At 49.6% G+C, this 115,343-nt stretch carries 114 protein-coding genes, 2 pseudogenes and 1 riboswitch; of the genes and pseudogenes, 44 read left to right on the top strand and 72 right to left on the bottom strand.

Going from position 1 to position 115,343, the window contains the following annotated elements:
* The first annotated feature begins 12 nt into the window (after nt 1-12).
* The 3 genes from OGX98_RS18495 to mntP all read left to right on the top strand — a co-directional run bounded on the left by OGX98_RS18495 (nt 13) and on the right by mntP (nt 2,365).
* Complete coding sequence (locus OGX98_RS18495) at nt 13-864, top strand: PTS mannose transporter subunit IID (protein WP_045443974.1); 852 nt, start codon at nt 13-15, stop codon at nt 862-864.
* A 60-nt stretch (nt 865-924) separates the two neighbouring features.
* Complete coding sequence (locus OGX98_RS18490; RefSeq protein WP_045443977.1) at nt 925-1,383, top strand: DUF986 family protein; 459 nt, start codon at nt 925-927, stop codon at nt 1,381-1,383.
* A gap of 198 nt (nt 1,384-1,581) precedes the next feature.
* A riboswitch (yybP-ykoY riboswitch) is annotated at nt 1,582-1,682 on the top strand.
* Between the two features lie 116 nt (nt 1,683-1,798).
* The gene (gene mntP, locus OGX98_RS18485; RefSeq protein ID WP_045449666.1) at nt 1,799-2,365 is read left to right on the top strand and encodes a manganese efflux pump MntP; all 567 of its coding nucleotides are present in this window, start codon (nt 1,799-1,801) and stop codon (nt 2,363-2,365) included.
* Here mntP and rlmA read toward each other — a convergent pair.
* The 6 genes from rlmA to mgrB all read right to left on the bottom strand — a co-directional run bounded on the left by rlmA (nt 2,362) and on the right by mgrB (nt 6,703).
* Nucleotides 2,362-3,171: a 23S rRNA (guanine(745)-N(1))-methyltransferase gene (gene rlmA, locus OGX98_RS18480; protein WP_286595723.1), complete on the bottom strand. Its 810-nt coding sequence runs from the start codon at nt 3,169-3,171 to the stop codon at nt 2,362-2,364. The genes mntP and rlmA overlap by 4 nt on opposite strands.
* A 63-nt stretch (nt 3,172-3,234) precedes the next feature.
* On the bottom strand, nt 3,235-4,980 hold the full coding sequence (ftsI2, locus tag OGX98_RS18475) for a peptidoglycan DD-transpeptidase FtsI2/PBP3(PARA) (RefSeq protein WP_286595722.1): 1,746 nt from the start codon (nt 4,978-4,980) through the stop codon (nt 3,235-3,237).
* 219 nt (nt 4,981-5,199) lie between these two features.
* Nucleotides 5,200-5,409 carry a transcription antiterminator/RNA stability regulator CspE gene (cspE, locus tag OGX98_RS18470; protein ID WP_001062678.1) on the bottom strand — a complete coding sequence of 70 codons (210 nt, stop codon included), beginning with the start codon at nt 5,407-5,409 and terminating at the stop codon, nt 5,200-5,202.
* A 12-nt stretch (nt 5,410-5,421) separates the two neighbouring features.
* Nucleotides 5,422-5,565, bottom strand: coding sequence for a DUF2627 domain-containing protein (locus tag OGX98_RS18465; protein WP_003034983.1), 144 nt, complete (start codon nt 5,563-5,565; stop codon nt 5,422-5,424).
* Nucleotides 5,566-6,203: 638 nt separating this feature from the next.
* On the bottom strand, nt 6,204-6,485 hold the full coding sequence (locus OGX98_RS18460) for a YebO family protein (protein ID WP_045443989.1): 282 nt from the start codon (nt 6,483-6,485) through the stop codon (nt 6,204-6,206).
* Nucleotides 6,486-6,559: 74 nt separating this feature from the next.
* Complete coding sequence (gene mgrB / locus OGX98_RS18455; RefSeq protein WP_045443992.1) at nt 6,560-6,703, bottom strand: PhoP/PhoQ regulatory lipoprotein MgrB; 144 nt, start codon at nt 6,701-6,703, stop codon at nt 6,560-6,562.
* A gap of 164 nt (nt 6,704-6,867) precedes the next feature.
* On the opposite strand from mgrB, the gene OGX98_RS18450 reads away from it, so the two are divergent.
* Entirely contained in the window at nt 6,868-7,107 is a 240-nt protein-coding gene (locus OGX98_RS18450) for a YobH family protein (protein WP_045444005.1), read from the top strand.
* A gap of 113 nt (nt 7,108-7,220) precedes the next feature.
* Here the strand turns inward: OGX98_RS18450 and kdgR are convergent, their stop codons facing one another.
* On the bottom strand, nt 7,221-8,012 hold the full coding sequence (kdgR, locus tag OGX98_RS18445; protein ID WP_045444008.1) for a DNA-binding transcriptional regulator KdgR: 792 nt from the start codon (nt 8,010-8,012) through the stop codon (nt 7,221-7,223).
* A 175-nt stretch (nt 8,013-8,187) separates the two neighbouring features.
* Here kdgR and OGX98_RS18440 point away from each other — a divergent pair, with 175 nt between their 5' ends.
* A complete protein-coding gene (locus OGX98_RS18440; RefSeq protein ID WP_286595721.1) occupies nt 8,188-9,561 on the top strand; it encodes an MFS transporter in 1,374 nt (457 codons plus the stop codon).
* 47 nt (nt 9,562-9,608) lie between these two features.
* On the opposite strand, the gene htpX is transcribed toward OGX98_RS18440, so the two are convergent.
* The 4 genes from htpX to msrC form a co-directional block, all read right to left on the bottom strand.
* On the bottom strand, nt 9,609-10,490 hold the full coding sequence (htpX, locus tag OGX98_RS18435; RefSeq protein ID WP_045444014.1) for a protease HtpX: 882 nt from the start codon (nt 10,488-10,490) through the stop codon (nt 9,609-9,611).
* Nucleotides 10,491-10,683: 193 nt separating this feature from the next.
* A complete protein-coding gene (gene prc / locus OGX98_RS18430; protein ID WP_200011078.1) occupies nt 10,684-12,732 on the bottom strand; it encodes a carboxy terminal-processing peptidase in 2,049 nt (682 codons plus the stop codon).
* Nucleotides 12,733-12,751: 19 nt separating this feature from the next.
* Nucleotides 12,752-13,438: an RNA chaperone ProQ gene (gene proQ, locus OGX98_RS18425; RefSeq protein WP_045444020.1), complete on the bottom strand. Its 687-nt coding sequence runs from the start codon at nt 13,436-13,438 to the stop codon at nt 12,752-12,754.
* 96 nt (nt 13,439-13,534) lie between these two features.
* Nucleotides 13,535-14,032 carry a free L-methionine (R)-S-oxide reductase MsrC gene (msrC, locus tag OGX98_RS18420; RefSeq protein ID WP_286595720.1) on the bottom strand — a complete coding sequence of 166 codons (498 nt, stop codon included), beginning with the start codon at nt 14,030-14,032 and terminating at the stop codon, nt 13,535-13,537.
* Nucleotides 14,033-14,160: 128 nt separating this feature from the next.
* Here msrC and yebS point away from each other — a divergent pair, with 128 nt between their 5' ends.
* From yebS to OGX98_RS18395, 5 genes are all read left to right on the top strand, one after another.
* Entirely contained in the window at nt 14,161-15,444 is a 1,284-nt protein-coding gene (gene yebS, locus OGX98_RS18415) for a membrane integrity lipid transport subunit YebS (RefSeq protein WP_045444026.1), read from the top strand.
* Nucleotides 15,413-18,046 (top strand): PqiB family protein, encoded by a 2,634-nt coding sequence (locus OGX98_RS18410; protein ID WP_045444028.1) that lies wholly within the window; start codon nt 15,413-15,415, stop codon nt 18,044-18,046. Before yebS ends, OGX98_RS18410 begins: the two co-directional genes overlap by 32 nt.
* A 203-nt stretch (nt 18,047-18,249) precedes the next feature.
* A complete protein-coding gene (gene rsmF, locus OGX98_RS18405; RefSeq protein ID WP_075261767.1) occupies nt 18,250-19,671 on the top strand; it encodes a 16S rRNA (cytosine(1407)-C(5))-methyltransferase RsmF in 1,422 nt (473 codons plus the stop codon).
* 100 nt (nt 19,672-19,771) lie between these two features.
* Nucleotides 19,772-20,008 carry a YebV family protein gene (locus tag OGX98_RS18400; RefSeq protein WP_167493956.1) on the top strand — a complete coding sequence of 79 codons (237 nt, stop codon included), beginning with the start codon at nt 19,772-19,774 and terminating at the stop codon, nt 20,006-20,008.
* Nucleotides 20,009-20,111: 103 nt separating this feature from the next.
* Complete coding sequence (locus tag OGX98_RS18395) at nt 20,112-20,303, top strand: YdfD/YebW family protein (RefSeq protein WP_045444034.1); 192 nt, start codon at nt 20,112-20,114, stop codon at nt 20,301-20,303.
* Here the strand turns inward: OGX98_RS18395 and pphA are convergent, their stop codons facing one another.
* Nucleotides 20,304-20,945, bottom strand: a complete 642-nt coding sequence (pphA, locus tag OGX98_RS18390; protein WP_286595718.1) for a protein-serine/threonine phosphatase — start codon at nt 20,943-20,945, stop codon at nt 20,304-20,306.
* Nucleotides 20,946-21,505: 560 nt separating this feature from the next.
* Between pphA and OGX98_RS18385 the strand changes: the two genes are divergently transcribed.
* A complete protein-coding gene (locus tag OGX98_RS18385) occupies nt 21,506-21,910 on the top strand; it encodes a DUF1398 domain-containing protein (RefSeq protein WP_286595716.1) in 405 nt (134 codons plus the stop codon).
* Between the two features lie 236 nt (nt 21,911-22,146).
* On the opposite strand, the gene OGX98_RS18380 is transcribed toward OGX98_RS18385, so the two are convergent.
* A complete protein-coding gene (locus tag OGX98_RS18380) occupies nt 22,147-22,479 on the bottom strand; it encodes an EmrE family multidrug efflux SMR transporter (RefSeq protein WP_045444043.1) in 333 nt (110 codons plus the stop codon).
* A gap of 433 nt (nt 22,480-22,912) precedes the next feature.
* Here OGX98_RS18380 and OGX98_RS18375 point away from each other — a divergent pair, with 433 nt between their 5' ends.
* The 4 genes and pseudogenes from OGX98_RS18375 to OGX98_RS18360 all read left to right on the top strand — a co-directional run bounded on the left by OGX98_RS18375 (nt 22,913) and on the right by OGX98_RS18360 (nt 24,889).
* Complete coding sequence (locus tag OGX98_RS18375) at nt 22,913-23,761, top strand: alpha/beta fold hydrolase (RefSeq protein ID WP_286595715.1); 849 nt, start codon at nt 22,913-22,915, stop codon at nt 23,759-23,761.
* A gap of 142 nt (nt 23,762-23,903) precedes the next feature.
* Nucleotides 23,904-24,310: pseudogene (locus OGX98_RS18370) on the top strand (hypothetical protein); the annotation flags it as partial.
* Entirely contained in the window at nt 24,297-24,515 is a 219-nt protein-coding gene (locus tag OGX98_RS24110; protein ID WP_286595714.1) for a DUF4060 family protein, read from the top strand. The pseudogene OGX98_RS18370 and the gene OGX98_RS24110, both read left to right, overlap by 14 nt.
* Complete coding sequence (locus OGX98_RS18360) at nt 24,494-24,889, top strand: tyrosine-type recombinase/integrase (protein WP_353622282.1); 396 nt, start codon at nt 24,494-24,496, stop codon at nt 24,887-24,889. Before OGX98_RS24110 ends, OGX98_RS18360 begins: the two co-directional genes overlap by 22 nt.
* Before the next feature lie 336 nt (nt 24,890-25,225).
* Here OGX98_RS18360 and OGX98_RS18355 read toward each other — a convergent pair whose 3' ends face one another.
* Genes OGX98_RS18355 through yobA form a run of 3 tightly spaced genes read right to left on the bottom strand, consistent with a single transcriptional unit; the run spans nt 25,226 to nt 26,830 of the window.
* Complete coding sequence (locus OGX98_RS18355) at nt 25,226-25,564, bottom strand: YebY family protein (RefSeq protein ID WP_045444052.1); 339 nt, start codon at nt 25,562-25,564, stop codon at nt 25,226-25,228.
* 15 nt (nt 25,565-25,579) lie between these two features.
* Nucleotides 25,580-26,452: a copper homeostasis membrane protein CopD gene (gene copD, locus OGX98_RS18350; protein ID WP_286492623.1), complete on the bottom strand. Its 873-nt coding sequence runs from the start codon at nt 26,450-26,452 to the stop codon at nt 25,580-25,582.
* 3 nt (nt 26,453-26,455) lie between these two features.
* On the bottom strand, nt 26,456-26,830 hold the full coding sequence (gene yobA / locus OGX98_RS18345; protein ID WP_286492622.1) for a CopC domain-containing protein YobA: 375 nt from the start codon (nt 26,828-26,830) through the stop codon (nt 26,456-26,458).
* A gap of 144 nt (nt 26,831-26,974) precedes the next feature.
* Here yobA and OGX98_RS18340 point away from each other — a divergent pair, with 144 nt between their 5' ends.
* The 3 genes from OGX98_RS18340 (at nt 26,975) to exoX (ending at nt 28,653) form a co-directional block, all read left to right on the top strand.
* Nucleotides 26,975-27,205 carry a DNA polymerase III subunit theta gene (locus tag OGX98_RS18340; protein ID WP_045444060.1) on the top strand — a complete coding sequence of 77 codons (231 nt, stop codon included), beginning with the start codon at nt 26,975-26,977 and terminating at the stop codon, nt 27,203-27,205.
* Between the two features lie 106 nt (nt 27,206-27,311).
* On the top strand, nt 27,312-27,968 hold the full coding sequence (locus OGX98_RS18335; RefSeq protein ID WP_225761076.1) for a carbon-nitrogen hydrolase family protein: 657 nt from the start codon (nt 27,312-27,314) through the stop codon (nt 27,966-27,968).
* A gap of 22 nt (nt 27,969-27,990) precedes the next feature.
* Nucleotides 27,991-28,653 (top strand): exodeoxyribonuclease X, encoded by a 663-nt coding sequence (gene exoX / locus OGX98_RS18330; RefSeq protein WP_045444066.1) that lies wholly within the window; start codon nt 27,991-27,993, stop codon nt 28,651-28,653.
* On the opposite strand, the gene ptrB is transcribed toward exoX, so the two are convergent.
* The 4 genes from ptrB to yebG all read right to left on the bottom strand — a co-directional run bounded on the left by ptrB (nt 28,635) and on the right by yebG (nt 32,314).
* The gene (gene ptrB / locus OGX98_RS18325) at nt 28,635-30,710 is read right to left on the bottom strand and encodes an oligopeptidase B (protein WP_286595713.1); all 2,076 of its coding nucleotides are present in this window, start codon (nt 30,708-30,710) and stop codon (nt 28,635-28,637) included. The two genes, exoX and ptrB, sit on opposite strands and share 19 nt — an antisense overlap.
* 86 nt (nt 30,711-30,796) lie before the next feature.
* Nucleotides 30,797-31,456: a tellurite resistance TerB family protein gene (locus tag OGX98_RS18320; RefSeq protein ID WP_045444076.1), complete on the bottom strand. Its 660-nt coding sequence runs from the start codon at nt 31,454-31,456 to the stop codon at nt 30,797-30,799.
* Nucleotides 31,457-31,547: 91 nt separating this feature from the next.
* A complete protein-coding gene (gene yebF / locus OGX98_RS18315) occupies nt 31,548-31,904 on the bottom strand; it encodes a protein YebF (RefSeq protein ID WP_045444079.1) in 357 nt (118 codons plus the stop codon).
* Nucleotides 31,905-32,023: 119 nt separating this feature from the next.
* On the bottom strand, nt 32,024-32,314 hold the full coding sequence (yebG, locus tag OGX98_RS18310; protein ID WP_045444082.1) for a DNA damage-inducible protein YebG: 291 nt from the start codon (nt 32,312-32,314) through the stop codon (nt 32,024-32,026).
* 132 nt (nt 32,315-32,446) lie between these two features.
* Here yebG and purT point away from each other — a divergent pair, with 132 nt between their 5' ends.
* Nucleotides 32,447-33,625, top strand: a complete 1,179-nt coding sequence (gene purT, locus OGX98_RS18305; RefSeq protein WP_045444093.1) for a formate-dependent phosphoribosylglycinamide formyltransferase — start codon at nt 32,447-32,449, stop codon at nt 33,623-33,625.
* A 75-nt stretch (nt 33,626-33,700) separates the two neighbouring features.
* Here purT and kdgA read toward each other — a convergent pair whose 3' ends face one another.
* The 3 genes from kdgA to zwf form a co-directional block, all read right to left on the bottom strand.
* The gene (gene kdgA, locus OGX98_RS18300) at nt 33,701-34,342 is read right to left on the bottom strand and encodes a bifunctional 4-hydroxy-2-oxoglutarate aldolase/2-dehydro-3-deoxy-phosphogluconate aldolase (RefSeq protein WP_003034901.1); all 642 of its coding nucleotides are present in this window, start codon (nt 34,340-34,342) and stop codon (nt 33,701-33,703) included.
* A gap of 36 nt (nt 34,343-34,378) precedes the next feature.
* Complete coding sequence (gene edd, locus OGX98_RS18295) at nt 34,379-36,190, bottom strand: phosphogluconate dehydratase (protein ID WP_045444097.1); 1,812 nt, start codon at nt 36,188-36,190, stop codon at nt 34,379-34,381.
* A gap of 234 nt (nt 36,191-36,424) precedes the next feature.
* Nucleotides 36,425-37,900, bottom strand: a complete 1,476-nt coding sequence (gene zwf, locus OGX98_RS18290; protein ID WP_045444100.1) for a glucose-6-phosphate dehydrogenase — start codon at nt 37,898-37,900, stop codon at nt 36,425-36,427.
* Between the two features lie 364 nt (nt 37,901-38,264).
* Between zwf and OGX98_RS18285 the strand changes: the two genes are divergently transcribed.
* Nucleotides 38,265-39,134, top strand: coding sequence for a MurR/RpiR family transcriptional regulator (locus OGX98_RS18285; RefSeq protein WP_045444103.1), 870 nt, complete (start codon nt 38,265-38,267; stop codon nt 39,132-39,134).
* A gap of 120 nt (nt 39,135-39,254) precedes the next feature.
* Nucleotides 39,255-40,697, top strand: coding sequence for a pyruvate kinase (gene pyk / locus OGX98_RS18280; protein WP_045444106.1), 1,443 nt, complete (start codon nt 39,255-39,257; stop codon nt 40,695-40,697).
* 46 nt (nt 40,698-40,743) lie between these two features.
* On the opposite strand, the gene lpxM is transcribed toward pyk, so the two are convergent.
* From lpxM to znuA, 3 genes are all read right to left on the bottom strand, one after another.
* Complete coding sequence (gene lpxM, locus OGX98_RS18275) at nt 40,744-41,715, bottom strand: lauroyl-Kdo(2)-lipid IV(A) myristoyltransferase (protein ID WP_048222649.1); 972 nt, start codon at nt 41,713-41,715, stop codon at nt 40,744-40,746.
* Nucleotides 41,716-41,835: 120 nt separating this feature from the next.
* A complete protein-coding gene (gene mepM, locus OGX98_RS18270) occupies nt 41,836-43,155 on the bottom strand; it encodes a murein DD-endopeptidase MepM (RefSeq protein WP_071828974.1) in 1,320 nt (439 codons plus the stop codon).
* A 15-nt stretch (nt 43,156-43,170) separates the two neighbouring features.
* A complete protein-coding gene (gene znuA / locus OGX98_RS18265; protein ID WP_045449673.1) occupies nt 43,171-44,115 on the bottom strand; it encodes a zinc ABC transporter substrate-binding protein ZnuA in 945 nt (314 codons plus the stop codon).
* A 78-nt stretch (nt 44,116-44,193) separates the two neighbouring features.
* Between znuA and znuC the strand changes: the two genes are divergently transcribed.
* Nucleotides 44,194-44,949, top strand: coding sequence for a zinc ABC transporter ATP-binding protein ZnuC (znuC, locus tag OGX98_RS18260; RefSeq protein ID WP_045444112.1), 756 nt, complete (start codon nt 44,194-44,196; stop codon nt 44,947-44,949).
* Entirely contained in the window at nt 44,946-45,731 is a 786-nt protein-coding gene (gene znuB, locus OGX98_RS18255; RefSeq protein ID WP_048221298.1) for a zinc ABC transporter permease subunit ZnuB, read from the top strand. The genes znuC and znuB overlap by 4 nt, the downstream gene beginning before the upstream one ends.
* 83 nt (nt 45,732-45,814) lie before the next feature.
* On the opposite strand, the gene ruvB is transcribed toward znuB, so the two are convergent.
* The 6 genes from ruvB to aspS all read right to left on the bottom strand — a co-directional run bounded on the left by ruvB (nt 45,815) and on the right by aspS (nt 51,071).
* Nucleotides 45,815-46,825, bottom strand: coding sequence for a Holliday junction branch migration DNA helicase RuvB (gene ruvB, locus OGX98_RS18250; protein ID WP_286595712.1), 1,011 nt, complete (start codon nt 46,823-46,825; stop codon nt 45,815-45,817).
* 8 nt (nt 46,826-46,833) lie between these two features.
* A complete protein-coding gene (gene ruvA, locus OGX98_RS18245; protein WP_045444121.1) occupies nt 46,834-47,445 on the bottom strand; it encodes a Holliday junction branch migration protein RuvA in 612 nt (203 codons plus the stop codon).
* Between the two features lie 80 nt (nt 47,446-47,525).
* Entirely contained in the window at nt 47,526-48,047 is a 522-nt protein-coding gene (gene ruvC, locus OGX98_RS18240) for a crossover junction endodeoxyribonuclease RuvC (protein WP_045444124.1), read from the bottom strand.
* A gap of 34 nt (nt 48,048-48,081) precedes the next feature.
* Nucleotides 48,082-48,825 carry a YebC/PmpR family DNA-binding transcriptional regulator gene (locus OGX98_RS18235; RefSeq protein ID WP_045444127.1) on the bottom strand — a complete coding sequence of 248 codons (744 nt, stop codon included), beginning with the start codon at nt 48,823-48,825 and terminating at the stop codon, nt 48,082-48,084.
* Between the two features lie 28 nt (nt 48,826-48,853).
* Nucleotides 48,854-49,297, bottom strand: a complete 444-nt coding sequence (nudB, locus tag OGX98_RS18230) for a dihydroneopterin triphosphate diphosphatase (protein WP_045444130.1) — start codon at nt 49,295-49,297, stop codon at nt 48,854-48,856.
* 1 nt (nt 49,298) lies between these two features.
* A complete protein-coding gene (gene aspS / locus OGX98_RS18225; protein ID WP_286595711.1) occupies nt 49,299-51,071 on the bottom strand; it encodes an aspartate--tRNA ligase in 1,773 nt (590 codons plus the stop codon).
* A 264-nt stretch (nt 51,072-51,335) separates the two neighbouring features.
* Between aspS and OGX98_RS18220 the strand changes: the two genes are divergently transcribed.
* From OGX98_RS18220 to cmoB, 5 genes are read left to right on the top strand one after another with little or no spacing between them, the layout of a single operon-like run.
* Nucleotides 51,336-51,902 (top strand): hydrolase, encoded by a 567-nt coding sequence (locus OGX98_RS18220; RefSeq protein WP_286595708.1) that lies wholly within the window; start codon nt 51,336-51,338, stop codon nt 51,900-51,902.
* On the top strand, nt 51,899-52,717 hold the full coding sequence (locus tag OGX98_RS18215; RefSeq protein ID WP_286595707.1) for a DUF72 domain-containing protein: 819 nt from the start codon (nt 51,899-51,901) through the stop codon (nt 52,715-52,717). Before OGX98_RS18220 ends, OGX98_RS18215 begins: the two co-directional genes overlap by 4 nt.
* Nucleotides 52,718-52,768: 51 nt before the next feature.
* Nucleotides 52,769-53,164, top strand: a complete 396-nt coding sequence (locus OGX98_RS18210; RefSeq protein WP_016153418.1) for an MAPEG family protein — start codon at nt 52,769-52,771, stop codon at nt 53,162-53,164.
* 40 nt (nt 53,165-53,204) lie between these two features.
* Nucleotides 53,205-53,948: a carboxy-S-adenosyl-L-methionine synthase CmoA gene (cmoA, locus tag OGX98_RS18205; protein WP_045444142.1), complete on the top strand. Its 744-nt coding sequence runs from the start codon at nt 53,205-53,207 to the stop codon at nt 53,946-53,948.
* Nucleotides 53,945-54,913 (top strand): tRNA 5-methoxyuridine(34)/uridine 5-oxyacetic acid(34) synthase CmoB, encoded by a 969-nt coding sequence (gene cmoB / locus OGX98_RS18200; protein WP_286595706.1) that lies wholly within the window; start codon nt 53,945-53,947, stop codon nt 54,911-54,913. The genes cmoA and cmoB overlap by 4 nt, the downstream gene beginning before the upstream one ends.
* 177 nt (nt 54,914-55,090) lie before the next feature.
* Here the strand turns inward: cmoB and cutC are convergent, their stop codons facing one another.
* The gene (cutC, locus tag OGX98_RS18195) at nt 55,091-55,837 is read right to left on the bottom strand and encodes a copper homeostasis protein CutC (protein ID WP_045444147.1); all 747 of its coding nucleotides are present in this window, start codon (nt 55,835-55,837) and stop codon (nt 55,091-55,093) included.
* Nucleotides 55,838-55,839: 2 nt separating this feature from the next.
* Nucleotides 55,840-56,406 carry a VOC family protein gene (locus OGX98_RS18190; RefSeq protein ID WP_045444150.1) on the bottom strand — a complete coding sequence of 189 codons (567 nt, stop codon included), beginning with the start codon at nt 56,404-56,406 and terminating at the stop codon, nt 55,840-55,842.
* Between the two features lie 238 nt (nt 56,407-56,644).
* On the opposite strand from OGX98_RS18190, the gene argS reads away from it, so the two are divergent.
* Both argS and mrdA2 read left to right on the top strand, forming a co-directional pair.
* Nucleotides 56,645-58,378, top strand: a complete 1,734-nt coding sequence (gene argS / locus OGX98_RS18185; RefSeq protein WP_286595704.1) for an arginine--tRNA ligase — start codon at nt 56,645-56,647, stop codon at nt 58,376-58,378.
* 185 nt (nt 58,379-58,563) lie between these two features.
* The gene (gene mrdA2 / locus OGX98_RS18180) at nt 58,564-60,501 is read left to right on the top strand and encodes a peptidoglycan DD-transpeptidase MrdA2 (protein WP_048221256.1); all 1,938 of its coding nucleotides are present in this window, start codon (nt 58,564-58,566) and stop codon (nt 60,499-60,501) included.
* Here mrdA2 and bglB read toward each other — a convergent pair.
* From bglB to tar, 11 genes are all read right to left on the bottom strand, one after another.
* A complete protein-coding gene (gene bglB / locus OGX98_RS18175) occupies nt 60,473-61,612 on the bottom strand; it encodes a beta-galactosidase BglB (protein WP_286595702.1) in 1,140 nt (379 codons plus the stop codon). The two genes, mrdA2 and bglB, sit on opposite strands and share 29 nt — an antisense overlap.
* Before the next feature lie 4 nt (nt 61,613-61,616).
* Nucleotides 61,617-63,200 (bottom strand): MFS transporter, encoded by a 1,584-nt coding sequence (locus tag OGX98_RS18170; protein ID WP_200012836.1) that lies wholly within the window; start codon nt 63,198-63,200, stop codon nt 61,617-61,619.
* A 262-nt stretch (nt 63,201-63,462) separates the two neighbouring features.
* Nucleotides 63,463-63,855: a flagellar protein FlhE gene (flhE, locus tag OGX98_RS18165; RefSeq protein ID WP_045444162.1), complete on the bottom strand. Its 393-nt coding sequence runs from the start codon at nt 63,853-63,855 to the stop codon at nt 63,463-63,465.
* Nucleotides 63,855-65,933, bottom strand: a complete 2,079-nt coding sequence (gene flhA / locus OGX98_RS18160) for a flagellar biosynthesis protein FlhA (RefSeq protein ID WP_045444164.1) — start codon at nt 65,931-65,933, stop codon at nt 63,855-63,857. Before flhA ends, flhE begins: the two co-directional genes overlap by 1 nt.
* A complete protein-coding gene (gene flhB / locus OGX98_RS18155) occupies nt 65,926-67,077 on the bottom strand; it encodes a flagellar biosynthesis protein FlhB (protein WP_045444166.1) in 1,152 nt (383 codons plus the stop codon). The genes flhA and flhB overlap by 8 nt, the downstream gene beginning before the upstream one ends.
* 179 nt (nt 67,078-67,256) lie before the next feature.
* Nucleotides 67,257-67,901, bottom strand: a complete 645-nt coding sequence (cheZ, locus tag OGX98_RS18150; protein WP_045444169.1) for a protein phosphatase CheZ — start codon at nt 67,899-67,901, stop codon at nt 67,257-67,259.
* A gap of 10 nt (nt 67,902-67,911) precedes the next feature.
* Nucleotides 67,912-68,301: a chemotaxis response regulator CheY gene (cheY, locus tag OGX98_RS18145; protein ID WP_045444172.1), complete on the bottom strand. Its 390-nt coding sequence runs from the start codon at nt 68,299-68,301 to the stop codon at nt 67,912-67,914.
* A 16-nt stretch (nt 68,302-68,317) separates the two neighbouring features.
* Nucleotides 68,318-69,367, bottom strand: coding sequence for a protein-glutamate methylesterase/protein glutamine deamidase (gene cheB / locus OGX98_RS18140; RefSeq protein WP_045444175.1), 1,050 nt, complete (start codon nt 69,365-69,367; stop codon nt 68,318-68,320).
* Nucleotides 69,364-70,230 carry a protein-glutamate O-methyltransferase CheR gene (gene cheR / locus OGX98_RS18135; RefSeq protein WP_045444179.1) on the bottom strand — a complete coding sequence of 289 codons (867 nt, stop codon included), beginning with the start codon at nt 70,228-70,230 and terminating at the stop codon, nt 69,364-69,366. Before cheR ends, cheB begins: the two co-directional genes overlap by 4 nt.
* A gap of 19 nt (nt 70,231-70,249) precedes the next feature.
* Nucleotides 70,250-71,851, bottom strand: coding sequence for a methyl-accepting chemotaxis protein IV (tap, locus tag OGX98_RS18130; RefSeq protein ID WP_200012833.1), 1,602 nt, complete (start codon nt 71,849-71,851; stop codon nt 70,250-70,252).
* A 43-nt stretch (nt 71,852-71,894) separates the two neighbouring features.
* Entirely contained in the window at nt 71,895-73,556 is a 1,662-nt protein-coding gene (tar, locus tag OGX98_RS18125) for a methyl-accepting chemotaxis protein II (protein WP_225761087.1), read from the bottom strand.
* A gap of 404 nt (nt 73,557-73,960) precedes the next feature.
* Between tar and OGX98_RS18120 the strand changes: the two genes are divergently transcribed.
* Nucleotides 73,961-75,220, top strand: a complete 1,260-nt coding sequence (locus OGX98_RS18120; RefSeq protein ID WP_045444186.1) for a dicarboxylate/amino acid:cation symporter — start codon at nt 73,961-73,963, stop codon at nt 75,218-75,220.
* 71 nt (nt 75,221-75,291) lie between these two features.
* Here the strand turns inward: OGX98_RS18120 and cheW are convergent, their stop codons facing one another.
* The 6 genes from cheW to flhD all read right to left on the bottom strand — a co-directional run bounded on the left by cheW (nt 75,292) and on the right by flhD (nt 80,722).
* Complete coding sequence (gene cheW, locus OGX98_RS18115) at nt 75,292-75,795, bottom strand: chemotaxis protein CheW (RefSeq protein ID WP_045444189.1); 504 nt, start codon at nt 75,793-75,795, stop codon at nt 75,292-75,294.
* Between the two features lie 21 nt (nt 75,796-75,816).
* Nucleotides 75,817-77,850 carry a chemotaxis protein CheA gene (gene cheA / locus OGX98_RS18110; RefSeq protein WP_286595880.1) on the bottom strand — a complete coding sequence of 678 codons (2,034 nt, stop codon included), beginning with the start codon at nt 77,848-77,850 and terminating at the stop codon, nt 75,817-75,819.
* 10 nt (nt 77,851-77,860) lie between these two features.
* Complete coding sequence (gene motB / locus OGX98_RS18105) at nt 77,861-78,790, bottom strand: flagellar motor protein MotB (RefSeq protein ID WP_200012829.1); 930 nt, start codon at nt 78,788-78,790, stop codon at nt 77,861-77,863.
* The gene (gene motA / locus OGX98_RS18100; RefSeq protein ID WP_045444201.1) at nt 78,787-79,674 is read right to left on the bottom strand and encodes a flagellar motor stator protein MotA; all 888 of its coding nucleotides are present in this window, start codon (nt 79,672-79,674) and stop codon (nt 78,787-78,789) included. The genes motB and motA overlap by 4 nt, the downstream gene beginning before the upstream one ends.
* Before the next feature lie 125 nt (nt 79,675-79,799).
* Entirely contained in the window at nt 79,800-80,378 is a 579-nt protein-coding gene (gene flhC / locus OGX98_RS18095) for a flagellar transcriptional regulator FlhC (RefSeq protein ID WP_045449675.1), read from the bottom strand.
* A 2-nt stretch (nt 80,379-80,380) separates the two neighbouring features.
* On the bottom strand, nt 80,381-80,722 hold the full coding sequence (flhD, locus tag OGX98_RS18090) for a flagellar transcriptional regulator FlhD (protein WP_003034622.1): 342 nt from the start codon (nt 80,720-80,722) through the stop codon (nt 80,381-80,383).
* 791 nt (nt 80,723-81,513) lie between these two features.
* Between flhD and uspC the strand changes: the two genes are divergently transcribed.
* Nucleotides 81,514-81,942, top strand: coding sequence for a universal stress protein UspC (gene uspC, locus OGX98_RS18085; RefSeq protein WP_045444205.1), 429 nt, complete (start codon nt 81,514-81,516; stop codon nt 81,940-81,942).
* A gap of 17 nt (nt 81,943-81,959) precedes the next feature.
* Here uspC and otsA read toward each other — a convergent pair whose 3' ends face one another.
* The 6 genes from otsA to OGX98_RS18055 form a co-directional block, all read right to left on the bottom strand.
* Nucleotides 81,960-83,378, bottom strand: a complete 1,419-nt coding sequence (otsA, locus tag OGX98_RS18080) for an alpha,alpha-trehalose-phosphate synthase (protein WP_286595698.1) — start codon at nt 83,376-83,378, stop codon at nt 81,960-81,962.
* Nucleotides 83,353-84,156: a trehalose-phosphatase gene (gene otsB / locus OGX98_RS18075; RefSeq protein ID WP_286595697.1), complete on the bottom strand. Its 804-nt coding sequence runs from the start codon at nt 84,154-84,156 to the stop codon at nt 83,353-83,355. Before otsB ends, otsA begins: the two co-directional genes overlap by 26 nt.
* 176 nt (nt 84,157-84,332) lie before the next feature.
* Nucleotides 84,333-85,319: an arabinose ABC transporter permease AraH gene (gene araH, locus OGX98_RS18070; RefSeq protein ID WP_045444215.1), complete on the bottom strand. Its 987-nt coding sequence runs from the start codon at nt 85,317-85,319 to the stop codon at nt 84,333-84,335.
* A 14-nt stretch (nt 85,320-85,333) separates the two neighbouring features.
* A complete protein-coding gene (gene araG, locus OGX98_RS18065; RefSeq protein WP_286595696.1) occupies nt 85,334-86,848 on the bottom strand; it encodes an L-arabinose ABC transporter ATP-binding protein AraG in 1,515 nt (504 codons plus the stop codon).
* Between the two features lie 104 nt (nt 86,849-86,952).
* A complete protein-coding gene (locus tag OGX98_RS18060; RefSeq protein WP_045444221.1) occupies nt 86,953-87,942 on the bottom strand; it encodes an arabinose ABC transporter substrate-binding protein in 990 nt (329 codons plus the stop codon).
* A gap of 317 nt (nt 87,943-88,259) precedes the next feature.
* Nucleotides 88,260-88,817, bottom strand: a complete 558-nt coding sequence (locus OGX98_RS18055; protein WP_286595695.1) for a DJ-1/PfpI family protein — start codon at nt 88,815-88,817, stop codon at nt 88,260-88,262.
* A gap of 554 nt (nt 88,818-89,371) precedes the next feature.
* Between OGX98_RS18055 and OGX98_RS18050 the strand changes: the two genes are divergently transcribed.
* Complete coding sequence (locus OGX98_RS18050) at nt 89,372-89,875, top strand: non-heme ferritin-like protein (RefSeq protein WP_045444228.1); 504 nt, start codon at nt 89,372-89,374, stop codon at nt 89,873-89,875.
* Between the two features lie 139 nt (nt 89,876-90,014).
* On the opposite strand, the gene OGX98_RS18045 is transcribed toward OGX98_RS18050, so the two are convergent.
* On the bottom strand, nt 90,015-90,266 hold the full coding sequence (locus OGX98_RS18045) for a DUF2766 family protein (RefSeq protein ID WP_045444231.1): 252 nt from the start codon (nt 90,264-90,266) through the stop codon (nt 90,015-90,017).
* A gap of 125 nt (nt 90,267-90,391) precedes the next feature.
* On the opposite strand from OGX98_RS18045, the gene OGX98_RS18040 reads away from it, so the two are divergent.
* Nucleotides 90,392-91,813, top strand: coding sequence for an MFS transporter (locus OGX98_RS18040; RefSeq protein ID WP_045444234.1), 1,422 nt, complete (start codon nt 90,392-90,394; stop codon nt 91,811-91,813).
* 33 nt (nt 91,814-91,846) lie between these two features.
* Here OGX98_RS18040 and OGX98_RS18035 read toward each other — a convergent pair whose 3' ends face one another.
* Nucleotides 91,847-92,485, bottom strand: a complete 639-nt coding sequence (locus OGX98_RS18035; protein WP_045444237.1) for an RpiB/LacA/LacB family sugar-phosphate isomerase — start codon at nt 92,483-92,485, stop codon at nt 91,847-91,849.
* Nucleotides 92,486-92,753: 268 nt separating this feature from the next.
* Here OGX98_RS18035 and yecR point away from each other — a divergent pair, with 268 nt between their 5' ends.
* Together yecR and ftnA are read left to right on the top strand one after the other, a co-directional pair.
* The gene (yecR, locus tag OGX98_RS18030) at nt 92,754-93,089 is read left to right on the top strand and encodes a YecR family lipoprotein (RefSeq protein ID WP_045444238.1); all 336 of its coding nucleotides are present in this window, start codon (nt 92,754-92,756) and stop codon (nt 93,087-93,089) included.
* 380 nt (nt 93,090-93,469) lie between these two features.
* Nucleotides 93,470-93,967: a non-heme ferritin gene (ftnA, locus tag OGX98_RS18025; RefSeq protein ID WP_045444240.1), complete on the top strand. Its 498-nt coding sequence runs from the start codon at nt 93,470-93,472 to the stop codon at nt 93,965-93,967.
* 45 nt (nt 93,968-94,012) lie between these two features.
* Here ftnA and OGX98_RS18020 read toward each other — a convergent pair whose 3' ends face one another.
* The gene (locus tag OGX98_RS18020) at nt 94,013-94,252 is read right to left on the bottom strand and encodes a YecH family metal-binding protein (protein ID WP_045444242.1); all 240 of its coding nucleotides are present in this window, start codon (nt 94,250-94,252) and stop codon (nt 94,013-94,015) included.
* A gap of 233 nt (nt 94,253-94,485) precedes the next feature.
* On the opposite strand from OGX98_RS18020, the gene tyrP reads away from it, so the two are divergent.
* Complete coding sequence (gene tyrP, locus OGX98_RS18015) at nt 94,486-95,697, top strand: tyrosine transporter TyrP (RefSeq protein WP_045444245.1); 1,212 nt, start codon at nt 94,486-94,488, stop codon at nt 95,695-95,697.
* Between the two features lie 64 nt (nt 95,698-95,761).
* On the opposite strand, the gene OGX98_RS18010 is transcribed toward tyrP, so the two are convergent.
* From OGX98_RS18010 to OGX98_RS17985, 6 genes are all read right to left on the bottom strand, one after another.
* Nucleotides 95,762-96,427, bottom strand: coding sequence for a YecA/YgfB family protein (locus tag OGX98_RS18010; protein WP_045444248.1), 666 nt, complete (start codon nt 96,425-96,427; stop codon nt 95,762-95,764).
* A gap of 205 nt (nt 96,428-96,632) precedes the next feature.
* Nucleotides 96,633-96,914 (bottom strand): heavy-metal-associated domain-containing protein, encoded by a 282-nt coding sequence (locus tag OGX98_RS18005; protein ID WP_045444251.1) that lies wholly within the window; start codon nt 96,912-96,914, stop codon nt 96,633-96,635.
* Nucleotides 96,911-97,267: a mercuric transporter MerT family protein gene (locus OGX98_RS18000; RefSeq protein ID WP_048221242.1), complete on the bottom strand. Its 357-nt coding sequence runs from the start codon at nt 97,265-97,267 to the stop codon at nt 96,911-96,913. The genes OGX98_RS18005 and OGX98_RS18000 overlap by 4 nt, the downstream gene beginning before the upstream one ends.
* Nucleotides 97,245-98,387, bottom strand: a complete 1,143-nt coding sequence (locus tag OGX98_RS17995; RefSeq protein WP_286595694.1) for a transglutaminase-like domain-containing protein — start codon at nt 98,385-98,387, stop codon at nt 97,245-97,247. Before OGX98_RS17995 ends, OGX98_RS18000 begins: the two co-directional genes overlap by 23 nt.
* Nucleotides 98,388-98,640: 253 nt before the next feature.
* On the bottom strand, nt 98,641-99,111 hold the full coding sequence (locus OGX98_RS17990) for an SRPBCC family protein (RefSeq protein ID WP_048221238.1): 471 nt from the start codon (nt 99,109-99,111) through the stop codon (nt 98,641-98,643).
* Nucleotides 99,112-99,124: 13 nt separating this feature from the next.
* On the bottom strand, nt 99,125-99,799 hold the full coding sequence (locus OGX98_RS17985; RefSeq protein WP_286595693.1) for a LolA-like protein: 675 nt from the start codon (nt 99,797-99,799) through the stop codon (nt 99,125-99,127).
* 228 nt (nt 99,800-100,027) lie between these two features.
* Between OGX98_RS17985 and OGX98_RS17980 the strand changes: the two genes are divergently transcribed.
* From OGX98_RS17980 to OGX98_RS17970, 3 genes are all read left to right on the top strand, one after another.
* A complete protein-coding gene (locus OGX98_RS17980) occupies nt 100,028-100,372 on the top strand; it encodes a hypothetical protein (protein ID WP_225761094.1) in 345 nt (114 codons plus the stop codon).
* A 279-nt stretch (nt 100,373-100,651) separates the two neighbouring features.
* Nucleotides 100,652-101,029: a hypothetical protein gene (locus tag OGX98_RS17975; protein WP_286492603.1), complete on the top strand. Its 378-nt coding sequence runs from the start codon at nt 100,652-100,654 to the stop codon at nt 101,027-101,029.
* 762 nt (nt 101,030-101,791) lie between these two features.
* Entirely contained in the window at nt 101,792-104,320 is a 2,529-nt protein-coding gene (locus tag OGX98_RS17970) for an inverse autotransporter beta domain-containing protein (protein ID WP_286595692.1), read from the top strand.
* A 518-nt stretch (nt 104,321-104,838) separates the two neighbouring features.
* Here OGX98_RS17970 and OGX98_RS17965 read toward each other — a convergent pair.
* Nucleotides 104,839-105,231 carry a HumD family translesion DNA polymerase gene (locus OGX98_RS17965; protein ID WP_286595691.1) on the bottom strand — a complete coding sequence of 131 codons (393 nt, stop codon included), beginning with the start codon at nt 105,229-105,231 and terminating at the stop codon, nt 104,839-104,841.
* A 198-nt stretch (nt 105,232-105,429) separates the two neighbouring features.
* Between OGX98_RS17965 and OGX98_RS17960 the strand changes: the two genes are divergently transcribed.
* The 3 genes from OGX98_RS17960 to OGX98_RS17950 are packed head-to-tail and all read left to right on the top strand — an operon-like array spanning nt 105,430 to nt 107,994.
* On the top strand, nt 105,430-105,792 hold the full coding sequence (locus OGX98_RS17960; RefSeq protein WP_286595879.1) for a GtrA family protein: 363 nt from the start codon (nt 105,430-105,432) through the stop codon (nt 105,790-105,792).
* Nucleotides 105,789-106,718, top strand: a complete 930-nt coding sequence (locus OGX98_RS17955) for a glycosyltransferase family 2 protein (protein ID WP_286595690.1) — start codon at nt 105,789-105,791, stop codon at nt 106,716-106,718. Before OGX98_RS17960 ends, OGX98_RS17955 begins: the two co-directional genes overlap by 4 nt.
* Nucleotides 106,657-107,994: a DUF6056 family protein gene (locus tag OGX98_RS17950; RefSeq protein WP_286595689.1), complete on the top strand. Its 1,338-nt coding sequence runs from the start codon at nt 106,657-106,659 to the stop codon at nt 107,992-107,994. Before OGX98_RS17955 ends, OGX98_RS17950 begins: the two co-directional genes overlap by 62 nt.
* A gap of 81 nt (nt 107,995-108,075) precedes the next feature.
* Here OGX98_RS17950 and OGX98_RS17945 read toward each other — a convergent pair whose 3' ends face one another.
* The 5 genes from OGX98_RS17945 to OGX98_RS17925 are packed head-to-tail and all read right to left on the bottom strand — an operon-like array spanning nt 108,076 to nt 114,313.
* Complete coding sequence (locus tag OGX98_RS17945; protein WP_286595688.1) at nt 108,076-110,205, bottom strand: tail fiber/spike domain-containing protein; 2,130 nt, start codon at nt 110,203-110,205, stop codon at nt 108,076-108,078.
* Nucleotides 110,206-110,244: 39 nt separating this feature from the next.
* The gene (locus OGX98_RS17940) at nt 110,245-112,974 is read right to left on the bottom strand and encodes a host specificity factor TipJ family phage tail protein (protein ID WP_286595686.1); all 2,730 of its coding nucleotides are present in this window, start codon (nt 112,972-112,974) and stop codon (nt 110,245-110,247) included.
* Nucleotides 112,971-113,351, bottom strand: coding sequence for a nitrite transporter (locus OGX98_RS17935; RefSeq protein WP_286595685.1), 381 nt, complete (start codon nt 113,349-113,351; stop codon nt 112,971-112,973). Before OGX98_RS17935 ends, OGX98_RS17940 begins: the two co-directional genes overlap by 4 nt.
* Before the next feature lie 9 nt (nt 113,352-113,360).
* On the bottom strand, nt 113,361-113,843 hold the full coding sequence (locus OGX98_RS17930; RefSeq protein ID WP_286595684.1) for a DUF1833 family protein: 483 nt from the start codon (nt 113,841-113,843) through the stop codon (nt 113,361-113,363).
* The gene (locus tag OGX98_RS17925) at nt 113,840-114,313 is read right to left on the bottom strand and encodes a hypothetical protein (protein ID WP_286595683.1); all 474 of its coding nucleotides are present in this window, start codon (nt 114,311-114,313) and stop codon (nt 113,840-113,842) included. Before OGX98_RS17925 ends, OGX98_RS17930 begins: the two co-directional genes overlap by 4 nt.
* Here OGX98_RS17925 and OGX98_RS17920 point away from each other — a divergent pair.
* A pseudogene (locus OGX98_RS17920) lies at nt 114,313-115,188 on the top strand (tyrosine-type recombinase/integrase); the annotation flags it as partial. The gene OGX98_RS17925 and the pseudogene OGX98_RS17920 sit on opposite strands and share 1 nt — an antisense overlap.
* Nucleotides 115,189-115,343: the final 155 nt, after the last annotated feature.

Genomic DNA, 115,343 nt, shown 5'->3' with positions numbered 1-115,343 from the left:
CAGGTGAGCGAAATGGTTGATATGACTAAAACTACCACCGAGAAAAAACTCACTCCGAGTGACATTCGTGGCGTGTTCATTCGTTCTAACCTGTTTCAGGGGTCATGGAACTTCGAACGTATGCAGGCGCTGGGTTTTTGCTTCTCCATGGTACCGGCTATCCGCCGTCTGTATCCGGAGAACAACGACGCACGTAAACAGGCTATTAAGCGTCACCTGGAATTCTTCAACACCCACCCGTACGTAGCGGCACCAGTACTCGGCGTAACGCTGGCGATGGAAGAGCAGCGTGCTAACGGCGCAGATATCGACGATGGTGCTATTAACGGTATCAAAGTTGGTCTGATGGGACCGCTGGCAGGCGTGGGCGACCCTATTTTCTGGGGAACCGTTCGTCCAGTATTTGCCGCACTCGGCGCCGGTATCGCAATGAGTGGCAGCTTGCTGGGTCCGTTGCTGTTCTTTATCCTGTTTAACCTGGTTCGTCTGGCTACGCGTTACTACGGCGTGGCTTACGGTTACCGCAAAGGTGTCGATATCGTTAAAGATATGGGCGGCGGCTTCCTGCAGAAACTGACTGAGGGGGCGTCAATCCTCGGCCTGTTTGTCATGGGAGCATTGGTTAACAAGTGGACGCATGTAAACATTCCGCTGGTGGTTTCCACTATCACCGGTCAGGATGGTCAGACTCGCGTTACCACCGTGCAGACTATCCTTGACCAGCTGATGCCGGGCCTGGTGCCTCTGCTGCTGACCTTCGCCTGTATGTGGCTGCTACGTAAGAAAGTTAACGCCCTGTGGATCATCGTTGGCTTCTTCGTCATCGGTATCGCGGGTTACTCTGTCGGCCTGCTCGGCCTGTAAGAGTGCTGTACATCACCGGGGGCATGCCCCCGGTTTTTCTATTTAGAGGGTTGAGGATTCATGACTATCACGGACCTGGTGCTGGTTCTTTTTATCTTATCGCTACTGGCGTTTGCTATTTACGATCAGTTCATCATGCCCCGCCGTAATGGCCCTACTCTGCTCGCAGTTCCCCTGCTTCCTCGTAGCCGTGTTGATAGCGTCATCTTCATTGGGCTGATCGTTATTCTTATCTACAACAACATCACCAGCCACGGGGCGCAATTCACCACATGGTTATTATGTGCACTGGTACTAATGGGGATATATCTGTTCTGGATCCGCACCCCAAAAATCATCTTTAAACAAAAAGGATTCTTCTTCGCCAATGTCTGGATTGAATATAACCGGATAAAAGAAATGAATTTATCTGAAGATGGCGTACTGGTAATGCAATTAGAACAGAGACGATTGCTCATTCGCGTACGAAATATAGACGATCTCGAAAAAATATATAAACTTTTAATTTCAAATCAATAAGTTAAAAAGATAGCCTAAACTATGTTTTTTTGTATTTCACCGAAAACACAACATAGCTAAGGCTATATTCTGGCGCTATGAATGTTATTTATTTTAACGTTTTATCCACACTTAAATCTAAATGAAAATCGTTTTCAATTAGAAGTCAAATAATATTTCCCCCTTTCTTGTTTTATATTCTCAAAATATGTTAAGGTTGCGCCCGTCGTTGGGGAGTAGCCGATTTCCAGAATCCGGAAATGTACGTGTCAACATACTCGTCGCAAGACGTGGCACGTACGGACTAATCATAATTAGTCAGGCGAGACCATAGACACATCAACTGCAATGCATGCTTTATGAACCGCGTGTTCTGACATGTATGGTTACTGGGGGCAGTGATGTGTTATATGGATACCCCGGTCAGGACGCTGTTATGAATATCACCGCTACTGTTCTTCTCGCTTTCGGCATGTCGATGGATGCCTTCGCAGCATCGATTGGCAAAGGTGCCACCCTACATAAACCCAAATTCTCAGAAGCCCTGCGTACTGGCCTTATTTTTGGCGCAGTTGAAACACTCACGCCGCTGATCGGCTGGGGTATGGGCATGCTGGCAAGTAAATTTGTACTCGAATGGAACCACTGGATTGCGTTCATCCTGCTGATTTTTCTGGGCGGACGAATGATCATTGAAGGCTTCCGCGACAACGATGATGAAGATGAAGAGCCGCAGCGTCGACATGGTTTCTGGCTGCTGGTCACTACCGCGATTGCCACCAGTCTGGATGCGATGGCTGTCGGTGTGGGTTTGGCTTTCCTGCAGGTAAACATCATCGCAACTGCCCTGGCCATAGGCTGTGCCACGCTAATAATGTCTACACTGGGAATGATGATTGGTCGCTTTATCGGCCCGATGTTGGGCAAACGGGCTGAAATTCTGGGTGGGCTGGTACTGATTGGCATCGGTGCCCAGATCCTCTGGGCACATTTCCACGGTTAATTTTCACGCTGCCAGATATGAATGCTAAAGTCTGTCTGGCAGTCAAATGTCGTTTTCCCCGCCAGCGTCTCCCAGACCTCCGGTTTTGCCCGCCAGGCGAACGGTGTCATTTGCAGTAATGCCACTGCCTCACTGCCGCTCAGTTGCATCTGATATCCCAGCGCAATGCTCTGTTGCAGGTCAAAGCCTTCCAGTTGCTCGGTATGGGGCGCATGCAGACGCACGTCGTCATAGATCAGCCCTTTCAGCTCCATTAAATGAAGCGGTCCCGGCGTGGCCGTAATCACCCATCCGCCAGGTTTAACAACCCTGGCAAGCTCTTGCGCCTTGCAGGGGGCATAAATCCTGACAATGGCGTCCATTGATGCATCAGCAAATGGCAAACGATGACTTGATGCTACGCAAAATGTCACCTGCGGATACCGCCTGGCTGCGGCCTTAATCGCCACTTTTGAAACATCCAGACCGAATGTTGAGTTGCCCGTTATCGCGTCGGCAAAAGCATGCGTGTAATACCCTTCCCCACAGCCGATATCAAGAATCGCCGCCTGCTCTGACACGAGTCTTTCTTTCAGTACATTCACAATCGCATCGCGCAGCGGCTGATAATGTCCGGCATCGAGAAATGCCCGGCGTGCTTGCATCATTTCTGCGCTGTCACCGGGATCTCGCGACCGCTTATGCTGAACAGGAAGTAAGTTGACATACCCTTCTTTAGCCACGTCAAACTGATGTCGTTGAGGGCATATAAAGCTGTTTTTATCTTGAGTAAGATATTGATGGCAAAGGGGACAGGAAAACGACATGACGACTCCGGCTGATGACTTCGGGGCGCAAGTGTAACGCGAATTACGCCCCGGGAAAATAACTTACAACGATGGTGCAGAGAGCTTATCGTCGTGCATAACCAGCAAATGGCTCGAGTCGGCGGGCATTCCATCCGGTTTAACGTTCTCCAGACGCAGAACGTCCCCCATTATCTGGCTAAATACAGGAGCCGATACTGCGCCACCATAGTAAGCCCCATTTTGTGGGTTGTTGATAACGACCACCAGTGCAAATTTAGGGTCGCTTGCCGGAGCGACACCTGCGGTATAGGCCACGTATTTATCGACATATTTACCGTCATCGCCAATTTTTTTCGCCGTACCGGTTTTAACCGCAACCCGATAATCTCTCACCGCAGCCTTTGTTCCCCCGCCACCAGGTAAAGCGACACTTTCCATCATATGTTCAACTTGATGAACTAACGCTTCCGGCATGACGCGTCTGCCAATGACCGGAGGGTCGATACGGGTGATGGAAAGCGGTCGGTAAATGCCAAAGCTGCCAATCGTGGCATAAACATGCGCCAGCTGTAGCGGCGTCACCATCAAACCGTAACCAAACGCGAAAGTTGCACGGTCCAGATCGCTCCAGTAACGCCTCTGGGGCATTAGACCGTTGCTTTCACCGGTTAATCCCAACCCGGTAAGATCGCCAAAACCAAAGCTTTTGTAGGTATCAAGCAAGCGCTGTACGGGCATTGCAAGTGAGAGATGGGAGACACCAGTATCGCTCGACTTTTGCAAAATACCGGTCAAAGATAGTTCAGGATAAAATCCTACGTCACGAATGCGATGCCCATCGACATAAAAAGGATGAGTATCAATCACGCTGTCTGGCTGCACAATTCCCTGTTGAAGAGCCGTCATAATTACCAGCGGCTTGACGGTAGAACCAGGCTCAAAAGTATCGCTAATCGCACGATTGCGAAAATCATCCAGCACCGCACCGTCGCGGTTGTTGGGGTTGAAGTCAGGGAAACTTGCCATAGAGAGAATTTCACCCGTGGCAATACTGACCAGCACTGCAGCACCGGACTCTGCCCTGTTCCACGAAACAGCATTGTCCAGCGCGTCCTCGGTTACTGTCTGCAAACGTTCATCAATACTAAGCTGCAATTCATGTGCAGGTACCGGCATTACTTCGGTGATATTTTCTATTACATGCCCAAATTTGTCTTTACGTACCAGCCGGGAACCCGGTTTACCCATCAACTGGGCATTGAAGCTTTTCTCAATCCCTTCGATACCCTGACCATCAATGTTAGTAAAGCCAATCAGGTTGGCAGCGACATGCCCTGCGGGATAGAAGCGACGGGTCTCTTCGCGCAGATTGATACCCGGAAGATTGAGCTTATCGATCCATTCAGCTTGCTGAGGTGAAATCTGTCGAGCCAGGTAGATAAAACGTCCGGCAGGATTGCTGTTAACCCGTGCAGCCAGTGTACTAAGCGACAGATGCAGCGTCTTTGCCAGCGCTTGCCAGCGTTCGCTATATCCAACTCCCCCCTTGCTAATAATGATCTTAGGATCGGCCCAGACAGCATTAACCGGTACGCTTACTGCCAGCGGACGCCCTTCTCTGTCAGTAATCATTCCGCGTGGCGAGGCCGTTGTCACCTCACGTAAAGAACGCATATCTTCCTGTTTTACCAGACTCGTTGGCGTAACAATTTGCAGCCATGCCACCCGACCAAGTAACAACCCCAGACTCAACAATATTGCCACGCAGAGCAGGGCAAAACGTACGGGAGTAAAATTGCGTGTATCGCCGTCGTTTCTCTTTTTCACCCGACCTCCAGCAAGATAGTTTTTCAGGTGACTGATTTAACGGGAATTGACGAGAGAAAGCGGGAAAAACAATGCTACGAACTTCGTGCCTTTGCAACAAAGCGCTAATGGGAGGGCATTCAGAAATGTTTTGACGTAATTTGAATTAAAAAGCCCCGCATATGCGAGGCTTTATATCTGAGGTTGATGCGCCTGGGCGCTTCAAATCAGTGGTATCGATCAGATAGCTGTTACGTTAACAGCAGCCGGACCTTTCTGGCCGTCCTGAATTTCGAACTCAACGTTCTGGCCTTCAGCCAGAGTTTTGAAGCCGTTACCCTGGATTGCAGAGAAGTGTACGAACACGTCTTTGCTGCCGTCAGCAGGAGTAATGAAACCAAAACCTTTAGACTCGTTGAACCACTTAACTTGACCTTTAATCTTTGCCATTTGCAAAATTCCTTAGAGTATTTTCTTCGCCCGCAGGCATAACATAGATAAAACTGAGACATTACTGCTTGAGGCACTAATATAAGGTTCGGCAGAGAAGCGGTATTCAACGTCAACGTGTTTACTCAGGACTTCTTTACTGAAAATGCCACACATAAACAGAACTGTACCTCGTTTAACCCAAAACGTGTTATCACATACAACGATAATAATGGCAAGCCATTTTTAAACGTGTCTCGATCGGTCGCACAAATCCAGAAGTTCATCAAACAGCGACTGCACAGTTATGCGCCAAATCGAGTAAGGATATATCCATACCGCCCTCGCCCTGCCCCAACTGGCTTGCGCCATTGCCGGGACATTTCTACCATAGCTCAATAGGTTCGGTTGTTCCAGATTCTCTGATGCGTCGTGTGCTGAATATCATTTTTTATGCTTAGTAATGCATAAATTATCACAACGGTAAAAATGGGATCCGCATTCTGATTTTGCAGAAAAATAATGAAAGAATGATGACAATGCACAAAAAAGTTAGAGAAACGTTTCGCTGATAATAAAAACGATCGCTATCACAAAAATGCAATAATCATATTATTAACGTATGGATAATTATATTTAAGCCATTTCAGGAATAAGGAATTAATTGGTCAGGAGGTCTGGAGAAGTGACGTTGTGTGCATGATCACACGTGTATTGCACAACCGAAACAGCGGAAAATGATCTTGATATTGTTGTCGACAGGATGAAGCATCTGAGAACAATGTCAGCAGACTCTCACCCTGTCTTTCTGGTTACTACCGTTCTGCTACCAGGCGGATGATGTCGTCATCTTCATCCTGTTTTTGCACCGCAGGCTCTGCTGCCTTCTCGGGCTCGTTAGCTTCACAAAGACGACGAAGTAAAGCGTTCTGTCGTTTTTGCTGCTCCAACAATGCTTCGAGCAACTCAATCTGCTCATTAGTACGTGAACTTGCACGATTGATGAAAAACCACAGCACAAGCCCGATTACCAGAACCACCACCGATACAACTAAAGACGCAAAATTCAACACGCCAGAGTTCAAAACTTCGTTCATTTCACCACCTCAATGTAGACAGCGTAGTTTACCACTGCCGCACAAGAAGGTAATCAACTGTTGCAAAAATGCGCTTACCAGGGAATAAATTTATTGATGGCGCAAATGCCGCTGAAAAATTGTACGTCCTGATCGCACATGATGTTGAACACCTGCGCCCACATCAGTATGCCCACCAGCACGACAACAATCAGAACCACCCATCGAATTTTTTTCACTCCAACTCCACTCTCCGAATCCAGATTTTATGCTGCTAAATTATCACGCGTTACCTAAACCCAGCGTTAACTGTAGCGGCATTAAATATTTTTAGGAATGATTCACTTGTTTCATCCAGTGTACAAGCTAATCTTATAATAACGAGAAAAGATAAGAGGTTGTAATGCGTCTGATTATTCGCGCTATTGTATTGTTGGCTCTGGTTTGGATTGGTTTATTACTCAGTGGCTACGGAGTTTTGATAGGAAGCAAGGAGAACGCGGCAGGTCTCGGTCTGCAATGCCAGTATCTGACCGCACGTGGCACCAGTACCGCACAGTACGTTCACAGCAACAGCGGTATCATCGGTCTGTCTGATTGCCCCGTGTTACGCAAAAGCACAGTGGTTGTCGATAACGGTTAATATAAGAGCAATATAGCCGGTAAGTTATTTATTACATCTTCAACTTATATTGACTATTAAAAAAGCCCCGGAAAAATATCTGGGGCTTTTTAACATGTCGAAAACTAGCCAGATCAGAATGGGTAGTCGTTATAACCCATTTGTTCTGAAATTTTACGCGCTGCTGTGTGCAACATCGCGACATACTCATGTAAGCGCTCTTCGGAGAAACGCAAGGTCGGGAATGAAATACTCAGTCCCGCAATCACGACACCGAAACGGTCAAACACTGGTACACCGATGCAACGCAAACCTTCTTCCTGCTCTTCGTTATCTTCGCCGTAGCCCTGCTCACGCACTTTATCTAACAGCAATAGCAGCTCATCAGTATTGGTTATTGTGCGCTCAGTGCTGCGTTTGTACTCAATACCATCGAGGATCTGCTTCACTTCCTCACGGTCACGCCAGGCCAGCAGTACTTTACCAATAGCCGTACTGTACAATGGGTTACGACGACCTACGCGAGAATACATGCGTAAATTGTACATCGAGTCGATTTTATGAATGTAGACAATGCTGTCTTCGTCCAGAGCCCCCAGATGCACAGTCTCTTTTGTCAGACGCGAAAGTTCGCGCATCTGAATGTCAGCGCTTCTAATCAAGTCAACGTTTTGCAACGCGCGAGCGCCCAACTCAAACAATTTCAGGGTCAGCGAATATTTCTCAGACTCCCCTTCTTGTGCCACATACCCCAGCGTTTTCATGGTCTGCAAAAAGCGATAAACGGTGCTTTTCGACATCATGACGCGTTGCGACAGTTCGGTAATACCAATTTCGCGCTCTTCACCCAGCGCCTGCAGGATGCCAAAAACCTTCAGCACGGAAGATACAGAATCGGGTTGTTTATCCAGATCTGCGATAGCCATTTATCACCTCATTACGAGTGTTTTATAAAAATCAGAACCGGTTTTTATTATAATTTCACGCAATGGCCCTCGCAATCCATCTTTGCTTACTTAGTTACAAATCTGCGACATAACGCCTGAATATCAATGCTAATATCATTATTCTCATCATCATATCCGACAACATTGACTTCCTATGGAAAGAATCCAGGCCGATGGCCTGCCATTGCCCCAGCGATATGGCGCAATTTTAACCATTATTATTGGTATCTCTATGGCAGTGCTGGATGGTGCAATTGCTAACGTTGCTCTTCCGACGATTGCCGCAGATCTTCAGGCCTCCGCAGCCAGTTCAATTTGGGTCGTTAACGCCTATCAAATTGCGATTGTCGTCTCACTCCTGTCACTCTCATTTTTGGGCGATATGTTTGGCTACCGACGTATTTATAAATGTGGGTTGGTCATTTTTCTGTTCGCTTCATTATTTTGTGCCTTATCAGATTCCTTACAAATGCTAACGCTGGCGCGAGTGGCTCAAGGTTTTGGCGGGGCAGCGCTAATGAGCGTTAATACGGCGCTGATAAGACTTATTTATCCCCAACGCCAGCTTGGCCGGGGGATGGGCATTAACTCCTTCATTGTGGCGGTCTCTTCAGCAGCCGGTCCTACAATTGCCGCAGCAATACTGTCCGTTGCGTCATGGAAATGGTTATTTTTGATTAACGTGCCGTTGGGGATTATTGCGTTACTACTGGCAATGCGTTTTTTACCGGCCAATGCTGCCCGGCAGTCAACACCACGTTTTGACTTACCGAGCGCGGTGATGAATGCCCTGACCTTCGGATTGCTGATTACCGCACTCAGTGGATTTGCGCAGGGACAGTCTTTGACGCTCATTGGTATAGAACTGGCGATGATGATCGTGGTCGGTTTTTTCTTTATTCGCCGTCAACTGTCACTGCCAGTCCCTCTGCTGCCGGTCGACTTGCTGCGTATCCCACTTTTCTCATTGTCTATCGGCACGTCTATCTGTTCTTTTTGCGCTCAGATGTTAGCTATGGTGTCACTCCCCTTTTACCTGCAAACCGCGTTGGGTCGCAGTGAAGTGGAAACAGGTTTGCTATTGACTCCCTGGCCGCTAGCCACCATGGTCATGGCCCCACTTGCTGGCTATTTAATTGAACGGGTACATGCCGGACTATTGGGGGCAATGGGGCTGGCGACAATGGCTGTTGGCCTTTTCTCGCTGATGCTACTACCCGCTTCACCGTCTGATTTTAATATCATCTGGCCGATGATACTTTGTGGCGCCGGATTTGGCCTTTTCCAGTCACCAAATAACCATACTATCATCATGTCGGCCCCCCGGGATCGTAGCGGAGGCGCAAGCGGTATGTTGGGGACGGCACGTTTGCTGGGACAAAGCAGCGGTGCGGCGTTAGTCGCGTTGATGCTGAATCAGTTTGGTGACAGCGGGACGCACATGTCGTTAATGACGGCAGGTATTCTGGCCACGGTAGCCGCGATTGTGAGTGGTTTACGTATTACGCAACCTCGGGTTCAGGGGTAAAAAAAAAGCGCATCCAGGGACGCGCTTTTCTCTCATGCTTCCGCAGGTTATTTCAGGTATTCCCCACTGCGCAACGCTTCAATACGTTTATCCAACGGAGGGTGGGTCATAAACAACTCACTCAACGATTTAGATTTACCATTGATGCAGAACGCCATCATGCTGGTTGCTTCCTGTGGCTCATAGCTGGTTTTCAGACGCTGCAGTGCAGCAATCATTTTCTCACGACCAACCAGTTTTGCTGAACCCGCATCCGCATGGAATTCACGATGACGCGAGAACCACATGGTAATAATGCTCGCCAGAATACCAAACACCAGTTCCAGCACCGTCGCTACCGCAAAATAAATTAACGGGTTGCCGTTGCTGCCCTCACCTTCTTCACGGTTTCCGCCCATAAAACCAGCGGCAATCTGCGCGAGAATACGCGAGATAAAGATTACGAAGGTGTTCACCACGCCCTGAATCAGCGTCATGGTGACCATATCGCCATTGGCAATGTGGCTTATCTCATGTGCAATAACGGCTTCAGCTTCATCCGGGCTCATGTTTTGCAGCAAGCCCGTACTGACCGCCACCAGTGACGCATCACGGCGCGCACCAGTTGCAAACGCGTTAATATCTGGCGCATGGTAGATAGCAACCTGCGGCATAGCGATACCAGCCTGACGAGCCTGTGTAGCTACAGTATTCATCAGCCAGCGTTCTCTTTCATTACGGGGCTGTTCAATCACTTCCCCGCCAACGGACTTTAACGCCATCCATTTGGACATCAGCAGCGAAATGAAGGAACCACCAAAACCAAACAGCAGTGCCATGATCAACAAGCCTTGAACGCTGCTTGACTGGATCCCTGTCAGGCTCAATACCAGCCCGAAAACGACCATCACAGCCAGGTTCGTCAGCAGGAAGAGCGCGATTCGCATCATAATTTTCTTTTAACCTCAATTTAACAAAACGCACTATGCGATTACCCATATCGTATGGGTCTTACAGCTATTTTCAAGCATGCATACGTGCTAAGTCACCAGAAAGACACAACTTTACATTTTATCGTATCAGGCTGACGACTTCATGCGCTTGTTAAAAAAAACAGGCACAATTTCTTGTGCCTGTTTGTTTTTACTGACTTGTTGCGGGCTGTTCCGCTGGCTTATCTTTTTCCAGATGCGCCAGATCGAGCGCGATTTTAACCGTTTCATCCAGGTACGGATCCGGCTCCTGGTAATCCTTCGGCAGATCGTCCAGTTTCTTCAGCGGCGGCTTGCCTTCACGTTTAAAACGATCGTTTATGCGCGCCAGACGCATCGCGTCATCTTCGTTATTCTCTTTCTCACGCTGGGCGTAATTAAGAGAAGCGATGTTGCGCTTATCCTTCATTGCATTGAAACGGGCAATATCTTTCATGATGTACTGGAACTCAGGATCGTTCGCAATACGTGCATTATGCTCTTTCAGCAATTCAGGACCGAACGGCGTCAAATTATCCGACTTCGTATAGGTCGCCGCATCGATGCTATCCCAAGGCAGAGCGTTATCTTCAAACTTCTCACCGGTTTCTGTTTCTTCATTACCTGTCGGCATGATGATATCCGGCGTAACGCCCTTACGCTGCGTACTGCCACCGTTTACACGGTAGAACTTCTGGATAGTGTACTGAACTGAACCCAGCGCAGGCCATTCCGGACGTAACATCTGATCGTAGATACGGTTCAGAGAACGGTACTGCTGTACAGTGCCTTTCCCGAAGGTCGGTTCACCGACAATCAACGCACGACCGTAGTCCTGCATTGCCGCAGCAAAAATCTCCGATGCCGAGGCACTGAAGCGGTCAACCAACACCACCAGCGGACCTTTGTAGTAAACAACGCCGTCGGTATCGCTGTCTTCGCGCACCTTACCGTTATTATCACGAACCTGAACAACCGGACCAGAAGGAATAAACAGACCGGAAAGCGAAACGGCTTCAGTAAGAGCCCCACCACCATTAGTACGCAGATCGATAATCACACTGCTGACATTCTGTTTTTCCAGCTTCTGCAGCTGAACTTTGACATCGTCCGTCAGACCGACATAGAAGCCCGGAATATCCAGTACGCCGACTTTTTCTTTGCCAACGGTTTTCACGGACATTTTAACAGCACGATCTTCCAGACGAATGCGTTCACGCGTCAGCGTTACAGTACGCGTCTTAGTGCCTTTACCGGCAGGCAGGATCTCAAGACGAACCTTGCTGCCTTTTGGTCCTTTGATCAGCGCTACAACGTCATCAAGACGCCAGCCAATGACATCAACCATGCCTTTACCCGACTGACCTACGCCGACAATGCGATCGCCTACGCTAATCGCCTTGCTCTTGGCCGCCGGGCCACCCGCAACCATAGAATTAATGACGGTATAGTCATCATCCATTTGCAGAACGGCACCAATACCTTCCAGAGACAAACTCATTTCGGTATTGAACTGTTCAGTGTTACGCGGGGACAAGTAGTTAGTATGCGGATCGATTTCGCGCGCAAAAGCGGTCATAGCCAGTGAGAACACGTCTTCACTGTTAGTCTGCGCCAGGCGGCGGATCGCAAATTTGTAACGACGCGTCAGCGTTTCACGAATTTCTGCATCGGTCTTGCCGGTCAGTTTCAGGCTAAGTTCGTCGAATTTAACTTTGCCGTCCCACAGAGCATTAAGCTCTGCTTCGCTTTTCGGCCACGGCGCTTTGCTGCGATCAAGATTAAAGGTGTCGTTACCGGTGAAATCCATTGGACGCGCCAGCACGCTTAATGCGTACTGATAGCGTTCAAATCGACGTTTTTGCGCCAGATTATAGAGATCGTAAAACACATCCAGCTTGCCCGTACGCAGTTCATCAGCCAGGACGGCTTTCTTTTTGGCAAACTGCTCTATATCACTCGCCAACAGCACGTTATGGCTGTAGTCGAGCAAATTCAGATAGCGGTCAAAAATTTTTGCCGAAAACGCCTGATCCAGATCGAACTGGCGATAATGTGAACGCGTAAAGCGCGATGTTACACGTTCACTCACTGTCGCATGCTGCGTTTCTTCCTTTAAAACGGGGATTTGATCGGCACGCGTGATGTCTTCCACAGCGAATGCCTGGCCTGCTAATGCAAGCAGACCAGCTAACGCGGTAAGCCTAAAAAAAGTGTTCATGCCAGGCCAGGCCTCCGTTTCAGAACACCAGGTGTTCTGCGCGTACAATCAAAGACATACCCGAATTCAGCTGTACACGGACGCCATCTTTGGTGATTTCTAATACGGTGGCATCCATCGCATTATTTCCTGCTTTCACCTTCAAAGACTGCCCTACCTTCAGCACTGAAATATCAGAGACTGGGGTATGCTGTTCTTCACGAGGAGCACGCGGTGCCTGAGCAGCCGGTTTTTCAGCGCGAGGATTACGCGGAGCGGCATCTTTACGACGCGGAGCAGGACGCGGCTTACGCTCACGACGCGGTGCGTCCTCTTTTTCACCCGCAGCAGCGGCCGCTTCGCGTTTTTTCGCCTGTTGCTCTGCACGCTGCGCCTGAACGCGAGCTTTTGCTTCTTCAAGCTGTTTACGCGCATGCTCAACGTGCTGCTCATCCAGCTCACCACATGGGTTGCCGTCGAGATCAACACGCGTTGCGCCCAGCTTAACGCCATACAGATAGCGCCAGCTTGAAGTATATAGACGTAAGGCAGAACGAAGCTGAGTCTTGCTGAGGTTCATTTCACCCTCAACACGCTCTACCAGATCCTGAAAAATGCCAATTTTCAGCGGGCGCGCTTCGCCTTCCGCACTAAAACACTGCGGGAAGCGTTCGGCCAGAAACGCGATGACTTCTTTACTACTATTCAACTTAGGTTGATTTTCCATGAAATTTCCTGATTACAACGGACGTAGCCAACAAGCGCAGGCATGAACAGGCGTCATTATAATGACGCCATCAGTAATTGCTACGTTATCCGTTGATTATCCTGCGACGGGAGCAAAGAATTTTTTGTAATCCGTCGTTGCAAGCACGGTTTCAAGCTGTGCCACGAGCGTACGCAGCCCCTGTTCATCTTCTTCAGTAAAGCGACCAAAGGCCGTGCTATCAATATCCAGCACGCCTATTATCTGATTTTCGACCGTTATCGGCAGTACAATTTCAGCGTTGCTGGCCGCATCGCAAGCGATATGCCCATCAAAAGCATGAACGTCTTCAATGCGCTGAACCTGGTTCTGCGCCACTGCGGTGCCGCATACCCCCCGACCAACCGGAATACGTACGCAGGCGATTTTGCCCTGGAAAGGGCCAAGCACCAGCGTGCCGTTTTCGAGCAGGTAAAAACCAGCCCAGTTCACTTCTGCAAGACGCTCGTACAACAAAGCGCTGGTATTCGCCAGCGTTGCCAGAAAACTGGTTTCACCTGCCATTAATGCGCGAAAATCACGGTTCAGATCCGTGTATAGCTCTATTTTGTTCATTATGTAATCACTTAGTTGTCTTACTCAAAACTGCAGCCTACTAAAATAAACATTAAATGCGTTAATGCTCAAGATCATTCCCGTCATGAGTTAAGATAACATTACTCTAACACTTTGATCTGCGATACATGGCCTTAAATACTCCGCGCACCAAGCCATCGAAAAAAATAGCGATCAGGTCCATCGGTGAGGCGCTACCCCGCGCACATTATCAGCGGTGCCCTGAATGTGACACGCTATTTAGCTTGCCGAAAATGCGTTCGCACCAAAGTGCATACTGCCCTCGCTGTCAGGCAAAAATCCGTGACGGACGCGACTGGTCATTGACGCGACTGGCGGCGATGGCCGTTACAATGTTGCTACTGATGCCCTTTGCCTGGGGAGAACCACTGTTACACATCTATTTATTGGGCATCCGTATTGACGCTAATGTGGTACAGGGTATCTGGCAAATGACCCGGCAAGGCGATCCGCTAACCGCATCCATCGTGCTATTTTGCGTAGCCGGCGCGCCGATAATACTCGTCTCCTCAATCGCATATCTGTGGTTTGGTAATATTCTCGGTATGAACCTGCGCCCGGTATTGCTGATGTTGGAAAGACTTAAAGAATGGGTCATGCTGGATATCTATCTGGTGGGTATTGGCGTCGCTTCAATCAAAGTGCAAGATTATGCTTTTCTGCAACCCGGCGTGGGGCTTTTTGCATTTATCGCGTTGGTGATCCTCAGTATTCTGACGCTATCGCACCTCAATGTTGAGCAACTGTGGGAACGTTTTTATCCGCAAAGACCAGCCCGTCGCCCTGATGAAAAGCTTCGCGTCTGCCTTGGCTGTCACTTTACAGGCTATCCCGATGCTCGCGGACGTTGCCCCCGTTGCCATATTCCGCTGCGCTGGCGCAGGAATCAGAGCATCCAAAAGTGCTGGGCTGCACTGTTAGCCTCGATTGTCTTTCTCCTGCCTGCTAATCTGCTGCCTATATCGGTCATATACGTTAACGGATCCCGGCAGGAAGACACTATTCTCTCGGGGATCATGTCTCTGGCCAACAGTAATGTCGGCGTCGCGGCAATCGTCTTTATCGCCAGTATCCTGGTGCCTTTCACCAAAGTGATTGTGATGTTTACTTTGTTGTTCAGCATCCACTTTAAATGTGAACAAGGATTACGCACGCGCATCTTATTACTGCGCATGGTGACCTGGATTGGCCGCTGGTCAATGCTGGATCTCTTTGTTATCGCCTTAACTATGTCGCTGATTAACCGCGATCAGATACTTGCTTTTACTATGGGACCGGCTGCGTTTTATTTCGGCGCAGCGGTAATATTGACTATTCTTGCTGTGGAATGGCTGGACAGCCGCTTACTTTGGGATGCACATGAGTCAGGAAACGCCCGCTTCGCAGACTGAAGCACAGATTAAAACAAAACGCCGCATTTCTCCGTTCTGGCTGCTGCCGATCATTGCATTGATGATCGCTGGATGGCTTATCTGGGGAAGCTATGAAGATCGCGGCAACACCGTAACCATCGACTTTATGTCTGCGGATGGCATTGTACCGGGCCGTACTCCCGTTCGTTACCAGGGTGTCGAAGTTGGTACAGTGCAGGATATCAGTCTCAGCAAAGATCTGCGTAAGATTGAGGTTCGGGTTAGCATCAAATCCAGCATGAAAGATGCTCTGCGTAAAGACACACAATTCTGGCTGGTGACGCCGAAAGCATCGCTGGCAGGCGTCTCTGGCCTTGATGCACTGGTTGGCGGTAACTATATCGGAATGATGCCCGGAACCGGTGAAGCAGAGGATCATTTTGTCGCGCTTGATACGCAACCAAAGTACCGCCTGAACAACGGCGATTTGATGCTTCATCTGCATGCGCCCGACCTCGGCTCCCTCAACAGTGGTTCATTAGTTTACTTCCGCAAAATTCCGGTAGGCCGGGTGTATGACTACACCATAAATCCCAACAATCAGGGCGTGACTATCGACGTACTGATTGAGCGCCGATTTACCAATCTGGTGAAAAAAGGCAGCCGTTTCTGGAATGTTTCCGGTGTAAATGCGGATGTCAGCCTCAGCGGCGCGAAGGTCAAGCTGGAAAGCCTGGCTGCACTGGTTAATGGCGCGATCGCCTTTGATTCACCGGAGGATTCGCAACCCGCCGTCGCAGACGATACGTTCGGTTTGTACCAGGACCTGGCACACAGCCAACGCGGCGTGATAGTAAAACTCGAACTCCCCAGTGGCGATGGTCTAAAAGCAGGCTCAACAGCACTGATGTACCAGGGGCTGGAGGTGGGCGAACTCACTAAACTGGATTTGAATCCAGGGGGTAAAGTCACCGGTGAGATGACGGTCGACCCCAGCGTCGTCACGCTGCTGCGGGAGAACACGCGTATCGAATTACACAGCCCCAAATTGTCGTTGAGCGATGTGAATCTCAGTTCACTGCTCACGGGTAAAACCTTCGAACTGGTGCCCGGTGAGGGCGAGCCTCGAAGCCAGTTTGTGGTTGTTCCCGGCGAGAAATCCTTGCTTCATGACCCGGGCGTGATGACGTTCACCCTGACGGCACCGGAAAGCTATGGCATTGATGCCGGGCAACCGTTGATACTGCACGGTGTGCAAGTCGGACAAGTTATTGAACGAACCCTATCCAGCAAAGGCGTCTCTTTTACCGTCGCCATTGAACCGCAACATCGCGACCTGGTGCTGGGTGACAGTAAATTTGTGGTCAATAGCCGGGTGGATGTCAAAGTAGGTATTGATGGCGTGGAGTTCCTCGGCGCCAGCGCCAGCGAATGGATTAGCGGAGGCATTCGCATTTTACCGGGTACGAAAGGTGAAATGAAAAGCAGCTATCCGCTGTATGCCAATCTGGAAAAAGCCATCGAAAACAGCCTGAGCGATCTACCGACCACCACGCTCAGCCTGCGTGCCGAAACGCTGCCGGATGTGCAAGCTGGCTCAGTGGTGTTATACCGTAAATTTGAGGTGGGCGAAGTTATTAGTGTACGTCCTCGTGCCGAGGCGTTTGACATCGATCTGCATATCAAACCTGAATATCGCAATCTGTTGACCAGCAACAGCGTGTTCTGGGCTGAAGGTGGCGCAAAAGTTCAACTTAACGGCAGCGGTTTGACCGTTCAGGCATCCCCTCTGTCGCGCGCGCTCAAGGGTGCGATTAGCTTCGATAACCTGAGCGGAGCCAGCGCCAGTCAGCGCAAAGGCGACAAACGTATCCTGTATGCCTCTGAAACCGCTGCGCGTGCTGTGGGGGGGCAAATTACCTTGCACGCATTCGATGCCGGCAAGCTCGCCGCAGGCATGCCGATTCGCTACCTGGGTATCGATATCGGTCAGATCCAGACTCTTGAACTGATCACTGCTCGTAACGAAGTTCAGGCGAAAGCGGTACTATACCCGGAGTATGTCCAGACTTTTGCACGTGCCGGCACCCGCTTCTCGGTCATTACTCCACAAATCTCCGCCGCAGGCGTGGAGCACCTGGATACAATCCTGCAACCTTACATTAATGTTGAACCAGGACGAGGCAATCCACGCCGCGATTTCGAACTACAAGAAGCCACTATTACTGATTCGCGTTACCTTGATGGCCTGAGCATCGTGGTGGAAGCATCAGAAGCTGGATCGCTGAATATCGGTACACCAGTCCTGTTCAGAGGGATTGAAGTGGGAACCGTCACCGGACTGACGCTGGGTTCACTTTCTGACCGCGTAATGATCGCCATGCGTATCAGCAAGCGCTATCAGCATCTGGTGCGTAATAATTCCGTGTTCTGGCTGGCCTCCGGTTACAACCTCGACTTCGGCCTGACTGGCGGCGTCGTGAAAACCGGTACCTTCAACCAATTCATTCGCGGCGGTATCGCCTTCGCTACCCCACCGGGTACTCCACTGGCTCCAAAAGCACAGGAGGGTAAACACTTCCTGTTGCTGGAGAGCGAACCGAAAGAATGGCGCGAATGGGGTACCGCCCTGCCGCGCTAATGTCCCCTGCTCCGGCGTACGCGCGCCGGAGCGTTTATACCCTTCATACTTCAAGTTGCAGGTGAGTTGGTTTCACTCGCTTACCGCGTTACTGGCCTGTGGCTTCGACCCTTAGCGGCCAGCGCAAGCGTTGTTGTCCTGCAACTCGAAATATTCAGGGTATATGCTAAACTGCGCACCTGTTTTTTTGCCGGTGCGACCAAGTGGCTTATTTTCCAGACGCCTTTCTGACTCAAATGCGTGAAGCAATGCCTTCCACGCTCTCTTTCGATGACTTTCTTGCCGCCTGCCAGCGTCCGTTACGCCGCAGCATTCGCGTGAATACACTAAAAATCTCCGTTGCCGATTTTCTCGACCTAACTGCACCTTACGGCTGGTCGCTCACGCCAGTTCCCTGGTGTGAGGAAGGTTTCTGGATCGAACGTGGTGATGAAGAGTCAGTGCCGCTGGGCAGCACCGCTGAGCATTTAAGCGGTCTTTTTTATATTCAGGAAGCCAGCTCAATGCTGCCGGTTGCCGCGCTGTTTGCCGAAGGTAATATGCCGGATCGTGTGATGGATGTCGCAGCAGCTCCTGGCTCTAAAACTACACAAATAGCGGCAAAAATGAATAACAAGGGCGCAATCCTGGCGAATGAGTTTTCCGCCAGTCGCGTTAAAGTGCTGCATGCCAATATCAGCCGCTGCGGGATCAGTAACGTCGCCTTAACCCACTTTGACGGGCGCGTGTTTGGCGCTGCTCTTCCGGAAACTTTTGATGCAATTTTACTGGATGCTCCGTGTTCAGGCGAAGGCGTGGTGCGTAAAGATCCCGATGCGCTGAAAAACTGGTCCGTTGAAAGTAATCTTGAGATTGCCGCCACGCAGCGCGAACTGCTCGACAGCGCATTTCACGCCTTACGTCCCGGTGGCACGCTGGTTTATTCAACGTGCACTTTAAACCGTGACGAAAACGAATCCATCATGCAGTGGCTGATAGAAACTTATCCAGATGCCGTCGAGTTTCTTCCATTGGGTGACTTATTTCCTGGAGCCGAACGTGCCCTCACGCCGGAGGGATTTCTACATGTATTCCCGCAAATTTACGACTGTGAAGGGTTCTTTGTCGCGCGTTTGCGCAAAACCGCCGCGATTCACGCCCTGCCAGCCCCAAAATACAAGGTTGGAAACTTTCCATTCAGTCCGCTGAAAGGACGTGAAACTGCGCAAATCACCGCCGCGGCGAATGCCTGTGCAATACAATGGGATAATAATCTGCGTCTCTGGCAACGTGATAAAGAGGTCTGGCTATTCCCCGTAGAAATTGAAGCGCTGATTGGTAAGGTCCGTTTTTCCCGTCTCGGGATCAAGCTGGCTGAAACCCATAATAAAGGATACCGCTGGCAGCATGAGGCAGTGATCGCCCTTGCTAATCCGAATCACAATAATGCGTTCGAACTGACCCTTGAGGAAGCGGAAGAGTGGTATCGCGGCAGAGATGTCTATCCGCAAACCTCACCGGCCACCGACGACGTGCTGGTCACATTCCAGCAGCAGCCAATTGGTCTGGCGAAGCGTATTGGTTCGCGATTAAAGAACAGTTATCCGCGCGATCTTGTCCGGGATGGCAAACTCTTTACAGGATAACGCACATTTTTACTGGCGCTTTTGCTGACGTTGACTACGCTGAAAAATGGACGACCCAACTGGTCGTACCACAACCAGCAAATCAACGGAGAGCACGATGATGAAAACCAGTGTGCGCATTGGCGCTTTTGAAATCGACGACGCCGAGTTACATGGCGAATCGCCGGGAGACCGAACGTTAACCATTCCGTGCAAATCCGATCCGGATTTATGCATGCAACTGGATGCCTGGGACGCCGATACCAGCATCCCGGCACTCCTTAATGGGGAACATTCTGTTCTATTCCGTCAGCACTACGATCGTAAGTCAGATGCCTGGATCATGCGTTTTGCCTGATTCAAAAAGAACCCGTCGCCAGGCGGGTTATTTCTTTTCTTAATTTCCCCCTCGCTTCAACCTCTTCTACACTATCGGTACGGCAGTACAATTTGAGGATGTAATGTTCACGCTGGTTCTTTTTGTTTGCTACCTGGATGGCGGTTGTGAAGATATCGTGGTCGATGTCTACAATACGGAACAGCAGTGCCTTATTTCGATGGACGATCAGCGTATTCGCAACGGAGGATGTCTACCTGCGGATGGCTATATCGACAGTTTCTGGCGCCCGGCGCAGGAATACAGCGATTTTTGATTATTGTAACTGCACCAGCGTAAGCTCACCGCCAAACACCGCGCCGGTATCAATATAGTGCAGGTTATCGATATCCAGCCGATGGCGTAGCGGCGTATGGCCAAACCAAAAATGATCCGCCCCACGTATCCCCCCGCGTTTGCTCATCAACCTTTCGCGACCCCAAATAACACCTTGTAAATCAACATCTTTCTGCCACTGATAATTCTCATCAGGGTAATCAGCATGGGCAATAACATGTATACCGGTCTGACAGTGAAGTTCCAGAATCCAGGGTAATTGTTGACAGAATTCAAGTGCGATTCGCGCGCTCGGTTGTGACGCACGGGTAAACCAGGATCCCCCATTCAGCAACCACAGCAGCTGCTCGCCCGTCGCCAGCGCATCCAGTGCCATCTGCTCGTGATTGCCTCTGACCGCCACAACCCAGGTTTTACGCAGTAATTTCAGGCAGCGGAGGCTGTCTGGCCCACGGTCAATAACATCCCCGACAGACACCAACAGATCCTGCCACGGGTCAAAACGGCACTGGCGCAATTTATCCACCAGCATGGAGAAACAGCCGTGGATATCCCCGACGACCCAGACATGACGCCAGCGTGTACCTTCCACTCTCTGGTAGATATTACCAGGCAGCCCCATTTGACCTCCTGCACAGAAAATTATCTACACATTCAGGAAAACCATGCGCGATACTCACATGAGCCTTCCCTTTCAACGCCTTCATGCAGTTAGCCTGTACGAATTTGTTCAGAAAATCTCTGACAATGTCCAGATTATCTGGCTCTAAATGTCCGCCACCATCCGGGTATTTGGATTATCTTCTCCAGCCAGGGAAAATCGTATTTATTCCCCAGAATAATCGACGTAGTTAGAGTATAGTAAAAGAAATCTGAACAAATTAACGAGACGGTTATTATTTTGTTTAAAAACCTCCACATCATTAATTAATGAGAGATTAAAAAACATATTTACAATCAACTTACACTATACGTTCGAGAAGATACTTTTTTACTCCCCAGCTCCGTTTCGCAATGACCGAGATATATACGCAATGTCATCATCATGATGATAACATTCATCGAGCAGGAGTCTGCAGGTTGAATGGGCTTACAAATGGGTACTGGTCTGATCAGATTGAATAGACTAAGCTAATCATGCACACTACGCGCCCTCACAACTAACAAGAGGTTACTTTCCTGATGGATCAGGTTGCCATTCTCCAACAGATGTTCGAGCAAGTGAGAAAGGAGTTAAATTTTTCCTGGTTTTATTCTGAATTGAAACGACACAACATTGCGTATTATATCTACTATCTGGCTACAGATAACATCAGGATCGTCACGCATAATGACGACGTTTTGTTAATAAGAGGATACAGAAGCTTATTAAAAATCAGTACGATTAAGAACGTCGAACTTATAAAAGAAGCGGCACGGATTCATATCTCCGGGAAGTCAACATTTCGGGAGTACTGCATCACACTTGCCAGTGCTGGTGTTTTTCGCTGGGTAACCGATGTCAATGATAATAAACGTTGTTATTATTCTTTTGATAATTCACTTTTATATATTGAAGATATCGAGAACAATAAACCCCTCATATAATGCTTTGGGCCCTTGGTCTGGGACCCTTAATGGAAACGGCAGAATGTAAAAAATCGCAGGTGCATTTTGCACCTGCGACTGTGAAAATACATACTGATAGTCAGTTTTCTCAATACGCAGACGTCACCGAAGTTGTTCAGGCTTCGGCAGCCTGCTAAGCGTATCAAGTGAGAGGTGGAATTACCCCCCCCCCCGTTCATACGGTGATTTAGAGCCTATCCCATTGGGCTATTTATTTAATGTACTGCGCTTCGCGATAACAAATTAATAATGAGAACACCTGCACAAATTAGTGCCATTCCGATAATAGCGGGCAAATCTAGTCGTTGCCCATGTATAACCCAGGCAAGAAGACTGATCAGCACAATACCCACACCAGACCAGATAGCATATGCAATTCCTGTAGGTATATGCGCCAGCGTCTGGGAAAGCAGCCAGAATGAAGCACAGTAACACACAATTGTACCAACAGAAGGCCATAGCCGAGTGAACCCATCGGTAAACTTCATTAACGTTGTCCCGGTCACTTCAGCCAGAATAGCCGCACCAAGATAGATATAAGTATTCATAACCATTCATTTTTTAAACAAGACAAAGAAAGATTCTACTATATCTTCACCTTACATGATCTTTTCTTGCTGCAGCTTCTTTCTGTATACATATGTTGCGGTTTCGAAAGAACATGGAAATTCGGCTGTTTTCGAGCTCCTGTGCGCTAAAACCGGGGAGAGCTTCACGGTTAGCGTGATATTAAAAATTATGCTTCATACCTGCCATGGCACAGCTATCCCTGTACCCCTTATTCCTCATCCGAGCACTATTTGCTGATCTAATTTTCTGCGCAAATGAATTGTGATTGTTAAAAAACGTGTGGTATAACGAATGAACAGCAAAGATCAGAATTCGGACAGATTTCGGGCATAGAACCTTAAGTGTTTGAAATCAAAGTCTGATAAAAAGAGACCGAATAAAGCTTCACGAACAACAAGCCAGGAGTTGGAAGTGACGGTCGGAACAATTCAGTCAGATAAATTTCAGCTTGGATATAAGGTCATTGGCTCAGGGGCTGCGGCAATTATTGTTGGTAGCAACCTGTATTATTCCCGCACTTTCTCGACTGACCTGGCAAAGCGTTTTTGCCTATACTTTATCGATCATCGAGCCTATGCTCCGGCAAGCAAACCCGTTCAAGAGGATGATTTCTCCTTAGATAAGGTCGTTAGTGATATTGAATTGTCTCGTGTTGCCCTTGGCGTTGATAGAATGGCGATCATCGGGCACTCTGGAAACGGATTCATGGCACTGGAATACGCGCGTCTGTATCCTAGCCGGGTATCACATGTAATACTCATTAGCACTCCACCCAATTTGAGCGCCGATCTCAATGATAAATCGGAACAAAGATTCAAGACAGAAGCGTCTAAGCTCCGTCAGGAAATATACGATAAAGAAATATCCCTGCTTTCATCGGATGCAAAAAAGCACCCGCAGGAGCAATTCAAATATCTTCTCCTCCGAACCGGTCCCCGGTCTTGGTTAGACCCATTTTTTGACGCGGCTCCACTCTGGCGTGATGTTATCACGCACGATGTCGGATTTGACTTGCTCTGGGGAAAGGTGTTTCCCGACTTCGATATGAAAAGTGTTGCAGCAGCGATCAGCGCGCCCGTTTTCTTGGCCCTTGGTCGTCACGACTATATCAATCCACCAATCGAATCGTGGAAAGAGTATCAAGGCTATTTCAGAAACATTGAGATCGAAATTTTTGAGAAAAGCGGCCACACGCCGCAACTTGAAGAACCGGAGAGGTTCAACGAGGCCCTGATAAGATTCATTCAACGTCATCAATAGGGATTGTCGCGGAAATACTGATTATCTGACTGGATCGCCGCAATCTGATTTCGTTCAACAATTGCTATCGCAAAACCGTCCTTGCGGCGACGTCTCCATTCATCAGAGCGGGCGCTTTTTTCCGGCATGCCGCCTTTGTAAATCAGTAAACATCGACTCTCTGGCAGATGATTTCCGCGTACGTATCGATACTGTGCAGGATGTTGGCAGCGCCAAAGCACTCCGAACTGATATCGAAAGCGCGAAGGTTACGCTGGGTTCAGCCTTGTTCACCGAATTGAAGAACAAAGCAGTTAAGCGCTATTACCTGGTGGATGCACATAACAAGGTAGAAGCCGCAATCAACTCCCTGCCTACTCCGGACGAACCGGATGCAGCAGAACGGTTTGGGGAAGTTGAGCGAGTTCTTGTAACGGCGAAAAGTCACAGGGTGGCGAACTGCACGATCAGTTCAGCATCCTCCTGGCAGGTATGAAACCGGTAATATGTGGGCTAACTGAGCTGGAATGGTTCGCCTTCCCCTTGAGGAGATGTAATGCGACTGATTAACCGAGGCAATCAGCAATCCCCGGTAGCGCGTCAGGCATGCGACATCAAGCTGGCCATTCATCACGCTCCGGAACTTCACGGTAAAGAATATAAGGTTCAGCCTGATGCCATCTATGTGGACCCGAGCAAAACGAATCTTCGTCCCAAAAGATCGACAGGAAAGACGCTATTTCTCAGGCCATCGTGGTCAATAACTACATTGTAAGGAATCCGGCAGAGCCGACAAGAACGCCGACGCCCAAAGTGAAGCGTGAGCGTCTTTTGCTTGAGCAGTCCGAGATAATAAGGGATGCCGCAACCGCCCATTCCGAATGGGCTGCAAATGCATGTGGTCTGGCACTTGTCACCGGGCAAAGAAGAGAGGACGTATCGTTGTTCAGATTCAGCGATATCAGGGATTCTACAGAGTTAAAGTTTGGCCCCAACCCTCCTCCTTTCCATGAGATCAGGAGCTTGGCGAGCAGACTGTGTGAAAGGGAGCGTGGAGAGGATTTCGCACAGAGACTGCTGGGGCATAAAAATTTAACAATGACCAAAAAATACCTGGACGCACGCGGTGCAGAATATGTTATGGTTTAGACAGGATATGGAAATTTCGAGTAATTTTCGTGGGGTTTCGTGAAAGCACCGAGAAAACCCAACGAAAATAAGCTCATAAAAAGAGACCGAATACGATTCCTGTATTCGGTCCAGGGAAATGGCTCTTGGGAGAGAGCCGTGCGCTAAAAGTTGGCATTAATGCAGGCTAAGTTACCCTGCCATTTAAGAATAGATGACAGCGCCAGGTTTTCCAGTCCGTGACTAAAGTGGCCTGAAAAAAAGGACGATTGTCACCCGCAACAACGCAAAAACCGCAAGTTCTCCTGAGAGATCCTTGCGGTTTTTTATTGGAAATCAGAGAGGTATATCTGACAACTAACAGAGCTTTTCTGCACGTTCGATAAACGGCGCAAGGCTCATTTTTTCGCCTGGTTTTGCCGGATCATCAATCTGAATAATGTCGATCGGTTTTGCCGTCGTTTTACCGTTTTCAACCTGCTCTCTGGCAATATCATTCAGTGGGTATTGCACCAACGTGCTGGGATTAATGACATACAGTGCGTTGCCAGGCCGACAGGTCAACATCACCTCTTCACGATTAAACGCCCACTTATCTTTACCAACCTCAAAACGGCTGACGGTAATGACCTGTGGTGCAGCCAGTGCAGCTCCTGAACTTGTCAGGAGTAATAAAGAGATAACTATTTTTTTCATACGTTTGCCAGTCCATCAGAAAGGTTCAAGAGTTGCAAACAGGCTGACAATCGCCAGCACGACAGCCCCTATTCCCCATTCAAGCTTCGTCATCCAGATAAAGTAGAGAGTCATACAGCGGTTATCTTGCTGCATGCGTGGTACGAGAACATACCGATTCACGAGTGCAATCGCCACCATTAGCGCGACCAGGGCACATTTTAACAAAAGCAATTGCCCATACGCTGCGTGCCAGGGGACTGACAAACCGACAATAAACAACACATTCGCCATGCCGGTAAGCAATACGCCGATAACAAAAAGATGCCCGTAGCGGGAAAATCGCATCATAGTGCTAATAGCCTGCTGTCGCCAACGGCCCTTAGCCATCCTCATACAGTAAATAACTGGCAGCAGGCCGCCAAACCAGGCTGCAGCGCATATCAGATGTAACGCATGATTAAGCTGCTGTATAGCCCGCACGACGCCGTCATGTAGGGTTGCATGTCCGACACCAGCCAATAGGATAAACTGGGCAATTGTCATAATCAGCAACAACCGTGACATGCTGTGCGGCACAATGATAGTTACCACCAGCGTGACCAGCGCGAGAATAATCTGCCATAACCACACGCCACCAAACTGCGTTTGCAGAACCGCTCCCCATATTTCTACAGAGATAACATCCTGCCAGCCCGATCCCATTAATCCACCCTGGATCGCCAACATCAGCGTTGCGCTAATAAAACTCCATGTCGCGGCATGCCGTTGCAAACGCAAAAAGCGGCGCATCATCAAGCGACGGACTGAGACAGGAGCCAGCCATGCACTGTAAAGCGCACAGCCAAATACCAGCATTAAAGTGGTGAAATGGATAAAACGCAGAGCGACCCAGGTAAGTGCCAGCATGGTTTATTTCACGCTAAAGGTATATTGCCCTTTCGTCTTGTGACCATCCACTGATACAACATGCCAGTCAACCGTATATTTCCCGGCATCCAGTGACTGAGCGAGCGGAATGATCAGTTGCGTCTTATCTTGTTCATTGCGCGTCGGCTTGCCGGTTTTGATCTGTGTCTGTTTTGGGCCTGTAAGCGTTGCGCCACTGAACGCAGGCTCAACGCCTTCAGAAAAATTAAGAGTCAACGCCTGGGGAGAGGCTATGATCTGCGCATCCGCCTCAGGACTTTGCGTTGTCAAATGCGCATGAGCCAGCGCTGCGGGAGTTGCCAGAGCGGAAGTCAGTGCGATGAGGGCATAGCGAAGTAAAGATGCAGTAGAAACCATATCAACTATTCCTTTTTGTTATGTCTAATTTGTAGAGAATAACCTTCTACAATGATCGAGTCGAGAATCATCATTTCTGGCTTGCCATTAATGCACTCTCTTAGTAACTTTTGCGCGCCAATGAATAGAGATAAGGAGAAGCCCATGAACATCAACCTGGCTAAACTTGAACAAGATGAGATGGATAAGGTCAATGTTGATCTGGCCGCGGCAGGTGTCGCATTCAAAGAGCGCTATAACATGCCTGTCGTTGCAGAAGTCGTCGAGCGCGAGCAACCTGAACATCTGCGCGACTGGTTTCGCGAGCGGCTGATCGCACACCGTTTGGCATCGGTTTCCCTCTCACGTTTACCTTACGAGCCGAAAGTTAAATAAACCTTATATTACGTTACAATTCCTTACATGGTGGCTGCTAAAGTATAAGCACATTCTTAATCTATAATTTAAGGATGATTGTAGACACTATGAAAAGGAAGTCATTATGTCACACTGGAAAATTGCCGCAGCACAGTACGAACCTCTACAGACAACGTTAACAGAACATGTCGCGCATCACCTGCAATTCATCAGAGCAGCTGCCAAATGTCAGTGTGAATTGCTGGTTTTCCCCTCCCTTTCGCTGTTGGGATGCGTCGATGGGGATGATTTTCTTCCGGCACCTCCTGATGAGGCTCTCCTGCAACCTCTGGCCCATGCCGCTGCGAGTTATCGCATGACCATTATTGCGGGGTTACCGGTTGAACATAACAACCAGTTTGTGAAGGGTATTGCCCTTTTTTCACCCGGGCTGGCGTCACCGTTAACATTTCATCAGAGCCATGGAGCCTGTATTGCCAGACAGCGAAACACCATAAGCGTTGTCGATACTCAGCCGGAAGGCATTGATATTGACCCTGAGTTTTCGCTGTTCACCACCAGCCAGTGTATCAGCGAACCTGAGCTTCTCTCCTCCACCTCGCAACTGCAAAGTTTTTCGCATAAATTCGCCATTGCAGTGCTGATGGCCAATGCGCGCGGCAGCAGCGCTTTATGGGATGAGCGCGGTCGTTTGATTGTGCGCGCCGACCGCGGTTCACTGCTCTTAACCGGTCAACGCACCTCTCAGGGTTGGCAAGGTGATATCATTCCATTACGCTAGTCGTTTTGGTCAGGAGCTTGGCATGTTGCGCATAATAGATACAGAAACCTGTGGCCTGCAGGGAGGCATTGTTGAGATTGCTTCTGTCGATGTAGTAGACGGACAGATTGTCAATCCAATGAGCCACCTGGTGCGCCCTGACCGTCCCATTAGTCCTCAGGCGATGGCAATTCACCGTATTACCGAATCCATGGTGGCGGATAAACCCTGGATTGAAGACGTCATCCCGCATTATTACGGCAGCGAGTGGTACGTAGCGCACAATGCGAGTTTTGACCGTCGTGTATTGCCAGACATGCCCGGAGAGTGGATTTGCACCATGAAGCTTTCCCGCCGTCTGTGGCCGGGAATTAAATACAGCAATATGGCACTCTATAAATCCCGCAAACTGAATGTACAGACGCCTTCCGGTCTGCATCATCACCGTGCCCTTTACGATTGCTACATCACTGCGGCATTGCTGATCGACATCATAAACACGTCGGGTTGGTCGGCAGAGCAAATGGCCGACATCACCGGTCGCCCGGCACTGTTAACCACATTTACCTTTGGCAAATACCGCGGCAAAGCGGTATCAGAAGTGGCTGAACGCGATCCGGGCTATTTGCGCTGGCTGTTTAATAACCTTGACAGTATGAGCCCGGAACTACGACTAACGCTTAAGCACTATCTCGATAACGCCTGAGTTGTTGCCTGCCCGGGTAGTGTCCCTTGCGCCAGTCCTATCAAAAAAGCGAACTCAAGGGCCACGCCTTCATACGATTTAAAGCGACCAGATTTGCCCCCGTGCCCGGAGTCCATATCCGTACACAGTAGCAGCAGGTGGTCATCTGTTTTCAGCTCCCGCAGTTTCGCTACCCACTTTGCCGGCTCCCAGTATTGCACCTGAGAATCATGTAGCCCGGTGGTGACCAACAGATGTGGATAGGCTTGCGCGGTGACATTATCGTACGGGCTGTAGCTTTTCATGTAAACATAGTACTCCGCGTCCTGCGGATTACCCCACTCTTCAAATTCCCCGGTGGTCAGTGGAATTGACTCATCCAGCATCGTGGTCACGACATCGACGAACGGTACCTGTGCAATAACACCATGAAACAGCTGCGGGCGTTCGTTAATTGCAACCCCCATTAGCATCCCACCAGCGCTTCCCCCCATGCCATAACACAGTGAAGGTGCACCGTAACCCAGTTTTAATAGTGCCTCGCAAACATCGAGATAATCATTAAAGGTATTTTTCTTTTGCAGAAACTTACCATCTTCGTACCACTGCTGTCCCAGTTCACCGCCGCCCCGCACATGCGCGATGGCATAAACAAACCCCCGATCCAGCAGACTCAGGCGACTGCTGCTGAAATCTGCGTCCATGCTAGCGCCATAAGAGCCATAACCATAAACCAGTAAGGGATTTTTCCCTTTGCGAAAATGCTTTTGATGGTAAACCAGCGAGACAGGAACCTCCGTACCATCGCGCGCGGTGATCCACACATGCTCACTGCGGTAATCGGCCGCGTCGAATCCGGGGACATCCGTCTGTTTGAGTACACGTCGCTCTCCGGTGTCCATATCCAGTTCAAACAGGGTGTCCGGCGTCGTCATGGATGAATAGCCATAACGCAGGCGCGATGTCTCCGGCTCGGGATTGTACGCCAGCCACGTTACGTAAGCCGGATCGTCGAAAGCAATCCCGACCACTTCACGCGTTTTGCGGTTGATTTGTCGTAAACTGGTTAAACCGCGCTGACGCTCCTCCACCACCAGCCAGTCGGTAAACAGCGTAAATCCTTCCAGCATGACGCTATCACGCGGCGGGATCAGCACTTCCCAGGCCTGTTCATCACGCACGCGGGTGCGATACAAACCAAAGTTTTTCCCCTGACGGTTAGATCGCAGATAAAACGCGTGCTGATAGTGATCAAGACTGTACTCATGGTCTTTACGCCGTGGCAAAAATACCAGCGGCTCGGCATCGGCCAGCTCCGCATCAAGCAACAATACTTCGCTGGTTGTCGCGCTGGCGACATGGATAACAACATAATGCTGCGAGGTGGTTTTGTGCAGACTGACATAAAACATATCGTCAGCTTCTTCATACACCAGTTGATCATGAATGGATGGTGAGCCAACGGTATGCCGCCATACCTGATACGGTAATAATGTTGTTTCATGTTTGCGAACATAATAAAAGGTCTGCGAATCGTTCGCCCAGACCAATTCCGGCTCAACATTATCCAGTACTTCCGGATACCAGTTCCCGGTTTGTAGATTGCGAAAACGAATGCCATATTGCCGACGAGACAGGTAATCCTCCGCCAGAGCCATAACGGTATTATCGGGTGATATTGCGAGTCCTCCCAGCGTATAGAATTCGCTGTGGGCTGCACGTTGGTTACCATCCAGCAAGGTATCCCATTCATCCCACTCTTCATTGAGAGCAGACTGACGCTGATAAATGGCATATTCACATCCCGGTTCATAAATATGCCGGTAGCGATAACCATTTTTCACATAAGGAGCAGAAACATCCTGAGGGGGAATACGGTCGATAATTTCTTTCAGCACACGATCCTGCAATGCCTGCTGGGAAGCCATAACCTGGCGGCCATATGCATTTTCTTGTTGCAGATAGTCCAGCACTTCTGGCTGCGAGCGGGTGTCATCTCGCAACCAGTAATAATTATCAACACGAGTATCGCCATGCTGCGTCATGGCATGTGGAATACGAGGAGCTTTTGGTAGCATGTCATTGTTCTTCTGCTTAAACATCCTATAAGGGTGGCAAAAGTCAGCAATGATGCAAGCGAAACGTGCTCCTCAAGCGTAACTATTTAACCCGGCAACGCCTGTTTTTGCTGTTTGAGATCCTGCTCGATACCCTCACGAACATCCTGTGGGATCTTCAGTGCATCACCCAGCGCATTCAGATAACTGCGCTCCATAAAGTGGTCGATATCAATAGCTGCACAGCTCAGGAAGTAAATTTCCAGCGCCTCTTCTTCGTTGCGGATCCCTTGAGCGAGGCGTTGAGGATCAAGCGGTTGTTCAATGGCCCGCTCAATCAGAACACGCCCTTGCTCTTCCACTCCCGCGTCACGCAGCTGTTGTTCGATAGCGGCTCGCTCTTTAGCATCAATATGACCATCGCTTTTAGCCGCAAATACCAGCGCCAGGATCAGACGTTCAGTACGTTCATCCAGCGGTGTACTCTGCGTGCCAAACTGAGGTTCATCCTGGTGCGCTGCGCGGACTTTATCTTTGTATTTATTCCATAAAACGCTACCGGCGATCGCACCGCCACCAACCAACAGTGCGCTGGTACCGTATTTAGTGAGTAATTTGCGTGAGGATTTGTTGGCGACCAGTAATCCTGCCAGACCACCTAATGCACCGGGAACCAGCAGTTTGCTCAGTCCTTGTTCACCGGAAGATGAACCGGATGATCCTTTTTGCCCAAGAAGAGATTGAAGTTGATTCAGCCAGTTAGCCATTTTGCCCCTCAAGTACAGACGAATAATCATCAAAGCGTACCCGAGGGGATGTCAGGAAGTGTTCAGGTCATCAAAAGATGTGCAAATTCAGCTACTGACGTTGCAGGTACTCCGCCGTGCCAGCTTTACAATCAAGCTTAACCTGATATTGAATATCGCTGCTTTTCCCACGAACGGTAAGAGGTACCGTCCATTGTCCGTCTTTACCAACAATATCCTGCGGGTTCACCCAGGCAACAGGATCAAGTTGCCCGAGCCTTTTTTGATCGTCGGCCCAACGTACAATACGGTTTTGCAGGTAGTCGCGTTTCACACTTGCCGCGATACCGTCAGCTTTCAAACCTTCACAGTTTGGAAAATTGACTGATTTACTCTCCGTATTAGCCGCAAAAACTGACACGCTGGCAGATAACAGCAGCAGGCTCAACAACGCTCTTGTTTTATTCATTCTTTTCTCCTTTATCCCCTTCGTCTTTCAGTCGCTATTAATGCAACGTGAAATCAGTTGGGTACAGCACAATGATTCAGGGAAAAGCATGGTACAAAACCTCAGGAGCGCAAGTCGGATCAGGCAGCCTGTGTATCATCCTCAGCAGAAGCATCGTTATCGACCACCTGTGGGGATGGCAGTTTGCCGTTTTTCAGGATCGCGCTCAGCACATCTTTTTGCTCAGCCAACCACAGGGAAAGCGCTTCACGCTGCTCATCTTCCAGCGCGACCGGTGACTGCTCCAGCCACGTATCGAGCAGATCTGCTGTATCAAGCATTTTGTCATAGGCATCGGCTTCCTTTTTGCTGGTAAACGACATTTTTTCCTCACCTTCCCGAATGACTACGTATTTAACTTCAACCGCCATTTTTGCAGCCTCATAAATTACCTGTATTTATGTACAGTATATTCTTTTTCACCCTTGAAATCAACCTGGTAATAAAGACAGACGCAAACGTTTTCGTATATACTGCGCCCAGATAAAACAGGGGATTAATTTATGACGTTATTAGGCACAGCGCTGCGTCCGGCAGCAACGCGAGTGATGTTATTAGGATCAGGTGAACTGGGTAAAGAAGTCGCGATTGAATGCCAACGCCTGGGTGTAGAAGTCATTGCCGTGGATCGTTACCCTGACGCACCAGCTATGCACGTTGCCCATCGCTCATACGTAATCAATATGCTGGATGGTGACGCTTTGCGTCAGGTTGTCGCGCACGAAAAACCACACTATATCGTTCCTGAGATTGAAGCCATTGCCACGAGTACGCTGGTAGCGCTGGAGCAGGAAGGTCTGAACGTCGTGCCTTGCGCGCGCGCGACCCAACTGACCATGAATCGTGAAGGTATCCGTCGCCTCGCCGCGGAAGAACTGTCCTTACCGACCTCATCTTTCCGCTTTGCTGACAGCGAAACTCGCTTTCGCGAAGCCGTGGCCGAAATTGGATTCCCCTGCATCGTGAAGCCGGTGATGAGTTCCTCCGGAAAAGGACAAAGTTTTATCCGTTCAGCCGATCAGCTTGCCAGAGCCTGGGATTATGCCCAGCAGGGTGGCCGAGCGGGCGCAGGACGCGTTATCGTGGAAGGTGTGGTTAATTTCGACTTTGAAATCACCCTGTTGACCGTAAGCGCCGTCGATGGTGTGCACTTTTGTGCGCCGGTAGGCCATCGTCAAGAAGATGGCGACTATCGTGAATCCTGGCAGCCCCAGAAAATGAGCGAACTGGCGCTGGAACGTGCACAGGAAATCGCTCGCAAAGTGGTACTGGCGTTGGGCGGTTACGGATTGTTTGGCGTAGAGCTGTTTGTGTGCGGTGACGAGGTGATTTTCAGCGAGGTATCCCCTCGCCCACATGATACGGGTATGGTGACATTGATTTCACAGGATCTATCCGAGTTTGCCCTGCACGTTCGCGCATTCCTCGGGCTTCCGGTTGGCGCAATCCGCCAGTATGGGCCATCTGCATCAGCCGTTATCCTGCCACAACTTACCAGTCAGAATGTCACATTTGATAACATTGACAGTGCCGTTGGTGCAGGGTTGCAACTCCGTCTGTTCGGTAAACCTGAAATCGACGGAACCCGTCGCTTAGGCGTCGTACTGGCGACGGCAGACAACGTTGACGAGGCGGTTGAACGCGCGAAAAACGCCGCGGCGCAGGTGAATGTAGCAGGATAAAAAAAACGGGCCCGATGGCCCATTTTAAAGTATTCGCCGGCCGGGTCAGTGCAGCACTGCCCGGCACAACAGATCTTACTGCTTCGCGCCTTCTACGGCTTCGCGAGCCAGTTTAGTGATGCGATCGTAATCACCCGCTTCCAGCGCGTCTGCCGGAACCAGCCAGGATCCACCGATGCACAGTACGCTTTTCAGCGCCAGGTAGTCACGGTAATTCGCCGGAGAGATACCACCGGTCGGGCAGAAACGTACCTGGGAGAACGGACCTGCAATCGCCTGCAACGCTTTAGTACCGCCGTTAGCTTCTGCCGGGAAGAATTTAAACTCTTTCAAACCATAGTCCATACCCAGCATCAGTTCAGAAACGGTGCTGATACCTGGGATCAACGGAATAGTTCCTTCAGTTGCGGCTTTCAACAGGGGCTCGGTCAGACCTGGGCTAATCGCAAACTGCGCGCCCGCTTCAGTTACTTCTGCCAGTTGCTGTGGATTCAGAACGGTACCTGCGCCGACAATCGCGTCCGGGACTTCTTTAGCAATCGCGCGAATGGCATCCATCGCACATGCGGTACGTAAGGTCACTTCCAGAACGCGCACGCCCCCTGCAACCAACGCTTTCGCCATCGGCACCGCGTGTTCCAGTTTATTTACCACGATAACCGGTACTACCGGGCCAGTGGTCAGGATTGCTTCTGCACTTGTCTTCCAGTTTTTCATCAGAGTTTTCTCTCGCCTGATTACAAAATTTGTCGTTTAAAAAGTGATACAGGTTGCGCCCTGCTCCGCACCGGACAGCTTTTCGCGCAACGCGCTGAACATCTCACGGCCTGTTCCCACACGCGAAGCGCTGAGGTCAGGAATATGAGGCTGACGAGAGGCAAGTTCCTCTTCATCCACCAGCAGCGTCAATTCACCTGTCTGTCCATTCACACGAATGATGTCGCCATCACGCACTTTAGCCAGCAGCCCGCCATCATAGGCTTCCGGGGTTACATGGATTGCTGAAGGCACTTTACCTGAAGCACCTGAAAGCCGTCCATCGGTAACTAACGCGATTTTGAAACAACGGTCCAATAATACACCAAGTGGCGGCATGAGTTTATGTAATTCTGGCATTCCATTCGCTTTTGGTCCCTGATGGCGCACAACCACCACGCAATCGCGGTCCAGCAAGCCAGCATCGAAAGCAGGTAACACATCATGCTGACTTTCAAAGACAATAGCCGGAGCCTCTATGACCTGGTTCTCTACCGGCACGGCTGATGTCTTCATCACCGCACGTCCCAGGTTACCACTCAGCACTTTAGTACCGCCGTGATGCGAGAACGGCTTATCGAAAGTCGCGATCACATTGCTGTCGAGAGACTTCGTGGCACCTTCACGCCAGTCCAGCTCACCGTTGTTAAGCCATGGCTCAAGGGTGTAGCGAGATAAACCAAACCCGGCTACGGTGTTAACATCTTCGTGCAGCAGACCTGCATTAAGCAGTTCACGCATTAATACCGGTACACCACCTGCAGCCTGGAAGTGGTTGATATCCGCCGGACCATTCGGGTACAAGCGTGCCATCAGCGGCACGATATCGGACAGATCGGAGAAGTCATCCCAGTTGATCAAAATTCCGGCCGCGCGCGCCATCGCTACCAGATGCATCGTATGGTTGGTAGACCCCCCTGTCGCCAGCAGCGCTACGATCCCGTTGACCACCACTTTTTCATCGATCATTTTGCCGATCGGCATCCATTCGTTGCCATTTCCGGTCAGGCGCGTTACCTGACGAGCAGCAGCGGCTGTCAGCGCTTCACGTAACGGAGCATCCGGATGTACGAAAGAGGAGCCTGGCAGTTGCATCCCCATAAACTCAACGACCATCTGGTTGGTATTAGCGGTGCCGTAGAACGTACAGGTTCCTGGTGCGTGATAAGACGCAGCCTCGGATTCAAGCAGAGCCATACGGTCCACTTTTCCTTCTGCATACAGCTGACGAATACGCACTTTTTCTTTGTTCGCCAGACCACTCGCCATCGGACCTGATGGGATAAAGACAGAAGGCAGATGACCAAAGGACAACGCCGCCATCGCCAGGCCCGGGACAATTTTATCGCACACGCCGAGGAACAATGCGCCGTCGAACATATTATGAGATAAACCCACCGCCGCAGACATCGCAATCACTTCGCGGCTTAGCAGTGAAAGCTCCATCCCATCCTGCCCCTGGGTCACGCCATCACACATAGCAGGCACACCACCGGCAACCTGCCCTACCGCATTGGCTTCATGCAGTGCTTTGCGAATGATAGCCGGATAATGTTCATACGGCTGATGCGCGGAAAGCATGTCGTTATAGGAGGTAATGATCGCGATATTGTTACGCAACATGCTTTTCAGCGATGCTTTGTCGTCAGGCTGACAGGCAGCAAAACCGTGCGCCAGATTTCCGCATGCCAACTGTGAACGGTGAACAGTTGTCGTTTTAGCCTGTTCGATGCGCGAGAGGTAGGCGGAACGTGTCTCACGAGAACGTTCGATGATACGTTGTGTTACGCGTAACAAATTCGGATTCATAGAGGCTCCTAAAATTTATCTGTCAGAGCGGTCGGATTAACAATGCGTTTCAAGATAGTTAAATTATGCTGAATCGCTTACTAGCCGTAGCTCAGGGGCAAAATCGTTTCAGGCAGTGTAATAAAAAAAGCCTCGCGGGTGAATCCACGCGAGGCTTAAAAGTGCAAAAATTATTCTACAATCTGTGTTAGATCATGTTACCGGTAAAATAACACCTAATGATTAGGTGATATTTTATTCGAATTCATTCCAGGAACGACCGTCACGAGTGATCATCGCCACGGAGGCAACCGGTCCCCAGGTTCCCGCCTGGTATGGCTTCGGCGCGTCGTTATCCATCGCCCAGGCTTCGGTGATGGAGTCGACCCACTTCCACGCTTCTTCTACCTCATCACGGCGTACAAACAGCGCCTGAATACCACGCATGGTTTCCAGCAGCAAACGTTCGTAAGCATCGGCCAGATGCGTTTGATTGAAGGTTTCGGAGTAACTCAGATCCAGCTTGGTGATCTGCAGATTATGCTTGTGGTCCAGGCCCGGTACTTTGTTAAGCACCTGAATATCGACACCCTCATCAGGCTGCAAACGGATTGTCAGTTTGTTCTGCGGCAGATCCTGCCAGGATTCTTTAAACAGATTCAGCTCAGGCGTTTTGAAGTAGACAACAACTTCAGAGCATTTCGTCGGCAGGCGCTTACCGGTACGCAGGTAGAATGGAACACCCGCCCAGCGCCAGTTGTCGATATCCACGCGGATAGCAACAAAGGTTTCCGTATTGCTGCTCTTGTTCGCGCCTTCTTCTTCCAGATACCCCGGAACTTTTTTACCCTGAGCAAATCCAGTGGTGTACTGGCCACGAACCGTTTTTTCACGTACGTTCGAGCGATCGATACGGCGCAGTGATTTCAGTACCTTCACTTTTTCGTCACGGATGCTGTCAGCGCTCAGGTCGGACGGCGGCGACATCGCGATCATGCACAGGATCTGCAACAGGTGGTTCTGGATCATATCGCGCATTTGACCGGCCTGGTCAAAATAACCCCAACGACCTTCAATACCCACCTCTTCCGCCACGGTAATTTCTACGTGATCGATAGTGCGGTTATCCCAGTTGTTCACAAACAGGGAGTTGGCAAAACGCAGGGCCAACAGGTTCAGTACCGTCTCTTTGCCGAGATAGTGGTCGATACGGTAAACCTGGCACTCTTCGAAATACTCGCCCACCTGGTCGTTGATTTCGCGGGAGGTCGCCAGCGACGTCCCCAACGGTTTTTCCATTACCACACGAGCAGGTTTAGCGTTCAGTTTTGCTTCGCCCAAACCTTTGCAGATTGCGCCAAAGGTGCTTGGCGGCATAGCAAAATAGTTAATAGTGGTACGTGCTTTCTGATCCAGCATCTCGCCCAGACGGTTAAATGCCGCGGTATCATTAACGTCCAGATTACAAAACTCCAGGCGACCACTGAGGGTGTCCCACAAACCTTCATCAATCTTTTCTTTCATGAAGGTTTCGAGCGCTTCGCGTACAACCTTGGTATAGGCTGCTTTGTCCCAGTCGGCACGTCCTACCCCAATAATGCGGGTATCCGGGCTAATCTGACCGGCCTTTTCCAGTTGATACAGGGAAGGCAGCAATTTCCGTCGCGCAAGATCGCCCTTCGCACCGAAAATGACCAGGTCACATGCCTGGGCTGTTTGCGTTACCGCCATGTCATTCTCCTCAGTTAAGTGCCTGGTGCTTTTGCCAGACACTGGTTGTAATTTTATTACAGTGCACTGTACTGCTTTTACGTGATTCAGTGAACCGTAAACGCTTATCCAGCCGTGCTGTTACCGTAAACAACGGCTTTGTTGGCGTTTACCGCAGCAAAATGGATAAAAAAGTCGCTTTTTTTCGTAGCCATAAAGAACCAGGAAAACCCGACTCCGATCATGTAATGAAAAAAAACAACAACTTTTCTGTCCATTTTGCCCCGTTCCTTCCTTAGCAGGGGTACTATCTACCAAAATTATCTCTCGATTTCCTGTATCGTTGAAATCGTTTTTGCCCATGACCCATGAGTCCACCTACATCATGAATATGCTGGAAAAAATCCAGTTAAAACTGGAACATCTGAGCAAGTCAGAACGTAAAGTCGCCGACGTTATTCTTACTTCACCCGACCAGGCAATTCATTCAAGCATTGCCACGCTGGCCCTGGAAGCCAATGTCAGCGAACCGACCGTCAATCGATTCTGTCGCAGTATGGACACGCGTGGTTTTCCTGATTTTAAACTGCATCTGGCGCAAAGTCTGGCAAATGGTACCCCTTATGTTAATCGCAATGTGGACGAGGATGACAGCGTAGAATCCTACACGGGGAAAATCTTCGAATCGGCGATGGCTAGCCTGGATCATGTTCGTCAGTCGCTGGATAACTCGGCGGTAAATCGTGCAGTCGATCTATTAACCCAGGCGAAAAAAATTGCCTTTTTTGGGCTGGGTTCATCAGCAGCCGTGGCGCACGACGCCATGAATAAATTCTTCCGTTTTAACGTTCCAGTTATTTATTCAGACGACATAGTTCTGCAACGCATGAGTTGTATGAATTGTAGCGATGATGATGTCATTGTGCTCATTTCCCATACCGGAAGAACAAAGAGCCTGGTGGAGCTGGCTCAGCTGGCACGGGAAAACGATGCGATGGTAATCGCACTGACTTCTCCCGGAACGCCTCTGGCGCGAGAAGCTACGTTAGCTATTACCCTCGACGTACCGGAAGATACTGACATTTATATGCCCATGGTCTCTCGACTTGCTCAACTGACCGTGATAGATGTGCTGGCTACGGGATTTACTTTGCGCCGAGGGGCAAAATTTAGAGATAACTTGAAGCGTGTCAAGGAAGCGCTCAAGGAATCGCGTTTTGATAAAGAATTACTCATCAAGGGTAATGACCGCTAAAAGCAATAACAATGTTCTACCCTTTTATCATCCGGGTCGTTCATTTTTACCGTTAATTTTTGAGAACGGCCGGATCAATGTTCACGCAACACCTAGTTGTTTCAGTCAACGGAGTATTACATGTCCAGAAGGCTTCGCAGAACCAAAATCGTTACCACGTTAGGCCCGGCAACTGACCGCGATAACAACCTTGAAAAAATTATCGCTGCGGGTGCGAACGTCGTACGTATGAACTTTTCACACGGCTCTCCAGAAGATCACAAAATGCGTGCGGATAAGGTCCGTGAAATAGCCGCAAAACTGGGACGCCATGTAGCCATTTTGGGTGACCTGCAGGGGCCTAAAATCCGCGTATCCACCTTTAAAGAAGGTAAAGTATTTCTCAATGTTGGCGACAAGTTCCTGTTAGACGCCAACCTTGGTAAAGGTGAAGGCGACAAGGAAAAAGTTGGTATTGATTATAAAGGACTGCCAGCCGACGTCGTGCCAGGCGATATCCTGCTGCTGGACGATGGTCGCGTACAGCTAAAAGTACTGGAAGTTCAGGGCATGAAAGTCTTTACCGAAGTCACCGTCGGCGGCCCGCTCTCCAACAACAAAGGCATCAACAAACTGGGTGGTGGCCTCTCTGCTGAAGCGCTGACCGACAAAGACAAGGCCGACATTATTACTGCCGCACAGATAAGCGTCGACTATCTGGCGGTCTCCTTCCCACGCTGCGGCGAAGATCTTAACTATGCCCGCCGTCTGGCGCGCGATGCAGGTTGTGATGCGAAGATTGTCGCAAAAGTAGAACGTGCAGAAGCTGTCTGTGACCAGAATGCGATGGATGACATCATCCTTGCGTCTGACGTGGTCATGGTTGCTCGTGGTGATCTGGGCGTTGAAATTGGCGACCCGGAACTGGTGGGTATTCAGAAAGCATTGATTCGTCGTGCTCGTCAGTTGAACCGTGCGGTCATTACCGCTACGCAGATGATGGAGTCGATGATCACCAACCCGATGCCAACCCGTGCGGAAGTCATGGACGTAGCTAACGCCGTGCTGGATGGCACCGACGCCGTGATGCTTTCGGCAGAAACAGCCGCAGGCCAGTACCCGGCTGAAACCGTCGCGGCAATGGCGCGCGTATGTCTGGGTGCTGAAAAAATCCCAAGTATTAATGTCTCTAAACACCGCCTCGACGTACAGTTTGATAACGTTGAAGAAGCGATTGCCATGTCCGCAATGTATGCCGCTAACCACCTGAAAGGGGTGACCGCTATCATCGCCATGACGGAATCAGGACGTACTGCGCTGATGACTTCGCGTATCAGTTCCGGTCTGCCGATTTTCGCCATGTCCCGTCATGAGCGTACGCTGAACCTGACATCTCTGTACCGTGGCGTCACGCCGGTTCATTTTGACAGCGAAACTGACGGCGTAGTTGCGGCCAGTGAGGCAGTTAACCTGCTGCGCGACAAAGGCTATCTGGTCTCCGGTGACCTGGTTATTGTGACGCAGGGCGATGTCATGAGCACCATTGGCTCCACTAACACCACGCGTATTCTGACCGTAGAATAGTGACGCAGTTGTATGTAAAAAAGCCTCTCTGACGAGAGGCTTTTTTTTACTTTTTAGGGTAGAGATCTTTGCGTTTATACGGCTCAATTTCGCCAGGTTTACGGGTCTTAAGCAACTTTAAAATCCAGGTATACTGTTCGAGGTGCGGAGCGACAAAAATCTCCACCTCTTCATTCATCCGTCTGGCAATGGTGTTGTCATCCGCCGTCAGAATGTCGTCCATGGGCGGACGTACCTGAATCGTCAGACGGTGCGTTTTGCCATCATACACCGGGAAAAGCGGCACTACGCGAGCATGACATACCTTCATCAGGCGGCCAATCGCCGGCAATGTTGCTTTATAGGTGGCAAAGAAATCCACAAACTCGCTATGCTCGGGACCATGATCCTGATCCGGCAAATAGTATCCCCAGTATCCCTGACGAACCGACTGAATAAAGGGTTTGATACCATCATTACGCGCATGTAAACGACCGCCGAAACGACGGCGTACTGTGTTCCAGACATAATCAAATACCGGGTTTCCCTGGTTGTGGAACATCGCGGCCATTTTCTGCCCCTGAGACGCCATCAGCATCGCCGGGATGTCCACGCCCCAACCGTGAGGAACGAGAAAAATCACCTTCTCGTTGTTCTGGCGCATCTCATCAATGATATCCAGACCTTGCCAGTCTACCCGATGTTGAATTTTCTCCGGACCACGCAGCGCCAGCTCTGCCATCATGACCATCGCCTGAGGTGCGGTCGCAAACATCTCATCGACAATGGCTTCGCGCTCGGCTTCACTACGTTCAGGAAAGCAGAGAGATAAATTGATTAACGCTCTGCGGCGGGAGCTTTTCCCCAGACGACCAACAAGACGCCCCAGCTTCGCCAGAAGAGGATCGCGAAACGACGCAGGTGTTAATGCAATCCCGGCTATCGCCGCCACTCCCAGCCAGGCGCCCCAGTAGCGCGGATGACGAAATGATTTATGAAACTCCGGAATGTACTCAATATTCTTTTTTTTCGTTTCCATGCTCTTCCAGTATCTGGTGCCGCGAAAAGTAAATCTGCTGATAGTGTAGCGGCGCAGTGTGTCCCGTACAAAATAAAAAAAGCCGGCACGCATTGCGTACCGGCTCCATCAGTATGTTTATTAATCGAAGCGCAGTTGAGGCAGAACCTCTTTCACCTGTGCCAGGTAATCGGTACGATCCGAGCCGGTCAACCCTTCCGTACGCGGCAGTTTTGCCGTCAGCGGATTCACGGCCTGCTGGTTAACCCATACTTCGTAGTGCAGATGTGGACCGGTTGAACGTCCGGTGTTGCCTGAAAGCGCAATACGGTCGCCACGTTTCACTTTCTGCCCCGGCTTAACCAACAGCTTACGCAGGTGCATATAGCGGGTGGTATAGGTACGGCCATGACGGATAGCTACATAGTAACCAGCAGCACCACTGCGTTTCGCGACAACCACTTCACCATCACCCACCGACAGTACCGGCGTCCCCTGCGGCATCGCAAAATCGACACCTTTATGCGGTGCAACGCGTCCGGTTACAGGATTCAGGCGGCGCGGGTTAAAGTTCGATGAGATACGGAATTGCTTCGCCGTAGGGAAGCGCATAAAACCTTTCGCAAGCCCCGTACCATTACGGTCATAGAATTTACCGTCTTCAGCGCGGATCGCGTAATAATCTTTGCCTTCAGAGCGTAAGCGTACGCCCAGCAACTGACTTTGTTCACGCTTCCCGTCCAGCATTTCGCGAGACATCAGAACCGAGAACTCATCGCCTTTTTTCAGTTTACGGAAGTCCATCTGCCACTGCATGGCCTTGATCACCGCACTGATTTCAGAACTGGTCAATCCGGCATCTCTTGCGCTGGCGACAAAACTCCCGCCCACGGTTCCTTTGATACGGCTGTTAACCCAGTCGCCCTGCTGCATTTCGCTGCTCATTTTGAAACCCGTCGCGGTGCGATCGTAAGTGCGGGTTTCACGACGAGAAACTTCCCAGGTCAAGCGCTGTAAATCACCTTCCGAACTCAGTGTCCAGGAAAGCTGCTGACCAATTTTCAGGTTTCGCAACTCTTTATCCGCAGCGGCAAGCTGGCTGATATCACCCATATCAATGCCATACTGATTCAGAATGCTGCTCAGCGTATCACCGGTAGAAACAACATATTCATGAACGCCAACCTCGCCAGAGGTTTTATCATCCAGCTCATCCTGTGGAATTGCTTCATCTTCCTGAGCGGCCTGATCGATAGGTTCGCTGGCCTCGGGCAACAGAGAACGGATCTCGCTTTTTTCCAGCTCGATGGTTTTAACAATTGGTGCAGATTCGGGGTGGTAAACATAAGGCCGCCAGACGGCGACGGCCAGTGTAAGAACGGTAAGCGACCCCAGCATAACGCGATGGGGTCGGGGCAGATTATTAAATGCCAGAGCGACAGAGCGGGCTATCTGTTGCACGTATTCACTTCCTCATTAATCTCCTTTCAGGCAGCTCGCATACTGGTTGGCTAATTGGTTCAGAAACGCTGAATAGCTTGTTTTACCCAGTTTGATATTTGTTCCGAGGGGATCCAACGTTCCCATTCGAACGGACGTCCCTCTCGCAACGGCTTCAACGACCGCTGGCCTGAACTGTGGCTCAGCAAAAACGCAGGTTGCTTTTTGCTCAACCAACTGTGTTCTTATTTCATGTAAACGCTGCGCACCAGGCTGAATCTCAGGGTTCACGGTAAAGTGACCAAGCGGTGTTAGTCCGTAGTGTTTTTCGTAGTAGCCGTAAGCATCATGAAAAACGAAATAACCTTTACCCTTGAGCGGCGCGAGCTCGTTACCTACCTGCTTATCGGTTGCGGCTAATTGTGCCTCAAAATCCTTCAGGTTGGCGTCAAGTTTGGCTCGACTTTGCGGCATAAGTTCCACTAATTTTTCATGGATTGCAACCGCTGAAGCCCGCGCTATCTCTGGGGAGAGCCAAAGATGCATGTTGTAATCACCATGATGGTGATGTTCGTCACTTTTTTCACCATGTGCATCACCATGCCCATGATCGTCATCGTCATCGTCAGCCCCTTTCATGAGCAACGGTTTCACGTCGGAGAGCTGCGCAATCGTTACCTGTTTTCCATTAGGAATATTCTTGACGGATTTTTCCATAAACGCTTCCATTTCTGGGCCAATCCAGACAACTAAGTCCGCGCCCTGTAAGCGTTTTACGTCTGATGGACGTAATGAATAATCATGTTCGGATGCGCCATCAGGCAGGAGAACCTGGGTGTCTGTTACCCCATCAGCAATCGCTGAAGCGATGAAACCTAGTGGCTTGAGAGAGGCCACCACAGCGGCATTTGCAGCCTGTGTTGCACTACCCCAAAGAGCAGCGGATAATGCTGCGAAAAGAAGCGTATTTTTATGTAACATAATGCGACCAATCATCGTAATGAATGTGAGAAATGTGATATTATAACATTCTATAACTTCTGCAAGACTAAAATTGATATGACGACTTTGGTTTCACTGGAAAATGTCTCGGTCTCTTATGGTCAACGCCGCGTCCTTTCTGACGTATCGCTTGAGCTTCGACCCGGTAAAATTTTAACGCTCCTCGGCCCGAATGGCGCCGGGAAGTCTACGCTGGTGCGCGTTGTCCTGGGGCTGGTAGCGGCTGATGAAGGAGTTATCACGCGCAACGGACAGTTGCGAATTGGCTATGTGCCACAAAAACTATACCTCGACACCACGCTGCCACTAACGGTAAGCCGTTTTCTACGCTTACGTCCAGACACGCAAAAAGCAGATATTCTTCCTGCTCTCAAACGCGTTCAGGCCGGACACCTGATGAATGCGCCGATGCAAAAGCTGTCTGGCGGAGAAACACAGCGTGTTCTGCTGGCCCGCGCATTGCTAAACAAACCCCAGTTACTGGTGCTTGATGAGCCGACTCAAGGAGTCGATGTGAATGGTCAGGTCGCTTTGTACGACCTTATTGATCAACTGCGACGTGAACTGGACTGTGCCGTACTGATGGTTTCTCATGACCTGCATCTGGTGATGGCAAAAACAGATGAAGTACTGTGTCTGAACCATCACATTTGCTGCTCCGGCACGCCGGAAGTGGTTTCTATGCATCCGGAATTCATCTCTATGTTCGGGCAGCGCGGCGCCGAACAACTCGGAATATACCGCCACAACCATAATCATCGCCACGATTTACAGGGTCGTATCGTATTACGTCGGGGAAATGGTCACTCATGATTGAATTGTTATTGCCCGGCTGGTTAGCCGGGATCATGCTGGCCTGCGCTGCCGGCCCGCTCGGCTCGTTTGTTGTCTGGCGTCGTATGTCCTATTTTGGCGATACACTGGCGCATGCCTCACTGCTGGGTGTCGCCTTTGGCCTGCTGCTGGATGTTAATCCTTTCTATGCCGTCATTGCTGTCACGCTAATGCTGGCCGCTGGCCTGGTGTGGCTGGAGAAACGCCCTCACCTCGCGATCGATACTTTACTCGGCATTATGGCGCACAGTGCGTTGTCACTGGGTCTGGTTGTCGTTAGCCTGATGTCCAATATTCGCGTGGATCTGATGGCTTATCTGTTCGGTGATTTGCTGGCTGTTACGCCGGAGGATTTGATCTCCATTGCCATTGGCGTTGTGATTGTGCTGGCAATACTCTTTTGGCAGTGGCGCAACTTACTGTCGATGACCATCAGCCCGGACCTCGCATTTGTCGATGGCGTGAAGCTGCAGCGCGTTAAATTGCTGCTGATGCTGGTGACAGCGTTAACTATTGGTGTCGCGATGAAGTTCGTTGGGGCTCTGATTATTACCTCACTGCTGATAATCCCGGCAGCAACCGCACGTCGTTTCGCTCGTACGCCAGAGCAGATGGCAGGCGTTGCTGTTGGAGTGGGAATAATAGCGGTTACAGGCGGGTTAACGTTCTCAGCCTTCTATGATACGCCAGCAGGTCCTTCAGTAGTGCTGTGCGCTGCGCTGCTGTTTATCTTCAGTATGATGAAGAAGCAGGCTAGCTGAGTGCGCTGCATTAGCGAATAGTGATGCTGATGTATCTTATCCGGCCTACAGAATTGTAGGTCGGATAAACGCATAACGCTGACTCAGGGCATTGCAGGCGGTGTAATACCGAAATGGTTCCACGCGCGAACCGTCGCCATGCGTCCTCGCGGCGTACGTTGCAGAAACCCTTGTTGAATCAAATACGGTTCCAGCACGTCCTCAATGGTTTCGCGTTCTTCCCCAATCGCAGCGGCCAGGTTGTCCAGCCCCACTGGTCCACCAAAGAATTTATCGATCACTGCCAGCAACAGTTTGCGGTCCATGTAGTCGAACCCTTCGGCGTCAACATTGAGCATATCCAGCGCCTGGGCAGCAATATCCGCTGAGATTGTTCCGTCATGCTTCACTTCGGCAAAATCTCGCACGCGACGTAGCAAGCGGTTGGCTATACGCGGGGTGCCACGTGCACGACGAGCCACTTCCAGCGCCCCTTCGTCACTCATTTCCAGCCCCATGTAACGTGCGCTACGCCCGACAATGTGCTGAAGGTCCCCAACCTGATAGAACTCCAGTCGCTGCACAATACCAAAACGATCGCGCAATGGGGACGTTAACGACCCGGCACGGGTTGTCGCGCCGATCAACGTAAACGGTGGCAAATCAATCTTAATAGAGCGCGCAGCCGGCCCTTCGCCAATCATGATATCCAGCTGATAATCTTCCATCGCCGGATACAGAACCTCTTCCACAACGGGCGATAAGCGATGAATTTCATCGATAAACAGGACATCGTGAGGTTCAAGGTTGGTGAGCATTGCTGCCAAATCGCCTGCTTTTTCCAGTACCGGGCCGGAAGTGGTACGCAGGTTTACCCCCATTTCATTGGCAACGATATTGGCAAGTGTCGTTTTTCCGAGACCAGGAGGCCCAAAGATCAGCAGGTGATCGAGGGCATCGCCGCGCAGTTTCGCTGCCTGGATAAAGATTTCCATTTGCGAGCGAACCTGAGGCTGGCCGATATACTCCTCCAGCAATTTGGGGCGGATCGCGCGATCCACCAGGTCTTCAGGCGTGGTGCTGGCAGCCGAAATCAGGCGATCTGCTTCAATCATCCTTTACCTCACAATGCAGCGCGGAGCGCTTCACGAATCAGGGTTTCACTGCTGGCATCAGGGCGGGCAATTTTGCTCACCATGCGACTGGCTTCCTGTGGTTTATAGCCTAACGCCACGAGCGCAGCAACCGCTTCCTGCTCGGCGTCATCCGTTTCCGGACCGGCAGGTGACGTCAGCACCAGATCGGCTGCCGGCGTGAAGAGATCGCCATGCAGACCCTTAAAGCGGTCCTTCATCTCGACAATCAGGCGTTCAGCGGTTTTCTTACCAATACCCGGTAGTTTGACCAGCGCGCCTAGCTCTTCGCGTTCAACGGCATTAACGAACTGCTGCGCAGACATACCCGAGAGAATAGCCAGTGCCAGCTTGGGTCCAACGCCGTTGGTTTTTATTAACTCTTTAAACAGTGTACGTTCCTGTTTGTTATTAAAGCCGTACAGCAACTGTGCGTCTTCACGTACGACAAAATGCGTGAAAACAATGGCTTCTTTTCCTGACTCCGGCAGCTCATAGAAGCAGGTCATCGGCATGTGGACTTCATAGCCTACACCGCCTACTTCTAACAGTACCAGCGGGGGTTGTTTTTCGAGAATGATGCCTCTGAGTCTGCCAATCACGTGACGCTCCTGCGTTAAGGGCTAAAAGGTAATGCGCTATCATAAAAAAAGGCTGGATAGATATCCAGCCTCATTTATCACTAACGTAATCGACCACGCGCTAAATTCAGCCGGGTATCGCTCATTTGCATGGCGTTCTGGCTGACGTGGCAGTGGGTGATGGCAATAGCCAGCGCATCCGCAGCATCTGCCTGGGGGTTTGCCGGGAGTTTAAGTAACGTGCGCACCATGTGCTGTACCTGACTTTTCTCCGCGCTGCCTATCCCTACGACGGTTTGTTTCACCTGCCGCGCAGCATATTCAAACACCGGAAGGTCCTGGTTTACAGCAGCAACAATCGCTACTCCGCGCGCTTGCCCGAGCTTGAGCGCCGAGTCAGCGTTTTTCGCCATAAAGACCTGCTCTATCGCGAAATAATCTGGCTGAAACTGGGTGATGATTTCCGAAACGCCCGCATAAATCAGCTTCAGGCGCGACGGCAGATCGTCAACTTTAGTGCGAATACACCCACTACCGAGATAGGTTAGCTGTCTGCCAACCTGACGGATTACGCCATAACCGGTGATGCGCGATCCCGGGTCAATGCCGAGAATAATAGACATCACGCATCTCCTGTTAGTTTATGGCTTAACCACATCATTCTAACGTAGCGGCAACCTCATCAGAGATCTCACCGTTATGATAAACTTCCTGAACATCGTCGCAGTCTTCCAGCATATCGATCAGACGCATCAGTTTCGGCGCAGTTTCTGCATCCATATCCGCTTTGGTTGACGGGATCATCGTCACTTCAGCGCTGTCTGCTTTCAGACCTGCAGCTTCCAGTGCATCACGCACTTTACCCATCTCTTCCCACGCGGTGTAAACGTCAATTGCACCGTCGTCGAAGGTTACAACGTCTTCAGCACCCGCTTCCAACGCCGCTTCCATGATGGTGTCTTCGTCGCCCTGCTCGAAGGAAATCACGCCTTTTTTGCTGAACAGATAAGCAACGGAACCGTCGGTGCCCAGGTTGCCACCGGTTTTGGTGAACGCATGGCGCACTTCCGCAACGGTACGGTTACGGTTATCAGACAGGCATTCAATCATGACCGCAGTGCCGCCAGGACCATAACCTTCATAGATGATGGTTTCCATGTTCGCATCATCATCACCGCCGACGCCACGTGCGATTGCACGGTTCAGGGTGTCACGCGTCATGTTGTTAGCCAGTGCTTTATCAACCGCTGCGCGCAGACGCGGGTTCGCATCCGGATCGCCGCCGCCAAGTTTGGCCGCCGTCACCAGCTCACGAATGATCTTGGTGAAGATTTTGCCACGCTTAGCATCCTGCGCTGCTTTACGATGTCTGGTGTTGGCCCATTTACTATGACCTGCCATAAATAATATCTCCAAAAAGCGTGCCTTCTCAGGCGACGTTAATTACAAATTCTTCAATCGCCTGCCGGTTACTCCACGACTTGGTTAACTGTGCAGCCTCTGCTGCATCAACCCAACGATAGGTCAGATGTTCGGTGAACACGATCTCTCGTTCAGAGGGAAGAGCCAGGCAAAACCAGGATTCCGTATTTCGTTCGATTCCCGGTGCGTAGCGATGACGTAAATGACTAAAAATCTCGAACTCCACCGTGCGCTGGCAGTCAATTAAGGTCAGTTGCTCGCAGGCAACATCAATGGTGACCTCTTCCTTTACTTCGCGCATGGCGGCTTGCGACGCGGTTTCACCTTCTTCAAGGCTGCCGGTGACCGACTGCCAGAAATCAGGATCGTCGCGTCGCTGTAACATCAGCACTCTCCCGGTGTCCTTTGCATAAATCACGACTAACACCGAGACAGGCTGTTTGTACTTCATATCAGTTATTCTCTGCCTTCTTCACAACCTGGATGCTCAGTTCCGCCAGCGCAGCTTCGTTGGCAAAACTTGGCGCTTCGGTCATCAGACACGCGGCAGCCGTCGTTTTCGGGAAGGCAATAACGTCACGAATGTTGTCGGTACCGGTCAACAGCATGGTCAGACGATCCAGACCAAATGCCAGACCCGCATGCGGCGGAGTACCGTATTTCAGCGCATCCAGCAGGAAGCCGAACTTCTCGCGCTGTTCTTGCTCATTAATACCCAGAATACCGAATACAGTCTGCTGCATGTCACCGTTGTGGATACGTACAGAACCGCCACCCACTTCATAACCGTTGATAACCATATCGTAAGCGTTGGCAACCGCATCTTCCGGCGCAGCTTTCAGCTCTGCGGCAGTCATATCTTTCGGTGCGGTAAACGGATGGTGCATCGCGGTCAGACCGCCTTCGCCGTCGTCTTCAAACATTGGGAAATCGATGACCCACAGCGGCGCCCATTTGGATTCATCTGTGAGGTTCAGGTCTTTACCCAGTTTCAGACGCAGTGCGCCAAGGGCATCAGCAACCACTTTCTTGTTGTCGGCACCGAAGAAAATCATATCGCCGTCTTGCGCGCCGGTACGTTCCAGAATCGCTTCTACGATTGAAGCATTCAGGAACTTAGCCACCGGACTGTTGATCCCTTCCAGACCTTTCGCACGCTCGGTGACTTTGATGTAAGCCAGACCTTTAGCGCCGTAGATCTTAATGAAGTTACCGTAGTCGTCGATCTGCTTACGGCTCAGAGCGGCACCGCCAGGTACGAGCAGGGCAGCTACGCGGCCTTTCGGATCGTTAGCCGGGCCAGAGAACACAGCAAATTCGACAGATTTCAGCAGGTCAGCAACGTCGACCAGTTCCATCGGGTTACGCAGATCCGGCTTATCGGAACCGTAACGACGCTCAGCTTCGGCAAAGGTCATGATCGGGAAATCGCCCAGGTCCACACCTTTTACTTCCAGCCACAAATTACGCACCAGAGCTTCCATCACTTCACGCACCTGTGGTGCAGTCATGAAGGATGTCTCAACATCGATCTGGGTAAATTCAGGCTGACGGTCAGCACGTAAATCTTCGTCACGGAAGCATTTGACGATCTGGTAGTAACGGTCGAAGCCGGACATCATCAGCAGCTGTTTAAACAACTGAGGAGACTGCGGCAGCGCGTAGAATTTACCTTTATGCACACGTGAAGGCACCAGATAGTCGCGCGCGCCTTCCGGTGTAGCTTTGGTCAACATCGGGGTTTCGATGTCGAGGAAGCCATGGTCATCCATAAAGCGACGCACCAGGCTGGTAATTTTAGCGCGGGTCTTCAGACGCTGCGCCATTTCCGGGCGACGCAGATCCAGATAGCGATACTTCAGACGCGCTTCTTCAGTATTTACATGGTTAGAGTCGAGCGGCAGTGAATCTGAACGGTTAATGATGGTCAGATCGGACGCCAGAACTTCAATTTCGCCGGTCGCCATATCGGCGTTGACGTTTTTCGCATCACGCGCACGTACAGTGCCCGTAACCTGAATGCAGAACTCATTACGCAGTTCGGAGGCCAGCTTTAACGCGTCCGCACGGTCCGGATCGAAAAACACCTGCACGATACCTTCGCGATCGCGCATATCGATAAAGATCAGGCTACCAAGATCACGACGACGGTTGACCCAACCACACAGAGTCACCTGCTGCCCCTCGTGGGACAGGCGTAGCTGTCCGCAATATTCTGTACGCATGAGATATCCCTTAACTTTGCCGCAGGCGGATTGTCACCTGCTTTGCAGATGACGAAGTCGCAGCTTTAGCTGAATGTCACAACTGAATGAAAAAAGGCGGCTATTATACTGGAAATTCTGCCGCACGATAAGTCCGGTACTGACTGTACGCGTGTTTCCTACGCGGGTATTGCGTAATCTCACAAAAAATAACAAAAATTGTCGCCCCTTTCACACAGAATCGCGATTAAGGTGTAACGGAATTCTTTTTTTACTGGAGTCACCATGCTGGAACTGAACCCTAAAACTACCGCCCTTGTCGCAATTGACCTACAGGAAGGGATTTTGCCCTTTGCCGGAGGTCCTCACACAGCTAACGACGTTGTGGCCCGCGCGGCAAGCCTAGCGGAAAAATTTCGTGCTCACGGTTCGCCAGTAGTGTGGGTTCGCGTCGGCTGGTCTGATAATTATGCCGAAGCGTTGAAACAGCCGGTTGATGCACAGATCCCGGCAAAAGCATTACCCGACAACTGGTGGGATTACCCGCTCGCTCTGGGCAAATGTACCAGCGATCTGGAAGTTACCAAACGCCAGTGGGGAGCATTCTACGGCACTGACCTTGAGCTACAATTGCGCCGTCGCGGCATCGACACCATCGTCCTGTGCGGCATCTCCACCAATATCGGCGTCGAGTCAACGGCTCGTAACGCCTGGGAACTGGGTTTCAGCCTTATCATTGCGGAAGACGCCTGTAGCGCCGCCAGTGCCGATCAACATCAGGGCAGCATGACGCATATTTTCCCGCGTATTGCTCGCGTGCGCAGCGTTAACGAGATCCTGCAAGCGCTATGATCTATATCGGCTTACCGCAGTGGTCGCACCCGAAATGGGTGCGCCTGGGTATCACCAGTCTGGAAGAGTATGCCCGCCACTTTAACTGTGTGGAAGGCAATACTACTCTGTACGCGCTGCCGAAAGTCGATATCGTTTCTCGCTGGCATGCTCAAACCACAGACGCATTTCGGTTCTGCTTTAAGTTTCCAGCCACAATTTCGCATCAGGCCGCGCTGCGTAACTGCGACGATTTAGTGCAGGAATTTTTAACGCGTATGTCCCCGCTGGAAGCACGGATTGGGCAATACTGGCTACAGTTACCCGCGACTTTTGGCCCGAGTGACCTCAATGCCCTGTGGCATTTTCTCGATACGCTCCCCGCAACCTTTACCTACGGCGTTGAAGTGCGTCATCCCGCGTTTTTTGCCAAAGGCGAGGAAGAGAAACAACTTAATCGCGGTCTGCATGAGCGTGGGGTCAATCGGGTCGTTTTAGATAGCCGCCCGGTACACGCGGCAATCCCTCATACTGAAGCCATACGCGATGCGCAACGTAAGAAGCCGAAGGTGCCGGTTCATGCCGTAGTGACAGCAAACAATCCGATGGTACGGTTTATCGGTAGCGATGATATGGCGCAAAATCAGCAATTTTTTGCCGTCTGGCTGGCAAAGCTATCGCTCTGGCGGCAGACCTCAACGCCATATCTGTTCTTGCATACGCCCGACATCGCACAAGCGCCACAACTGGTGGATACGCTATGGAGCGATCTGCGCACCGTGCTGCCAGAGATCGGATCAGCGCCATCTATTCCACAGCAATCTTCTCTTTTCTGAAAATGCCACCTATCATAGACAGTGCCATCAGCCATTTTAAAGGGAGTTTGTATGGTAAGCGCGCTTTATGCCGTATTAGGTGCGTTATTGTTGATAAAGTTCTCCTTTGACGTCGTTCGCCTGCGTATGCAGTATCGCGTTGCCTATGGCGACGGCGGCTTTAGTGAACTGCAAAGTGCTATCCGCATTCATGGTAATGCAGTGGAATATATTCCTGTCGCATTAGTGCTGCTGTTATTTATGGAAATGAACGGCGCAGAAACGTGGATGGTGCATATTTGCGGGCTTATTTTGATTGCCGGTCGACTGATGCATTATTACGGATTCCACCACCGCCTGTTTCGCTGGCGTCGTTCTGGCATGAGCGCCACCTGGTGTTCACTGTTGCTAATGGTGCTGGCGAATCTTTGGTATATGCCCTGGGAGTTGGTTTTCTCCCTGCATTAGCGCACAATACGCCACTTTATTTTTCCCGGATTTTTACGTTATGTCTCACCGCGACACGCTTTTTTCTGCGCCTATCGCCAGTCTGGGTGACTGGACCTTTGATGAACGGGTAGCTGAAGTCTTCCCGGACATGATCCAGCGTTCCGTTCCCGGCTACTCAAACATCATTTCAATGATTGGTATGCTGGCCGAACGTTTCGTGCAACCCCACTCACAGATCTATGATCTGGGTTGCTCTCTGGGCGCTGCGACGCTCTCGGTGCGTCGCAATATTCATCATGATAATTGCAAAATTATCGCCGTCGATAATTCCCCGGCGATGGTCGAACGTTGCCGCCGCCATATTGATGCCTATAAAGCACCGACTCCGGTCGAGATTGTCGAGGGAGATATTCGCAACATCACTATTGAAAACGCCTCTATGGTGGTGCTGAATTTTACCCTGCAATTCCTTGAGCCGGCTGAGCGCCAGGCATTGTTGGATAAGATTTATCAGGGGCTTAATCCCGGCGGCGCACTAGTGCTGTCAGAGAAATTCAGCTTCGAAGATACCCACGTTGGCGAACTGCTGTTCAACATGCACCACGACTTCAAACGGGCAAATGGCTACAGCGAACTGGAAATCAGCCAGAAGCGCAGCATGCTGGAAAACGTGATGCTGACCGACTCTGTTGAAACTCACAAAGCGCGTCTGCGCAAGGCCGGCTTTGAACACAGCGAACTGTGGTTCCAGTGCTTCAATTTTGGTTCTCTGGTAGCGCTCAAAGCTGAGGTTTCTGCATGATCGACTTTGGTAACTTTTATCAGCTAATCGCCAAGAATCATCTTTCTCATTGGCTGGAAACATTACCGGCGCAAATTGCCGCCTGGCAGCGCGATCAACATGGTTTGTTTAAGCAGTGGTCGAACGCGGTCGAGTTTTTACCGGAGCTGACGCCACATCGTCTGGATTTACTGCACAGCGTTACTGCCGAAAGTGCAGAGCCACTGAGTGAAGGGCAGCGTAAACGCATCGATACCCTGATGCGTAACTTGATGCCGTGGCGTAAAGGGCCCTACTCGCTGTACGGTGTGAATATCGATACCGAATGGCGCTCTGACTGGAAATGGGATCGCGTTTTGCCGCATCTGTCTGATCTAACCGGGCGAACCATTCTTGATGTTGGCTGTGGCAGCGGATACCACATGTGGCGCATGATTGGCGCAGGTGCGCATCTGGCGGTAGGGATTGATCCGACACAGCTGTTCCTGTGTCAGTTTGAAGCGGTACGTAAGCTTTTAGGCAACGACCAACGCGCACACCTGCTGCCGCTGGGTATTGAGCAGCTTCCGGCGCTAAAAGCATTTGATACCGTTTTCTCGATGGGCGTGCTTTATCACCGCCGTTCTCCGCTGGAACATCTCTGGCAGTTGAAAGATCAACTGGTACAAGATGGTGAACTGGTGCTGGAAACGCTGGTGGTAGACGGTGACGAAAACACCGTGCTGGTGCCGGGTGACCGCTACGCGCAAATGCGTAACGTCTATTTTATTCCTTCTGCGCTGGCGCTTAAAAACTGGCTGGAAAAATGTGGATTTGTCGATGTGCGTATCGCTGACGTGAGTGTTACCAGCACAGAAGAACAGCGCCGTACCGAGTGGATGATTACCGAATCACTGGCCGACTTCCTTGACCCGAACGACCACAGCAAAACGGTTGAAGGCTACCCCGCCCCATTACGTGCGGTTTTGATTGCGCGTAAACCGTAATGGATTGCCAGATAGCTGTTACGTATAGCACCACTTCTCCAAAATAGTTCAAGTTGCAGCAAGGCAGCCAACACCGCTGCGGCTTGGAATATGAAGGAGAAAAAAAGGCCCCTGTTGAAATTGCAGGGGCCTGGTACGAGCAAGCATCATATTGGGCGACATGATGCAACGGTAAAATCAGCTGGCCTGATGGCATGCAATGATTGCTTTCATTTCAGCAACCGCCGCCCCGTCTACCGCATAGCGGGAATATTCATCCGCTTGTGCATCCGAAGACATCGACAACCCCGAATTGCGATAACGCATGGGTGAAGCCAGCCATACTCCGGCAGAACTGTGGACTTCCTGCACTCCGGCGTCGAGGAACTGCGACAAATTCGCGGCGCGAACCCCCGCTCCGGCCATAATGATTGGAGCACCCTCCTGCGCAATAAGTTCCATTATTTTTGTTAAACCTTGCTGTGCGTCTGATTTTTGACCAGAAGTCAGTACTCTTGCGATGCCCAATTGAGATAAATTTTTCAGTGCATTTAATGGGTTAGAACACATATCAAAGGCCCGGTGAAAGGTGACGCTTAACGGGCCAGCGGCAGCCATTATTTTTTCCATACGCGGCATATCGATATTGCCATCGACATCTAATACGCCGGTCACCACCCCTGAGAACCCCAACTCTTTGACCATAGCGATATCATCAAGCATCGCGGCAAATTCCCCATCGGTATAACAAAAATCCCCCCCACGCGGACGGATAATTGGGTTAACAGGGATGGAAACGTGCTGACGTACTGACCGCAATACGCCCAGAGACGGCGTTAAGCCTCCCTCCTTGGGGGCAGAGCAAAGTTCTATGCGATCCGCGCCATATTGCTGCGCTGTGCGCGCACACTCCATGCTGTAACAGCAGATTTCCAGCAATGCCATACTCACTCCTGTTGTTCGCTTGCCACAATCGCTTCAATTGACCACGGATGAAACTTGATGGTCACATTACCATCGCTAACCGCCAGCGTCGGATTGGGTAAACGCTCACGCTCTCCTTTCGGCGAACTGGTCTTGACGAATATTCCTGGCTGACTTAATCCCTCATCACACAGCAGTGCCAGTGCCCGGGTATTAAGTAATTCCGGGTCGCCAGGCAGAACGATTTCAATATGCTCCCAACCCTCGTGCGGGTAACGCTTCTCACCCGGCCATGGCAACTCGACAACTGTAAACTGCCAGTGTGCTACACAAACCGGCTCATTCAGTTTGAACAGGCAAATGGGTCTGCCGTTAATGATATTTTCCGACAGCAGTTCGCCACACTGTTCGAATCCCCGGCGCCAGCGCTCTGCGGTAGTATTTTGATGACAGCGCAGAGAAATGTGATCGGCTTCAAGCGATGAGATATCCAGACCAAGACGGGTGGAAAGCTCCGTTAACGCCTGAGTGAAATGCGGTAAATCTGCGGAAATATCATGCAGTTCTTCAACAGTCTGCCAGTTAGCCATATTGAATGCTCATATCCATATTCAAAGCCGCTAATTTACTCTGTTGCGCAGCCCCATCCAACTGCTGATTTTTTCAGATACAACATGAATAATTATACGTAATTACATTGTTTATATTTCAGTCAGCCGGCGACACTCGCAATGCTGACGGCAACGGCCATTTGCAGTATACTCCCGCCCTAAATTCTTAAACTGGTGCGGTGTACATCAACCCGCTTCATAAATGTAAGGTATTCCGGTGAATATTCAGGCTCTTCTCTCAGAAAAAGTCAGTCAGGCCATGATTGCTGCAGGCGCGCCTGCAGATTGCGAACCACAGGTTCGTCAGTCAGCAAAAGTACAGTTCGGCGACTATCAGGCCAACGGCATGATGGCAGTTGCTAAAAAACTGGGTATGGCGCCGCGACAACTTGCAGAGCAGGTGCTTACTCATCTGGATCTCAACGGGACTGCCAGCAAAGTTGAAATCGCTGGCCCGGGCTTTATCAACATTTTTCTCGATCCGGCATTTCTGGCGCAACACGTCCAGCAGGCGCTGACTTCCGAGCGTTTGGGCGTCACCCAGCCCGCTAAACAAACCGTTGTCGTCGACTACTCTGCACCTAACGTGGCGAAAGAGATGCACGTTGGTCACCTGCGCTCTACCATCATCGGTGACGCGGCGGTACGTACACTGGAGTTCCTTGGTCATAATGTGATTCGCGCAAACCACGTCGGTGACTGGGGTACGCAGTTCGGTATGCTCATCGCGTGGCTGGAAAAACAACAGCAGGAAAATGCCGGAGAGATGGCGCTGGCCGATCTTGAAGGTTTCTACCGCGATGCAAAAAAACATTACGACGAAGATGAAGAATTCGCCGAGCGCGCCCGTAGCTATGTGGTGAAGTTGCAAGGTGGCGATGCCTATTTCCGCGAGATGTGGCGCAAGCTGGTGGACATCACCATGTCGCAGAACCAGTTAACCTACGATCGTCTGAACGTCACTCTGACGCGCGATGACGTGATGGGTGAAAGCCTGTACAACCCAATGCTGCCTGGCATTGTTGCTGACCTGAAAGCCAAAGGCCTGGCCGTTGAGAGTGAAGGCGCAACCGTTGTATTCCTTGATGAGTATAAAAACAAGGAAGGCGAACCGATGGGCGTTATCATTCAGAAGAAAGATGGCGGCTATCTCTACACCACGACTGACATCGCCTGTGCGAAGTATCGTTATGAAACGCTGCACGCCGATCGTGTACTGTATTACATCGACTCCCGCCAGCATCAGCATTTAATGCAGGCATGGACTATCGTGCGTAAAGCCGGTTACGTGCCAGACTCCGTACCACTGGAACACCACATGTTCGGTATGATGCTCGGTAAAGACGGTAAACCGTTCAAAACGCGTGCCGGCGGTACGGTAAAACTGGCCGATCTGCTGGATGAAGCGCTGGAGCGCGCACGTCGCCTGGTGGCTGAAAAGAACCCGGACATGCCTGCCGACGAACTGGAAAAACTGGCGAATGCGGTCGGTATCGGCGCGGTGAAATATGCAGATCTGTCAAAAAACCGTACTACCGACTACATCTTCGACTGGGACAACATGCTCGCCTTTGAAGGCAATACCGCACCGTATATGCAGTATGCCTACACCCGTGTGCTGTCAGTTTTCCGTAAAGCGGATATCGATGAAAGCGCGCTTGCCAGTGCGCAGGTCATTATCAGCGAAGATCGCGAAGCCCAGTTGGCGGCCCGCCTGCTGCAGTTTGAAGAAACACTGACCGTTGTTGCGCGCGAAGGTACGCCGCACGTGATGTGTGCCTACCTGTACGACGTTGCCGGTCTGTTCTCTGGCTTCTACGAACATTGTCCAATCCTCAGCGCTGAAAACGAAGAGATCCGTAACAGCCGCCTGAAACTGGCACAGTTAACGGCGAAAACGCTGAAACTGGGTCTGGATACACTGGGTATCGAAACCGTAGAACGCATGTAAGCATATTAAAATATACCAGGCCTGAGTTCGTAATCCGGACTCAGGCCTTTTTTATTTCCGGACATGCTGGTCTGAAACAATTCACAAGGAATGACACATTTCCATAGAGAGATGGAACATCTTTTGTCTGTTATCCCATTTCAGCCTCCGTATCATTAGGCGGCGAATTAATTGGGTACGGGTCAATGACATTCAGAGATTTTGCAGCGGAAGAGAAACTCTTTCAGCGACGGGTAATGGTGGCCTTTGGCCTGGTGGTCATCTGTTTTGGCATCCTTGTCTATAACCTCTACAACTTACAAATTCGCGAGCACCAGTATTACACCACCCGCTCGAATGCCAATGACATCAAAATGCTGCCTGTCGCCCCAACACGCGGCATCATTTACGATCGCAACGGTATCCCACTGGTACGCAACGTCACCTGGTACGATATTTCAGTCACTCCCTATAAAATCAACGACATGGATACACTTCTAAAACAATTAACGCCAATTGTTGACCTTACTGCGGATGATATTGACCAGTTTCGCCATGATCTGAAATCCAGCAGCCGCTATCGCCCTGTGGTGCTTAAAAATGCGCTGACCGATGTGGAGATCGCCCGCTTCTCGGTTAACCAGTTTCATTTCAGCGGCGTCACCATCAACAGCTATGAAGATCGCCAGTACCCTTATGGTGCAGAGCTGGCGCATGTACTCGGCTATGTCTCTAAAATCAACGACAGCGATCTAAAAGCGCTGGATAAAAAAGGGCTGGCAGAAAATTATGCCGCCGACCATAACATCGGCAAACAGGGAATTGAGCACTACTACGAAAACGATCTGCACGGTAAAACCGGGTATCAGGAAGTGGAAGTGGATAACCACGGACGCATCGTGCGCTTGCTAAAAGATGTACCGCCTGTCGCCGGTAAGGATGTTCATCTGACGCTGGATTTACACTTACAGGAATATATTGAGAGCCTGTTGGCAGGTCAGCGTGCCGCCGTACTGGTTGAAGATCCGCACGACGGTTCAGTGCTGGCCATGGTGTCGAATCCCAGCTACGACCCGAATCCGTTTGTAAAAGGCATTAGCTACCAGGACTATAACAAGCTACTACAGGATAAAGACCTGCCGCTGATAAACCGCGTCACGCAAGGGTTGTATCCCCCCGCCTCAACCGTAAAACCATACATGGCAATGTCAGCCTTATTGAGCGGAGTAATCACGCCACAAACCAGCTTCTTCGGCGCCCCGACCTGGACGCTACCCGGCACTGAACGCCATTACCGTGACTGGAAAAAAACCGGTCACGGTATGCTGGATGTGACCAAAGCAATAGAAGAATCTGCCGATACATTCTTCTATCAGGTGGCATATATGATGGGCATAGACCGGATACACAACACGCTCAGTCAGTTTGGCTACGGTAAACCCACCGGCATCGATCTCGATGAAGAGTACGACGGTCTATTACCAAGCCGCGACTGGAAACAACGGGTACATAAAAAAGCCTGGTATCAGGGTGATACGATTTCAGTCGGCATTGGTCAGGGTTACTGGATAGCCACGCCGATCCAGATGGTGAAAGCCATGGTGGCGCTGATTAACAATGGGAAAGTGATCTCCCCTCACCTGCTACAGGATGAAGAAAGCGGCAAATCCGTCACACCTTATCAGGCACCAAAAACGTCAACACAAATTGCCTCTGCCGCATCTCCCTATTGGGGGCTGGTGCGTCAGGCGATGTTTGGCATGGCGAATGAACCGAACGGCACGGGTTACAAATTTTTCCACACCGCGCCCTATGGTATTGCCGCTAAAAGTGGCACATCACAGGTTTTTAGTTTGAAGGAAAACCAGACCTACAATGCGAAGATGATCCCCATCCGCTTGCGGGATCATGTGTTCTATACCGCTTTTGCTCCGTATAAAAACCCGAAAGTCGCAGTGGCGTTGATTCTCGAGAACGGCGGCAGCGACGGTGTTACCGCCGCACCGATAATGCGTCAAATCATGGATCATCTGTTTGCGCCGCAGGAGAGCAACACACCATCAGATGCCACAGCAACACCAGGCCCGATCATTGCGGCGTCATCGGGCCTCGCCATCAAAAATACTTACGCAAGTATTCGGTAAGACACAACATCGCCATCGCCTGTCCATAAGGCATCGAGGTCAGCGGGATATGGCGATAAAAATCGAGGTTGTGCCCCATCCCGGTACCAAAGGAGGTTTGCAGCAGTTCACCTTCCGGCGAAATATGTTTCACAATGCCTCTGATGGCCTTCTCCGCCACAGCCGCGTATTCCTGACCGACATAGCGTTTACGCACTGCTTTCAGGATCCCATAAGCAAACCCCGCAGTGGCCGAGGATTCCAGATAAGAGTGCGGATCGTCCAACAACGTATGCCATAAACCACTCTCATCCTGACATTTCGCCAGAGCTGCAATCTGCGCGTTCAACACCTGTGCCAGATAGCGGCGAACCGCATTATTTTCCGGTAAATCTACCAGTTCGAGGAAGTCAGGAATAACGATAGTTAACCAGCTGTTCCCGCGCGCCCAGCGCGCGTTGGCGAAGTTATGATGCCCTTCATAGTTCCAGCCGTGAAACCACAGCCCCGTTTCTTTATCCATCAGGTTTTGTACATGCAACAGGAACTGATACGTCGCTTCTTCGACATATTCTGGTCGGTTGAGCAATTGACCAATCTTCGCCAACGGTAAAACCGTCATCATCAGCGTGTCATCCCACATCTGCTGATGATTCTCTTCCGCCAGCGTAATGTGCTGCATGCCGCCGAAGTCAGTACGCGGCATTTCATACATTGCCCACTCAGCCCAGGAATCAAGCCACGGTAAATAAGCGGGATTACGCGTTTCTTCATAGCGATATGCCAGCGTTAAAAACGGTGCCATGGTGTTGACGTTTTTGGTGGTAGCCCCTTCAGCAAAGCGGTCGGCAAACCAGCTGTCGATAGTATCGCGCATCGTTTCATCGCCAGTTTGCTGATAATACTGATACATTCCGTACAAGCCGACACCGTGCGTCCACTCCCATCCAGCCCATCCTTTGGTATCAATGACGCGTCCATCGTCCAGTCGCAACAAGAACTCACCTGTTTGATCATTGATATTGACCAAGTTATGGGTCACCTTCTTAATAAGGTTTTTTAATTCATCTCTGGCAATAAAGTGTTCTGGCTGACGCAACAACGGACTGTGTTTCACCGGGTAAACAATCATCTACTTAACCTCTGTGCAATGTCGAATTCAATGCTGTGCCATGTTCCAGCCGTGACGCAGCAGGTTTATTACGATTCAGGTAACCAATATTGTTATTACCCCAAAGCGATTCATACGGCATGCCCGACAGCATCTCTACGGTAGCGCGAACCTGTGGCGTGAGCGTTTCCGGCATCGCCCGACCCGACTCACGCATTTTCGCAGTCTCTTCACGCAGGATGCTATGCGTTTGCAGGTTTAGCTTGAAACGCAGGGAAACGAGGAATCCAAGCGCCAGAACAATCAGCGTCCCGCAGCTCAGGATTAACAAGATGGTATGGCTGACCGCCGCAGGTTGCGTGCTTTGACCTGATACAAATCCAGACATCTGCATGACAATCCCCACCAGCATGACGGCTCCCGCCTGTGAGGCTTTGCGCGTTAGCGTCATAATGCCCGCGAAGATCCCTTCGCGACGCTGACCCGTAATCACCTCATCAACATCGGCAATATAAGTGTAGGTATTCCACGGTACGTAATTGATGCCGCCACGCCCCAGACCAGCCATGGCGGAAACCAGCAACAATAAGGTATAAATATCGCTCAACCCGGCGTAATACAGCACTGCGTAAGAGAGTGAACTCAAACCAAACAGCACAACCACCATTCGGTAAGACGGCGCAGGTCCAAAGCGGATGCACAGCGGTATCATGGCGATAACCGCAATAAACTGGAAGATAGCCATCGTCCCCAGCAGATTCGAGGCCATTGAGGCATCCTGCATCAGCACGAAAACAACGTAATAAGTAAAGACTGCATTAAAGACGTCCTGCGCGATGTAACCACCCAGATACATGCCCAAATGTTGGCGGAAAATCCTGACCCGCAGCGTCGAACTTAGCTCGACAAACAGACGGTTCATACTCTGACCAAAGTTCAGGCTTTTCTTCTCTTCTTCAGCCCGAAGCGCTGCTTCGGTCCATTCCTCACGCGGGCGCTCCCAGGTAAAAAACCATACGAAGGTTAGCATCAGCGCACACAGCACCGAAAACACCAGACTCGCATAGAAAAATGAAACAGGGTTGTCTTTACCAAACAGAGTGAGCAGCACTCCCGGTAAGAACGAGGCAAGAATGGCTGACATTTGCGCCATTGAAATGCGTGCGCCAGAAAACTTGGTTTTCTGTTTAAAGTCATCCGTCATTTCCGGTACCAGTGTTTCATAAGGCACCAGAATCATGGTGTAAACCACATCAAACAGCAGATAAGTCAGCAGGTAATACCAGAACCCCATATCGCCAACCCACATTAATGAGTAGCTAAAAACACAGGGAATACCCAGAAGAATAAAGAATTTACGGCGGCCAAAACGCTTGCCAAGCCAGGTCGAACCAAAATTATCCGTTAAAAAACCCATTAACGGGCTAACCACCGCATCCAGCACCCTGGCGGTGGCAAAAATAAACGTCGCCTCGATAGGTGTCAGTCCACAGAAGGTAGTGTAGAAATAGAGTAACCATGCGGCGGTTAGCGCCGTTGTCCCCGCTCCTAAAAAGTCACCTGAACCGTAGGCAAAATAATTTACCAGACTAATTTTACGCGTGTTCATTGCCGTTACCCCTGCAAATTAATGGGAGGCCCCGCAATCCTCGTTTTGACATTGGGCATCCTTACAGGGTCACAGTAAAAGCTAACAGCAAGTGAAACCTTTCTATTTCTGCCAGCAATTCTGACGAAATGGCAACAGCACAAAGAGTCCGGCAACGTACGTCACTTATTTTATAAAACAGCGTTTCTTTTTAATCAAAGAGGTAGGTCAAAATTGCGAGGAAGCCAGCAGTTTCATCTGCTGGCTGATATAACGAAGGGAATTAACGGTAGTTCACAATCACCTGGTTACTTTGAACCTGCAAAGCCGGGATCAGACGTCCGCCACCGGGGACTTCCCAGACAAAATGCATCGGCTCAACGGCGGGAACATTGTTAAACCCGTGAGTCGTCCCGCTTTGCCCGTCAAGCTCGACACAGCGGGACTGAGAACATAAACGTACCCGTAATCCCGCAGGTGTTGGACCATTCAGCTCGTAACGCCAGGCTACCAGAGTCATCAACCCGGAAACTGGCTGGCTGGAGACAAGCGGTGCTGATGAGGCTGACTCACCACGATAATTTAAGGTAATGCCCATACCGCTTGCCTGCCAGGCGCCTTCTCCGGCGGCCTGCACCGCCAGAGGAAAGAGTAACAGCCAAAGAAACTTGCGCATTATTTACCCCCAATGGTCGCAGTCATGCGGATATGGCGGTTATCGGACAGCTCCATGTTCGACAGCACCACCAGTTGCGGTATGCTGCGACGTAGAAAGCGGGCCAGTAACGGACGCAATGCATGATTAACCAGCAGTACCGGCGGCGCCCCCAGCATCTCCTGACGTGATAATGCTTCCTGAGTCTGCGCCAGAAGTCGGTCTGCCAGCCCAGGCTCCAGACCACCACCGCCCTGCAGTGCTTGCAACAGCAAACGCTCAAGTGGCGTATCAAGGCCAATAACCTGAACTTCTTCGTTACCCGGGAACCACTGCTGAGTGATCGCCCGCCCCAGCGCAACACGCACCACGGCGGTAAGTTCATGCGGATCGTTCTGTAAAGGCGCGTGCTCAGCCAGCGTTTCGAGAATGGTGCGCATATCTCGAATGGGCACTTTTTCATCCAACAAATTCTGCAGAACTTTATGCAGAGTGGTCAGCGTCACGACGCCTGGCACTAAATCTTCAGTCAGTTTTGGCATCTCCTGCGAAACGCGATCCAGCAGCTGTTGCGCCTCCTGACGACCAAACAGCTCGGCGGCGAACTGACCAATCAAGTGATTAAGGTGGGTGGCGACGACGGTACTGGCTTCCACAACCGTAAAGCCCTGAATTTGTGCCTGTTCTTTTAGCGCGCTTTCAATCCAGATAGCATCCAGACCGAAGGCCGGGTCAACCGTTTTTTCGCCTGGCAGCGACCCGGCTGCCGTACCAGGGTTGATTGCCAGCCAGCGCCCCGGATAGGCGTCACCGCTGCCAATCTCAACGCCTTTCATCAGAATGCGATAGCGGGCGGGTTGCAGATCCATATTGTCGCGGATGTGTACCACCGGCGGCAGGAAGCCCATATCCTGGGCAAACTTCTTGCGAATGCTGCGAATTCGCCCCAGTAGCTCGCCATCCTGCTGAAAGTCCACCATCGGGATCAGGCGATAACCAACCTCCATTCCCAGAGAATCTTCCAGTTGCACATCGTTCCATGTGGCTTCCACCACCGAGTTATTTTCCGGCATCTTCACCGACTGAGGTTCCTCTGGCGCTTTTTTCTCACGACCGCGCAACCACCAGGCAAGGCCCAGCAACGCTGCGGTAAACATCAGAAATACCAGATTGGGCATCCCCGGAACCAGACCCAATAAGCCGAGTACCGCAGCACTGAGCAACATGACGCTGGGGTTACTGAACAGCTGGGTAACCATCTGTTCACCGACGTCCTGATCGGTACTCACGCGGGTTACGATAACGCCCGCCGCCGTAGAGATAACCAGAGCAGGGATTTGCGCAACCAGCCCGTCACCGATAGTCAACAGGGTATAACTTTCTGCCGCGCTTCCCATGCTCATGCCATGCTGCAATACCCCTACCAGCAAACCGCCGATCACGTTGATAACCATGATCAAAATACCGGCGATGGCATCTCCGCGCACGAATTTACTCGCACCGTCCATTGAGCCGTAAAAATCCGCTTCCTGCGTCACTTCTGAACGACGTTTTTTAGCCTCGTCTTCACCAATAAGTCCGGCATTCAGATCGGCGTCAATTGCCATCTGTTTGCCCGGCATCCCGTCCAGCACAAAGCGCGCGCCGACCTCGGCAATACGCCCGGCACCTTTGGTGATAACCATAAAGTTGATAATGACGAGAATAACGAAGACCACGATACCGATAGCAAAGTTACCGCCAACCAGAAAGTGACCAAAGGCCTCCACTACCTTTCCCGCCGCTGCCGAGCCGGTATGACCTTCCATCAAAATAATACGTGTAGATGCAACGTTCAGCGCAAGGCGTAACAATGTAGTGAACAGCAAAATCGTCGGGAAGGCGGCAAATTCCAGCGTACGCTGGGTAAACATAGCCACCAGCAGTACCATGATCGACAGCGCAATGTTAAAGGTAAACAATAAGTCGAGGATGAAAGCCGGCAGCGGCAGCACCATCATCGACAGGATCAGCAGGATGAGGATCGGCCCGGCAAGAATTTGCCATTGCGTGGATTTCAGATTGTTGGGCAGACGCAGCATCGCGACCAGATTAGCCATCAGTATTCTTCTCGTTCATGAAATCCAGTGCTTCTGGCACTGGAAGATTTCCAGGTTGTGGTGGACGCGTTCCGCCGGCCAGACGCCAGCGTTTTAGCTGCCATACCCAGGCCAATACTTCCGCGACGGCCGCATACAATTGGCCAGGTATTTGCTGACCAATATCAGCATGGCGATATAGCGCACGCGCCAGCGGCGGTGCTTCTAAAGTGGGAATACGATGCTCAGCGCCAATTTCACGAATACGCAAGGCCACCAGCCCTGCGCCTTTGGCAATGACTCTTGGCGCACTCATTTTATTTTCGTCATACTGCAAGGCGACCGAGTAGTGCGTGGGGTTGGTCACGATAACATCCGCTTTCGGCACATCCGCCATCATGCGACGCTGCGCTGCGGCACGCTGCATTTGGCGAATTTTTCCCTTCACATGCGGATCACCTTCACTTTCTTTAAACTCATCGCGAATATCCTGGCGTGACATCCGCAGCTTTTTAATGTGGCTATAAATCTGGAAAAAGACGTCAAATCCCACCATCGGAATGACCCCAAGCACCACCAGGAGCGCGCACATACCGACTAAATCCAGGGCATTACCCATCGCCGTCACCGGCGACTCGGCCATCAGACGCATCATCTCCGGCCAGTTATGCCAGAGATAAAATCCGGTTACGCTGCCAACCAGCGTGGATTTCAATATCGCTTTTAACAACTCCGCCCCGGTTTGCGCTGAAAACATGCGCTTAATACCCGGCAGCGGATTTAACTTCGAGAATTTGGGTTGCAGCGATTTACCACTGAAGATCAAGCCTCCCAGCATCACCGGAGAGATCAAAGCCACCAGAACCACGCCGGTAATCAGCGGTAACAGCGCAACCATGGCATCTTTAATCAGCAGGATGATTTGGCTGAGGATCAAGTTAGGGTCATTGACCATACTGTGATCAAAGCGCAGACCGGCAGACAACATTCCGGCCAGTTTACGGGCAAGCGACTCCCCACCGATCCAGATAATGCACACGCCCACCAGCAAAATAAGCAGTGAGGTAAGCTCTTTGGAACGGGGGATCTGCCCCTCTTCCCGCGCTTTTTCAAGTCGGTGGGGTGTGGGGGCTTCTGTTTTGTCGTCGTCGCTTTCTTCTGCCACGCATCAGACCCTGGATCGAGAGATAGGCGAGAATGATGCCAGAACAGTAATCCAGCAATGGGAAGAGTAAGCGGTAAAAAAGATGGGATTTATAGCTTTAACGCCAATTAGCAGCTCCGGCCTACATGCAAGTGTAGGCCGGATAAGATGCACGGACATCTCCATCCGGCAAATACGTATCAGAATCCGAGACTATCCAGCAGGTCGTCCACCTGATCCTGGCTTGCCACCACGCCGGCTTTCGAAGTATCAACCTGTGGGCCGTTGAGCAAGCTTTCGTTTTCGCGTTTTGGACGAGCGCCCTGCTCCGGAATATTCTCCAGCAGCACCATCAACAGTTGACGCTCAATTTCCTGAATAACATCCATCATACGCTTGATAACCTGACCGGTCAGATCCTGGAAATCCTGCGCCATCATGATGTCCAGCAATTGGGCGTTGGTAAAGCTGGTATGACCGGGGACATCGCCCAGGAACTGTCGGGTGTCAGTGACCAGTTCACGGGCATCGGACAGCTCAATAGGATTTTCGAACCATTCATCCCAGCGTTTGGTCAGGGCTTTGGCCCCTTTTTCCATCGCATCCTGGTGCGGCTGCGAGGCTTCCACGCTGTTCAGTGCGCGCTCTGCCGCTTGCGCGGTCATCTGTACAACATAATCCAGACGATCGCGCGCATCGGGAATCGCTTCCGCCGCTTCTGCAATCGCCTGATCCAGCCCCAGTTCACGCAGGCTGTCACGCAGCATTCGGGTTAAACTACCGATGCGCGCGATGATATCCCCTGCTGAATGTTCATCAACAGGTTTAATTTGTGGTTGCATCATCATCACACCCTCACATGCCCAGTTTCTCAAAGATTTTATTGAGTTTCTCTTCCAGCGTCGCTGCCGTGAAAGGCTTCACAACATAACCACTGGCGCCAGCCTGTGCTGCCGCAATGATGTTTTCTTTCTTCGCTTCAGCTGTCACCATCAGCACCGGCAGGGAGGACATGCCACCATCTGCACGAATAGTTTTCAGCAGTTCCAGACCGTCCATATTGGGCATATTCCAGTCGGAAATGACAAAACCAAACCCACCCGCCTGCAGCTTGTTCAGCGCATCCACGCCGTCCTCAGCTTCTTCAACATTGTTGAATCCCAGCTCTTTAAGCAGGTTACGCACGATGCGACGCATGGTGGAAAAGTCATCCACAACCAAAAATCTCAGCTCTTTATCCGCCATAAAATACTGCTCCTCATTAAATACGTATTGCCTGTCCGGCACTGATTTTCGCCAGCATCTGCTGGCTTACCTGGCTAAGATCGACCACTTCGCTCACGCCACCCATATTGATGGCCTCGCGCGGCATGCCGAACACCACACAACTTGCTTCGTTTTGCGCGATAGTCCAGGCGCCAGCCTGGTGCATCGCTAACATTCCGGCTGCGCCATCGTTACCCATCCCCGTGAGGATCACTCCCACGGCATTGCGCCCCGCGTGTTTTGCTACCGAATGAAACAGCACATCCACAGAAGGCCGGTGCCGGTTCACCGGCGGGCCATCATGAATTTTGATCTGATAGTTGGCCCCGCTGCGGGCCAGCTCCATATGTTTGTCGCCAGGTGCGATATACGCATGCCCGGGTAAGACGCGCTCCCCGTCTTCTGCCTCTTTCACGCTGATCTGACACAACTTGTTCAGACGTTCCGCAAACGACCGGGTAAACCCAGGCGGCATATGCTGCGTGATAATCACAGCCGGGCTGGAAAGCGGCAGTGGTTGCAGTACATGGCGTATAGCTTCCGTTCCCCCGGTCGATGCGCCAATGGCGATCAGTTTTTCAGAGCTGAGCAGCGGCACAGCTTTCAGCGTCGCCGGTGCAGAAATCGGCTTATGCGCCGCCAGACGCGCGCGCGATGCGGTACGAACTTTCTCCGCAATCATCTCGCTATAGGCCAGCATCCCTTCACGGATCCCCAACTGTGGCTTGGTGACAAAATCAATAGCACCCAGCTCCAGCGCCCGCAGCGTCACTTCAGAGCCTTTTCCGGTCAAAGAAGAGACCATCACCACCGGCATCGGGCGCAAGCGCATGAGTTTCTCGAGAAAATCGAGACCGTCCATGCGCGGCATTTCCACATCCAGGGTCAGGACATCGGGATTGAATTTTTTGATCAAATCCCGGGCTACCAGCGGATCCGGCGCAGTTGCGACCATTTCCATATCACTGTGGCTGTTAATAATCTCGGTCATGATTTGACGCATCAATGCGGAGTCATCGACCGACAATACCCTGATTTTACTCATGCTTTATCCTTACCTAGCGCATACACCGTCTGTCCGCGCAGGCTAAACTCGCGCACGAGGTTGCTAAAGTTTTCTGAATGACCGGCAAATAACAGTCCGTCAGGTTTAAGGAGTGGAACAAAACGGTGCAAAATGTCCTGTTGAGTCGTTTTATCAAAATAGATCATGACGTTACGACAAAATATGGCGTCGAATGGACCGGGCACGTTGTATTTTTTATCCAACAAATTCACACTGGAAAACTCAACATGACTCGCCAGTTCTTGTCGTACACGGACCAGTCCTTCATGTGGCCCGGTACCGCGCATGAAATAGCGCTGCAGCTGCTGTGGCGACAGGGTTTTCAGTTCATCAAGGCGATAAATTCCGTTTCTGGCCTTTTCCAGCACTTCAGTATCAATATCGCTGGCAAAAACGCGCCAGCGCCCCGGCGCCATACCTAAGGTATCAGCCAGCGTAATTGCAATACTGTAGGGTTCTTCCCCTGTAGACGCCGCCGCGCTCCAGACGCGGTATTCACCGTTGCGTCGACGAGCGTGGTCAGACAGCACCGGAAAATGATGCCCTTCGCGAAAAAAAGCGGTCAGATTGGTGGTCAGGGAGTTAATAAAGGCCTGCCACTCAGCACTGTTCTGGTTAGCTTCCAGCATGCTGAGATAACGACCAAAATCATCCAGTTCCAGAGTACGTAACCGACGAACCAGGCGGTTATAAACCATGTCCCGCTTGTGGTCGGCCAACACGATCCCCGCGCGCTGGTAGATTAATTGACATATCCGACGAAAATGCGCGTCAGACAGCGCGAGGCGCTGTGTCATCTGTAACAATAATGACGTTTGCCCGGAGGGCAGAGATGATGTCATAGCGCCTTCTCAATCACATTCAGGATACAACAGGTACAACCTTTGGCTGCGCCAGTTCTCGTTGTACTACGGTTTGCTCTTCAAGCTTAAAAAACGCGACGCAAGCTGAGAGATGATCGGCCTGATCGGCCAGTTGCCCGGTAGCAGCGGCTGCCTCTTCGACCAGTCCGGCGTTTTGCTGCGTCACCGAGTCCATTTGGCTGACGGCCTGCGCCACCTGCTCAATTCCTCTACGTTGTTCATCGGAGGCCGAGGCAATCTCCCCCATAATGTCGTTAACCCGGGTAACCGAGCTGACAATCTCTGTCATAGTGCGCGCTGCCATATCCACCAGTTGCGATCCCTGATGCACACGGGTGACGGACTCCTCAATCAGTCCTTTGATTTCTTTCGCAGCCTGCGCGCTGCGGCTGGCCAGGTTACGAACCTCCCCAGCCACCACGGCAAAGCCACGCCCCTGTTCACCTGCACGGGCGGCTTCTACTGCGGCGTTGAGTGCCAGAATGTTGGTCTGAAAAGCAATGCTGTCAATCACGCCGATAATGTCGCCTATCTTTTGCGAACTGGCTGTAATCTCATGCATCGTACTGGCGACTTTAGCCGTCTGTTCACCACCTTTGTGCGCAGTGTCTGCGGCACTTTTCGCTATTCCGGATGCCTGGCGCGCATTATCGGCATTCTGTCCAACGGTGGCGGTAAGCTGTTCCATACTGGCTGCTGTTTGAGCCAGCGATGCAGCCTGCTGCTCGGTACGCGAAGACAAATCGTTATTGCCCATCGCTATCTCCGAGATCCCGGTATGCATCGCGGAACTGCCCTGGCGAACATCATTCACCGTTGTGCGCAGCGCCTGTTGCATCGACTTCAGGCTGGCAAAAATAGCTGATATTTCATTACGGCCATACACCGCAACCGGTCGTGCGAGGTTCCCCGCTGCGATGCTGTCGAAATGACTACCAATAATAGCCAGCGGCTGCACAATCATTTTGCGTGACCAGAACAATCCCGCGGTTGTTAACAGTACTGCCAGCACCAGCATGCTGGCGAAAATCACCGCCGACATATGGTAATTACGTTGGCTATGTTCCCCTGCCGTCTGCAAAACACGGTCAATGTTGCTCTGCCATGCGTTAACGTTCTTATCAAAATCGTCCTGAGACGCCTGCACTGGCGCAGTCAAAAAATCTGACAACTGATTACTTTCAAGCCAGGTCGCCTGATGCTCCAGATCGCTATGCCACTGGATGAAACTTTTCTCCGTCGCGTTTTGTAGCGCGTTCCCTTCTCCCGCATTCTGAGTCGTCGCCATAAAACGTTTAAACAGCAATCCAGACTGCGCCAGGCTATCTCGCGCAAGGATCATCAGCGTTTTAATCTCCTCTGGCGGATAGCTAAGAGCAGTTAGCGTCCCCGCCTTGTTTAACGCTGTACTGGCCTGTAATAACACAGCGCGGGTTTGCGCCAACGCAGCGCGTTGCTGATTACTCTGTTCGACCTGATTGAGACTCTGAAAACCGTCCCGAAATGCCCAGAAAGACAAGCCATTACTGCCAATCTGCAAAACACCGCAGAGGATTAAAATCAAAAACAGCGTGGTCGAAATTCGAATACGATTAAACATCAACGCTCCCATCAGGCGGCGCGGGCCGCGGTTCAACTATCAGTCAAAATGTTTCCCAATTAGTGTCTTGTTCGGTAGCCGTCTGTCGCGGATGCGACGCCGGAGCCGTTGTTGCAGAAGGCCGGGTATCACGCAATTTAGCCGACACTGGACGTGATGCCAGGCGGAAGGTTGATACGGACTGGGTTAAGCGACTGGCCTGTTCTTCCAGTGCTGCTGCAGCGGCGGCGGACTCCTGTACCAGCGAGGCGTTCTGTTGCGTCACGCGGTCCATCTCAGATACGGCAAGCGCAACCTGGTCTATCCCGCGACTTTGTTCATCAGAAGCCGAAGCAATTTCACCCATAATGTCAGTGACGCGCGTCACTGCATTGACGATGTCATTCATGGTTTCTCCGGCGCTTTCTACCAGAACAGAACCGGTATCGACCCGCGAGACAGAATCTTCAATTAAGGCTTTAATCTCTTTCGCCGCCTGCGCGCTACGGCTCGCCAGGTTACGCACTTCTCCCGCCACCACCGCAAAACCACGGCCCTGCTCACCTGCACGGGCGGCTTCTACCGCTGCGTTCAACGCAAGAATGTTGGTCTGGAATGCGATACCGTCAATGACGCTGATGATGTCGGCAATTTTCTTCGAACTGTCGGCTATTTCGTGCATGGTGTTAACCACACCATCAACCACTTTGCCGCCATGTTGGGCCGTATCGGAGGCGCTTTTCGCCAGTTGAGATGCCTGACGCGCGTTATCCGCGTTTTGCTTAACAGTTGCCGTAAGCTGCTCCATGCTGGCTGCGGTTTCTTCCAGCGCAGAAGCCTGCTGCTCAGTACGGGATGAAAGGTCAGTGTTGCCACTGGCAATTTCACTGGTGCCGGAATAAATCGCATCGGATCCTTCACGCACCAGCGTTACCGTTTCAATCAGCGAACGCTGCATATGATCGACTGTGCTTGCCAGTTCGCCGATTTCATTACGCCCGCTGACGGTCAGCGATGTTGTTAAATTACCGCTGGCAATCTCACGAATATGGGCAATAACGCGGGACAACGGGTTGAGCAAGGTATGACGTATGCCGTACCAGACCACCACCAGAATCAGCACCAGTACCACGGCCAGAATACCGAGCTGCCACTGGGCAAAGTGGTAATCCCGTGCGCTTTCATCAAAAGCATGCAGGTAGAGTTTTTCGCTAACGCTGGCATATTTTCCTAACGCTTCACCGAGGGCGTTTTGCATCCCCTGAGTAGGCTGAGCGAAATATGCATCCATATTGCCGCTTTCCAGGAACTGAACCAGCTCCACTAACGCCGCATGATACTGCTGATATTTCTCATCAACGTTGCCGCTGGCTTCTGCCATATCAGGCAAAGGCGTGATGTTTTTAAAGTTTGCGTAATGCGCTTCTGCTTGCGCCAATGTGCCTTTCGCATTCTTCAGCAGATCGTTTTTCGCGCTGCTCTGCTGATTAGATGCGTCCATCATCATGCGCGCCGATGAACGGCTCAGGTTAATGCGCGTTTGCAGCATTAAGTCCCATGTTGAGGTGAGTTCACTTTGCTGCTGTCGAAGATCGTTTGAAATAACAAAACTTTGCTGGTTCTGTTGCAATGACGAGAACAACAGACCACCGGAAACAAGCTGTAGCAGTGCGAAAACCCCCAGCACCATCATCAGCATTGTTACAACGCGGATACGGTTAAACATAAGGCACCTTCCTGAAAACGAGTTATCAACGTTATCGGCACTCACTGAGATAACTTTACGTTTGCGAAAAGGAAAACCTGGGGGAAATGAACGGCTGAGGCTGATGTGAAGACATTAACGTGCTGACGCCACAAATCGCCAACAAATAAACACCATAATTATCATGTGTATAACACGAGAAAACGGTTATTACGACGACTAACTGACCATCACTGAATGCCACTATGTGATTTCGATCACATAATCACGCCTCAAATACCACAACAAAATGGATAAAAAATTAAAAAAAGTTGTATCCGAGTACGCTTTAATTCAATTTATATGATGAATATTTCGTTACCACTTAATAAGTATAAAAAATGAGTAACCGAACAATAAATGTTAAATCCTGAGAGGGCTTTTTAGTGGCAAGTGCAAACAAACTCACGTTGTTTATCGTGATCTTCATGCTGGCGGGGATCCTGTCGGGCGCGGTGATCCACTCCTATGCCTCCCCAGGTGTCGTTACCACCTGGGCTGATAATATTACACTGCTTACCGACATCTTCTTGCGGCTGATTAAAATGGTCATCGCACCTTTAGTCTTTAGCACGCTGACTGTCGGTATCATGCGCCTGGGAGAAACGTCGACTATTGGGCGCGTTGGCGGTAAAGCGATGATCTGGTTTATCAGTTCCTCTGTACTGTCTATTCTGGTAGGCCTTTTCGTTGTCTCCCTTGAGCAACCGGGAAGCGGGCTGAACCTGGCGATTCCGCTGGAAGCAACGGATACCGGTCTGGCCGTCGGTGGTATGAGCCTGAAAGGTTTTCTGTCTCATACCATCCCAACCAGCATTGCCGACGCCATGGCAAACAATGAGATCCTGCAAATCGTCGTGTTCTCAATGTTCTTCGGTATCGGTGGGGCATCGCTGGGTGAGAAATTTAACGCGCCGCTGGTCGCTGCGCTGGACGTGGTTTCCCACATTATGTTGAAGGTGACGGGTTATGTTATGTACGTCGCGCCGCTGGCTATCTTCGCCGCTATCTCTTCCGTCATTGCCACGCAGGGATTGGGTATTCTGCTCAACTACGCCTCATTTATTGGCGGCTATTACGTCGCCATCCTGCTGACCTGTCTGGTATTGCTGGCTGTAGGTTATATCGTGCTGAAGAAAGAGGTGTTCCGGCTGGTCAGCATGCTGAAAGATCCGGTGTTAGTCGCCTTCACTACCAGCAGCTCAGAGGCAGCCTATCCGAAAACACTGGAACAGTTAACGACGTTTGGCTGCTCCCGCAATATTGTGTCGTTTGTGCTACCCATCGGCTATTCGTTTAACCTGGTCGGCTCGATGGTGTATTGCTCATTTGCCTCAATGTTTATCGCTCAGGCCTATAACATCCACCTCTCATTCGCGGAAATTACCGTACTGATGCTAACGCTGATGTTGGCTTCAAAAGGGATTGCAGGTGTGCCACGCTCAGCGCTGGTGGTACTGGCTGCGACCATTCCGAACTTCAATATTCCGGTTGCAGGGATCCTGTTACTGATGGGTATTGACCACTTCCTCGATATGGGACGTTCGGCGATTAACGTTTTAGGCAACGGGATCGCTACGGCAATGCTGGCGAAGGATGAAGGTTTACTACAGGAAGAACCCGAACTGGTTGAGCAGAAAGTGTAAGGAGTAAAAAAGCCGGGTATCGCTAACGCTTACCCGGCCCTTTGAAATATGCCACTGTGTTCCGGCTTTATTTATGCCACGTGATTAGCCGCAATATCCAACAACGCCATCTCTTCGCTGTTAAGCAACTTCTCAATATTTACCAGAATCAGCATCCGATCGCCCAGCGCGCCCAGTCCGGTCAGGTATTCAGTTGACAGCGTGACCGCAAATTCCGGCGCAGGACGGATTTGATCTGTAGTCAGCGACAACACATCAGAAACACCATCAACCACAATACCCACCACACGTTGTCCCAGATTCAGTACAATCACTACGGTGTTCTCGTTGTAATCAACATCGCTCTGGCTGAACTTCACACGCAGGTCAACGATCGGCACAATCACACCGCGCAGGTTAGTGACCCCTTTAATAAAAGAAGGTGTATTGGCAATACGCGTGACCTGATCGTAGCCACGAATTTCCTGCACTTTCAGGATATCGATACCGTACTCTTCATCCCCCAGCGTGAACACGAGGAATTCCTGACCTGACGGTTCGCCGGCCAGTTTAGTTACATTACTCATACCGGTCATATTATTCCCTTTCTTACTCAATCAGGCGGCTGTGATCGCCACACGTTGTTCGCGGTTTAACCCCTGCAATGCAGAAACATCGACAATCAGCGCGACGCTACCGTCGCCGAGGATCGTTGCAGCAGAGATGCCAGGCACTTTGCGGTAGTTGCTTTCCAGGTTTTTTACCACCACCTGGTGTTGACCAATTAACTGATCAACCAACAGCGCGTATCGACGCCCCGCGCTTTGCAAAATCACCACGATGCCCTGAGTCGCTTCGGTTTTTGCACCTTCGACTTCAAAGACTTTCCACAACTCAACCAGCGGTAAATATTCGCCGCGCACTTCCAGAACACGTTCTCCCCCGGCCAGCGGATGGAGATCTTCTTCGCGGGGTTGCAGTGATTCCATGACGGCATTCAGCGGCAGAATAAAGACCTCATCCGCCACGCGGACGGACATGCCATCAAGGATAGCCAGCGTCAGCGGCAGCAAAATCCTGATAGTCGTACCCTGGCCCTGTTTTGACTGGATCTCAACATGTCCTCCCATCTCCTGGATATTACGCTTCACCACATCCATACCGACACCACGGCCGGAAACATCCGTTACCTGTTCGGCGGTCGAGAAACCAGGCGCGAAGATCAGCATGCCGACTTCGTCATCGCTCATGTTGTCGTGGATTGGCATTCCCTGGGAGATAGCTTTCGCCAGGATACGCTCACGGTTCAAGCCTGCGCCGTCGTCGGTAACTTCGATACAGATATTCCCGCCCTGGTGTTCAGCAGAAAGCGTCAAATTACCGATCGGACTTTTCCCGGACTCGAGGCGTTTTTCCGGCAGTTCAATACCGTGATCAAGGCTGTTACGCACCAGGTGCGTCAGCGGATCGATAATGCGTTCAATCAGACTCTTGTCGAGTTCAGTAGAGCTACCAATCTGCGTCAGCTCGACCTGTTTACCCAGTTTGCCCGCCAGATCACGAACCAGACGAGGGAAACGGCTGAAGACGTACTCCATAGGCATCATACGAATCGACATCACCGATTCTTGCAAATCGCGGGCGTTACGTTGTAACTGACCCATGCTGGTGATGAGATCGCCGTGATTTACCGGATCCAATTCGTTAGAACGTTGGGCCAGCATCGACTGCGTAATCACCAATTCACCGACCAGGTTAATCAACTGATCGACTTTCTCTACCGCTACGCGAATGCTGGTTGACTCACTCGCACGAGCAGGTTTTTCACGTTCCGCACGTCCATGTTGTGGTTCACTGGCGGCCGCTTTAACCGCTGGCACCGGGGCAACCGGCTGCGGCTCGTCGACGACGGCAACTGCTGCAACTTCCGCTTCAGCAGGTGCTGAAGTGACGGTTTCAAATTCAATCTGCTCTGCTTCGATCACGAAGCAGAGCACGGCGATAATGTCATCTTCTGCGAGGTCACCATCGAGCGTTGCCGACAGCGAATCGCTTCCCTTTACCACATCCGTCAAGGTCGCCAGATTCCCCAGTTCCTCTTCCAGTAAATCTACTTCACTGGTTTTCAGACGCGAGAGAACAATACGTTTTTTGACCTCTTCACCTGCTGTCGGGGCGTCTGGTGCCATCGCCTCTTCCTGCATCGCCGCACTGTCAACAACGCTCAGTTTGGCGGAGTTGACGACCGCCGGTGCGGTTTCGCCTTTGGCTTCGAGCGCTAACTGTCGTAACGCATTACAAATGTACTCAAAGCTGGCGGCATCCGGCTCCTCTGAGTTTTTATAGGCGTCGAGCTGTTCCTGCATAATATCTTTCGTTTCCAAAAACAGGTTGATAATGTCGGCATTGAGCTGCATCTCGCCACGCCGCGCTTCATCCAGCAGGTTTTCCATTAAATGGGTCGTTTCCTGCAAAATAGTAAAGCCGAAAGTGCCCGCGCCGCCTTTAATCGAGTGCGCTGCACGAAAAATGGCATTCAGTTGTTCGGAATCCGGGGCTTCAGGAACCAAATCAAGCAGGTGCTGCTCCATATCGGCCAACAGTTCGTCAGCTTCATCAAAAAAGGTCTGATAAAAATCGCTAATATCCATGCTCACGCTATCACCTCGGATTGGCTGGTGGCGATGTGGGAACGCTTGCCGACGGCATTGCCGCAGGCTGTTGTAATACACTTACCGGCTCATTCTGGCTTTCAGCGTTTTCATGCAAAATGGCCTCTTCCGCCTGCTTATTGAGTACCAGCAGACTTATACGGCGGTTGATGGCGTCCTCAGGACCGCGATCGCTCAGACGCATCGTGGCGGCCATGCCTACCACCCGTAATACTTTTCCCGTGTCCAGGCCTCCGCTGACCAGCTCGCGACGCGATGCATTGGCGCGATCGGCAGACAACTCCCAGTTGCTGTACCCTTTCTCACCGTTGGCATAAGGATAATCATCCGTATGGCCGGAGAGACTGATGCGGTTAGGGATCCCATTCAGGACAGGTGCAATGGCTCGCAGGATATCGCGCATGTAAGGCTCAACCTCGGCGCTGCCAGTCTTAAACATCGGGCGGTTCTGGCTGTCGATAATCTGAATCCGCAGCCCTTCCTGAACTAAATCAATCTTCAAATGCGGACGTAGCGCACGCAGTTTAGGATCGGACTCGATTAACTGGTCCAGATCACCGCGTAATTTACTCAAGCGACTCTGCTCCATGCGCTTTCTCAGGTCATCGATATTCGGCTGCTTATTCACTTCACCCTGTTGCTGGGTGTAATCGTCCCCGCCGCCAGGTATTGGGCTTTGGCTATTCGAAATACGATTTCCACCGGTCACCGCAGTGGCCAGAGGGGTACGAAAATACTCTGCAATCTGGATCAACTCTTTCGGGCTGGAAATGGAAATCAGCCACATCACCAGAAAGAAGGCCATCATCGCAGTCATAAAATCGGCGTAGGCAATTTTCCATGAACCATGCGCCCCACCGCTGTGATTTTTATGTTTTCGTCGTTTTACGACGATAATAGGATGAGCCTGATTTTTCATGCGTCCTCGGTCGTTTGCTGCGGAGTCGGGTTTCTCACCGCACGAACATGTTCTTCCAGTTCGATAAACGAAGGACGCTCACTGGAATACAGCGTTTTACGACCAAATTCGACGGCAATAGGAGGGGCATAGCCATTCAGGTTTGAGAGCAGAGTGATCTTCACGCACTGCATCATTTTGGTCGTTTCAGCACTCTTCTGGCGCAGTACGCTGGCAAGCGGAGAAATGAATCCATAGGCCAGTAAAATACCGAGGAAGGTTCCTACCATGGCGTGCGCAATCAGCGCACCCAGTTCAGCCGCCGGACGATCGGCTGAGGCCAGTGCATGCACAACGCCCATAACTGCCGCTACGATACCGAATGCGGGTAAAGAATCACCGACCATCGCCAGGCTGTTGGCCGGGACTTCAGCTTCACTCTCATGAGTCTCAATTTCTTCGTCCATCAGCGCTTCAATTTCAAACGTATTCATATTGCCGCTGATAATCAGGCGCAGGTAATCGACGATAAAATCAAGCATGATGGCATCCGCGAGGATGCGCGGATAACTGGCGAAAATTTCACTTTCTTTTGGGTTTTCAATATCACGCTCGAGCGAGAACATGCCCTGCTGACGAGACTTGGCCATCAGGCGATAAAGCAGTGCCAGCAGATCCATATACATGGCTTTGGTGTATTTCGAGCGACGAAAAAGCAACGGGATCGCTTTCATCGTCCCTTTGATGGCTTTGCCGTTATTGCCGACGATGAATGCCCCAATACCCGCACCACCGATGATCACCAGCTCAGCCGGTTGATAGAGTGCCCCAAGGTGTCCGCCGGTCATCATATAACCGCCGAAAACTGTACCAATAACAACCAGGTAACCTAATAAGATAAGCACGACATCATCCTTTCGCAATTGACTATGACAGGATGCGCAGTCGGGCAGTTAACTCAGAGGTCAGGACAAAAAAAAGCAGCGGTAATCTCTTACCGCTGCTGGAGTGTTTATCCACACCGTATCAGTTAAACAGCCTGTTCGATCTGTTCATCCAGCAGTTGTGGAATAATATCGGCAGCATTCTGGGAAAGTTTACGTCTTTTTACGGCCCGCGATGGCGGCTGGCATAAACTACATGCAAAGCTGCCCACTGGTTGATGCGCGTGAGTAATAAAATTCCCGCCGCAGCAGTTGCAGGTGGACAGTTCCAGCAAGCCACTGTCGACAAAGCGCACAAGAGTCCACGCGCGTGTTAACGCCAGCAAGGGTCCTTCCTCAGGCTGCGGACACTGTTCAAGATATAAACGGTAGGCTTTAATTACGGCATCCACGCCGCTGCACAGACCCGTTTTAAGAAGAAACTGCCAGGCGTTGCAAAACATAGAAGCATGTATATTTTGCTCCCACGTCATAAACCAGTCGGTTGAGAAAGGGAGCATCCCTTTTGGCGGAGGGCTACCGCGTAATTCTTTGTAGAGCTTAATGAGTCGGCCACGGCTTAACTGCGTTTCGCTTTCCAGCATTTGCAAACGGGCGCCCAATGTGATTAATTCCATCGCTAGCTGGATATCACGCGCTTCCTGAACAATGCTTTTTTCGCTCATCATCAAGCCCTTTTCTTACGCGCCGCATCATCAATGTCGCTTAACAGACGCGTTGAAAGCATGATACCGGTGTGAATTTGCTGAAGATCGTCAACGCGAGAATCTTGCGTCAGTCGAGTAACAGTTTGGTGATCATCGAAACGGAAATGACATACCAGTTGATTTGTTTCAGCCAGTTTGACCATTTGAGGAAGTGTTAGTGTTGCCAACGTGTCCGCCATCTCTTCGCTGATACCAAGGCGGAACATCGCGGATGCTTTATCCTGAACGATCAAACGCTGTGCAAGCAATAAATATGACAAATTGATGTCATAAATGTGTTTCAGCAACTCGGATGTATGCATTATTTGCATCCATAATAACCAACATGATTTTTATGCGGTAAAACCGCACCCCGTGATGTCGCCGGGAAGGCCCGGTAAAAAAAAACAAAAGGTCAAATACATAGCAGCGTTACGGCACTTACGCGTTGTGTAAACATTCCCTTTTAAGAAGGCCGCGTTCCTTACAAGCTCACATCAATTCTTACAAATGTCTAAGATTTTTCCTAATTCGACGCAACTCTACCCGCCACCCGTTACACATACAACGGAGCGATGCTGCGAATTTAAAGAATATGTGACACAGATCACATAAAGCAGCTAAAGGATTAACATAAATCCATCAGCGTGGCTTTTACTTTGCTTGTTTTTTGAACTATCGTTCTTCATTTCAATTCCATGCGTACGAATATTATTGCAATGAAACCGAATAGCATCTTATTTACCTGCGTTAATATCACGCACTGAAATAACATGCTGAATAACTTATTCACTATGAAACGTTATTTCATTAAATGCTTTATAAACAACAACTTAAATATTAAGGTCAATTAATTAATACCGCATGGTGACGACATCTTAAATGTTAATTAATGTTTAATTTTTATTAACACATTGTTTTCATTAGCAGTTGATTTCACTTAAATCACCTGAATGCATTTCAGGCTCATTTGACGTGATTATTCTATTTATAAGAATAATTAATGAATAATCATGATGGCATTCACACTATTGTCAGGTGAAACGATGCAGTATTGAGCTAACCCGAGTAAACATGAAAGTTCTCTCATAATTCTTATATAAAGGAGCGAGTTATGAGCTATGCGCACATTCTTGTCGCTGTTGCAGCCACCCCCGAAAGCCACCAGCTGTTAGCGAAGGCCGTTTCTATCGCTCGCCCTGTCAATGCCCGTATTAGCCTGATAACCCTTGTCTCGGACCCTGAACTGTATAATCAATTCGCTGCACCAATGCTGGAAGACCTTCGTGAAGTGATGCAAGAAGAGACACAGGATTTTATTGATAAGCTCAGTAAAGAGGCTCAGTACCCCATTGAGAACACCTTCATCACCTATGGGGCACTGAACGAACATATTCTCGACGTGTGCCGCAAGCACGCTGTCGATCTTGTCATTTATGGCAACCATAACCAGAGCTTCTTTTCGCGAGCATCCTGCTCAGCGAAAAGCGTTGTCAGCGCAAGTCAGGTGGATGTGCTGCTGGTTCCGCTGGCGGGTGACTAATCACCGAGCATCGGATTTCAGGCCAGTTTGGGCAATGAGGCCACGTTGTCGTGCGGCTGGCTTTCAGCATGACGTGGCGCGACCTTTTTTAGGTCACGAATAAAACTGGCCTGCCAGTTGTCGATATCGTTTTTGACAATCGTCTCCAGCATCCCGGCGTGACGCGAAATACGCTCATCAAGCGGCATGATTAACGCTTTGTTCAACGCGCTGGCAACGTCATCCCGATCGTAAGGGTTAACGATCAGCGCGGAGGCCAGCTCATTCGCCGCCCCGGCAAACTGTGATAACACCAGTACGCCGGGATTGGCAGGATCCTGTGCGGCGACAAACTCTTTTGCCACCAGATTCATGCCGTCCCGTAATGGCGTAACCAGCCCAACATCCGAGTAACGGAAAATCTTCATCAGCAATTTGCGGTCAAAGTACTGGTTCAGGTAGTAGAGAGGCGTCCAGCCCAGTTGACCATATTTGCCGTTAATTCGCCCGGCTTCGGTCTCTAGCTGATGACGAATATCCTGATAAGCCTGAACTTCTTCGCGCGATGTCGGCGCTATCTGTGTATAACGAATCTTACCGTGGTGCTGAGGGTAATTTTCTAACAAAGACTCATAGGCCTGAAATCGCTCCGGCAGGCCTTTGGAGTAATCCAGCCGCTCGACGGAAAATATATTCTTCACATTCTTTAATTCAGCCTTTAACTGCGCCATTTTCGGCGGAAGCGGCCCTGCCGCCTGTTTGGCGATTTCATCCGGCGCAATACCGATAGGATACACCTCAGTGCGAAACGCTTTATTCCAGGCATGGTGATGTTTGTCGCGTGTGGTCACTCTGGTTTGAGCGCTCAGACAATCGAGAAAAGCCTGACGATCATTTTCGGTCTGGAACCCGAGTAAATCAAAATCACACAACTGCTCAAGCAATACTTTGTGTGGCGGTAGCGCGGTGAAAATTTCCGGCGTCGGAAAAGGAATATGCAGGAAAAAACCAATACGGTTATTCACACCACGCTTACGCAGTTCACTGGCAAACGGGAGTAAATGGTAGTCGTGAACCCAGATGATGTCGTCATCACTAAGCAGTGGCAGCAGTTTATCAACCAGTAAGGCATTCACCCGCTGATAGCCTTCCCATGCAGGACGCTGAAACTGCACCAGATCCAGCCGGTAGTGAAATGCAGGCCATAAAACGGCGTTCGAAAACTGACAGTAATACTCTTCGTAATCCTGTTCGCTCAGATTAAACGATGCCCAGGTAATATTGCCGCGGGTAACTTTTTTTAGCGGTTTATCTTCATTGCCTGTTTCACCGCTCCAGCCAAACCATAGCCCGCCTGCGGCCTTAAGAGCGCCCAGTACACCGACTGCAAGACCACCTGCGTTCCCTTTATCATCCGGTGAGGCAATTCGATTAGATACTACGACTAAACGGCTCATAGCTATCTCTCCTGTCATTCGTTGTTTTTTGTTCTTGCTGCGGACAGTTGATTTGCTCCAGCCAGCGCCAAACATCTGTTACGCCTGCCAGACGCCATGTCGCCTGAGTCGCCCCGCTTCCCACCTTTACGGAGATACCGCCGGCGCGGTTCACTACTCTAAAACCGGCCTCATCCGTCAGGTCATCACCAATAAAAACGGGTACTCTTCCGGCAAAAGGGGCTTCCTGCATAAAGGCATCTATAGCTTCTCCTTTATTCGTACCTTTTGGTTTAATCTCCACGACGCATTTCCCAGGCTGTAGCGCAAGCTGCGGCCATTTATGGATGATGTGCTGAGCCAGTGCCAACAGCGCCGCCTCATGCTCAGGAGCCTGTCGATAATGCAGGGCAAAAGCCATGCCTTTTGCTTCAAGCGTGGTGCCTGGCAGTTCTGCCATCGCCGCATTTAGTAGCACACCAATTTCACGTTCAACATCCTGAGGTAGACTCACAATATGGGCATGGCCATTGATGTCGCGGCGTTCTGCCCCATGCACTCCGGCGAGCGGAAAGCGAAAGGGAGTAGTGAGTACGTCAAGCTCAGCCATTGAGCGTCCTGAAATCAATGCCAGTGCTCCCGCATTTTGCACCGCCAGGCGATGTAACAAATGCAGGACTGTCTTAGGGACAACTACCTGATCAGGATGCGGTTTAATCTCTGCCAGGGTTCCATCAAGATCGAAAAAATAAGCACAGTTTGCAGATAGCTCAGGGGTTACGGTTAGCGATGCTGTCACCCGAATCTCCTCCTCATCATTGTCTGTGCGACGCGCGGATCGCGCCGTATATGTGATGTATGACGGATATAAGTATAGACAGTGTGACCAGGCTCGCCATTTGGAAAAACAATCGCCAGCCGGTATAGCGGCTGGCGATGAGGAGAAGCTAGACTAAAAAGTTGGCAATGAAATTATCAAACAGTACGCTTCGCTTTTTGTTTGTAACGGTCGAAGATCACCGCCGCCAGCAGGATTAAGCCTCGAACCACATATTGTGCAAACGGAGAAATGTTCAGCAGGTTCATCGCGTTTTCAACGGTTCCAAGAATCAGCACCCCGGCGACTACATATGAGATTTTTCCGATGCCGCCTTTGAGAGAAACGCCCCCTAAAACACAGGCTGAAATCACAATAAGCTCATAACCGATAGAGGTCATTGGCTGGCCGCTGGTCATGCGTGATGCCAGAATAATCCCCGCAACGGCGGATACCAGGCCGGAAAGAATAAAGATAATTATCTTGGTGCGTACTACCGGAACCCCCGCCAGACGCGCAGCCTCCTCATTACCACCAATTGCCAGCGTATTACGTCCAAAGGTGGTTTTATTCAGCAGTAGGCCAAAAATAATAAAGCAGCCTACCGTCAACCAGATGGGTGCCGGCAACCCTAACCAGTTGGCATAGCCGAGTGCAAAAAAGCGCTCGTCTTCAATCCCTACCGCTTTACCGTCGGAGATAATGTAGGCCAGACCGCGAACAATCTGCATAGTTGCAAGCGTGGTGATCAGCGCATTAATTTTTAAACGTGCAATTACGAACCCATTCACCAGGCCGCACAGAACGCCTAACAACAGTCCTGCGGCAACGCCAATCCACAGGCTTTCCGTCATATTGATGACCACAGCGGTTGTAACCCCGGCGCAGGCAATTACCGAAGCGACCGAGAGGTCAAAGTCACCGGATGCCAGGCAAAACAGCATCCCGCAGGCGACCATACCCGACATGGAAACAGCCAGCCCCAGCCCCTTCATATTAATAAAAGTGGCAAAGTTAGGTACGAAGATGGCGCAAACCAGGAACAATGCGGCGAAAACCACCAGCATCCCATATTGATCCCAAATTCTGCCAAGATTTAGCGCCGATTTTGATGCGCCAGAACCCGATGTAGAAACCGAAGACATTATACTCTCCTTATTCAGGCTACAGCCTGGCTGACTTTAGGCATAGCAAGGCTTAGCGCCTGCCGTTCATCCGCCTGTTCATGAAGTAACACCCCCGCAATCTCCCCTTCCCTCATCACTACGATACGGTCGGCGACACCGAGAACCTCCGGCAGGTCACTGGACGCAAACAGCACGGCAACGCCGCGCGCCGCCAGCGCATAGATCACGTTATAAATCTCATGTTTCGCACCCACATCAATGCCGCGCGTAGGTTCGTCGAGCAGAATCACTTTCATCTCTTCCGATAACCAACGCCCCAGAATGGCCTTCTGCTGATTACCGCCGGAAAGGTTCATGATTAATTGCTCTGCACCCGGCGTTTTAATGTTCAGTGCGCGAATATGGTGGTCGGCATTCGTTTCTTCCCAGTTGTTGTTGATCAGGCAACCACCAAGTACATGTTTACGACGCGCGCTGATATTGATGTTGTTACGTACCGAATGCACAGGAATAATCCCTTCGGCTTTTCGATCCTCAGGACACAGCATCATCCCCGCCTCGATAGCGTGGCTGGGTTTACGGATGTTGATTGGCTTTTCATCAATAAACACCTGACCGGCGGTGATCCGCGTCCCTCCAAACAGCCCTTTCATCAGTTCGCTACGTCCGGCTCCAACCAGCCCGAACAACCCGACGATTTCGCCACTGCGTACTGATAAACTGATCGGCGTACGTACACCGGGCGCCTTCACCTCATGCAGACGCAGACGTTCTGCACCATAAGGTCTGGATTTCCAGCCGTAGATATCTCCGAGGTCACGCCCCACCATTGCCTGTACCAGCACCTCGTGATCAACCTGCTGCATATCCGTAAAGGTTTTAACGTACTGACCATCTTTAAACACGGTGATGGCATCACTGAGGGCGAAAATCTCTTCCATTCGGTGCGAAACATACAGAATGACGCGCCCCTCATTACGCAGTTCACGAATGACGCGAAACAGATTCTCAATCTCCCTGGCGGAAAGGGAGCTGGTTGGTTCATCAAAGGCGATAATTTTGGCATTGCGCGCCAACGCTTTCGCAATCTCCACCATTTGCCACTGACCAATAGAGAGATATTTCAATGGGGTGGACGGATCGATATCCATCCCTAAATGTTTTAACTGCAGACCCGCTTCGTAGTTCAGTAGCGAGCGATTAACAATTCCACCCTTGTGCGGAAGCTGGCCTAAATAGATGTTCTCGGCGACGGTCATTTCCGGCACCAGATGCAGCTCCTGATAAATTATGGCGACACCGGCGTTCAGCGCGGTGGTTGTATCCGCAAAGGAAACCTCCTGTCCGCGGATCACCAAAGAACCCGTCGTTGGCGCATAGTTACCGCTGAGAATTTTTAATAATGTTGATTTCCCGGCGCCATTTTCACCCATCAGGGCATGCACCTGACCGGCATAGCAGTCAAAGCTGATATCCGTTAGCGCCTTAACGCCAGGAAAGGTTTTGCCAATGCCACGAAATGAGAGATACGGGGTAGACTGTTGCATAACGTCTCCGTGAGTCAGTATCGTTCTAACCTGTTGCCGGATGGCGGCGTTGCCTTGTCCGACCTGGAGTTAGCAGGTCGGACAGACGTTTCACAATTGTCGTGTTACTTACCGCCCAGCCCTTTCTTCGCCAGTTCTTCTTTGAAGTTTTCGCGGGTGATCAACACCACATCCGTGACTTCGGTGAAGACCGGGGGTTCTGCGCCTTTAGTCACCCAGTTGTAGAGCATCTCGCTGGATTTATAGCCGTGGACGTCCGGGCTTGGCAGCAGTGAGCCATAGAACCCGGTCGCTTCACCCTTGGAGAGTTCACTAATCGCATCAACGCCGTTAATGCCGATACCAATCACGTTCGGAGCTTTAAAGCCTTGTCCTTCAGTAGCACGAACGCCACCCAGTACGGTGTTGTCGTTCATACCGACAATCAGCCAGTGTTTAACCTCTGGGTGCTGAACCAGCATGGAGTTGGCGGCGTCGAATGCGCCTGGGATATCATTGGATTTGGTCGGAACCTGGTAGATCTGTTTTTCCGGGAAGCCCGCAGCTTTGAGTGCTTCCATTGATCCGGAAGTACGACGACGTGCGGTATCCAGTTCATTAGCGGTAATGGCCATCACGGCAGAAGATTTCACATCCCAGCCGCGTTTCTGCATTTCGTTATATAACTCCTGTCCCTGACGCTCACCAATTTTTGTTGCCGCCATCATTACCAACGGTACCGTATCCATTGGCTTACCTTTGGCGTTGGCGAACTGGTCATCCACAGCGATGACTTTCATATCATAGCCACGTGCCTTGGCCATAATGGCTGGCCCAAGTTTCGGGTCAGGGGTACAAATCACGAACCCTTTTGCGCCACTTGCCGCCAGGCTGTCGATAGCATTAAGGGTTTTTTCACCGTCCGGGACAGCAATTTTAATTACCTCAAAGCCAAGATCTTTACCGGCTTTATCCGCAAAATTCCATTCTGTCTGGAACCAGGGTTCCTCCGGTTGTTTCACCAGGAAACCGAGCTTCATGGATTCAGCGATAGCGGATTGTGACATAACGGCAGCCAGACCGATGGCCGCCAGCGCTTTAGTGAATTTGTGCATGGTTAACTCCAGCTTTAACGTTCTTTTATGTAGGGTAAAATCAAACGATTTTTTGTAATTCAGACATAAAACAAGGCATTACTTTGATTGATAAGATCAACGCCAGTGCTGAGAGTAGTTGTAGCGGGAAATTGATTCTCCATAAGAGAGCGGCATCACACCACAGAATTACAGTAATTGCGTACATAAATTCAGTGGGAAATGACATAAAAAAGCGCTGCATTTCTGAAGGGAATAATAAGGAGTAGCAGATTAATCCATAACATCAGCCAGCGAATCCTTGTTCCCGAATACCGAAGCATTCGGGGATCCAGAGATTACCATGCGTAATAAATGTGTTCGGCGTGATCGCGAACAGAAGCGTCATCATCTAACAGACGAGCTGAGAGCGTGAAAGCAAAATCAAAAATATGCCCTAAACCTTTACCACTGAGAAGATTCCCATCTTCCACGACGGGCGCATCAACATATTCCCCGTCAGTAACATTTGCCCACAGTTCACCAGAGCACACATAGCGGCGTCCTTTCAACAAACCGTTACCGCCCAGCACCCGGGCTGCGGCAGAACAAACCGGGCAGATAAGTTTCCCGGCTTCATCATGACGAGCAACAAACTGGACTACCGCATCACTGGCAGCAAGGTTAACGCTTCCCTGTGGACCGCCTGGCAACACAACTGCGTCATAAACAGTCTCCAGTCGGGCCATCAGAGTACTGTCGGTCACCATCGGGATATCGTGATAGCTCACTACCGCTCGAGACTCGGCGCAGGCCAGGGTCTCAACATCAATATTAAGACGACGAAAAATATCGATGGTAACAATGGCTTCAGCCTCTTCAAAACCGGGAGCCAGCAGTACCGCAACCTTCTTCATATACAACTCCTCGTTTAACCCACATAAACACCACAACAAATACCGAATTATTTATGCCGTCAGAGTAATTAAATTCGTTAAAACTGATCTGACGCATAAAATTAACCACCAGATAATTTCCATCAGCGTCGCTGAGAACAGAAAAATTCCATTAGCGTAATGATTGAAAATCGCCTGTAGAACCAGATTATCTTGTTGTAGAATTTATTTTTGTGACATGAAATAGCATTTCATTATTTTTATTAGCAATTAATTACTGATACATCAATTAGTTAACCACACCCCACTATGCTGCGGCGACAGATGCACAAATATTTTTATGACGATATGTAAAAAAATATAAATATGTAGTTTTAAGGATTTTCTTATGACCAGGCTGGCGTTATGATTATTTGTGATAGGTAAAGAGATCACTCTTTGGTCACCTAAAGGACCGGCGGAACGGAATTATTCTGCTAACAGTATGACTTGTACGTTGATGTGAAGTGCAGCGACAGCCCGTTGTACTGCCGTTAGTAACGTACAGCTTTCTTTCTGGAAATAAGGATATTGATATGGCTGCAGTTGGAATTGTTCACAAACTCAACGCGCAAATGAATCTTGAGTTTTACGCATCGAATCTCTACCTTCACTTTAGTGAATGGTGCTATGAGCATAGCCTGACAGGCACCGCAACGTTTCTGCGTACTCAGGCGCAGGCGAACGTGACGCAAATGATGCGGGTGTTTAATTTTATGAAAAAAGCAGGCGCTAATCCTATCGTGAAAGCCATCGATGTTCCCGGAGATGAGCTGACATCCCTTGAAGAGTTGTTTCAAAAAACGCTTGATGAATATCAGCAGCGCTCCAGCACGCTGTCGCGCTTAGCGATCGAAGCTGAAGCATTGAACGATGCCCCTACCATTGATTTTCTGAACGATCTGGAAAAAGAGCAGCAACAGGATGGCATGCTGTTACAAACGATTCTCGATGAAGTTCGTAGCGCCAAACAGGCAGGCCTGTGTATGGCGCAAATGGATAAGCACCTGCTAAATGTCGTTAACTACCAGCAGCACTAATCTTTGATTCACTCTGCTTTCATGCCGGATGGTGATGCGATTCACCTTACCCGGCTTACACTCGGTCATCTATACGTTCACGCCTCCCGTTCCGGGAGGCGCAAAAAAACCTTTCTAAAACCTGAAACAACGGTTTATTTTAGTGAGACTCATTCTGCGGAGTGAATTTCAGTTCGATCAATGCAACCGCTTTTTGAATTGCACGCATAGTCACCGGATCGGCACCCGCCGGGTGACTGGAAAAATCGATGTTTTTAAGCTGGCTGGACATTTTCTCCCGGACTTCAACCGGGGCAATGACATCAATGATATCCAGAATTTGCTTGATAACCAGTTGGCAGGCAACAACATCCGAGAGCAGTTCCTGATCGGCATTCAGTGTTTGGGACATAGTGAGCTCCTTATAGAAAGGTCGTCATAGTACCCATTCAGCTGTCGAAACGATAGCGGCGCAAGCAGTGTAGCTGCGCTGAAAATAAAAAAAACAGTCAATTTCTTTGAGATGGCAAGCACGACATGAGTGAACATTTAGCGGTTGAGAAATTACGTGGCCTTTCGCCGGCAGCACTGCTCGTTGCCGGGGCCTTCTTTATGGAATTTATCGATGGCACGGTCATTGCCACCGCCCTGCCCGATATGGCAAAAAGCTTTGGTGTGCAGGCGGTTGACCTGAACATCGGCATCAGTGCCTATTTGATTACGCTGGCGGTCCTGATCCCCGCCAGCGGCTGGATAGCCGATCGTTTTGGCGCACGTAAGGTATTTACCCTGGCGCTGGCAATATTTACCCTCGCATCCGTCTTTTGCGGATTATCCACCAGCCTCGAAGGCTTTGTGGCGATGCGTATATTACAGGGTGTGGGCGGCGCACTGATGGTTCCGGTCGGTCGTCTCGCAGTCCTGCGTACAACGCCAAAGCATCAATTAATCACCGCCATTGCCACTCTGACCTGGCCTGCACTGGTTGCCCCGATCATCGGCCCGCCGCTCGGCGGGTTTATCACCAGCTATGCCAACTGGCGCTGGATCTTTTTTATCAATGTACCGTTGGGACTACTGGCGATAGCTCTTGCGTTACGTATTATTCCGGATATTCATGACGACGAGCGCCGTCCGTTTGACTTCCCCGGTTTTATGGCAATGTCTGTCGCTATGGTCAGTCTGGTGTACGCCATGGAGTTACTGGGTTCACAACAGCCTCAGGGTTGGCTCACCGCCGGGCTGCTCACTCTCGGGATTGCCACCTTCATATTCGCTCTGCGCCACTTTCATCATGCCGCCTGGCCGATGATTCGTCTGGAGGCTATGCAGGTACCAACATTCCGCGTCACAATGTACGGCGGCTCACTGTTTCGTGCATCTATCAGCGCCGTACCTTTTCTGCTGCCGTTAATGTTTCAGGTCGGCTTTGGCATGAACGCCTTTCATGCCGGATCCCTGGTGCTGGCAGTGTTTGTGGGAAACCTGACGATTAAACCAGCCACCACACCATTGATACGCTGGCTGGGCTTTAAGAAACTGCTGTTGATTAACGGAGTTCTGAATGTTCTGGCGCTGCTGGCCTGCGCACTGATTACTCCACAAACTCCGGTATGGGTGATTTTACTGGTGCTATATCTGGGCGGCGTTTTCCGCTCGATACAGTTTACCGGCGTCAGCACGCTTGCCTTCGCGGATGTCCCTGCACCACAGATGAGCTATGCCAATACGTTGTTCAGTACGGCAACACAATTAGCGGTAGGGTTGGGGATATCACTGGCGGCTATCGGGATCCGAATTGGCGATAAAATCAGTGAATGGTTGGCGCTGGACAATATTCCGGGGATCAGTTTTCGTCTGGCATTTGTGGCTATCGCCATCATTTGCCTGATTGGTATGGTTGATACATTGCGTCTGACCCGCGATGCAGGAAGCGCGGTATCAAACAAAAATCGTTAAGCCCGGCAGACCGCTACCACCGGGCAACAGGATTTAGCCAATGATCTTACGGACAAACGCTTCGATCGCTTTGTCCTGGCAATTTTCAAAGAAACACTGTTGGAAACGCGGGCCCGACACGGCGGTTTTCACCAGTTCAGGATCGATAGCGCGCAGGGTATCAAGATAGTTTTCTTTTACCACTGCCGCTTTCACCTGATTCAAAATACCTGCGTTACGCACCTGCGGTTCTTTGCGCTCCGGCGGGTAACCTTCGCCATTACGACCTGTAAATGCTTTTTCAAACATGTAGCGCACGTTCAGCTCAGCGCCCCAGCCAAAGCCTTTGGCGAACGCCAGGGAGAGCGCATTACCATTATTGATCTGCGCAAACAGGAAGGCATCTGCCGGATCGAGACAATAGCCACACACCACACCAGGATGGATATTCAGCGACATCATGGCACCTTGTCCAGTGCCACAGCCTGTCACCACAAAATCGACCGCTTTGGAATTGAGCAGAATGCTGGCCATAATACCGAGGTGAATATAGGTCAAATGATGGTCGTTTTCGTCACTCATTCCAACGTTGAAGACAGGAAATCCTTTCTCATCCGCGACAGCCTTAAGCTCGTTATGAATGATCGCGTTTTTGCTTGCCTGGCTGTTTTCCATCATCAATGCAATTTTCATTCTGTATTCTCCTGAATGCGTCGCGGGGATTCCGCTATGAGTCATAACATTCAGGTCACATTACTATCTCTCAAACACACTTTCAAATTTAATGAAATTTAGTTTTAAGAAATAATGAGATGCTCACATTTCCCCCGTTAAACGGCAGAATTCCTTACAACAAAAGCGTCGTTGTGATTAATCGCAGGTGATCTTCACGTTATTCAACCCATTGACTAGTCGCTGTATCAGTCAGGATAACGTATCACCGAATTTTCAGAGCGATATCATGAAGCCTCTTATTCTTGCACTCTTGCCGCTCGTGCTAACGGGATGCACTATCACAAAACAGGCGCAGGTCAGCGAAGCCAGCCCCATCACTGGCGTGGTTCGTCTTACTTACAACCAGGCAATGCTACAAACAGCGCGCACAGACAACTATATTGCCCAGAGTACGGCAACAAAAGAGTGTCAGCGGATGGGATACGCCAGCGCTGTAGCATTTGGTCAGCCAGTGGCAACTTGTAGCGTTTACGCAGGTTCCCTGTGTATGAATACCAGGATTACGCTTGCCTGGCAGTGTCATGGTGTGGCCGTGTCGCAGACACAACCTTTCGGCTATTAACCTTTCTGACCTGCATTGTTTTGCTGGTCTTTTATTACTTATATACCCGTCATACTTCAAACTGCAGGTGCGTTGACTACACTCAGAAACCCCAGTCACATAGTTATTTATGCTCCTGGGGATTTCCTCCCTTGCCGGGTGACTCGGCCTACGGCCTCGCCCCTTTGGGACCTGCGCAAGCGCTGTTCAAAATACCTGCTGCATTTTGTCCTGCAACTCAAATTATTTAGAATATATCGCTCTTTTAATAGTATTAATGCGTTTTATTCCCATTCTCATTTTTAATAAATAAATTTATTATTTTACCTTTTGCAAATAATTAAATAACAAATTATAGTGGCGCCACGTAAATATATAATTAATGTTCGTGGAGCAGAACCATGCTGAAAACAGAAATGATCGACAAACTGAATGAGCAAATGAATCTTGAACTTTATTCATCTCTGCTCTATCAACAGATGAGCGCGTGGTGCAGCTACCACAGCTTCGAAGGTGCCGCTGCGTTTCTGCGTCGCCACGCCCAGGAAGAGATGACGCACATGCAGCGTCTGTTCGATTACCTGACAGATACCGGCAGCTTGCCGTGCATTAATACTGTGCCGTCACCGTTTGCTGAATATGCTTCTCTGGATGAACTGTTCCGTGTCACCTATGAACATGAGCAGTTGATCACGCAAAAAATTAATGAGCTGGCTCATGCGGCAATGACTCACCAGGATTATCCAACATTTAATTTCCTGCAGTGGTATGTTGCCGAGCAGCATGAAGAAGAGAAATTATTTAAATCTGTTATTGATAAGTTATCACTGGCAGGAAAAAGCGGTGAAGGTCTTTATTTCATCGATAAAGAACTGGCTACGCTTGATACACAGAATTAATTCTGTTGGATTACGGTGGCTGACCGCCACCGTAATTCGAGGATCTTAATGGCGGCAGATCTTGCTTTCATGAGTAGAAAAACCGTCATCGCTGGCAATGAATTTCCCCTTCGCCGCCAAAAACGCCACCAGCTCAGCCGCCGTCATGCCTTCAGCAGAACAGGTATGAAAACGCGCCTGCTCACCAAAACGGGCCGTAATCGCCGCTTCAAGACTGGCATTTGAATACTGCTCGCCAGACTCAATCATCATGTTGAGCACTTCGTGACCGTGAATAGAATCCATACTCCCTCCTTAATAAACCCCGTAGCCTAATGTGAACCATATTGCACTGCTTTGCGCTAACGCAGGTTTATGCTGGCAGGACACAAAAAATATCATCTGTAATACATCTTCACCGCCAAATATTCGTAAATTAATCTGTACACAGATTGTAACGGTGATTTGACGAAAATATCGTTATGCCTTAACCTGCGCCGCAGATATAACCGTTGATTATCTCTGGGACAGAGGAAAGCGTGAAGAATAGAACTCTGGGTAGTATTTTTATCGTGGCGGGAACCACGATTGGCGCCGGTATGTTGGCGATGCCGTTGGCTGCGGCGGGCGTGGGGTTTAGCGTCACGCTGGCGTTGTTGGTTGGGCTATGGGCACTCATGTGTTACACCGCGCTGTTGCTGCTTGAAGTGTATCAGCATGTACCAGCGGACACCGGACTTGGCACGCTGGCTAAACGCTATCTTGGTCGCTACGGGCAGTGGGTGACAGGCTTTAGCATGATGTTTTTAATGTACGCGCTAACGGCTGCATACATCAGTGGCGCAGGTGAATTACTGGCGTCAAGCATCAGCGACTGGACCGGTGCCAGCATATCCCCTACGGCGGGTGTACTGCTGTTCACCTTTGTTGCCGGGGGTGTGGTATGTGTCGGGACGTCACTGGTCGATCTGTTCAATCGCCTGTTATTCAGCGCCAAGATTATCTTCCTTGTCGTCATGCTCGCCCTGCTGATGCCGCATATCCATAAAGTGAATCTTCTCACTCTGCCGCTACAACAAGGCCTCGCACTCTCCGCAATTCCGGTGATTTTCACCTCGTTCGGTTTTCATGGCAGCGTTCCCAGCATCGTCAGCTATATGAACGGTAATATCCGTAAACTGCGCTGGGTGTTTATCACGGGTAGCGCTATTCCACTGGTCGCCTATATTTTCTGGCAACTCGCTACACTCGGCAGTATCAATTCATCGACGTTTATGGGGCTGCTCGCCAACCATGCTGGCTTAAACGGTTTGTTACAGGCGTTACGTGAAGTAGTTGCCTCGCCACACGTAGAGCTGGCGGTGCATCTGTTTGCCGACCTCGCGCTGGCAACATCCTTCCTTGGCGTCGCACTAGGATTATTCGACTATCTGGCCGATCTCTTCCAGCGCCGTAATACCGTAACAGGCAGAATACAAACCGGTGTGGTGACGTTCCTGCCGCCGCTGGCGTTCGCTCTCTTCTATCCGCGTGGTTTTGTGATGGCATTAGGCTATGCAGGCGTTGCCCTGGCGGTGCTGGCTCTGCTCATCCCGTCAATGCTGGTCTGGCAAAGCAGAAAACACAATCCACAGACAACCTGGCGCGTAGCGGGTGGTACACCAGCACTGGCGCTGGTTTTCATTTGCGGGATCATCGTGATAGGCGTGCAATTTTCTATCGCAGCAGGACTGCTACCTGAAGTCGGTTAAAACAATAGCTTTAGAGTCGCATTAAAGTTGTTAGTAAGACGAAGGGGCTAAACGCCCCTTTTTCTTAATGCAGACAGCACTGCTTATACTTTTTACCACTACCACATGGGCACGGATCGTTACGCCCAATTTTGGCATCCGTTTTTAACGGAACCTTCACCGGCGCTTCCTGTGGATGCGCCATCCAGTAGGCATGCAGATCCAGAGCCGCCAGGCGGATCGCATCCACGCTCTCGTCAAATGCTTCAGGAGTCAGTTTCTCAACGACCTCAAAGTTCTCTTCCGTACCGTGCAACGCAATTGCTTCAAGCGCCGGCTTTAACGAATCCGGTAATGAAGACCAGTCAGACAGCGCGACACCTCGCATATAGCCAAAGCACCACTCTTCAACAATAGTCAGCTCATGCTCTTCAATTTCGCGCAGGCCAAACAGCGGTTCAAACTGCTCAGGAAATTCGTCAAGGCGATCGGCTGTATCAGCCATATGCTGAAACGTCAGGTTCATGAAACGCGTCATTTCTTTCTCGGAGGACCAGCGAGGGACATACTGCGCGCCTCCCCATATAGCGACCAGCCACTGCTCCGGCTCAATTTCATAAGGTGAACTGAGCACCGCCGTCAATAAGCCATCCAGCTCTGACACATCCAGAATTGCCTTGTCCGTATTGTACTTAGTCAGTACATCATCCAGCCATTCCAGTTCGCTTTCGTTTAGTGGTCCCGTTTTCATAACGCTTTTCCTTAGTAAAAATTCTTGCCTGTGATTATCTTACATGGCTGGTGGGATAACAGATACAAATGGGCATGAGCGGTTCACTGACACCGCCTGTTCAGGTTAACAGGAAACGAGGGTAATTCCGGTAGTTAACGCACAAAAGAGGTCACAAAAAACCTGGCATCATCTTCTGATAACCAGAAAACCACCCGCAGGTGGTTTATTGTTGTTCAATATGGTTGAGCGTGGCCGTATATCCTGTTTTTGCTACCGCCTTGAGTAGCGTATCAGTAGAGAAATCTTCAGGCACGATCACTTCAGCCTGGCGCGTCTTCAGCGACGATTTAGCCTTGATCACGCCGTCAGTTTCACGTAGCGCCTGATTAACAGAAATGACACACAGCGAGCAGGTCATATTTTGTATATCCAGCACCACTTTTTGATGAGCTGCCTGAGCCCACAACGGCAGCAATAAGCAAGCGATCAGAGTGACTATTTTCATTCAAATACCTCATAAAACCAGGCAACCAGCGTTGGATAAAATAACACCGGTAAAATCACTATCAGCGCACACCAGTAGAGAATACGCATCTGTTTCAGGGTCAGCCAGCCGGTACACCACAACCTTTTGGAAAAATAGAGCCGCCAAAAGAGGCGCAACAGCAGCCCAAGTGTCAGCAGAATCAAGGGGAGACGCAAAAACTCGAAACGAGCGAATACCGTAAAACTTGCCGCCGAAATGCCAAACAGCAGATATAACAGTGGCCCCACGCAGCATAATCCTGCGGTGACGGCAGCCACAGCGGCCGTCAGCAGAGTGAGGCCAGCGCCTTTAGCGTTGTTCTGTTGCGACATAGTTGTAGGAGAACGCTTTAGGGTCATAGAAGTTGATCGGATCGCCGTCTACTTCCGCATAGGGGTAACCAAAATTGTTCATCGCCCCCTGTTCTGTGGCCGGATACAGTTCAAAATCACGTCCGTAGTTGAACCCTACCCAGTTCATTTCCCAGTTACCGAACAGGTAGGTGTTAACGGCCTGCACATCAGCATCCTGATGCGTTTTTTTCTCGGCCAGACGCATTTTCGTCACGTCCGCCGGGTCGCAAGGCAACCAGCCGTAACCAGCCAGATAAAACTCTGCGCGACAGTGCTGACCTCCACTCACATCAGCTACCCCGGCACCGTCGGCTTTACCAAAGGCGCTTTTCGAGTAGCGTTCAAGCTTATTGGCTTTCCCCAGACGAATCCCGAATAATTCACGCGCCGGAATGCCGCTGGCACGTGCCAGAGCGACGAAAACGGAACTCATATCGGTGCATTTCCCTTTGAGTTTGCCACTTTTCAGAATCTCCGCCACATCACCCGTTCCGCAGCCGATAACGTCATTATCACGCTCCATATGGCTACTGACCCACTCATAGATCAGGCGTGCTTTTTTCAATGGGTCCTGCTCGTTGCCGGTGATTCTACGCGCAGTTTCCTGCACAAGCCCGTCAACGGGAGTATGCGCAGTCGGCAATAAATAGGGTTTCACATCCAACGGATAAACGATCTGCTCCGGCGCCTGCCAGGTTTTTAGCGCATCCTGCTTCATCGGCTCCCAATCGGCGGTTTCAATGTCAATATCAACCTTAATTAACAACTCTCCTTGTGAATTGGGCCAGCTGGCAAACAACGTTTTCGCGCCATAAACATTATTGGTAGTGACATATGCCTGCTTATAGTTGCCGCTAAAAACAAGGTCGGTCATCTGCTGAAATGCTGTATCTACCGGCAACGGGATCCACAGTTTCACCACACCGCTTGAGCCTTGTGGCGGATTCAGTTTATAGGTTTGCGATAAGGCAAAGCGCCGACGTACTACAGGCGCAACTAATGGCTCTGCGGCTTGTACCGTCTGGCTAACGACGGAAGGACCGACTAAACCGGCCGCAGAAAGTAGAACACTATTTTTAAGAAATTGTCGACGTTGCATTGCTGTCTGTCCATGTTGTATGAGTTGAGCGACGGCTAAACGGGCAGAGACCGTACACGATCATCACAGCAGACAGACGCTGACATAAAAAGGCGAGTCGATGGAGTTTATTCATCAATAACAGACCTGTTAACTGTGAATGAAAAGAGAAACAATTAAGCCATTTTCAACCACAAGAGTACAGGCGCAGCATTAAAAAAGACGAAAAACGCATAATAACAGGTAGGCTCCATATCCTTAAAAACCGGCCACATCAAAATATGTATACGTTGGTTCCTAGTTTACGGGCTAACCCTTTTGCTCCCTCACGCATTACAGTATCGTGATTCCAGCGAAAGACGGGCGCTGCCAGTGGAGCAAGGTAGTTCATCCAGCGAATAGTGGTCCGTACATGCCAGTCATACCTGACGATAGTTTCCTTGCCGTTGTCGGAAAAAGACCATATTCCTCGCCCTTCAACTTCACCACTCGCCTCCCCTTCCAGCAGACAACAAGGCAGTATATTCAGTACGTTAATATCAAAGGTTAGACGATAAGGCAGCGCCCCTTTCCAGGTATAGCGGTGCAACGCGCCAATGCCCTGTATATCCCCTTTCTTTATTTCAATAATTCGCTCCAGGCTTCCCCACCATTCAGGCCACTGATCCGGGTGAGAGAAAACATCCCATACATCCTGGATCGAAGCTTCAACCCGCCAGACGGTGGAAAACTGATATTCGGCCATAAACTCCGCGCCCTTAAGGTGTGAAAAAATCCACGGGGAAACGAATATTGATGATCATGGCATCCATAAGTACGGTTTCCAACCACTTTCCACCAGCATCGTAACTGAGCACTTTCACGGGTAGTCGATGGTAGTTATCGAACCAAACGTCATACCGGTGAACACCATCAACGACCATCGTCCCCGGCCCCGTCACGCAGACGTGCGTGGTCGAACGCCCCGATACGCTCTCCTCCCCGATTACCGCCGTTTCCCCCTCTCGCTGCAGGTGACGAATATTGTCCAACAATGCGCCAATGTCAGACTGATCGACCCGATGGCCACGCTCGTCTTTTATTAAAGAATTTGTTGGGGAGAGGTTTAATACTGGCAAAGTTCCCAACCCAAACGGCCAAAGCTTTACGTTATTACTTACCGGGTTATAGGTAAGAACGGCCCCAGGATGCGGCTGAGTAAAATCCATCCTTATAAAGCCTGGCTTTTTATAGCTATATCGAATGATTTTACTTTCGGCCTGGACGGAAGAGGAACGAATAAGAACCTGATAAGACTGGAGCTTATCAAAATGCTGCCGGGCGATAACGATGTGGTCTGTAGTTGTGGAACGTTGTGACAGCAGTGATGCAACGGCCAAACTTTTGTCCACCGGATACATAATGCAGCTAAGGACAAGTAATGCAGCAAACATTACCGTCGGAGAAAGTAAGTCTCTGATGTAACCTCCTGCATCTGCATGGTGAGCAAACAGGGGTGATCGCCTGTTACCTGTTCAATTATAGTGCTTAATGCCCCCCTTTGACCTTCCTGTACCGTCATCATGAACAAGGACATAACAGCTAAATTGTTCGTCCTGCACCGGGTATCGTCGCAACCAAAAGCTATACTTTAATAGCCATACTTTTTATGAGTACTAATCATGAAACTGCCATGGGCGCTTTCCTGCGCTGCCCTCGCCATCCTGTTAATGACCTCCTCCCATCTCACTGCCAGCACTTTGCAAGACCAGGCTGAACTGGAGCAAGAGTTAAGTGCCGCTTTAGCAACCGGACACAGCGTCATTATTATTGGTGGAACGGAGAATTTCGGTTTCACGCTCAGAGCCAGAAACAGGATCCACAGACCATTTGCTATCCAGGATGGTATTGGCGATCCCGTGATGATTAACGGTTTTCAGGACCACAACTATAACCCTGCACGGGATGGATTTATGAATAATCCTGCCCGGGGACGTTTTATGTTGAACGCACCTGTTCGTCGCTAAGTGCGATATACATGGCGAGTCACTAACGAGGAGGGATTGCTGGTGGTTTTGTATTAACGGGTCATGTGCTGCATGATAATGAACAGTTCGCGAAAACACGCACAAAAAAACCGCCGAAGCGAGTTATGATCGGGAGGATTTTTAACTAGTTACCGCCAGCGGTTAACATTCATTAGGCGAATTTTTACGGTCTGAAAACGAGTCGTTCCCCGCGACTCATCTCCCACATGGATCTTCCCCCCCTGCCGGGAGTATCTTTATAATTAATAATCAGTGATATTGACACTTATCATGTATTGCTGTTTTGTAAACAGAGAATATTTTTCAATAGCTGGCTCTATTGCTGCTGTTAATTTCTCACCAGCGCCATCATTAATTTTGGGGCTCTTATCTGCGTTATTATTGATTCTTTATAACTTTGCCAGAGGCAAGGAAAAGCCGGTGAAGAAATCTGCGGGAACATACAGTTCATCAGGTTTACATAAAACCATAGAAAAACAATCTAAGCTTAATGCCGGAGCGGCAATATGCGCTGCTACGGGCGTCACTGTCAATGCCGCCAGAACCGTTTGTGCCCGTTCAACCTGGCGATCGGCCTGTTTTATTGCTCAGTACCTGCCGTTCGGTTTACACGATTTTATATATGCCATTTGGTAAGTGCGTAGTCGCATAAAAAACCAATGGTGAAAGCAATGAGCAAATTCTGAGATAACTTCCTGATATAAAAAAGGTTGTTTGAGTGTACTTAGCGAGCGGACAAAACCTAATGACAGTTAGTTATGGGATTAACAAATTTCAATTAGATCTTATATAATTTGTACGAACTCATACAAATTTATACTGAACCTGAAATCTGTATATACGTCTTGTATATAGCGACAGGCCTCAGTAACCACATCACTTTCAATCAAACCATTCACGGGGATGATTATTTACGTACATGTATCACTTTAACAAATGTAATCATAAAAAAATCACCCTTAATCCTGCCTCATATGGAATTACTACAAAAATGGATTGAAAAACTATAAGCAGAAACAGCACAGGTAAAAAAAACCGAAATACATGCAACTTTCTTATCAACTCGACAAGACTGAGTTGCGCTGTGGTTTGGGAGTTTTGAAATTTCAAGAAATGTGATCTTCCGTTTATCATACTGAAACAACAAATAAAAGAAAATGATTCAGCCCCTTCAAACTCTGACTATGAGCAATGGGAGCGTTCTTGTTTTCAATATGGTGAACATACGGAAGCAACATTTAATACACAAGAACTACATTGAACTGAGCTCATCAGGTTCAACTAATTAAAGAAGAAATGATAATGCATAAAATCTCGGGTACTGAAAGAAGCAGACACTTTTGCTTCTTTGCATGGTTACAAATTTTTGTACAAGTATTATTTCCCCTGGTTCCAATCATGCCCCACAGTGTTCTGGCGGACAGCTTATCTCTTTCTTCGGCTACGTCTTCTCCATTTTCGACTGTGCATAGCACGACATCAACCGACTCTACGCTGCCTTATGCCGGAACATTAAACACCGTCGCCAGTTCGCTCTCTTCCAGCGGAAAAAACGGCGTAGTCAACAGTGCCAAATCAGCCGCCTCCGGTTATACCTCTTCAACGACTCAGCAGTGGCTCAGCCAGTTCGGTACCGCGCGCGTTCAGCTCAACATTGACGACAGCGGCAACTGGGACGAAAGCGCCATCGATTTCCTTGCCCCTCTGTATGACAATAAAAACGCAGTGCTGTTTACCCAGCTTGGTCTGCGAGCTCCCGACGGGCGCACGACCGGCAATATCGGCATGGGTGTACGAACTTTCTACACCGACAAATGGATGTTTGGCGGAAATGTCTTTTTTGATGACGATTTCACAGGCAAAAACCGCCGCGTCGGTATTGGTGCAGAAGCCTGGACAGATTATCTGAAGCTTTCCGCCAACACCTATATCGGTACAACTGAATGGCATAGTTCACGTGACTTCGAGGACTATAATGAAAAACCGGCTGACGGCTATGATATCCGTGCCGAAGGCTATCTCCCTACATATCCACTGCTGGGTGCCCGGGCCATGTATGAACAATATTATGGAAATGATGTTGCCCTATTCGACAAAGACCACCTGCAGAGCAACCCTTCCGCTATAACCGTCGGTCTGAACTACACGCCAGTTCCGCTGGTTACTGCTGGTATTGATTATAAGCACGGTCAGGATTCTATGGATGAAACCCGCTTCAGTCTGAACTTCCATTACACTTTAGGTCAGTCCTGGCAGTCGCAGATGTCCTCAGACCAGGTTGCCCTGCGCCGCAGTCTCGCTGGCAGCCGCTATGACCTTGTAGAACGTAACAATGAAATCATCCTGCAGTATAAGAAAAAAGATGACACCGCAGTTCTCACAGACATGACTCTAACGAGCGTTAAAGACAACAGCCCAGCAGACGGTATTGCTACTAATACAGTGACGCTTCACGCTATTACATCTGATAATAAAGCTGCATCAAATGCATCTATTACCTGGGCCGTCACTGGTAGTGCAAAACTTAGTACGACCACATCGATGACCGACGCCAATGGTAATGCCTCAGTCAATCTGACCAGTACAACTGCCGAACAGGTTATCGTCTCAGCTTCATCTGGAACATTGACCCGCACAATGCCAAGTTCATTTTCGCTGTCAGTGGCATCACTAAATCTCAACCTGACTAAAAATAACAGCCAGGCTGACGGTAATGATCAAAATATTGGCCAGGTAGTATTGAAAGATGCCAGTGGTAAAGTTCTTTCCGGCGTTGCAGTTGCATGGCAGGTAGACAGTGGAGCCACTATCGTCAGTAGCGAAAGCGCTACTGACAGCGACGGTGGGGCAACCATAAATTTCACCAGTAAAACCGTCGGCCCTGTAAAATTAAGCGCTACGGCAGGAGGAAAAACAGAGTCGGTTAACTCAGCCTTTATTAACCAGGCTGTTTCAAATGTTACTGTCAGTATGAACAACAATAATGCCCCGGCTGACGGCAACACTGCGAACGTAGCTCAGGCTGTGGTAACAGACTCTAACGGCCAGCCAATGGTTGGCGTCAGTGTGACATGGAGTCTTGGCGTCGGTAGCGCAAAACCGGTTTCGCCACTGACGGTTATAACCAATTCCAGTGGAATTGCCACGTTAAACCTCACTGATACGGTGGCTCAGGATATTCATGTGGCCGCAAGCGCTGGAGATAAAACAGGCAATACGACTGCGACATTTGCAGAGGTGCCGTCCATTCTGGCGATTACAATGAGCCCAGATAATTCGCCAGCTGACGGTAGCACACAAAACGTCGCGCAAATCACGGTAACCCGAGCAGGCAATCCTGTAGAAGGGGCATCCGTACAATGGAGTAAATCTTCTGCGAATGCACAATATGCTTCAGCGACCGCAACATCTACGAATGCCCAGGGTGTCGCGACACTCTCGTTGACTGATCTGACAGCAGAACAATTCACCGTGACAGCAACGGTGAACGGTAGTAACAGCACCTCAGTGCAAACAACCTTTACACCAACAGACTTTGGGCCAATAACCATATCAATACCTGAAGCCGGTAATCCGTCGATTGTGAGTGTTAACCTGGCTTTGGATGGGGTTGATGTTGTGGTGGCTGCCTACAACAACATGGCAGCAGGTGATCAAATAACAGTAAGCTCAGTTATTTCAGGTGATGAATTTGGAAAAACACTCCCATATACCTCACCCATTCATATCGTATCCAGTTCAGAGGTAGGCCAGAATATTGCGTTGACTATCCCGTCGGATAACCTGATGAAAGTGGAAGGAGGTGATGGGCAACCCAAGGCACAGCTAAATGTCAGAGCTGATATTACAAAAGGTACGGTAACAAAGAGCAGCGACACGCTGAAAAGCATTATCGACACCTGCGCCCCCGGTGATACAGGTTGCTGATAATCAGTAAAACAAACAGCCCCTACAATTTGGCGCTATGGCAGGGGTACTGTTGCAATGCACCGTAGCGCCCCCCTGCCGTATCACTGGAAAGCCAAAACCCCGCGCAGGCGGGGTTCTCGTTATGTTCAGATTTGCGCAGTTAAAATTAAACTGTAGATCGGTTGTCTGTATTTCTGGGTGTGCAAAATTAAAATAATAATCCCACATGTAACAAAGTCATCTTAGGAAAGATGTTAGGAAATCAAATTTCAGGCACAAAAAAACCACCCGTAGGTGGTTTCACGACACTGCTTATTGCTTTGATTATTCTGTTCTTTCCCATGGTACCCGGAGTGGGACTTGAACCCACACAGCGCGAACGCCGAGGGATTTTAAATCATGCGTCTTATACTGATAAATCATATAGTTACTTAATAATTTCGCCAATAATTCACAATAAAGTGATCAATATTATCAGATAGTTAAATGGTTCATATGGTCCCAATGGCGAAAGCCTGGCGTCAATAAAACTTATTTTATATTACTGGGCAGTCGTCGAACTCTCCAGACCGTGCATCATTGATGATGTAGGTGATCACCCCAAATACTCCTCTTGCTGACGAACCACCATCATCTTCATCAATCGGTAGTTCTTCTCTGCGCCCGTTATCCAGATTTATCAGGTGTGGCTTCGGGTGCAGTCGATACCGCTTAATCCTGAACTCCCCTTCTACCGAGCACACCAGTAACGACCCATCGCAGGGCGACAATGATGAATCGACTACGAGTAACGCCCCTTGGATAACTCCATCTCGAAAATGTGAGTTTGCAGCCCGCATAAAATACGTCGCTGACGGCCGACTGATGAGTCGTGCATCAAGTGAGATGCGTTGCTCTGCGAAATCTGCTGCGGGTGATGGAAATCCCATGGCGGCCTCCTGAAATTACTGTATACATATACAGCAATATGCAATGGAGATTCAGATCAAGCCTTGAGGGGCGGGAAAATTCTAAGTGGCTGGAAGGGTGAGAGATTTAATTTCATGCATTACAAAACATAGACCTTGTCGATCAAGTGCATGGATGATGCTAAACTTCAGGCCTTTCAGAATTCACTGATTCCTATAATGTTAAAGCTATTTAGTCGTTATGTTTCCGTTGGCGTGCTGAATACCGCCATCCATTGGTTATGCTTCGGTGCTCTGTTCAGTTTGGTTGACCTGAGCCAGACGGTATCTAATCTTGTCGCGTTCTGCGTTGCAGTGACGTTCAGCTTTTTCGCCAATGCCAAATGGACATTTAAGTCCAAGGCAACAACTGGGCGGTATGTGGCCTTTATCATTTTTATGGGAGTTATGGCGGCGCTGACTGGTTACATTGCAGATCGTCTTCACGCTCCAGCACTAATGACCCTTATTGCGTTCTCGGCATTCAGCCTGGTTGCAGGGTTCATCTATTCAAAATTCATTGTCTTTAGGGATGCTAAATGAAAATCTCCTTGGTCGTTCCGGTCTTTAACGAAGAGGCAACGATACCGATTTTCTATAAGACGGTACGCGAGTTTGAAGAATTAAAGGAGCACGACGTTGAGATAGTTTTCATCAACGACGGAAGCAGTGACTCAACCGAAGCTATCATCAACGCTCTGGCTGTGTCCGATAAGCTGGTCGTTCCGCTATCATTCACTAGAAACTTCGGTAAGGAACCGGCTCTATTTGCTGGTCTCGACAACGCTACCGGCGAAGCGGTTATTCCAATCGACGTTGATCTGCAAGACCCTATTGAGGTTATCCCTCACCTCATTGCTAAATGGCAGGCTGGCGCGGATATGGTACTGGCGAAAAGAACTGACCGCTCTACTGATGGGCGACTCAAGCGAAAATCTGCTGAGTGGTTCTATAAGCTACACAACAAAATTAGCAACCCAAAAATAGAAGAGAACGTGGGTGATTTTCGCCTGATGTCGCGCGAAGTTGTTGAAAACATCAAACGGCTTCCTGAGCGTAACCTCTTCATGAAAGGCGTCCTGTCATGGGTTGGTGGTAAGACTGATGTTGTCGAGTATGCCAGAGCTGAGCGTGTAGCGGGTGACAGCAAATTTAATGGTTGGAAGTTGTGGAATCTCGCTCTGGAGGGGATCACAAGCTTCTCTACCTTCCCTCTCCGTATGTGGACATACATCGGGCTCTTCGTGGCTGGAATATCTTTTGGGTACGGCGCGTGGATGGTAATTGATAAGATTTTCTTCGGAAACAGCGTTCCTGGCTACCCATCGTTGCTAGTCGCCATACTTTTCCTGGGCGGCATCCAGTTAATCGGCATAGGCGTTCTTGGCGAGTACATAGGGAGAATTTATGTTGAAACAAAAAGACGACCTAAATATATCCTTAAAGGGAAAACAACCCCGGGCAAATAAAGTGAATAAAATGAAAAGCAGATTTATAAAACCAGCAATGCACAAAGATGCAAGGGCATTATTAATAATTTATTTAATAATACTTTTTGCGTACTTGTTATACAACCTGTCATCTGCAATACAACTTCTTGATTTTGCAGATGACGTATACTTCAAAAACGCAGCATCGAAGTATAGTTTTATAGAATTTGTGACTGATAGATATTTCACATGGAGCGGAAGGGTACTCCTTGAGATACTGGCAATATATACATTTAACTATCCTATTTTATGGAAGATAGCTATTCCATTATCTTTAGTAATCGTGTCAATATGCATACACCAAATCGCATTAAATGGATTTATTGATAAATCAATATCAATACCGATTATTTTGCTTTCTATAATCATCCATGGCCCAACAATAGATTCACCTGGGGCCGCTATATGGTGGGTGACTGGATTCTATAACTACATGCTTCCATTTACTCTACTTTTCTCATCTATAGCTATATTTATGAGATGCGATAGAAGATTATTTTTATTTGCATCATTAATACTCGCATTTGTTGCATGCAATAATGAACAAGCTGCTGTAACTGGTTTGTTAGTTGGTTTGGCTTTTATCTTTACAAGCTTAATAACAAAGGAAAAATTAGTATGCGCGCTATCATTTTTTGTTGTATGCCTAATCAGCTTCCTGCTGCTTTACCTTGCTCCTGGAAACATTATAAGATTGCACACGGAAATATCAAATTGGATGCCTGAATTTTCAGGTTTTAATATCATAGATAAATCATTAATTGGCATTGATTTGTTTAGGGTTAACTCATTAAATTATTCAAATATAGCATTCATGTCGATGCTAATAGCAAATATTATGATAAGCCTGAGATTTAGCATTAAAAAAACAAAGCTTTTCATTATTCCGTTTATTATAACATCACTATATATGCTTAATATAATTAACTGCAATACTCTGCACTTACATATGCTTGAGTTTTCAGGTGGAGAGCAAAAAATAAACATAAGCAATATTTACACTTATGCTAATTTAGTACCAATTGCGTTTTTCTTGTCAACTATTTTTTCCATATTCATTACCTTTCTTTTCATTCCTAATAGCCCAGGTAATAAACTGCTTTTTAGTGCTATTTTTGCATCATCAGCTGCAACTATAGTAATGATGGGAATGTCCCCTACAATATATGCGTCTGGACCAAGAGTTGTTTATTTGTCAGGGTTGCTTACGATTCTATTTGTAGCAAACCAAATAAAAGTATATATAAAGAGTTAGCTTAGTATCATTTTTAGCGTTAAGATTAGTGCTAGTGCGATGAAGTTATGGCATCTAGCACTAACTTAAGGTTATAAATGCTTACTCTATATATTGAGTGCTACAAAATGACTTAATTAATGGTATTTTACTTGCAGATACCATTATGTCGTGTATATCTATTACGGTGTCTTGAGTGGATCCTGCGTTTGCCGTGATATTTAGAACCCCATTATTAGACCGTGGACATACTGCGCTTATTGCATGGATGGATGAATCTGCTGAAATACTTGAAGCTGGTATGGTTGTATCTCCAACAGTTACACTTATAATTGAAGGTGACCCTGACACGACATTGTATGCAAACTTGAATCCCAATCCTGCAGATACGGACGGAAATTTTAAACTTTTCCCACCTCCTGTGCCTGCTGGTATGGTTAACCTAAGGGCTCCAGATGTAGCAATTGACCAAATCCAGTTGGCTGCATCACCAGTAACATCAGGGAAATTAGTAAGCTTCCCACCACTTACTACAAAAATCTTACCCCTATTTAAAATAACGGCAGGTGTTGATGAAGCATCGCGGAATTGAAATTCATTACCCACCCCATCATCAGATATTTTTTTAACTAAAAAACTGTTATATATAGATGCATTTAGTGGTGATTTTGCTTGCAAAATATCACTTGATTTCATGTCATGAAACACATTTCGCTTGGCATTTTCATTGCAATATACCCAAGAATTATTATTTCCAACCCCTGCATTGTCCTCAAATGTAATATCACTAAAGCTATTATCCTGAGAATTCCCAACTTGAATGCCCTGACCCTGAGCACCAACCTGGCAGCTATTAATTTTATTACCTTGAACTCCAACCCCCTGCAAGAGTATAGATGGAGATGGGTTGTTTGAATCTAGTCCCCCACCCACTAACTGTGATTCACCATTAATCGCATGGAATTGACAATTATAGAGATTTTTAGAGTTTCCAAAAGACTCTAATTTCATATGTAAATTACGTACGGTAGCGGTACTGCATTGGTCCATATTAACAGCAAATACTATTGTATTTTCTTCAGCTATTACACTAATGCATACTCCGCCCTGATTCAATCCTGCTTCTTGTGCTGCTGGCCCATCAAAACTTACTAATTGGCTATTAGTGATTTTAACCCCTGTAATATTACCTGCGGTATATGTCCCAACCTGTGATATGTCTTTGTTGGAACGAATTGTAAGCGGGGATAATGTATTTAAAGTTCTACAATCATCAATAATCAAATTAACTACATCATTAGCATCTGCGTGTTCTGGGCGTACTTTTATTCCACCATTTAAGGTGTCACGGATGACAAGGCGATTAAAATGTGAATCATTTGAAGCTCCAATGTGCAAACCAATTACGTTTGTATTGTTAAGTCCATGAATTTGCAGGTCACTCAAATTATATCTAGGCCATCCCGCGTTATCACAATGCACCATTCGAGAGCCTGTAAATGAAGAGCTACCAAGCAAATATGTCAAAGAATTTGACGCCCCGCGAACCATAACCTCTGCTGGCAGCCCCCACTCCCTTGTAAGCATGTAATAACCGGATGGGATGAACAATCCTACTCCTTGGTCTTCACAATACGCAGTCGCAGCATCAAGGTAGTCGTTTACAGATGGAACGTGCGTGTTTGAAGAGTCAAGATCTGAAAGATACTGGTGAAGATTAGCAGGGATAAATTCCCATAAGTTAACATATCCTTGAGTGCGATAATTTAGATTATCAATCGATGATTGAACTGTTTCACCTGAGCTTGAACCAATCAATGACGCGCCAGTATTTAATGATAAATCACTTCTCAGAGAAGCGTCACCAACCCCAACCCACGCACCAATACCAATCCCTCCGGTAGTGTCTGGGGTTGATCCAGCAGGAACATTCTTAGGTAATAAACCGTCCCATCTGTAATACTCCCCGTTACTCTTCCAGCGCAAGCACTCGTTAGCATGGCTAAGGATGCTGCCATCTTCAAAAGAATCCTTCGTGATATAGCCATATTGTGAAATAGCCTGATTTGCACTTCTCTCTATGCCATACCACGTTTTTCTTTGTACCCCAAAGCGGTCTGGATACGATTCATTAACACGATCATTAGTTAAATGATCAAGGTTTTCAGCGTTATCGTACAAATCTTTTGCAGCAGCTGACCCCAGCGGATTGCCGGTGTTATAAGTCGTCATATGAGCCTCATAAGAAAAAACCCGCCGAGGCGGGTATCTTTAATTATTTAGATTAACTACATCGCCGGGATAAACGGCATTGTCGTACTGATAGAAGGAGTCGCGATATTCTTTTGCAGTTACCTGGCATGTACCATCAGATTGAGGCGCTATCTCTGAAATGATACCGCTATATCCTACACGTGAAGATTCGCAGAATATTAAACGTGGTGGTTCTATTGCAGGGTTGTTAAGCATGATATTACCGAACTCTGGTTGTTCAGGCACTGATAATTCATTGTCTCCAATTCTGGTGGCAACGAGCAAACCTGAAGCCGAACCATCCTGATAGCGAATCAGGGCTCTTGGGTTTGTAAATGTCCAGTCGAGAGGTTCAGATACCGTTAAAGTCGTTACACCGTTACTAGTGCTCATAGTCTCAATCAACGTGCTTATTGTTTTGCTACCTGGAATGTCATCAGTAAAGATAATCCTGTCACCAACGTTATAGCAGAGAGCATCCATTTCCGTTGTAGTCGTGTGAGTAAGACGTTGCTGTCGATACTTCATCAGTCTTCGCATACCTATCTGATAAGCGCGGTCCTGATCAAGAACACCATCAAGCGTATAGTCCTCAGTCTTTACCGGAGTAGGGTTATCTGATGTTCTGCACTGCACCGTCTCTTCAGCCCATGTAGTGCCGTTGATATATGTAACATCCACACCATCATAGTCATCTGCTGACGGAGCAACGAAAGCAGTCTGAAGCGGATCAGTCATCTCCTGTGGGCTGATTATTCCCGTCCACGTTTTCACACCTTCCCTTGCTACAGATGCCAGACCATCGGTAAGAAGGAAGTAGCTTTTCCCTGCATTTGTCACCTTCTGAAGCATCTCCAGCGCAGAAACAGAATCCGTGGTTGCATAGTCAAAAAATTCGCTGCCAGGGGTCCAGTAAGTAGTTTCTAGTGAGTCAATAGCTTCATGGTCCATCGCCAGCCCCAACTCATTGCCTATATGATACAGAGCCCCAGAAATGCTCCTTGACACACCAGAATCATAAATTCGTGTGGCGACAATATTTACGCGGCGATCTGACTGCGCTGCAAGTTTACCGCCCGTTTCCACCGTAACCGCCATTGTAGTGACGCCAGAATAAGATGCAGGTCGTGACAACAAACGTCCTCGTAATGACTGCCAGTACATATTATCACGACTGTTATCCTGCCCCTGCTCGTTCGTGCGGCGAGCTCTGACCTCTACCAGCGCAGGCGCATCCAGCATGACTCGTTCGGTGAATCCCAGTCCATTGATATTCTGCAGGTAGTACGATCCGGTTTTACTTATCCACCCGACGCCTGAACCATATGGCCGGTACTGAATCTCCCACTTCACCTCACGGTATTGTTTGTTCCCTTTTTTGTTATACCCACAAATTCCGTTTGGGAAGAAGAAGTTTACTTCGAACATATCAACAACTTCATTTTCTGGGCACGCCAGAAAAGGTCCCATCCAACTATCGTTCTCATTTAAACCGTTGGCTTCAAAATCAAGAACTGTGCGCGGTGAAAATCCAGGCCATGACGGATCAACGCTGCCATCAATAACCCGCTCCAGAGTTACAGAACTACCATCTATCTCAAGAATCTTATATTCGCTTCCGGAATGGGAAACAGATAGCCTGACATAACCCTCAGGAATCCCGGTGAACGGAGTCCCGGTAGCGCTATCGTAAGCGAGGGTTATTGATGCGGTAATCACATCTTCGCCGACTGGTTCAGAGTGAGGTATAAAATCAGCAATGAATAGTTGGTAATCAATGCTGTTGTACCAGAGAGTTACAGGCATCCCAATATAAGGAGCTATTTCCTCAAGCGTGTCACTGGTAATTCTGCTATAAGCACCATCATTAGTTACCACATAGGAATCAGGAACAATTAACTCAACAATTGCACCAACAGTCCATATATCTGGAAGGTCATTTGTTGTTTCATCTCCATCATCCGTGCTCAGCCCATTAAATGTTATTGTCGGTCCGGAAACGGTTAGCGAATTAGCAACAACATCTTCCGTATCCGGCGCGGTTTGCGCCATATCAAGACCAGAACCAGATGCGGTTCCCCCAACCTCTGTGGAATTGAACCAGTTTTCTGATCGTTGATCTCCACTAACGTTTTGCCCGGGTTGATATACTGTGTAGTTAAACCCATCGCCAAGAGAGGCAATTGGGGTTGACCCTACACGAATATCGCCATCCCCAAATGAAAAACGCCCTCTCCCCATAACAACGAACATTTCTACTGTCATTACCGTTGGATCATCAACTGAGAATCTTGTTACAGGCTGCACTGCATAGTCAGGATAAATACGGCTTCGTCCAAATAACTCACGTATCGGGTCGCCCAATTTTGCGTTATTCGCTTTAGCAGGATTTACATCAAGAGGGTTTCCCGTTCCTGATGAATAACCGCCAAGGTCACCAACACCAGGAGCAAAGAAAAGAGCATACGCGACTGATGCAACTGATACAGCAACGGCAATCCAGGCAAGAGCTACAGCGCCATAAGGGACAGGGTAAATTCTGACATCTCTGTCTGATTTGATAGCAAATTCAAACCATGCCTGAGGCGGTATGTTCTCTCCATCAACATCAACGGTGATCGGGTGCTTCATATCAGGCTTATAGCCCTGAACGTTCTTCGCAAGCCACTGATGGATAGTTACTGCGCCATGTTCATGAGTTTCGAGTGGCTCGCCAGGCAGCCGTGAAGGATAAATTCTGATAGTCACTTCCAGAACTCCACTTTGACAAAACGACGTTTGAAACGCGAGACAGGAAGGAAGGTAACGTTCACTCCTGGGTTGCACTCTGCGACATGCAGTTGGCCGTTAATTTCAACGACTACACCAACATGAGTAACGGTTGACCCGGAATAACAGGCGGCACCGGCACCAATACACGGCGCGCATTTTTTCAGAGAAAGCATGAGCTTTCTGGCCTCTCGGTTTAAACCTCCGTCGTCTTTTGTTATACCTGCAAAATCTGGCCACAGTGGCAGCCCCAGGTCTTTTCGTACCTCGTTCACTATGCCGAAGCAGTCAAGTTCAGGATAAGTGCGACCGCCCTTCTGCCATATGACAGAAAGGTATTTATCAGGATTGAACATTGTTGCTCCTTAACTCATGTAACGAAGGCCGGGGTAATACGGGAGGGTGTATCGGTGGCGCGGCCATGCGGTATCAAGAACGTTCATATATCCGGCAGTAATCTGCGCCTGCGTGGATGTCCATGACCCGCTTTTAATCGCCAGCGTGTACGGTACAGCTGCCGGAGCACTGAGGTCCGTGGAGACATAGTTACGATATGTCTGCGATGCCTCTGAAAGGTTATCCAGAGCATTGCGTATGGCGGTGGAAGTAATCCCGTCTATGTTATCAATGGCAAACTGCAAATCTTGTGTGCCATCGCTGTTTCTTGCTGGAAGGGCAATATCAATAGCCGCAGCCTGAAAGGTTACCACCTCGCCACTTTCGGTTGTTGCGGTGATGTCATCGAAGCCTTTACAAAGATAATAAACACCAGTACCGATGTTTATTTGCAGGGTTTCGATGATCACCTCTTCCCCGGATGAGGCATACAGCCTATTTAGAATCGTCATGGCTCAGGCCACTCCCTGTTAAGCGCAATATCAATGATGCTGCTGTTGATAATGTAATCAGGAAAATCAGCCCAGCCAGGAGCCAGAACAGGCCTTTCCCACAATTCCAACGTGGCCGTGTAGCGCCAGTAGTTTCCGCCTTCAATTGTCGGCCCCTCATAGATATCCACGAAACGACAGACATAAACATCGACAACGCCTAACGGAGATCGAAGAGGCATGTTAAACCAGTCAGAGCCATCCTTAATGGTGTCCCTGAACCATACCTCAAATAGTTGAGCTTCCGGGTCCGTAAGCAGCCATGCAACCGAGGCCTGAGTTGGCGTTGAAGTATATAATCGCCTCTGCCTCGCCCTGCCGGATGTGAGTTCGGTTCTCAGTAATGGGCTAACTGGCTTTAACCCGAACCCTTCCTGCAATGGAACAGGAAGGTAATCATTCGGATAGTTAATGCTGGTCGTTTTAGCCATTATGGGCAGCTTACGAAAACTTCATAAACGATTTAAAGGTTGGTACTAACTTCAACGCACTTTGTGAAGATTTCTTTAATTCCGGCGATTTCCACGAGTTAGCAACTGAAACACGTAAAGACTACAGAAAATACGGTTCAAAGGTAAATGTTGTCTTCGGGAAAATGAAGCCGGATAACATCAAGCCCGAGCACATCAGAAAATATATGGATAAACGAGGTGTTAAGAGCAGAGTTCAGGCAAACCGCGAGAAAGCATTTATGTCCAGGGTGTTTCGGTGGGCATACGAACGAGGAAAGGTGAAGATGAATCCTTGCCAGGGCGTTAAGCAATTTAAAGAGCAGGCCCGTACCCGTTATATTAGCGACAGGGAATATGATGCACTTTATAGCGTTGCTTCAATTCCCGTAAAAGTTGCAATGGAGTTGGCATATCTATGTTGCGCCCGCCAGGGAGACATTCTTGACCTCAAAAAGAGTCAATTATTGAGCGAAGGAATTTTAATTCAGCAGAGTAAAACCGCAGTTAGCCAGATTAAGGCCTGGACAAAACGTCTGGAGGATGCCGTTAATCTTGCTGACAGCATTCCTCTCAACAGCGGGATGGTTAGTATTTTTGTCATCCACCAGCCATCAGGTCTGCGATACACACGCGATGCTTTTAATGCACAGTGGATGAAGACAAAAAAAATTGCTGCTGAGAAATATCCAGACCTAGATTTCCAGTTCACTTTCCATGATCTAAAAGCTAAAGGAATTTCGGATCTTGAAGGTACGCTGAGTGAGAAACAAGAAATTTCAGGTCATAAAAACTCCTCACAAACAGCGAGATATAATCGAAGAATTTCAGTTGTTCCGGTCGTTGGGGGGCAGTAATGCCCTCTTTTTATGGCGAAGCTGAATGGCGAAACAATGGTGAACATGAAGCACAAAAACAAAAAAACCACCCGGAGGTGGTTTCACGACACTGCTTATTGCTTTGATTATTCTGTTCTTTCCCATGGTACCCGGAGTGGGACTTGAACCCACAC

This window comes from Citrobacter sp. Cm046 (genome assembly GCF_030333065.1).
Classification (GTDB): domain Bacteria; phylum Pseudomonadota; class Gammaproteobacteria; order Enterobacterales; family Enterobacteriaceae; genus Citrobacter; species Citrobacter murliniae.
Note: the sequence above shows the minus strand (reverse complement) of the source record. Positions and strands in the feature narration are given on the sequence as shown.

Bases quoted from the DNA above. Each gene is read 5' to 3' on its own strand.
- OGX98_RS18495 (WP_045443974.1), top strand. From the start codon at position 13: ATGGTTGATATGACTAAAACTACCACCGAGAAAAAACTCACTCCGAGT.
- OGX98_RS18490 (WP_045443977.1), top strand. From the start codon at position 925: ATGACTATCACGGACCTGGTGCTGGTTCTTTTTATCTTATCGCTACTG.
- mntP (WP_045449666.1), top strand. From the start codon at position 1,799: ATGAATATCACCGCTACTGTTCTTCTCGCTTTCGGCATGTCGATGGAT.
- rlmA (WP_286595723.1), bottom strand. From the start codon at position 3,171: ATGTCGTTTTCCTGTCCCCTTTGCCATCAATATCTTACTCAAGATAAA.
- cspE (WP_001062678.1), bottom strand. From the start codon at position 5,409: ATGGCAAAGATTAAAGGTCAAGTTAAGTGGTTCAACGAGTCTAAAGGT.
- OGX98_RS18465 (WP_003034983.1), bottom strand. From the start codon at position 5,565: ATGTGTGGCATTTTCAGTAAAGAAGTCCTGAGTAAACACGTTGACGTT.
- OGX98_RS18460 (WP_045443989.1), bottom strand. From the start codon at position 6,485: ATGAACGAAGTTTTGAACTCTGGCGTGTTGAATTTTGCGTCTTTAGTT.
- OGX98_RS18450 (WP_045444005.1), top strand. From the start codon at position 6,868: ATGCGTCTGATTATTCGCGCTATTGTATTGTTGGCTCTGGTTTGGATT.
- kdgR (WP_045444008.1), bottom strand. From the start codon at position 8,012: ATGGCTATCGCAGATCTGGATAAACAACCCGATTCTGTATCTTCCGTG.
- OGX98_RS18440 (WP_286595721.1), top strand. From the start codon at position 8,188: ATGGAAAGAATCCAGGCCGATGGCCTGCCATTGCCCCAGCGATATGGC.
- htpX (WP_045444014.1), bottom strand. From the start codon at position 10,490: ATGATGCGAATCGCGCTCTTCCTGCTGACGAACCTGGCTGTGATGGTC.
- prc (WP_200011078.1), bottom strand. From the start codon at position 12,732: ATGAACACTTTTTTTAGGCTTACCGCGTTAGCTGGTCTGCTTGCATTA.
- proQ (WP_045444020.1), bottom strand. From the start codon at position 13,438: ATGGAAAATCAACCTAAGTTGAATAGTAGTAAAGAAGTCATCGCGTTT.
- msrC (WP_286595720.1), bottom strand. From the start codon at position 14,032: ATGAACAAAATAGAGCTATACACGGATCTGAACCGTGATTTTCGCGCA.
- yebS (WP_045444026.1), top strand. From the start codon at position 14,161: ATGGCCTTAAATACTCCGCGCACCAAGCCATCGAAAAAAATAGCGATC.
- OGX98_RS18410 (WP_045444028.1), top strand. From the start codon at position 15,413: ATGAGTCAGGAAACGCCCGCTTCGCAGACTGAAGCACAGATTAAAACA.
- OGX98_RS18400 (WP_167493956.1), top strand. From the start codon at position 19,772: ATGAAAACCAGTGTGCGCATTGGCGCTTTTGAAATCGACGACGCCGAG.
- OGX98_RS18395 (WP_045444034.1), top strand. From the start codon at position 20,112: ATGTTCACGCTGGTTCTTTTTGTTTGCTACCTGGATGGCGGTTGTGAA.
- pphA (WP_286595718.1), bottom strand. From the start codon at position 20,945: ATGGGGCTGCCTGGTAATATCTACCAGAGAGTGGAAGGTACACGCTGG.
- OGX98_RS18385 (WP_286595716.1), top strand. From the start codon at position 21,506: ATGGATCAGGTTGCCATTCTCCAACAGATGTTCGAGCAAGTGAGAAAG.
- OGX98_RS18380 (WP_045444043.1), bottom strand. From the start codon at position 22,479: ATGAATACTTATATCTATCTTGGTGCGGCTATTCTGGCTGAAGTGACC.
- OGX98_RS24110 (WP_286595714.1), top strand. From the start codon at position 24,297: ATGCGACTGATTAACCGAGGCAATCAGCAATCCCCGGTAGCGCGTCAG.
- OGX98_RS18355 (WP_045444052.1), bottom strand. From the start codon at position 25,564: ATGAAAAAAATAGTTATCTCTTTATTACTCCTGACAAGTTCAGGAGCT.
- copD (WP_286492623.1), bottom strand. From the start codon at position 26,452: ATGCTGGCACTTACCTGGGTCGCTCTGCGTTTTATCCATTTCACCACT.
- yobA (WP_286492622.1), bottom strand. From the start codon at position 26,830: ATGGTTTCTACTGCATCTTTACTTCGCTATGCCCTCATCGCACTGACT.
- OGX98_RS18340 (WP_045444060.1), top strand. From the start codon at position 26,975: ATGAACATCAACCTGGCTAAACTTGAACAAGATGAGATGGATAAGGTC.
- OGX98_RS18335 (WP_225761076.1), top strand. From the start codon at position 27,312: ATGTCACACTGGAAAATTGCCGCAGCACAGTACGAACCTCTACAGACA.
- exoX (WP_045444066.1), top strand. From the start codon at position 27,991: ATGTTGCGCATAATAGATACAGAAACCTGTGGCCTGCAGGGAGGCATT.
- ptrB (WP_286595713.1), bottom strand. From the start codon at position 30,710: ATGCTACCAAAAGCTCCTCGTATTCCACATGCCATGACGCAGCATGGC.
- OGX98_RS18320 (WP_045444076.1), bottom strand. From the start codon at position 31,456: ATGGCTAACTGGCTGAATCAACTTCAATCTCTTCTTGGGCAAAAAGGA.
- yebF (WP_045444079.1), bottom strand. From the start codon at position 31,904: ATGAATAAAACAAGAGCGTTGTTGAGCCTGCTGCTGTTATCTGCCAGC.
- yebG (WP_045444082.1), bottom strand. From the start codon at position 32,314: ATGGCGGTTGAAGTTAAATACGTAGTCATTCGGGAAGGTGAGGAAAAA.
- purT (WP_045444093.1), top strand. From the start codon at position 32,447: ATGACGTTATTAGGCACAGCGCTGCGTCCGGCAGCAACGCGAGTGATG.
- kdgA (WP_003034901.1), bottom strand. From the start codon at position 34,342: ATGAAAAACTGGAAGACAAGTGCAGAAGCAATCCTGACCACTGGCCCG.
- edd (WP_045444097.1), bottom strand. From the start codon at position 36,190: ATGAATCCGAATTTGTTACGCGTAACACAACGTATCATCGAACGTTCT.
- zwf (WP_045444100.1), bottom strand. From the start codon at position 37,900: ATGGCGGTAACGCAAACAGCCCAGGCATGTGACCTGGTCATTTTCGGT.
- OGX98_RS18285 (WP_045444103.1), top strand. From the start codon at position 38,265: ATGAATATGCTGGAAAAAATCCAGTTAAAACTGGAACATCTGAGCAAG.
- pyk (WP_045444106.1), top strand. From the start codon at position 39,255: ATGTCCAGAAGGCTTCGCAGAACCAAAATCGTTACCACGTTAGGCCCG.
- lpxM (WP_048222649.1), bottom strand. From the start codon at position 41,715: ATGGAAACGAAAAAAAAGAATATTGAGTACATTCCGGAGTTTCATAAA.
- znuA (WP_045449673.1), bottom strand. From the start codon at position 44,115: ATGTTACATAAAAATACGCTTCTTTTCGCAGCATTATCCGCTGCTCTT.
- znuC (WP_045444112.1), top strand. From the start codon at position 44,194: ATGACGACTTTGGTTTCACTGGAAAATGTCTCGGTCTCTTATGGTCAA.
- znuB (WP_048221298.1), top strand. From the start codon at position 44,946: ATGATTGAATTGTTATTGCCCGGCTGGTTAGCCGGGATCATGCTGGCC.
- ruvB (WP_286595712.1), bottom strand. From the start codon at position 46,825: ATGATTGAAGCAGATCGCCTGATTTCGGCTGCCAGCACCACGCCTGAA.
- ruvC (WP_045444124.1), bottom strand. From the start codon at position 48,047: ATGTCTATTATTCTCGGCATTGACCCGGGATCGCGCATCACCGGTTAT.
- OGX98_RS18235 (WP_045444127.1), bottom strand. From the start codon at position 48,825: ATGGCAGGTCATAGTAAATGGGCCAACACCAGACATCGTAAAGCAGCG.
- nudB (WP_045444130.1), bottom strand. From the start codon at position 49,297: ATGAAGTACAAACAGCCTGTCTCGGTGTTAGTCGTGATTTATGCAAAG.
- aspS (WP_286595711.1), bottom strand. From the start codon at position 51,071: ATGCGTACAGAATATTGCGGACAGCTACGCCTGTCCCACGAGGGGCAG.
- OGX98_RS18220 (WP_286595708.1), top strand. From the start codon at position 51,336: ATGCTGGAACTGAACCCTAAAACTACCGCCCTTGTCGCAATTGACCTA.
- OGX98_RS18215 (WP_286595707.1), top strand. From the start codon at position 51,899: ATGATCTATATCGGCTTACCGCAGTGGTCGCACCCGAAATGGGTGCGC.
- OGX98_RS18210 (WP_016153418.1), top strand. From the start codon at position 52,769: ATGGTAAGCGCGCTTTATGCCGTATTAGGTGCGTTATTGTTGATAAAG.
- cmoA (WP_045444142.1), top strand. From the start codon at position 53,205: ATGTCTCACCGCGACACGCTTTTTTCTGCGCCTATCGCCAGTCTGGGT.
- cmoB (WP_286595706.1), top strand. From the start codon at position 53,945: ATGATCGACTTTGGTAACTTTTATCAGCTAATCGCCAAGAATCATCTT.
- cutC (WP_045444147.1), bottom strand. From the start codon at position 55,837: ATGGCATTGCTGGAAATCTGCTGTTACAGCATGGAGTGTGCGCGCACA.
- OGX98_RS18190 (WP_045444150.1), bottom strand. From the start codon at position 56,406: ATGGCTAACTGGCAGACTGTTGAAGAACTGCATGATATTTCCGCAGAT.
- mrdA2 (WP_048221256.1), top strand. From the start codon at position 58,564: ATGACATTCAGAGATTTTGCAGCGGAAGAGAAACTCTTTCAGCGACGG.
- bglB (WP_286595702.1), bottom strand. From the start codon at position 61,612: ATGATTGTTTACCCGGTGAAACACAGTCCGTTGTTGCGTCAGCCAGAA.
- OGX98_RS18170 (WP_200012836.1), bottom strand. From the start codon at position 63,200: ATGAACACGCGTAAAATTAGTCTGGTAAATTATTTTGCCTACGGTTCA.
- flhE (WP_045444162.1), bottom strand. From the start codon at position 63,855: ATGCGCAAGTTTCTTTGGCTGTTACTCTTTCCTCTGGCGGTGCAGGCC.
- flhA (WP_045444164.1), bottom strand. From the start codon at position 65,933: ATGGCTAATCTGGTCGCGATGCTGCGTCTGCCCAACAATCTGAAATCC.
- cheZ (WP_045444169.1), bottom strand. From the start codon at position 67,901: ATGATGCAACCACAAATTAAACCTGTTGATGAACATTCAGCAGGGGAT.
- cheY (WP_045444172.1), bottom strand. From the start codon at position 68,301: ATGGCGGATAAAGAGCTGAGATTTTTGGTTGTGGATGACTTTTCCACC.
- cheB (WP_045444175.1), bottom strand. From the start codon at position 69,367: ATGAGTAAAATCAGGGTATTGTCGGTCGATGACTCCGCATTGATGCGT.
- cheR (WP_045444179.1), bottom strand. From the start codon at position 70,230: ATGACATCATCTCTGCCCTCCGGGCAAACGTCATTATTGTTACAGATG.
- tap (WP_200012833.1), bottom strand. From the start codon at position 71,851: ATGTTTAATCGTATTCGAATTTCGACCACGCTGTTTTTGATTTTAATC.
- tar (WP_225761087.1), bottom strand. From the start codon at position 73,556: ATGTTTAACCGTATCCGCGTTGTAACAATGCTGATGATGGTGCTGGGG.
- cheW (WP_045444189.1), bottom strand. From the start codon at position 75,795: ATGACCGGTATGAGTAATGTAACTAAACTGGCCGGCGAACCGTCAGGT.
- cheA (WP_286595880.1), bottom strand. From the start codon at position 77,850: ATGGATATTAGCGATTTTTATCAGACCTTTTTTGATGAAGCTGACGAA.
- motB (WP_200012829.1), bottom strand. From the start codon at position 78,790: ATGAAAAATCAGGCTCATCCTATTATCGTCGTAAAACGACGAAAACAT.
- flhC (WP_045449675.1), bottom strand. From the start codon at position 80,378: ATGAGCGAAAAAAGCATTGTTCAGGAAGCGCGTGATATCCAGCTAGCG.
- flhD (WP_003034622.1), bottom strand. From the start codon at position 80,722: ATGCATACATCCGAGTTGCTGAAACACATTTATGACATCAATTTGTCA.
- uspC (WP_045444205.1), top strand. From the start codon at position 81,514: ATGAGCTATGCGCACATTCTTGTCGCTGTTGCAGCCACCCCCGAAAGC.
- otsA (WP_286595698.1), bottom strand. From the start codon at position 83,378: ATGAGCCGTTTAGTCGTAGTATCTAATCGAATTGCCTCACCGGATGAT.
- araH (WP_045444215.1), bottom strand. From the start codon at position 85,319: ATGTCTTCGGTTTCTACATCGGGTTCTGGCGCATCAAAATCGGCGCTA.
- araG (WP_286595696.1), bottom strand. From the start codon at position 86,848: ATGCAACAGTCTACCCCGTATCTCTCATTTCGTGGCATTGGCAAAACC.
- OGX98_RS18060 (WP_045444221.1), bottom strand. From the start codon at position 87,942: ATGCACAAATTCACTAAAGCGCTGGCGGCCATCGGTCTGGCTGCCGTT.
- OGX98_RS18055 (WP_286595695.1), bottom strand. From the start codon at position 88,817: ATGAAGAAGGTTGCGGTACTGCTGGCTCCCGGTTTTGAAGAGGCTGAA.
- OGX98_RS18050 (WP_045444228.1), top strand. From the start codon at position 89,372: ATGGCTGCAGTTGGAATTGTTCACAAACTCAACGCGCAAATGAATCTT.
- OGX98_RS18045 (WP_045444231.1), bottom strand. From the start codon at position 90,266: ATGTCCCAAACACTGAATGCCGATCAGGAACTGCTCTCGGATGTTGTT.
- OGX98_RS18040 (WP_045444234.1), top strand. From the start codon at position 90,392: ATGAGTGAACATTTAGCGGTTGAGAAATTACGTGGCCTTTCGCCGGCA.
- OGX98_RS18035 (WP_045444237.1), bottom strand. From the start codon at position 92,485: ATGAAAATTGCATTGATGATGGAAAACAGCCAGGCAAGCAAAAACGCG.
- yecR (WP_045444238.1), top strand. From the start codon at position 92,754: ATGAAGCCTCTTATTCTTGCACTCTTGCCGCTCGTGCTAACGGGATGC.
- ftnA (WP_045444240.1), top strand. From the start codon at position 93,470: ATGCTGAAAACAGAAATGATCGACAAACTGAATGAGCAAATGAATCTT.
- OGX98_RS18020 (WP_045444242.1), bottom strand. From the start codon at position 94,252: ATGGATTCTATTCACGGTCACGAAGTGCTCAACATGATGATTGAGTCT.
- OGX98_RS18010 (WP_045444248.1), bottom strand. From the start codon at position 96,427: ATGAAAACGGGACCACTAAACGAAAGCGAACTGGAATGGCTGGATGAT.
- OGX98_RS18005 (WP_045444251.1), bottom strand. From the start codon at position 96,914: ATGAAAATAGTCACTCTGATCGCTTGCTTATTGCTGCCGTTGTGGGCT.
- OGX98_RS18000 (WP_048221242.1), bottom strand. From the start codon at position 97,267: ATGTCGCAACAGAACAACGCTAAAGGCGCTGGCCTCACTCTGCTGACG.
- OGX98_RS17995 (WP_286595694.1), bottom strand. From the start codon at position 98,387: ATGCAACGTCGACAATTTCTTAAAAATAGTGTTCTACTTTCTGCGGCC.
- OGX98_RS17990 (WP_048221238.1), bottom strand. From the start codon at position 99,111: ATGGCCGAATATCAGTTTTCCACCGTCTGGCGGGTTGAAGCTTCGATC.
- OGX98_RS17985 (WP_286595693.1), bottom strand. From the start codon at position 99,799: ATGTTTGCTGCATTACTTGTCCTTAGCTGCATTATGTATCCGGTGGAC.
- OGX98_RS17980 (WP_225761094.1), top strand. From the start codon at position 100,028: ATGAAACTGCCATGGGCGCTTTCCTGCGCTGCCCTCGCCATCCTGTTA.
- OGX98_RS17970 (WP_286595692.1), top strand. From the start codon at position 101,792: ATGCCCCACAGTGTTCTGGCGGACAGCTTATCTCTTTCTTCGGCTACG.
- OGX98_RS17965 (WP_286595691.1), bottom strand. From the start codon at position 105,231: ATGGGATTTCCATCACCCGCAGCAGATTTCGCAGAGCAACGCATCTCA.
- OGX98_RS17960 (WP_286595879.1), top strand. From the start codon at position 105,430: ATGTTAAAGCTATTTAGTCGTTATGTTTCCGTTGGCGTGCTGAATACC.
- OGX98_RS17955 (WP_286595690.1), top strand. From the start codon at position 105,789: ATGAAAATCTCCTTGGTCGTTCCGGTCTTTAACGAAGAGGCAACGATA.
- OGX98_RS17950 (WP_286595689.1), top strand. From the start codon at position 106,657: ATGTTGAAACAAAAAGACGACCTAAATATATCCTTAAAGGGAAAACAA.
- OGX98_RS17945 (WP_286595688.1), bottom strand. From the start codon at position 110,205: ATGACGACTTATAACACCGGCAATCCGCTGGGGTCAGCTGCTGCAAAA.
- OGX98_RS17935 (WP_286595685.1), bottom strand. From the start codon at position 113,351: ATGTTCAATCCTGATAAATACCTTTCTGTCATATGGCAGAAGGGCGGT.
- OGX98_RS17930 (WP_286595684.1), bottom strand. From the start codon at position 113,843: ATGACGATTCTAAATAGGCTGTATGCCTCATCCGGGGAAGAGGTGATC.
- OGX98_RS17925 (WP_286595683.1), bottom strand. From the start codon at position 114,313: ATGGCTAAAACGACCAGCATTAACTATCCGAATGATTACCTTCCTGTT.